Origin of the sequence: Sphingomonas sp. PL-96 (assembly GCF_020707215.1) — a bacterium.
In the GTDB taxonomy this organism is placed as follows: Bacteria; Pseudomonadota; Alphaproteobacteria; order Sphingomonadales; family Sphingomonadaceae; genus Sphingomonas.
The window spans coordinates 1-113,882 of the sequence record NZ_JAJFET010000006.1 but is presented as its reverse complement, the minus strand read 5'-3'; the positions used below and the strand labels follow the sequence as shown (position 1 = coordinate 113,882).

Here is a 113,882-nt window from a genome sequence, read left to right as displayed (position 1 = left end):
GCGCGAGGCGACCATCCTCAAGCGCGTCGATCCGGGTACCTGGGGCAGCCGCGGCAATTTCTTTGCGCCGATCCTGGCCGAGGTGCCGCGTGCTGACTTCCTGAGCAAGGAAGTGTTCGGCCCGATCCTGCACATCTACCGCTATCGCGCCGACGAGCTGGAGAGCATTGGCCGCCAGCTCGCCGCCACTGGCTATGCGCTGACGCTCGGCATCCACAGCCGCATCGAGCGCTTTGCCGAGCAGGTCCGCGACCTGGTGCCGGCGGGCAATGTCTATGTGAACCGCTCGATCATCGGCGCGGTCGTGGGCGTACAGCCGTTCGGCGGCGAGGGACTGTCGGGCACCGGCCCTAAGGCGGGCGGGCCGCATGCGCTGCTGCGCTATGCGACCGAGCGCGCGGTGTCGGTGAACATCACGGCGCAAGGTGGCGACCCGGCACTGCTGAACTTGTGAGGGCTTGGAGGAGTGCGCTGCCCCCTCTTCCACCGCTCCCCTCCGTTCCATCCCGTTTATCCCGAGTAGCCATCGAGTAGCGGCGCCAGCCGCGTATCGAGAGGGCGTATCGAGGGAGGGTTGGAAGCGGGGCGGTACCTCGACACGAGCCCTCGATACGCTGCTGCCGCAGCTACTCGGTCTCTACTCGGCACGAACGGTGGATGGTGGCGGTAGCTAAGCTCCGGACTCACCGCACCGCCGCGGTCGACCCCCGCACCGTGAGCTGCGCCGGCACCACCACCGGTCCGCCCTCGCGCTCGCCCCCGGCCTGTGCGGCGATCAGCAGTTCCACCGCGCGCGCGGTCACCTCGGCGATCGGCTGCACCACGGCGGTGAGCGGCGGGTGGGTGAAGCGCACGATGGGCGTGTCGTCGAAGCTCACCAGCGACACGTCATGCGGGACATCCAGCCCGCGGGCGCGTGCCGCAGCAAGCGTGGCGATCGCCATCTGCTCGCTGCTGGCGATGATGCCGGTCGGCGGATCGGCACGGCCTAGCAACTGCTCGGCAGCGGTATAGCCGGAGTCATAGCCGAAATCCCCCTCGGCGAGCAGGTCGTCGCCAAGCCCTGCTGCCCTTATTGCCGATCGCCAGCCCTGGATGCGCCAGCCGCTCAGCTCATACTCGCCCGGCCCGGCGATCAGGCCGATGCGGCGATGGCCAAGCTCCAGCAGATGCTCGGTCGCGAGCACCGCGGCATGCTGGTCGTCCATGGTGAGCCGAAAGCCCGGCCCGTCCACCAGCGATCCGACGCGCGCGAAGGGGATGTTCTGCTCCGCCAGAAGCCCGGTGATCAGCGGGTTGTGCGAATGCGGCGGCGTCAGGATCACGCCGTCGGGTTGCAGCGCGGCCAGGGCCGCCGAAAGCTCGCGCTCGATATGGTCGCTGTGCGTGTCCACCAGCTCGACGATCAGGCGATAGCCGTGCTCGGCACAGGTCAGCATGCCGCCCAGCAGCATCTGGTCGACCCAGTCGCTGCCCTGGCGGTTGCGCCAGTCGGCGATGGTGCGCGCGCGATCGTTGAGTGCCACGATCAGATAGGAGCGCGAGCCGCCCATCCGCTGCGCGGCGATGGAGGGAACATAGCCCAGCCGGTCGATCGACGCCTGCACCCGCTCCGCCATTTCGGCGCGGACATTGGGCTCCTTGTTGATGACGCGGCTCACCGTCTGCAGCGACACGCCAGCGTCGGCTGCAACATGCTTGATCGTCACGCGCTGCGGGCGACGCGCCATGCGGGTTCAGGCGGCCTGTTCGCGCGTGGCGCCGCAGTAGCGCGCCACATAGTCGACGTGCCGCGGCATGCCCTCCACGGTCCGCGTGACATTGTCGCGCAGCGTATCGAGCAGTCGGGCCAGTTCCTCGTCGGAAAGCTTCTCGGCGATCGGGTGCCAGGCCCGCGGCTCGATCCCCTGACCCATCATCACCTGCACCCAGCTGTTTTCCGCGAACAGTTCCTCGTTCTTGCGGAACACGCGGCCGGTTTCGCGGAACAGCTCGATTTTTTGCGCCAAGCTGTCGGGGATCTCCATGTCCGCGCACTGCCGCCAGAAGGCGCTGTCGCGCCGTTCGGTGGCCTTGTAGTGCAGGATCAGGAAGTCGCGGATCTGATCCATGTCGGTCAGTTGCTGGTCGTTGAACTCGGCAATGTCGCGGGCGCTGACACGCGCCAGCGGCAGCATGCGGATCAGGCGCAGCACTGCACGCTGGATCAGGTGGATGCTTGTCGCCTCCAGCGGCTCCAGGAACCCGCTGGACAGGCCGATCGCGATGCAGTTGCGATGCCACTGCTTGCGCCGCGCACCCGTGGTGAAGCGCAGATGGTTTGGCTCGGTGCGGGTCGGTCCCTCGATGTTTCCGAGCAACCGGTCGAGTGCCGCATCACGGCTGAGGTAGCGGCTGCAATAGACCAGCCCGTTGCCGGTGCGGTGCTGGAGCGGGATCCGCCACTGCCATCCGGCATCATGGGCGATGGCGCGGGTATAGGGCACGGGCGGCCCGACGCTTTCGGTCTGCACCGCGATCGCCGCGTCGCACGGCAACCAGTGCGTCCAGTCGTCAAAGCCGACGTGCAGCGCCTGTTCGATCAACAGCGCGCGAAAGCCGGTGCAGTCGAGGAACAGGTCCCCCTCGATGCGGGAGCCGTTCTCCAGCACCAGCGCGGCGATGTCGCCCGACATGCCGTCGAGTTCGACCTGCGCGATGCGCCCCTCCACCCGAAGGGTGCCGTCGCCCTCCGCCATCGTGCGGAGGTATCGGGCGTAGCGGGTGGCATCGAGTTGATAGGCATAGCTGCCGCGGTCGCCCGGAAGGTGCCCGAACTTGCCCGCCAGCGCCGCGACCAGCTCGGTGCAATAGGCCTCGTAGGGCGCGTCATGCCCCTTGCTGCGGCCGTGAAGCCAGAAATGCTGGAAGCCGGCTGCCCAGTGATCCTTTCCGGTGAAGCCGAACGAATGGAAATAGCGGTGCCCCGGCGCCTTCCAGTTCTCGAACTCGATGCCCAGCTTGAAGGTCGCCCGGGTCTCGCGCATGAACTCGGCCTCGTCGATGCCGAGCAGCCGATTGAAGGTGATGAGCGGCGGGATGGTCGATTCCCCGACCCCCACCGTGCCGATGGCTTCGGATTCGACCAGCGTGACCTCGACCGCGCGTCCCATGGTGCGCGCGATCGCCGCTGCCGCCATCCAGCCTGCGGTGCCGCCACCGGCGACGACGATGCGGCGCAGCCGCTTGTCCGCGTTCATTTGCTGAGCGCGCGCAGCAGAAAGGCGCGGATGCGGCCGGCTGTCTCTGGGGTCAGCGGGTCGAGCACGCTGCGCGCGGCTTCGGGGATATGGGCCACGACTTCCTCGGTGTTGGCGAAGACATAATAGTCGAACAAGTCGCGCCAGTGGCGCTTCTGGTCCTCGGGCAGGTCGCGGATGGTGAGCATCGCATGGTTGAGCGCGTCCTGCGGCTGGCCCAGCCAGCGCGGCGTCTCACGCCACCAATAGTTCACCAGCACGTTGAACGGCGCCAGCCCCTCGACATGGTGCCACCACATCGACGGGATGTAGACGGCATCACCCGGCTCCAGCTCCGCCACCTGGGCGTGCGCCAGCGCCTCGCGGAACCGGGGGTGCTGCTCGAAATCGGGATTGCTGAAATCGACCATGCTGACCGCCCGCCCCGCCGGCGTGTGATCGACCGGGCCCAGGTAGAGGTTGCGGAACTGGTTGCGCGGGAACAGCGTGAAGCGCCGGCGGCCAACCGCCACACAGGCGAGATTGTCGGGGAAATCGTTGTGCGCGGCGATCCGGGTGGGCGTGCCCATCCAGATGCTGGAGAGCAGTTGCCGATCGCCGAGTTCGATGTGGTTCGCGGCGTGGAGCCCGTCGAAGAACTCGTGGACGTCGACGGAGCCGAGGTAGATCGGCGGAATGGACGGGTCCCCCTCCGCCTCATCGATCTTGGCAAAGATCTCCGGCAGCTTGGCGCGCGCCATGCGGAAGTTCATCGCCATTGCATCGTCGTAGAACAGCCGCCCATCCGAGCCGGCATTGCCGATCGAGACGGTGAAGGGCAGGTCGCGGCGGCGTTCGAGCAGATAGGCGCGCGCCTCGCGGGCGGACCGCAGCCCGGCCTGCACCAGCGGCCAGTCGGCGGCGAGCCCGCGCACCACGAACGGCTCGGCGCTGCTGCGCAGCAGCGCGTCCAGCGCAGCGGCATCCGCCACCGTTTCCTCACGCACCGCGCGGAGGTCGGCGAAGATGCCGCCGTCAGCCATGCCGCAGCCGCTGGTTCTTTCGCGCCACCAGCGCGCCGATGTTGGCAAGGGAGGCGAGCGCCATGAAGATCGGCATCAGATGCCCCGCCTGGTGCAGGTCGGCGAGTGCCACCTGGTCGAGCGCGCGCAACCGCGCCTCGTCGATGACGTGGAAGCCGATCATCCGGTGCACCGACCCGTCGACGAGCGGCACTTCCAAGGCAAAGGGCTCGAGCAGTTCGTAGCGGCGCAATGCCGCGAAGAAATCGGCGGAGGCCTGATAGCCGGCGTCGAGCGCGCCGAGCTTCTCGATCACGGTTTCCAGATAGGGCGTCGGCTGCCCATCCTCCTCGAACAGGCGCACACCTTCGTTGCCGAGGCGGGGGCTGGCGAGGTCGATATGGACCTGGCGGGTGGCGGACTCGGCACCCTCCGGCCGGCCGACCAGAAAAGGCTGGATCGCGACCGACAGCGGCAGGGTGCGCGCCGCCCAGCGATCGCCGTCGAGAAACAGGTTCTCGCCATTCTCGAACCCGAACATGGCGAAGGCGGCGAAGCTGTCGTGTTCCAGGTTGCGGCGGAACAGGATCGGATATTCGTTCTGCACCTGGCGGAATTCGTCCGGCACGACGATCGCGCACATCACGGCATCGCCGGCTGCGGCGGAGCGACCGGGACGCACCCGCAGGTCACGGTGAGCGTCGGCAGTCAGGATCGCATGGTCGGGCATGTCGGCAAGTCTATCCTAGCGCGGCGGCGCATCCGCACCGCCGCCAAACCCTGCCGTCGAAGCGGGGAAGAAGCCATAGCCTTTCGGGCGCGGCCCCTTCCCCGGTTCGATCGGCGGCGTGCGGTCGCGTCAGAAGCTGAAGCGAATGCCGCCCGAGTAACGGGCATAGCCCGGCTGCGCGAAGGTGACGAAGTTCTCCGAGCGGCGATGCCCGCGACGGCTTTCGCCCGTCAGGTTGATCGCCTCGACGAAGCCGGTGAGGCCGGGGAGGAACTCCCAGCTCGCGCTCGCATCGATCTGGCCATAGGCCTCGACATAGGTTGGATCGAATGCGCCGCCGGCGTAGAACTCGTCGCGCCAGTTGTATGCGACGCGCGCCTGGATGCCGTTCTTGTCGTAGTACACCACAGCATTGGCGCTGTCGCTCAGCCCGGTCAGCGCGAACTGACCTTCGTTCGGATCGAGCGTGTTGTCGAACTTCGCGTCGCCGTTGACGATCGTGTAGTTGAGGATGACGCCGAAGCCCGTCTCCCACAGGCGATGCTGGATCGCGAATTCCCAGCCGTTGAGGTTCGCGGTCTGGTCGTTGTTGAACGGCTGGTTGATCTGGAAGTTGAGCAGCGGATCTTCCGAGGTTGCAAAGATATCGCCGGTCAGGAAGCCGTCGTCGGTCGTTCCGGTGACCTGCGACGATCCCGGGAAGTTGCGCAGGATATAGTCGCGCACCCGGATCGCGTCGGTGGTGCCGAGCGCCGCCGCCGCTGCCTGGGCACGCGGACCCGCACCCGGGTTGCGCAGCTCGAACGCTGGCGTGTTGAGCTGGTTGACGCCGATGAAGTTCGACACGTCCTTGTTGAAATAGCCGACCGAGATGTAGCTCTCGGCGCCGTAGTACCACTCCGCCGACAGGTCGATGTTCTTCGACTTGTACGGAAGCAGGCCGGCGTTGCCCTGGCTGCCGGTGCCGCCGCCGATCCGCGGGTTGGACGCGAGCTCACGGCCGCCCTGCAGGCTGCCATAGTCGGCGCGCGTGATCGTATGGCTGTAGGACGCACGCAGCTTGACGTTCTCGATCGGCTCGATGTCGAAGTCGACCGCCGGCAGCCAGTTCTCATAGCTTCCCTTCAGACGCGTGAAGGTGCTCTCGCCCGAATAGATCAGGCTGAACTCGTTGGCCGAAACCCAGCGCACGCCGGTCGGCACCGGTACCAGCGCAGACGAATCGATGTTGGTGTGGTCCCAACGGATACCTGCGATGAGGTGCGCCGGCCGCGCGAACACGTCGAACTTGGTGTTGAACTGGAGGAACGGCGAGATGGTCTTTTCAGAAAGACGGCGGTCCACGGTGTAATCGGCCAGGCAGGTGCCCGGCTGCGCCGTGCCGGTCTGCGGATCGCTGCAGATGCCGTAGTTGCTCTCCAGCAGGTCGGCCATGCGTTCGAAGTTGAACACATACATCGCCGGGATCATGCCCGCCGTGTTCGAGCCCGAAAGCCCCTTGAACTTGTCGGGGATGCTCACCTGCTCGAACAGGTCATCCGGAATGTCCGATGCCGGGCCGATGCCGCCCCAGGTGTCGTTCTGGATGAAGCCGTATGCCGAACGCACCTTGTTGTCGACGAACGAGAAGCCCGCGTCGATGCTGTCGAGGAAGCTGCCGTCATGGTCATAGTGACCCTTCAGCTGCACCTGGTTGATCCGGTCGCGGAAATAGGCGTTGCGGAACGAGTTGCCCGTCGGCGTGATGCGCGAGGCGTCGAGCGGATCGATGCCCGGGTACATATTGTAGGAAAGCACGGGCATTTCGTGCTCGAAATCAATCGTCTGGCTCTGCACGCCAAAGATCGAGGTGCCGATCGAAGTGCTGCTGCCGTACTTGTTGGTCGGCTTGGACTCCGCGGTCGAATGATGCGCGTCGAGCGAGACGGTCACGCCGCCGGGCGCTTCCCAGGTGAGGTTGCCGCCGAGCGACTTGTTCTCGGTCTTGTTGGCGGTCAGCGCGCTGCTGTACGCCAGGTCCTTGCCCGGCGTGAAATTCTCCGAATAGAACAGCGGGCCGGCGTTCGGGCCGTCGGTCCAGGCGCTCGCCGTGTCGCCGAAGTTGAACCAGATGCCGACGCTGCTGTCGCGCGCCTCCACCTTGTTGCTCGAATAGGTGAAGTCGACGGTTGCGGTCAGCGTGTCGGTCGGCTTGGCCTGCAGCACCAGCTGGCCGTTGATCCGCTCGCGATCGATGTCGATCAGGTCATAGGCCGCGCTCTGCGGAACTTCGTAGACGTCGGTGCCTTCGGGGCGGTTGGTGATGTTCGCGCTGGAATCGGGCAGCGCGCCCCAGGTGTTGTTGGCAGCGACGTTGAGCGCATTGTCGCCGAAGAAGCCGTCGCGGAAGCCGACACTCGCCGAGTTCACGCTCGCCTTACGCCGCTGGTACGCACCGCTCAGCAGCACGCCGATGCGGTCGTCGGCAAAGGTGGTCGAGATGATGCCCGACACTTCCGGCGTGATCGGATTGCCTTCGTTACGCGAGCTGTCGAGCACGCCCTTGACCGCCAGCGACCCGCGCATGCCCGGCTTGTCGAGCGGGCGCGGCGTGCGGATGTTGATGGTCGAGCCGATGCCGCCCGAGGGAACCGCGGCGCGTCCGGTCTTGTAGACCTCCACCGCCGCGATGCCCTCGGACGCGAGGTTCGCGAAGTCGAACGAGCGCGATGCCGGTGCGCTGGCGCCGTCGCCCAGCGTCGAGGTCGGCATCTGGCGGCCGTTCAGCGTCACCAGGTTATATTCGGGACCGAAGCCGCGGACCGTGACGGTCGAGCCTTCGCCGTTGGAGCGATCGATCGACACGCCGGTGATGCGCTGCAGCGACTCGGCGAGGTTGGTGTCGGGGAACTTGCCGATATCCTCGGCCGAAATGGCGTCCACCACGCCCTGCGCGTCGCGCTTGATGTCGACCGCTTCGCGCAAGCTGGCGCGGATGCCGGTGACGACGATGTCGTCGCCTGTTTCACCCGGTTCCAGGCTCTGCGACTCAGTGACTTCGGAAGGGCCAGGGTTGCCGACGGTGGCCGCCGCATCCTGTGCCAGCGCCGTGCCCGGCGCGCCGATCAGCGCCAGTGCGGAAACCCCGAGTATCAACTGCGTGTGCGAGCGAGCAGCAAAGCCGCGCATCCAAACCTCCCCTGTGGTCGGCGCTTATGGTCGGCGCCGTTACTGAGAACGTTCACTTCCGCCGCTAATTTTTGTCAAGCAGCAATGCGAGCGTCTCGCAAATGTGAGCGATACCGGTGTTGAGAACGTTCCCAACCTGTGCTCTGAAAGGCACAACATTGTGCGCCAGCATCCCGTTTGCGCAGGCGCCCTTCACATCAAAAAAGGGGAAGAGGATGTCGAAATTCTATGGCGTGCTGCTGGGAGGATCGCTGCTGGCGGGCCTTGCCGCACCGGCGGTGCTGGCACGCGAGCCCCAGGCCGCGCCCGCGTCCACCCCGTCCGGCGACGCCCGCGCGCGTGCCGAAGCGGTGGTTGCGCGCATGACCACGGACGAAAAGATCGCGCTCGTCCACGGGCTGTTCCCGCCGATGGCTGCCGGCAAGACCAAGAACGAGCTGATCCCATCGGCCGGCCATATCGACGGCATTGCGCGGCTGGGCGTGCCGTTGGTGCGCGAAAGCGACGCGTCTCTCGGCGTCGCCAACCAGGTCGAGCAGCGCAAGGGCGATGTCGCCACCGCGCTCCCCTCGGGCCTCGCCACTGCCGCCAGCTTCGATCCGGAGATCGCACGCGCAGGCGGCGCGATGATCGGCGCGGAGGCACGCGCAAAGCGGTTCAACGTGCTGCTGGCGGGTGGCGTCAACCTGACCCGGGATCCGTGGAACGGCCGCAACTTCGAATATCTGGGCGAGGATCCGCTGCTCGCCGGCCTGCTGGGCGGCGCACACATCGCCGGCGTCCAGTCCAACCGCATCGTCTCCACAATCAAGCATTTCGCGCTGAATGCGCAGGAGACGGGCCGCATGGTCGTCGACGCACGCATCGATGAAAAGGCGCTGCGGATGAGCGACCTGCTCGCCTTCGAGATTGCGATCGAAAAGGGCCGCCCCGGCTCGGTCATGTGCGCCTACAACAAGGTCAACGGCGACTGGGCGTGCGAGAACCCGCGGCTGCTGACCGACGTGCTCAAGCGCGACTGGGGCTATCGCGGGTGGGTGATGAGCGACTGGGGTGCCGTCCACTCGACCGCCAAGGCGGCGAACGCCGGGCTCGACCAGCAGTCGGGCCAGGAACTCGACAAGGCGCTCTATTTCGGCCCGGCGCTCAAGCAGGCGGTCGAGAAGGGCGAAGTCCCGGCCGCACGACTGGACGACATGGTCGTGCGCTACCTGACCGGGCTGATCGAGAGCGGTGCCTATGACGCGCCGATGCCCGCAGCGGCCCAGGCCATTCCCTATGACCAGCATGCCGAAGTGGCGCAGCGCGCGGCGGAAGCCGGCATCGTGCTGCTGAAGAACGAGCGCGACCTGCTGCCGCTCGCCGCCAGCGCCCGGCGGATCGTCGTGATCGGCGGCAATGCCGATGTCGGCGTGCTGTCAGGCGGCGGATCGAGCCAGGTGCGCTCCGTAGGCGGCGCCCCGGTCGAAGTGCCGCTCGCCTATGGCGCCGCCTCGTCGTTCGCGCGCATCACCTATCATGCCTCTTCGCCCATGGAGGCGCTGCGCAAGGCGCTGCCGGGCGTGCAGGTCGACTATGTCGACGGCCGCAACTTCAATGCGACCGTGGAGGCTGCGCGCGCTGCCGACCTCGCCATCGTGTTCGCGACGCAGTGGACGACCGAGGCACAGGACGTCCCCAACCTGCGCCTGCCCGACCATCAGGACGCGCTGATCGAGGCGATCGCCAGCGCCCAGCCAAAGACCGTGGCGGTGATGGAAACCGGCGGGCCTGTGCTGATGCCGTGGATCGAAAAGGTGCCGGCGGTGGTGCAGGCCTGGTACCCCGGCCAGCGCGGCGGCGAGGCGATCGCCAACATCCTGACGGGCAAGGTCAACCCGTCGGGACGCCTGCCGATCACCTTCCCCGCCGATGCCGGCCAGCCGCCGCGCCCCACTCCGGTCGGGCTGGAGACGATGGGCTCGCTGGAAGCGCAGGCGGCGGCGAACCCCGCCAATGCCGGCAACTTCCAGCTTCAGAGCTTCCCGGTCGAGTACCGGGAGGGCGCCGACGTCGGCTATCGCTGGTACGAGAAGCAGGCCCTGAAGCCGCTGTTCTCGTTCGGCCATGGTCTCAGCTACACCAGCTTCGCCTATCGCAAGCCCAAGGTCACGGGCGGCAAGACGCTGAGCGTCACGGTGGAGGTCGCCAACACCGGCAAGCGCGCGGGTGCGGACGTGCCGCAGCTCTATGTCGCGCGCGAGGGATCGGACGCGCCGATGCGGCTGGCCGCCTTCCAGCGGATCGAGCTGCAGCCCGGCGAGACGCGGCGCGTGACGCTGACGGCCGAGCCGCGGATCCTGGCCGAGTATGACACCGCGCTGCCGGGCTGGCGGATCGCGGGCGGGCGCTATCGCGTGGCGATCGGCCATGACGCGACCGACCGCAAGCTGACGGCGGTAACGACGCTGAGCGCGGCGACGATGAAGCCGTAGGGACTTCGTCTCCTCTCCGTCGTCGTGACGGGGAGGAGACGGGTCGACTCAAACGGCGAGCGGCGGCTAGGCTGGGGTATGGCGCCCTTCACCCTCCGCATCACCGCCGCCCCGGCCGACATCGACGAGCTCGGCCATGTCAACAATGCGGTGTGGGTGCGCTGGATCCAGGACGTGGCCACCGCGCACTGGGAAGCGGTGGCGCCGGCCGAGCACCAGCAACGCTACCTATGGGTCGTGACCCGGCACGAGATCGACTATCGCGGCAACGTGCGCGAGGGCGAGAGCGTGACCGCCGAGACCTGGATCGAGGAACCGCCGCGCGGCGCCCGCTTCGACCGGCACATCCGCTTCCTGGGCGAGGATGGCCGCATTCGGGTGGAGGCAAAGACGACCTGGGCGATCGTCGACCGGGAAACGGGCCGCATCCTGCGGGTGCCGGCGGAGGTGGCGGCACCGTTCCTGGGGGAGTGACGCCGCGCGCGTTGGCAAGGCCTTGGCGAAAGGCGCGGCAGGCGTCCCGAGTACTCCCGTATTCCTGCGCATGCAGGAATCCAGGGCCAAGCAGAACAACAGGCACAGTGTCCGGAACCCTGGACTCCCCCCTTCGCGGGAGTACTGAAATGAGCGTTCGCGGAGGCCTCGCCTCCGCGGGGTACGGCGGGACGGCTACTCCAGCTCCAGGATTACCGCGTCCACCATCAGGCTTTCGCCCTCGGCGGCGTTCACCGACTTGACGGTGCCGGCCTTCTGGCTGCGCAGGATGTTCTCCATCTTCATCGCCTCGACCACCGCGAGCGGCTGACCGGCCTCGACGCGGTCGCCGGGTGCGACGTGCAGGCGGGTGAGCAGCCCCGGCATCGGGCAGAGCAGCAGCCGCGACAAATCGGGCGGCGTCTTTGCGATCATGTGCCGGGTGAGATCGGCGACATGCGGCGGCAGCACGCTCAGCCGGTGCGTGGCGCCCCGGGCGGTCAGTCGCCAGCCACCACGCATCCGCGCCACGCGCACCACCAGCGGCTGGTCGTCGAGCATGGCCGCGAACAGCGGCTCGCCCGGGCGCCAGTGGCCGACCAGCTCGACCGTGCTGCCGTCGCCAAAGCGCACGAGCTGCTCGCCCTGAAATGGCGTGACCTCCGTCTCGAACCGCGTGTCGCCCAGCGTAACCACGCGGTCGGTTGCGGGCACAAGCTGGCTCCCAAGCTGCCCCTCGATCCGCGCCGCACGCGCGGCATAGGTCGCGTCCAGCACGCTGGCGATCGCCGCGAGCTTGCGCTGCAGCTCCGGCGACGGCGGCGCGCCGGTGAACCCTTCCGGAAATTCCTCGGCGATGAAGCCGGTGGTGAGTGCCCCTTCGCGGAAGCGCGGGTGCTGCATCAGCGCGGAGAGGAAGTCGATGTTGTGCCCCAGCCCGTCGATCTCGAACCGGTCGAGCGCGTGGACCTGCGCATTGATCGCCGCCTCGCGCGTGTCGGCATGAGTCACCAGCTTGGCGATCATCGGGTCGTAATAGATGCTGACCTCCCCGCCCTCGCGCACGCCGTCGTCGACGCGCACGCCATCGCGCTGGGGCGGCGGGCGATAGCGGACCAGCCGCCCGGTCGAGGGCAGGAAGCCGCGATACGGGTCCTCGGCATAGACGCGGTTCTCGATCGCCCAGCCGGTGAGCGTGACGTCGTCCTGCGCGAAGCCCAGCGGCTCGCCGGCGGCGACGCGGATCATCTGCTCGACGAGATCGAGGCCGGTGATCGCCTCCGTCACCGGGTGCTCGACCTGGAGCCGAGTGTTCATTTCCAGAAAGTAGAAGCTTTCGCCGCTCGGGTTCGCGCCCGAGACGATGAGCTCGACGGTGCCGGCCGAAAAATAGCCGACCGCGCGTGCCAGTGCCACTGCCTGCTCGCCCATGCGGCGGCGCATTTCGGGCGTGACGAACGGCGATGGCGCTTCCTCCACCACCTTCTGGTGGCGGCGCTGGATCGAGCATTCGCGCTCGCCCAGATAGACGAGGTTGCCGTGCTGGTCGCCCAGCACCTGAATCTCGATGTGGCGCGGGCTCTCGATGAACTTTTCGACGAAAACGCGGTCGTCGCCGAAGCTCGCCAGCCCCTCGCGCTTGGTGGCCTCAAAGCCCTCGCGCACATCGGCCTCGCTCCAGGCGAGCCGCATGCCCTTGCCGCCGCCGCCCGCCGAAGCCTTCATCATCACCGGATAGCCGATGTCGCCGGCGATCCGCACCGCCTCCTCGGTGGTCGCGATCTCGCCCAGGAAGCCGGGGACAACGTTGACGCCGGCCGCCTTGGCGAGCTTCTTGGACTCGATCTTGTCGCCCATCGCGGCGATCGCTTGCGGAGGCGGACCGACAAAGGCGATGCCGGCGTCAGCGCAGGCGCGCGCGAACTCGGCGCGTTCGGAGAGGAAACCATAGCCCGGATGGATGCAGTCGGCGCCGGTCTCCTTTGCGGCGAGCAGGATCAGCTCGGCGCGCAGATAGCTTTCGGCCGCAGGTGCGGGACCAAGCCGCACGGCTTCGTCGGCCATGCGCACGTGCGGGGCATCGGCGTCGGCATCGGAATAGACCGCGACCGTCGCGATCCCCATCCGCTTGGCGGTGCGCATCACCCGGCAGGCGATCTCGCCGCGGTTGGCGACCAGTATCTTGGCGAACATCGGCCTAGCCCTGCCGGTCGAGCGGCGTGAAGCGGGCGGTGATCCGCGCCGCCTGCATCCGGGGGTTCGTACACCGCGCGGCAGCCGCCGCGGCCAACAGGATTACCAGCATTCCCTCTCCTTCACGCGCACCGCCGTCGCCGGGCTCAACCCCGATCTGGCCAACGGTGCGGCGTCCTCAATGATCCCAGAGCAGCTCGCGAAGCTGCTGCGTACGCGCCGCCGTCACCGCGGCAAGACATTGGTTGTAGGCGAACGGCTCCATCGATCCGCCGCGCCACTCATAGCTTGCGATCCGACACTGGGCGTCGCGAAACGCCAGCCAGGCGCGCTGCGACGCCAGCAGCGCCTGAGCATAGCTCGGCTCGCCCTTGCCCACCCGGTCGCCGCCGTCGTCGCGATCGGCCTGCTGCATCGACGCCTGCACGGTCTTCCACACGCGGTTCATCTCCGCGTCAGTGCGATCAGCAACCGCCTTCTCGCACATCGTCATGGCGGCCTGATTGTCCTTGTCGCCGCAATCGTCCGCGGCGGTGGCAAGCGCCAGCGCGATCAGCAGCATGCGCAGGCTTCCTGTACCCGCGGCGCTTCCGCGGCCATCGGTCGCAGGCCAAGCCGCGCGAACAGCGCCGCGTCGCGGTCGTCGCCGGCGTTGCCGGTGGTGAGCAGCTTGTCGCCGGTGAAGATCGAATTGGCGCCGGCCAGGAAGCACAGCGCCTGGGTGGCGTCCGACATGCTCTCGCGGCCGGCGGACAGGCGCACCATGCTCGCCGGCATGGTGATGCGCGCGACCGCAACCGTGCGCACGAATTCGATGTCGTCGATCTTGGCCATCGGCGTGTCGGCGAGCATGTCGCCCAGCACCGTGCCCTTGACCGGCACCAGCGCGTTCACCGGTACGCTTTCGGGATGGTGCGGCAGGGTCGCCAGCGCATGAATGAAGCCGACGCGGTCCTCGCGCGTCTCGCCCATGCCGATGATGCCGCCCGAGCACACGTTGATCCCCGCACCGCGGACATGATCGAGCGTGTCGAGCCGTTCCTGGAAGCTGCGGGTGGTGATGACCTCGCCATAACGCTCCGGCGAGGTGTCGATGTTGTGGTTGTAATAGTCGAGGCCGGCGTCGGCGAGCTGGCCCGCCTGGTCAGGCGTCAGCATGCCCAGCGTCATGCAGGTTTCCATGCCCATCTGCCGCACGCCCTTCACCATTTCGATGATGGCGGGCATGTCGCGGTCCTTGGGGTTGCGCCACGCAGCACCCATGCAGAAGCGCGACGAGCCATTGTCCTTGGCCTGGGCCGCGGCCTGCAGCACCGCCCGCACGTCCATCAGCTTGGTGGCCTTGAGCCCGGTCTCGGCATGCACCGACTGGTTGCAATAGCCGCAGTCCTCCGGACAGCCGCCGGTCTTGATCGACAGCAGCGTGGAGAGCTGGACCTCGTCGGCGCGATGGCTGGCGCGATGCACTTCGGCGGCGCGGAACAGCAGCTCGGGGAACGGCAGGTCGAACAGCGCCGCGATCTCGTCGCGCGTCCAGTCGTTGCGCACGTCCGCGGCGTGCTGGGGAAGGGTGTCGATCATTCGGCGGCGTCCTCGAGTCCGGCAGGTGGCATGTTGTGGCCGAGCAGGCGCAGCACGTCCGCCGCGCATTCGACCACGTTGGTGCCGGGTCCATAGATGCCCTGCACGCCCGCGTCGCGCAGATAGTCATAATCCTGCGGCGGGATGACGCCGCCGGCCACCACCTTGACGTCATGCCGCCCCGCCTCGCGCAGGCCGCGGATCAGTTCCGGGATCAGCGTCTTGTGCCCGGCCGCCAGGCTGGAGGCGCCGACCACGTCCACGCCGCTCTCGATCGCCAGCACCACCGTCTCCTCCGGCGTCTGGAACAAGGGGCCGGAGACCACGTCAAAGCCCATGTCGCCGAACGCGGAGGCGATGACGTTGGCGCCGCGATCATGGCCGTCCTGACCCATCTTGGCGACCAGCAGCCGCGGCTTGCGCCCGAGCCGGCGCTCGACCGCCTGGACGCCGGCCACCACCTGCGCCCAGCGGTCGTCCTCGGCATAGGGGGCGCCGTACACGCCCTTCACCGGCACCGGCTGGGTCCGGTAGCGGCCGAAACCCGCCTCCATCGCTGCAGAAATCTCGCCAAGGGTCGCGCGTGCCCGCGCGGCCTCCACTGCCAGCGCAAGCAGGTTGTCGTCGCCGGTAGCACCGCGGTGAAGTGCGCCGAGCGCCGCCCCGCACGCATCCTCGTCGCGGCTGGCGCGGACGCGGGCGATCCGGGCGATCTGCGCCTCGCGCACGCGGGTGTTATCGACCTCCAGCGTCTCGAGCGGGTCTTCGCTCGCGAGGCGATACTTGTTCACGCCGACGATCACGTCCTCGCCGCGATCGACCCGGGCCTGGCGGGCGGCGGCGGCCTCCTCGATCATCGCCTTGGGCCAGCCGGCGGCGACCGCCTTGGCCATGCCGCCTTCGGCTTCGACCCGCTCGATGATCGCCCAGGCCCGGTCGACCAGCTGCTGGGTCAGGCTTTCGACATAGTAGGAGCCGCCGAGCGGATCGACGACCCTGGTCATCCCCGTCTCTTCCTGCAGCACGATCTGCGTGTTGCGGGCGATGCGGGCGGAAAAGTCGGTGGGGAGCGCGATCGCCTCATCCAGCGCGTTGGTGTGCAGGCTTTGGGTGCCGCCCAGCATCGCCGCCATCGCCTCGATCGTGGTGCGGATGACGTTGTTGTACGGGTCCTGCTCGGTCAGCGACACGCCCGAGGTCTGGCAATGCGTGCGCAGCATCTTGGAGCGCTCGTCCTTCGCGCCCAGCTGCGTCATCACCCGGTGCCACAGCACGCGCGCGGCGCGCAGCTTCGCCACCTCCATGAAGAAGTTCATGCCGATTGCGAAGAAGAAGCTCAGCCGCCCGGCGAACTTGTCGATGTCGAGCCCCGACGCCACCCCGTAGCGGACATATTCCATGCCGTCGGCGATGGTGAAGGCGAGCTCCTGCACCTGCGTCGCCCCGGCCTCCTGCATGTGATAGCCGGAAATCGAGATGCTGTTGAACTTCGGCATGTGCGCCGAGGTGTAGGCAAAGATGTCCGAGATGATCCGCATGCTGGGCTCGGGCGGGTAGATATAGGTGTTGCGGACCATGAACTCCTTGAGGATGTCGTTCTGGATCGTGCCCTCGAGCTTCTCCTGAGCGACCCCCTGCTCTTCCGCCGCGACGATGAAAAAGGCGAGCACCGGGATCACGGCGCCGTTCATGGTCATGCTGACCGACATCTGGTCGAGCGGGATGCCGTCGAACAGGATCTTCATGTCGTCGATCGTGTCGATCGCGACGCCCGCCTTGCCGACGTCGCCGACCACGCGCGGATGGTCGCTGTCATAGCCGCGGTGGGTGGCGAGATCGAAGGCGACCGACAGCCCCTTCTGCCCGGCGGCCAGGTTGCGGCGGTAGAAGGCGTTCGATTCCTCGGCGGTCGAAAAGCCGGCGTACTGGCGGATCGTCCAAGGGCGCCCGGCGTACATCGACGCACGCACACCGCGGGTGAAGGGCGCAAAGCCGGGCAGCCCTGGGTCGATCGCGACGTCTGCGGCGGTGTAGAGCGGCTTGACCGTGATGCCCTCGGGCGTCGTCCAGTCGAGGTCGCGGCCCTTCACTTCCCTGGCGGCGAGCGCCTCCCAATCGGCGCGGGTCGAATGCGCCGCCGGCTCGGGCAGGTCGCGGGGAGCGGGGGCCGCGCCGCTGTCCTCACCGGTGTTATCTTCGATGTTCGCCACGCGGGCTCTCCATGATCTCGGTCAGCACGCCGCCCATGTCCCTGGGATGGACGAAGAAGATCGGCGTGCCGTGGGCGCCGATGCGCGGTTCGCCGAGCACGCGCATGCCCTGCGCTTCGAACCAGGCCTTGGCGGCGTGAATATCGGGCACTTCGTAGCAGAGGTGATGCTGGCCGCCGGCCGGGTTTTTCGTGAGGAAACCATGGATCGGCGACTCTGCGCCCAGCGGCTCGATCAGCTCGATCTGGGTGTTGGGCGGGTCCACGAAGCAGACCCGCACGCCCTGCGCCGGCAGGTCGAAGGGCGCGCCCACGGCAGCGTCGCCCAGCAGCTGGCGATAGCTCTCGGCCGACCGCTCGATCGACGGCGTCGCTACGCCGACATGGTTGAGGCGGCCCAGGATCATGCCGCCACCATCGGGATACCGGGCAGGCGCTGCTGCAACCCGGCGATGTCCGCCTCCCGCTCCAGGCGGGGCTTGCCCATGCCGATCACGATCCGCACCGCCGCGACCTCACCTGCAGGCAGTTCGACCACGAGGGGTTCGGATTCACGGTTCGGCAGCGTCGCCTGCACGCGGTGCTGCCCCGGCGGCAGGTCAAAGGCGGCGAAGCGCGGGCTGCGCAGCTGCGCGCGCACGCTGCCGTCGACCTGGACGTCCACGCCCGCCAGCTTGCCGACAAAGCCTTCGCGCACGACCAGCAGCCGGCCCATCTGCGGCGGCACCGGCGCCATCGCCTGTGCGCGCGCCGCGGCATCCGCGAGCGGCGCGGGGCGGTTTGCCGAAAGGCCCAGGTAGATCATGCTCGTGACCACGCCAAAGGTCATGCCGACGAACCAGGGCGAGACCCCGCTGTCGTGCCGCGCGCCGCTGCCCAACAGCGCGAGCAGGAAGGAGACGACAAAGGCGCTACCCGCAAAAATCGCCACCATGATCAGTTGCTGGCGCAGGGACAGTTTACGCATCGAACCTCCTGGGGTGGTGGCACAAGGCCGGTTTCGCAGCACTCAGCACGTGCGCATCCGCATCTCGCCCCGCACGGCATATTTGTCGCCCTGGCGGACATATTGGTCGGTGAAGTGTTGCGTGCCCGTATAGGTCACGTCGAAGCTGCGGCCGGGGACGATGTTGGCGATCTTGCCCTCCAGCGTGGTGGGCGTCTCGGCGGTGCCGGCACCGGTGTCGTCATAGCCTTCCGGCGCCGAGACAAGGCCGACCGGGCCGCCGGCGCCGAGCTCGGTCAGGGTGAACACGCTGCACGTATAGCCCTGCCAGGTGCCGCCGCCGCTTGCGTAGAGGACCGGGTTCGGCCCGAACCTGTCGGAGATCGACCACTCGCTGGGCGGCGCGCCCCAGCTCGATCCGGGTACCGCATCGGGCCAGCGGCGCACGAGCGCGAAGCCGTCCCCCTGGGGCTTGAGATAGGCGATGTCGAGCGCGCCGGTGCAGCCGTGGCAAGCGTCGACCATCTCGGCGGCGCTGACCAGCACGGCCGTGTCGCCGCGCCACACCAGCCGTGCGGGCGTGGTTATCACCTGCGCGCCGTCGCGCGTCTCGGTGGCCTTGCCGCTGGGGCCAAACACCGCCTTGGCGGCTCGCGCGAGTTGCTCGGCGGCGGGCAGCGCGCGGACGCCGGTCGGCTTGGGTGGTGCCGCAGGAGCCGGGCGCGGCGACGCGACGCGCAGCGGCTCGCGGCGCTCGGCCTCGCGCGGCCACAGCAGCAGCGCCCCCATTCCCACCGTCACCGCCACGACCAGCAGCGTCGCGAGCAGCCGGCCGCCACCGCCACCCTTGCGCGGGGCGGGACGCCTAGAGCGGGATGTTGTCATGCTTCTTCCATGGGTTCTCGAGGCTCTTGCCGCGCAGCTTGCGCAGGCCGAGCGCGATGCGGCGGCGGGTGGCGTGGGGCTGGATCACCTCGTCGATGAAGCCCTTGCTGGCCGCCACGAACGGATTGGCGAAGCGCGCCTCATACTCGGCGGTGCGCTCGGCGATCTCTTCGGGCGTGCGGCCGCGGAAGATGATCTCCACCGCGCCCTTGGCCCCCATCACCGCGATCTCGGCGGTCGGCCAGGCATAGTTGAGGTCGCCGCGCAGATGCTTGGACGCCATCACGTCGTACGCGCCGCCATAGGCCTTGCGCGTGATGACCGTGATCTTGGGCACGGTCGCCTCGGCATAGGCGAACAGCAGCTTGGCGCCGTGCTTGATGATGCCGTTGTGCTCCTGCGCCACGCCGGGGAGGAAACCGGGCACGTCGACAAAGGTGACGATCGGAATCTCGAACGCGTCGCAGAAGCGTACGAAGCGCGCCGCCTTTTTCGACGCGTTGATGTCGAGCACGCCGGCGAGCACGGTCGGCTGGTTGGCGACGAAGCCGACCGTACGCCCCTCGATCCGTCCGAAGCCGGTGAGGATGTTGGCGGCATGCGTCGGCTGCACCTCGAAGAAATCGCCCTCGTCGACGACCTTCCGGATAAGCTCGTGCATGTCGTACGGCTGATTGGCGGACGGCGGCACCAGCGTGTCGAGACTGTCCTCGATGCGGTCCCACGGGTCCTCGGTCGGCCGGGCGGGCGCCGCCGCGCGGTTGGAAGCGGGCAAGAGGTCGATGAAGTCACGCGCGGCGAGCAGCGCCTCGATATCATTGTCGAACGCGACGTCGGCCACCGAGGAACGCGTGGTGTGGGTGACGGCGCCGCCCAGTTCCTCCTGAGTCACGACCTCGTTGGTGACGGTCTTCACCACGTCGGGGCCGGTCACGAACATGTAGCTCGAATCCTTCACCATGAAGATGAAGTCGGTCATTGCCGGCGAGTACACCGCGCCGCCCGCGCACGGCCCCATGATAAGGCTCAGCTGCGGCACCACGCCCGATGCCAGCACGTTCCTCTGGAACACCTCGGCATAGCCGCCGAGCGAGGCCACCCCCTCCTGGATGCGGGCGCCGCCGGAGTCGTTCAGGCCGATGACGGGGGCGCCGACCTTTATTGCCATGTCCATGACCTTGCAGATCTTGGCGGCATGACGTTCGGAAAGCGAGCCGCCGAACACGGTGAAATCCTGCGAAAAGACGAACACCAGTCGGCCGTTGATCGTGCCCGATCCGGTCACCACCCCATCACCGGGGATGACCTGTTCGGCCATGCCAAAATCGACGCAATTATGCTCGACGAACATGTCGAGCTCTTCGAAACTGTCGGGGTCGAGCAGCACGTCCAGCCGTTCGCGCGCGGTCAGCTTGCCCTTGGCATGCTGTGCAGCCACTCGCTTTTCGCCACCGCCGGCGCGCGCAGCCGCACGCCGCTGCTCCAGCTCCTGCACCTGTGTGCGCAAGCCCATCTCCTTACCCGGGTGTGCCCTTTGCCGGTTCGGCTGGGCGCCATCCCGGGTGCAGGGTAGCGGCCCCGGGGGGCGCGGAACAAGGGGCTTGCGCCGCCCGAAAAGCTGAGGTGACGTCGATGCGGCCGATTGATCGGCCGGCGCTGCCCCGATATGTCGGAGTTATCGACCAGGGCGGCCCCATGCGGCCAAGCCCGAGGAGCGGAGAGGAACGCGGACTTGAACACGGCACTGCACCCCCATGGCACCAGCAGCGGGGCCAACCACGTCGACGCGGGCGCGGTCCGCATCGCGCTGGCCGGCATCGGCAAGATCGCGCGCGACCAGCACATCCCCCACATCGCCGCCAATCCGCGCTTCGACCTCGTCGCCGCGGTCACCGGCCATACCCCGCCCGAGGGCGTGCCGGGCTTCCGCACCATCACCGAGATGATGCAGGCAGTGCCCGACGTGCAGGCGATCTCGATCTGCACCCCGCCGCGCGGGCGGCTGGCGCTGATCGAGGAAGCGCTGTCGCACGGGCTGGACGTGATGATCGAGAAGCCGCCGGCCGCCACCCTGTCGGAGGCCGAGGACTTCGTCCGGATGGCGCGCGACGCCGGCCGCGTGCTCTTCACCACCTGGCACTCGCGTGAGGCGGCCGCCGTCGAGCCCGCCCGCGCCTGGCTTGCAGAGCGCGAAATCCGCCGCGTCGAGGTCAACTGGAAGGAGGACGTCCGCGTCTGGCATCCGGGCCAGGCCTGGATCTGGGAGCCGGGCATCGGCGTGTTCGACCCCGGCATCAATGCGCTGTCGGTGATCACCCGCATCCTGCCGCGTCCGTTGCTGCTGCAGGAGGCGGCGCTGCGCTTTCCGTCCAACCGCCCCGCGCCGATCGCGGCTGACCTGTCGTTCACCGACACCGCGGGCGTGCCGGTCGAGGTGTTCTTCGACTTCGACCAGCGCGGGCCGCAGACCTGGGACATCGACGTCGAGACCGACCGTGGCAGCCTGAAGCTGTCGATGGGCGCGTCGAAGATGTTCGTCGACGGCGTCGAGCAGGACGTCGGCGACGAAGCCGAATATGCCCGGCTCTACCGTCGCTTCGCCGAGCTGCTGGACAAGCGCGAGAGCGACGTCGACCTGTCGCCGTTCCGGCATGTGGCGGACGCATTCCTGCTCGGTCGCCGCAGCGAAGTGGGCGCGTTCGAGGAATAAGCGCCGCTCCTTTCCTGGCGAAACAGAACGGCGCGCGCACCCCACGGTACGCGCGCCGTTTCTGCCTTAGGGCGGGAAGCGAGACGTCTGCCCAGCCGCTCTACCGTGCTCCTGCGCAGGCAGGAGCCCAGGGCTACACGCACAACGCCGGTTGCTCTGCTTGGCCCTGGATCCCTGCTTGCGCAGGGATACGGGTTTGGTGGAGCCGAACGGGCGGGTGAGCCCGGCGCGTCAATCTTCCTGCTTGGCGGCAGCCTTTTTCGCCGGGGCCTTCTTAGCAGCGGCTTTCTTGACCGGCGCCTTCTTTGCCGGCGCGTCCTTGGCAGCCGCCGGCTTCTTCGCCGCCGCCTTCTTGGCCGGTGCCTTGCGGCCCTTTTTGGCCGGTGCCGCGGCGGCGCGGGCATCAATCAGCTGGGCGGCTTCCTCCAGCGTCAGCGCCTCGGGTGCGACCGTCTTGGGCAGGGTCGCGTTGGTGGTGCCGTCGGTGACATAGGGGCCGTAGCGCCCCTCCATCAGCTTGATCTCCGCCTCCGTGCGCGGATGCGCACCCAGCACGCGCAGCGGTTCACGCGCCGCACCGCGCGCCGGGCGCCCGGCGGCCGCTTCGGCCAGCTTCACCACCGCGGCGTTCATGCCCGTCTCGAACACGTCCGCTGTGGTCTGCAGCCGGGCGTATTTGCCGGCGTGCTTCAGATACGGGCCATAGCGCCCGATCGCCGCCTCGATCGGCTCGCCCGTCTCCGGGTGATTGCCGATCACGCGCGGCAAGCTCAGCAGCTTGAGTGCCCATTCGAGCGTCAGCTCGCCACCGCCCGGCAGGTCCTTGGGGATCGAGGCGCGCTTGGCGTCCTTGCCGTCACCCAGCTGGATGTACGGCCCGAAACGGCCCGACTTGCGCTCGACCTCCAGACCCGTCTCCGGATCCTTGCCCAGCCCTTCCGGACCGGCGTCCTCCGCGCCTTCACCGCCCGGCTGACCGAAGCGCCGGGTGTATTTGCACTCGGGATAGTTGGAGCAGGCGACGAAGGCCCCGAACTTGCCGCCGCGCAGCGCCAGCCGCCCCTCGCCACAATTCGGGCACAGGCGCGGGTCCCCGCCGTCGGCCTTTGCCGGGAAGAGATAGGCTTCCAGGAACTTGTCGAGCTCGGCGGTAATGGCGGAGGGCTGCTGCTCCATCACCTCGGCCGTGCGCGGCTTGAAGTCGCGCCAGAAGGCTTCCAGCACCGCCTGCCATTCGGCGCGCCCGCCGGACACGTCGTCGAGTTCTTCCTCAAGGCCCGCGGTGAAGTCGTAGCCGACGTATTTCTCGAAGAAGCGTTCCAGGAACGCCGTCAGCAGGCGACCGCTTTCCTCGGCGAAGAAGCGGTTCTTCTCGACGCGCACATAGGCGCGGTCCTTCAGCACCTGGATGATCGAGGCATAGGTCGAGGGGCGGCCGATGCCGAGTTCCTCCAGGCGCTTCACCAGCGAGGCTTCGGAGAAGCGCGGCGGCGGCTGGGTGAAGTGCTGCTCGGCAGTCACGCCCTTCTTGGCGGGCGCGTCGCCGTCGCGCAGCAGCGGCAGGCGGCGCGAATCCTCGTCGCCCGCATCGTCGCGGCCTTCCTCGTAGAGCGCGAGATAGCCGGGGAAGAGCACGACCTGGCCGGTGGCACGCAGCCCCAGGCGGCCGGTGCCGTCCTCCAGCTCCACCGCGGTACGTTCCAGCCGCGCCGACGCCATCTGGCTGGCGAGCGCGCGCTTCCAGATCAGGTCGTAGAGGCGGCCGTGGTCGCCCGAACCCGCGCGATCCTTGGAGAAGTCGGTCGGGCGGATCGCCTCGTGCGCTTCCTGGGCGTTCTTGGCCTTGGTCTGATATTGGCGCGGCTTGTCTGGCACGTAGCTGCCGTCATAGCGGTTGGCGATCGCACCGCGCGCCGCATCGATCGCCGATCCGTCCATCTGCACGCCGTCGGTACGCATATAGGTGATCGCGCCGTCCTCGTAGAGCGACTGGGCGATGCGCATCGTGTGGCTGGCGGAGAAGCCGAGCTTGCGCGCCGCCTCCTGCTGCAGCGTCGAGGTCGTGAACGGCGGCGGCGGGTTGCGAGTGGCGGGCTTGGTCTCCACCGAGACCACCGACAGGCGTGCCGCCTCTACGGCTTCCTTGGCGGCGAAGGCCGAGCCCTGGTCGCCCAGCGACAGCCGGTCGAGCTTCTTGCCGTCGAGCTTGACCAGGCGGGCGTCGAACGGCTGGCCGTCCTGCTCCATTTGGGCGATCACCGACCAGTATTCCTGGGCGGTGAAGCCTTCGATCTCGCGCTCGCGCTCGACGATCAGCCGCAGCGCCACCGACTGGACGCGACCGGCGGACTTGGCGCCCGGCAGCTTGCGCCACAGCACCGGCGACAGGGTGAAGCCGACGAGATAGTCGAGCGCGCGGCGGGCGCGATAGGCGTCGATCAGGTCGGTATCGAGCTCGCGAGGGGCCTTCATCGCGGCCAGGATCGCGGGCTTGGTGATGGCGTTGAAGGTGACGCGCTCGACCTCCTTGGGCAGCACCTTCTTCTTGGCGAGCACTTCCTGCACGTGCCACGAAATCGCCTCCCCTTCGCGATCCGGGTCGGTGGCGAGGATCAGTCGGTCGGCCTTCTTGGCCTCGTCCGCGATCGCCTTCAGCTGGCGCGACTTGTCGGCATAGGTTTCCCACTCCATCGCGAAGCCGTCGTCCGGATGCACCGAGCCGTCCTTGGCCGGCAGGTCGCGGACGTGGCCGTAGGAGGCGAGGACGCGATAGTCCTTGCCGAGATACTTCTCGATGGTCTTCGCCTTGGCGGGCGACTCTACGATGACAAGCTGCATGGGGGTGTACGGGGTCCTTACGTGTACGCGCGAGAGTGGGGATCGCCGGTAGGCCGCGTCAAGCGCCCCTAGCGCGCCAGGCGCGTCAGGCGAAGACCTGCTCCAGTTCCACCTGCGGGGTGCGGGTCCGATCGTACACGGCCAGTGCCAGATACCAGCTGGCGACCGTGGCCCAGGCAACGACTGCGTTCATCGGCAGCGTCTCCGCCAGCGTCGCATCCGCGTCGGGATCGCCCCAGAACACAATACCGCCCAGCACCACGACTGCGGGCAAGTAGATGCCGCACAGCGTGAGCGCGATCGCCACCCCGCTGGACCGGGTCCGGTTCCAGCTGGCCGTAAGCGCATCCATCACGGGCGCATCCTCCGCGATCAGGATCGCGCTGGAGGCCGACCAGCGTGCGGCGAGATACAGCCCCGGCAGCAGCAGCAGGAGGCATGCGAGCAGCACGCCCAGGGTCTCGACGATCCCCAAGCCGATCAGGCCGAAGACGCCTCCGGTGGACTCGCCCTCACTGATCCAACCCTCACGGCGCGCGACATGGCGGAACAGGCCCCATTGCAGCAGCAGTTGCACGGCTGCGCCGATCAGGTTTCCCCCGGGGCCCAGCAGATCGCTCGCGACGCCTGCACCGAACAGCAGCAGCAGTGTGCCTCCGGCGAGCCAGAACTCGTTGCGTGCCAGCGCCGCCGCCACCGCGCACAGCTCCGCTATCTTGCGTGTGATCTCGTGCATGAACGTCCCCCCAGGTCAGAATGTACGCACACGCACGGCTTGCCAAGGCGGAACACCAGCCTTCCCCACGCTTTAACCCCGCGTCCCATTCCTCAGGATGTTTCGACCTCGCATGAGCAGCCTTGCCGCTATCGTTTTCGGATTGGCCATGAGCGGCGGGAGTGCTGCGCCATTGGCGCAAGACGTGCGCCCGCTCGCGGCAAGGGCCCCCGACATCGACACGCTGGACCTGCGCCTGACGGAGCGGCGGGTGCCTCGCAAGGAAGGCCGCTGGCGTCTGGGCGAGCTTTCGGAGCCGGTGGCCGATGAGGAACCCTCTCTGGTGCGCTGGGGCTGGAAGAAGGTGACGGTTCGGCTTCCGCTGGGCAATCTGCCCTGATGCCGCACCAGAGTTGAAAACGCGCCCGCTACCTGCCGATCTCTAGGGCCATGGCCTATCGTGATTCGCAGGGGACACGGCACCGGGTCGCTTCGGCGGGGGCGGTGCTGCTGTTGCATGGCGCGCTGGCCCTGGCGCTGCTGACGGCGCTGCAGTTCACACCCACGGTTCGGACGCAGGAATCGCTGTCCGCGTTTGACGTGTTGCCACTCCCTGCACCGCCACCGCCGCTCCCTGAACCGGCAGCGCAGCCGCAACAGCCGAGCGGCGCCGCAGCTCCCGCCAATCGCCGCGCGCGGCCCAAGCCTGTGGTCGCGCCGCCTGCCCCCATCCCTCTGCCGCCGCCGCCGATGACGGCGCCACCGATTGCCGGAACCGGATCCGAGAGCATGGCAGGCGCCGCCCCGCTGCCCGGTCCCGGCACGGGCGCGGGCGGCGCAGGCTCGGGGCTCGGCAGCGGCGGCTCTGGGAACGGCACGGGCCGGGGTGGCGGCACGCCGGCCCGGCTGCTGCGCGGCGCGATCCGCGATCCGGACTATCCGCGCGCGGCGCGGCGGGCGCGGATCGAGGGAAGCGTGACGGTGCGCTTTACCGTCGATGTCGCCGGCCGGGCACGCGGCTGCGCCGTGATGCAGTCGAGCGGCTCGCCGGAACTGGACGCCACCACCTGCCGCCTGATCGAGGGCCGCTACCGCTATGCACCGGCACGCGACGCCAGCGGAAACCCGGTGGAGGAAGTGCGCGGCTGGCGCCAGGACTGGTGGCTGGAGGCGCGCTAGCCCCGGGTGCGCTCCACCTCGACGACGTCAAAGGCATAGGAGCGCCAGCCGCGGTTCGCGGCCGCATCGGCGGCGGCGGCCTGCTTGCCCTTGGCCTCCGCCAGCGACTTGGTGTGACCCCAGAACACCTCGGTCTTGCCATTGGCGAGCTCGGCGACGATGCGCCAATAATGGGTGAAGGGCATCGCCGTTGGGCCGATCGTCTTCACCGTGCCGTCCGGCAGCGTCGCGGTAAGATAGTGTTTCTTCGCCACAGCCCAGCGCTAGGCAGCCGCACCCATGCTGTCCAGCCGGAGGCTTGCCGAGCCTGGCCGCGGTCGCGATATGCACCAAGACGACGGGCGTGTTGCCGGCAGGAACGACGAATGACCGAAGACTCACTGCTGCCGCTCGAGGAGCATCTCTGCTACGGCCTCTACTCGGCGAGCATGGCGGTGCAGCGCCTGTACAAGCCGCTGCTCGACACGCTGGGCATCACCTATCCGCAATATCTGGTGCTCAACATCCTGGGGCATGAGGACAGCCAGCCCGTGGGCCGCATCGCCGAGCAGCTGGCGCTGGAATCGAGCACGCTGACCCCGCTGCTGAAGCGGCTGGAGGCCGCCGAGCTGGTGGGCCGCACGCGCAATCCAGACGACGAGCGCCAGGTGCTGATCGCGCTGGAGCCGGCCGGGCGCGCGATCCTGGCCCAGGTGCGCTGCCTCGCCGACGCGATGCTGTCGTCGTCGGGTCAGACGATCGAGCAGCTGCAGGGACTCAACCGCCAGGTGCAGGCGCTACGCGATGCGCTCTATTCCCGGATCGGCGGCTGGGATCTCGCGCAGCCCGCGAAACGCTGAGCACGCTTCGCAACCACGGCGAAGTCATTGTAAGGGCGCGGCCATGATCCGCGTCACCGAACTGAAACTGCCCCTCCACCATGCCGATGAGGCGCTCCCCGCCGCCATCCTCAAGCGGCTGCGGATCACGCCGCGCGACCTGGTGCGCTTCTCGGTCGCACGCCGCGGCCATGACGCGCGCGACCGAACCCAGATCGCGCTGGTCTATTCGGTGGACGTGACGCTGAAGAACGAGGGGCCGGTACTGGCGCGCTTTCGCCGGGACCCGCATGTCCAGCCGACCCCCGACACCCGCTACCGCCCGGTTGGCACCGCACCCGCCGATGCGCCGCGGCCGGTGGTGATCGGCGCCGGCCCGTGCGGGCTGTTCGCAACGCTGATCCTGGCGCAGATGGGCTTCCGTCCGATCCTGCTGGAGCGCGGCAAGGTGGTGCGCGAACGGACCAAGGACACCTGGGGCCTGTGGCGCCGAAGCGTCCTCAACCCCGAATCCAACGTCCAATATGGCGAGGGCGGCGCCGGCACCTTTTCGGACGGCAAGCTCTACAGCCGCATCAAGGATCCCCGCCACCTCAACCGCAAGGTGCTGACCGAATTCGTGAAGGCGGGCGCTCCCCCGGAGATTCTGACCGAAGCGCATCCGCACATCGGCACCTTCCGCCTGGTGACGATGGTGGAAAGCATGCGCGAGACGATCGAGCAGCTGGGTGGCGAATATCGCTTCTCGACCCGCGTCGATGGGCTCGATGTCTCGACCGATGGTTCGGGCGCACGGCAGCTGCGCGGGCTGCACCTGAGCACCGGTGAGTATCTGGAGGCGGAGCGCGTCGTGCTCGCGGTCGGACACAGTGCGCGCGACACGTTCGAGATGCTGCACGCAGCCGGCGTGCATGCCGAGGCCAAGCCCTTTTCGATCGGCGTGCGCATCGAGCATCCGCAGTCGTGGATCGATCGCGCACGCTTCGGCCAGGACGCCGGCAACCGCATCCTGGGCGCGGCGGAATACCATATCTCGCACCACTGCTCGAATGGGCGCACCGTCTACAGCTTCTGCATGTGCCCGGGCGGCACCGTGGTCGCCGCCACCTCGGAGGAAGGCCGGGTCGCCACCAACGGCATGAGCCAGTACTCGCGCAACGAGCGCAACGCCAATTCGGGGTTCGTGGTGGCGATCGATCCGGAGCGCGACTTCCCCGGCGACCCGCTCGCCGGCCTGGCGCTGCAACGCCATTGGGAAGCACGCGCGTTCGTGGCCGGCGGCTCGACCTACAAGGCACCGGCGCAGCGGCTGGGCGACTTCCTCGCCGGACGCCCCTCGACCTCGCTCGGCTCGGTGGTGCCCTCCTATCGTCCCGGCGTGCATCCGACCGACCTGGCCGAGTGCCTGCCCGACTTCGTGGTGGCGGCGATGCGCGAGGCGCTGCCGGTGTTCGGCCGCCAGATCCAGGGCTATGACCATCCCGACGTGGTGATGACCGGAGTCGAGACCCGCACTTCCTCGCCGGTGCGGTTCACCCGCGGCGAGGATTTCCAGAGCCTCAACACCGCCGGGCTGTTCCCGGCCGGCGAAGGCGCGGGCTATGCCGGCGGCATCCTGTCGGCAGCGGTCGACGGCATCAAGGTCGCGGAGGCCCTGGCGCGCAGCCTCGGCGCGGCATGACGCTGGTCCTGTTCAACAAGCCGTTCGGCGTGCTGAGCCAGTTTACCGATCGCGGCTCGCCGACCACGCGCGCTACCCTGTCGGACTTCGTGGACGTACCCGGCATCTATCCGGCCGGGCGGCTCGACCGCGACAGCGAGGGGCTGCTGCTGCTGACCGACGACGGGCGGCTGCAGGCGCGCATCGCCGATCCGAAGTTCAAGTTGCCCAAGACTTATCTCGTCCAGGTCGAGGGCGAACCCGACGCGGACGCCTTGGACCGGCTGCGCGACGGCGTGCTGCTGAACGACGGCCCTACCCGCCCGGCGGAGGTCGAGCGGATCGACGATCCGGCGTTGTGGCCACGCAACCCGCCGATCCGGGTGCGCCAGAGCATCCCCGACAGCTGGCTGAAGCTCACCATCCGCGAGGGGCGCAATCGCCAGGTGCGGCGGATGACGGCGGCGGTCGGCTATCCCACGCTGCGGCTGGTGCGCTGGCGGATCGGGGAGTGGTCGCTGGACGACCTGCCCCCGGGGCAGTGGCGCACCGCGTGAAAGTCTTTTTCGACGGCGGCTGTCGCCCTGCACCTTTGGGCATGGAGCTGGCGGTGGTCGCAGGCGGGCAGCGCTGGATCGAACGGGACCTCGGCTCCGGCACCAGCATGGATGCGGAGTGGCTGGCGCTGATCGCAGCGATGCGACGCGCGCATGCGCTCGGGCTGGTGGACCCGGTGCTGCTCGGCGATGCGGCGGCCGTGATCGCGCAGGCCAGCGGCCGGGTGCGCTGTCCGCCCGCCTATCGCCACCACATGGAGCGGTTTCGGGCACTCCCGCAGCCGCCGGGACGCGTGCGCATCCGCTATATCAAGCGCGCCCAGAACCTGGCCGGCATTGCGCTCGCCGCGCTCCACGGCCGCTGAACGCCCTCCATCAGGCGGTGTCGCTTGCGCCCAGCGCTCCCGTCCGGGCGGTGATCCGGCTGCCCTTGGTTGATCGACTGATGAGCTCCCGCATGCGCGAGGCGAGCGCCTCCATGGCAAAGGGCTTTGTCATGACATGCATGCCGGGCTCCAGCTGCCCGTTTCCGATCAGCGCGTTCTCGGCATAGCCGGTGATGAACAACACCTCCAGATCGGGGCGGCTGTCGCGCGCCGCCTCGACCATCTGGCGCCCGTTCATGCCGCCGGGCAGGCCGATGTCGGTCACCAGCAAGTCGATGCGGGCATCGGACTGGAGGATCTTGAGCCCGGCGGCGCCATCGCCCGCTTCCAGCGCGGAGTAGCCGAGCTCGGCCAGAACCTCGATCACCAGCATGCGCACGGTGGGTTCGTCGTCCACGACCAGCACCGTCTCACCGTGACCAGCCTGTTCGGCGTCGGCGAGCGTGCCGACCTCCACTTCGGGCTCGGCCGTCCCGTGGTGGCGCGGCAGGTAGAGGCAGACCAGCGTCCCCTCGCCCATCTCCGAATAGATACGCGCGAGGCCTCCGGACTGACGGGCGAAACCATAGACCATCGAGAGGCCCAGCCCCGTGCCCGCCCCCATCGGCTTGGTGGTGAAGAAGGGGTCGAACGCCTTCTCGATCACCTCGGGCGGCATGCCGGTGCCGGTGTCGGACACGCAGAGCGAGACATATTGGCCCGGCTCCAGGTCGCGCTCGCGCGCCGTGCGACGGTCCATCCAGCGGTTGCACGTCTCGATTGTCAGCCGTCCGCCGCCAGGCATCGCGTCGCGCGCGTTGATGCAGAGGTTGAGCAGCGCATTTTCGAGCTGGTTGGGATCGACCAGCGTCGACCAGAGGCCGGCGGCGCCCACCACCTCGACCTCGATCTCGGGTCCGACGGTGCGGCGGACCAGATCCTCCATGCCGTCGATCAGGCGGTTCACGTCCGTGGGCTTGGGGTCCAGCGTCTGCCGGCGCGAAAAGGCGAGCAGGCGGTGAGTCAGCGATGCCGCCCGCTTGGCCGCACCCCGCGCGGCGGCGACATAGCGGTCCACCTCGCTGAAGCGCCCCTGTGCGATCCGGACCTCCAGGATTTCCAGGCTGCCGGTGATGCCGGTGAGCAGGTTGTTGAAGTCGTGCGCGATGCCGCCGGTCAGCTGGCCCACCGCCTCCATCTTCTGCGACTGGCGCAGCGCCGCCTCCGCTTCGCCCAGCGCCGCGGCTGCCGCCGCTTCCGCCGTCACGTCGCGGCCGAAGCCATAGAAGGTGCCGCTTTCCGGCACGGTGGTCCATTCGATCAGCCGGTGCTCGCCGTCCTTGCGTCGCAGGGTCGTGCGGTAGCCGCGCAGCGGCGTGCCGGACCCGAGCGCCTCCACCCGTTCCTGCCAGGCCGCGGTATCGCCAACCATGAAGTAGGTGCTGGGATTTCCGATCGACTCTTCCCGGCTCCACCCCAGCAGGGTGGTCCAGGACGGATTGACGTCGGTGATCAGGCCGGTGGGATCGGTGACGACCTTGAGCACCGGCGAGAGCCGCCAGAGCCGCTCGCGTTCGAGCGCCAGGCGCCGCTCCTCGGTGATGTCGCGCGCGACCGCATGGATGCGCTCCGCCTCCGGAACCGCCGTCCAGGCGAGCAGGCGATAGTCGCCCGACCTGGTGCGGTAGCGGTTCTCGAACGCGAGCGTCGTCAAGCCATGGCCCAGCTTGCTCACTTCCGCCGCCGTCTGCGCGAGATCGTCGGGGTGCAGGAAGTCCGCCAGCGTCGCGCCGACCATCTCTCCCGCATCCCAGCCGAGCATCCGCCTGGCAGAAGGGTTCACGGCCGTGATCACCCCTTCGAAGGTGCAGACCAGCATCAATTCCTGCGACATCGACCACAAGCGGTTGCGATCCGTGACGCTGGTCGCGGCATCCTGCTTCTGGTCGTCGATGTCGGTGTTGGTGCCGACCCAGCCGGTGATGCGGCCGTTCGCATCCCGAACCGGCTCCCCTCGGGTCAGGAACCAGCGGTAGCTGCCGTCGGCACTGCGCAGGCGGTATTCGTGCTCATACACGTCGCCGCGTTCTCGCGCCTCGCGCCACGTCGCCACGGTGGGCTCGATGTCGTCGGCATGCACGAAGCGCTGCCACCCCGCGGCACCGAGCAGTTCGTCCGCCGACAACCCCGAATAGCCATAAACCTGGTCGTTGAACCAGTAGATCGAGCCGTCCGGCCGAGCCGCCCAGATCTGGTTTGGCATCACCTGCGCGAAGGTTCGGAACTGTTGTTCGCTCGCTTCCAGCGCTTGAGCAATGCTCGCCTTTTCGCTTTCGGCGGCGCGCACGGCCTCCATCGCCTGATGGGCGGCGGTGCGGTCACGCAGGATCTTGAGGTAGCCGACGTGGCGGCCGTCCGGATCGAGCAGCGGCATCATCTCGCCCGAGGCAAAGAACCGCTGCCCATTGGCGCGTAGATGCCAGCGCTCGTCGCTGGCGCTGCCGCGCTCGCGCGCCAGCCGCATCTCGCGCTCCATCTGCCCTGCAGCGCGGTCTTCGGGGGTAAAGAAGCGCTCGGCGGTCTCGCCCAGCATCTCCGCCGCCTGCCAGCCGAGAATCACCTCGGCACCCCTGTTCCATTCGGTGACCCGGCCGTCGCAATCGGTCGTGATGATCGCGAAATCGGTGCTGCTGTCGAGGATCGTGCGCGACCGACCTTCCTGGACGCGCAGCTGCGCAACCTCCGCTTCCAGTTCCTGCACCCGCATCCGAAGCTCTTCCTGGTCCGCCGTCATCCGCCTTGAACGCCCACTTTGTTTCCCGCTCGCACCGCCGGACGCCCTTCATGGCAGAACCGGGCGCACAGCGCCGCGTAAACGTGTCGGCGGTGCAATGGTGCCACCGCTCAGTTGTACCCCCCGCAGCTTGTCCGACCTTTTGGCTCAACCGCCCACTTCAGGAGAAGTTGATATTGCTAGTGACTCGCAATTGTACCTGCGCTAGGGGGCTGCATCCGATTGGGGGGATCGAATGCAACTTACGAAGACTCTGCTTTCCAGCGCGGCCATCACCTGCCTGGCGATCGCCAGCGCGCATGCGGCGCCCGGCGACGAGGACACGGGCCAAGTCGCGGCAAATGGCCGCACCGGTGACGAGATCATCGTGGTCGGCAAGAGCTATGGTCGCGAAGTCGGCAAGACGGTGACACCGCTCAAGGACGTGCCCAACACGATCACCGTCGTGGATCGCGAGCAGATCGAGGCGCAGAACCTGTTCACGCTGGAGGACGCCATGACCGCGACCAACGGCATCACCGTGACCGGCGTCGGCAGCGAGGATCCATCCTTCATGTCGCGCGGCTTTGCGATCACCAACTATCTGGTGGACGGCGTGCCGACCCTCGCCTTCGGCTTTCCGGGGGTGGTGCCGGACCTGTTCGCCTATGACCGACTGGAGGTGCTGCGCGGCCCCGCCGGCCTGTTCAGCGGATCGGGAAGTCCGGCCGGCAGCATCAACCTGGTGCGCAAGCGCCCGCTGGACGAGGATCGCATCAGCGCGTCCGCCGGCTATGGCAGCTACGACAATCTGCGCCTGGAAGCCGATGGATCCGTCCGGCTCGGCGACAAGGCCGGCATCCGCGTCGGCGCGATGCTGCAGGACCAGGACCAGTTCTATGACGTCGCACATCGCAAGCGCTGGGGCGGGTTCGCAGTCGGCGAACTGGAGATCGGCGATCGCACCACGTTGACCGCGGGCGTCTATTATGACCGGTTCAAGCCGGCGATCCAGTCCGGCCTGCCCGGCTATGCCGGCGGCGCGGACGGCAGCGAGGGCCGGCTGCTGGACGTGGCGCGCTCGACCTATCTGGGCGCCGACTGGAACCGCTTCGATGCCGAAAGCACGTCCGCCTTTGTCGAGGTTGCGCACCGGGTAAGCGACCGCTGGACGCTGCGGGCCACCGGATCGATTGCGAACGTCGATCGCTTCGACGTGTACAGCTATATCGGCAACCAGGCGGTGACGACCGAACCGGTCGGCACCACGCCGGCCAACAATGGCGTCACCAGCCATATCGCGTTCCGGGGCGACAACCGGCAAAAGACGCGGGCCTTTGACTTCAACGGTGTCGGCAGCTTCCCGCTGTTCGGCCGCGACCAGACGCTGATCCTGGGCATGGATTACCAGGCGCAGGACTATACCAGCGATTATACCCGCCTCTCCAACTATGCGCGGATCGACGTCTTCAACCCGGTGTCGCCGCTGGAGCCGCCGATGGATCCCTATGGCCCGCTGCCGCCCTATCCGGTGCAGGGTACCGCCGGGAACTGCGCGATCGCGGGCCAGTGCGTGACTCAGGTGTATGGCGGCACGATCACCCAGGTCGAGCAGTACGGCCTGTACGGGCAGACGCGCATCAGCCCGGTCGCGGGGCTGACGCTGGTCGGGGGCGGACGCCTGACCTTCTGGGACACGAACACGCAGGTTACACGCCCGACCCCCGGCCCGGTCGGCGGCTATGGCGTGGACGGCCGCTTCACGCCCTATGTCGCCGCGTTGTGGGACGTGACCGACACGCTGAACGTCTATGCGAGCTACGCCGACAGCTTCACTCCGCAGGTCGGCCCCGGCGGCCGCGCGCGCGCCGATGGCGGGCAGACCGAACCGCTGATCGGCGACCAGTATGAGGCGGGAACGAAGCTTGCGCTGTTCGGCGACCGGTTGCTGCTGTCGCTTGCGGGTTACCAGATCGTCCAGAAGAACCGGATCATCAACGACCCCGACGACGCCACCCTGTTCGTCCAGGCCGGGCGGGTCCGCGCACGCGGCATCGAGGCCGAGGCGAGCGGCGAGATCCTGCCCGGCTGGCGCGTCAACGGCGGCTACAGCTTCACCAAGACCAAGTATCTGGAAGACGCACAGCCGCAGTTCAACGGCATCCCGCTTACCCCGATCATTCCCGAGCATATGGTGAAGCTCTTCACCAACTATGCTCCGGTCGACGGACCGCTGGCGGGCGCCAGCATCGGCGGCGCGGTGACCTGGTTCGACGGGACCTATGGCGGCAACCCGGCAATCTACCGCGCGGATGGCAGCGTACTGACGCGTTCGACGATCGTCCGTCAGGGTGCCTATGCCGTGGTGGACCTGCGCGCAGGCTATAAGCTCAACGACCGCATCGGCCTGTCGGTCAACGTCAACAACCTGTTCGACAAGAGCTACTACTCGCGCATCTCGTCCACGGGCCGCGGCAACTACTACGGCAGCCCGCGCACGGTGTTCGCGACGCTGCGGGTGAGCTATCCGTGAGCATCCCCTCCCTCCATCTCCGCTCCATGAAAGGGCAATCCATGAAGAAGATGCTGTTCGCCGCGCTGCTGGCGGGTCTGCCCGCAACCGCCCAGGCGCATGAGGTCTGGATCGAGCGCGACGGCACGGGCCCGGCGCGCATCTATCTGGGCGAACCGGCCGAGGCGATGCCCGAGGGCGGCGATCCTGAGTTCGCCAAGCTCAAGGCGCCCAAGCTGCTCGCCGCGCCCAAGGCGGCGCTGGTCCGCAAGGCGGGCTATCTGGAAGCCGCCGTCCCGGCAGGCGACGTGCGCGCCTGGGACGACAGCGTGTTCGCCCCCTGGGGAGAGCCCGGCAAGCAGGAATCGGTGGTCTATTACGCGCGCGCTGGTCGGACCGAGACGCGTGCGGCGCTGCCGTTCGAATTCGTCCCCGTGACCCCCGGCGGCGACCGCTTCCGCCTCGTGCGCGACGGCAAGCCGGTGGCGGCGATCGAGGTGACGGCGATCGCGCCGGACAAGGCAACCACCAAGCTTGCAACCGATGCCAGGGGCGAAGTCACCGTGCCGGCCGCTGCCAAGGGTCGCTATCTGCTGACCGCCGCCCTCAAGGACGAAGGCGCAAACACTACGCCGGCGGGGCCGGTCGCCGTACTGCACCGCATCACGACGATCAGCTACGTCGCACGCTGAGTTGCTGCAAACCGGGGGCCGTGCCGGACAAACTCGGCATGGCCCTTGCGCGCATGGGTGACAGCGGCGACACAACCGCCTTCACCAGCATAGTGGATCCCCATGCGCCGCTTTCTTCTCGCCTCCGCCCTGCTCGCCGCGCCCGCCATGGCCGCGCCGGACAAGCCCTCGCCGATCCTGACGACGCCGGACGCACGCGACGTGCTGACCTATGCGCGGCCGGAAATCGCGCGCGTCACCCACGTCGACCTGAACCTGACGGCGGATTTTGCCAGCCGCACGATGCGCGGCACCGCCACGCTCGACATTCTCGCTCGCCCCGACGCGCGCGAGATCGTGCTGGACGACAAGGGGCTGGTGATCACCCGCATCACCGACGCGGGCGGCAAGCCGCTCCAGTGGACGGTCGGCGCCGAGGACCCCTACAAGGGCGCGCCGCTGACGGTGGCGATGGGCGAGGCGCGCCGTATCGTGATCACCTATAGCTCGCAGGCCGATGCCCGCGCGCTCGGCTGGCTGGCGCCCGAACTCACCGCCGGCAAGCGCAAGCCCTATCTGTTCAGCCAGGGGCAGGCGATCAACAACCGCAGCTGGATCCCGACCCAGGACAGCCCCGGCATCCGCCAGAGCTGGAGCGCCGCGATCACCGTCCCCGACGATCTGGTCGCGGTGATGAGCGGCGAGCGGCTGACGCCGAAGGGGGAGCCGGCGGGCAAGGGCCAGCGCCGCTTCCGCTTCCGCATGGATCGCAACGTGCCGCCCTATCTGATCGCGCTGGCGGTGGGCGACATCGACTTTCGCGGCATCGACGGCCGCACCGGCGTGTTCACCGAACCGGGTCAGCTTGACCGGGTGGCGACCGAGCTTTCGGACACGGGCAAGATGGTGGACACGGCGGAGTCGCTCTACGGCGACTATCGCTGGGGTCGGTTCGACGTGCTGGTCCTGCCGCCCTCCTTCCCGTTCGGCGGCATGGAAAACCCGACGCTCACCTTTGCCACGCCCACGATCATCACCGGCGACAAGTCCAACGTCGACGTGATCGCGCATGAGCTGGCGCACAGCTGGTCGGGCAACCTCGTCACCAACGCGACCTGGTCGGACAGCTGGCTGAACGAAGGCTTCACCACCTATTTCGAGAACCGCATCGACGAGAAGCTCTATGGCAAGGAGCGTGCGGCGACGCTGGCAGACCTGTCGTGGGACGACCTGCAGCGCGACCTGAAGGAGGCAAAGCCCGAGCAGACCCGGCTGCACGGCGATCCTGAAGGTACCTATGGCCAGCTCGACTATACCAAGGGTTCGACCTTCCTGCGCACCATCGAGGTGACGGTCGGGCGGGAGGCGTGGGACGCCTATCTGCGCTCCTATTTCGACCGCCACGCCTTTCAGCCGCAGACCAGCGCCAACTTCCTGAAGGACCTGCGCGCGAACCTGATCAAGGGCGATGCGGCGCTGGAGCAGAAGCTCCAGCTCGACGCCTGGGTGTACCAGCCGGGGCTTCCCAGCAACGCGGTGCATGTGAAGTCGGCGACGCTGGCGAAGATCGACCAGCTTCTGGAGCGGGTGAATGCCGGCGCGCCGATTGCCTCCGTCGATGCCGGCGGCTGGTCGACGCAGGAGTGGCTGCGCTTCCTGAACGGCCTGCCCCGCCGCCAGACGCCTGCGCGCCTGGCCGAGCTCGACCGGACGTTCGGCCTGTCACAGTCGACCAACGCCTATGTCCGCTCCGCCTGGCTCGTGCTCGCCATCCAGAACCGCTACCAGCCGGCCGTCGCCTCCACCGAGCAGTTCCTGCCCAGCGTCGGGCGTGGCCTGCTGATCATGCCGGTCTATCGCGCGCTGAAGGAGCAGAGCGACTGGGGCATGCCGATCGCCCGGCGCACCTTTGCCAAGGCGCGCACCGGCTATCATCCGGTGACCGCCGCTGCGATCGAACAGCTGCTGAAGTAAGCGTATGGCAGGGCGGCGGCCTTCGCGTCACCGCCCTGCCTCGTTCCTAGAAGCGCATGGTCAGCGACCCGAGCACCGACCGCGGTGCGCCCGGATAGATCCACAGCGCGCTGTAGCTGCTCTGCGCATAGGTCTGGTCGAGGAGGTTATCGACCTCGACGCGCGCGGTCAGGCGGTCGGTGAGCGGGAATGCCGCACTCGCCTTTGCCTTGAAATAGCCGTCCAGGCGCAGGCTGCCACCGTCCAGCGCCGCTGCGCGCGGGCCGACATAGGTGCCGCCCGCACTGAGGTCGAGGTCGCGGCCCGCGACGGGCAGGCTGGCGAACAATTGCAGCGTGCCTGAGTGGCGCGGCACGTTGAGGACATCCGCGCTCGGAAAGGCCGGATCGCGCGCCTCCGCATCCGTATAGGCATAGTTGCCGATCAGCCGGACGCCTTCGGCAAGGTCGATTTCGCCATCGACCTCCACGCCGCGCGAACGGATGCGGCCAACGGTCGCAAGGAAGTTCACGTCGAGCGGATCGGTCGCCAGGATGTTGCGCTTCGACACACTGAACCAGCTGACGCCGGCGCGGAATGCATCCAGCACCAGCTTGGCGCCAACCTCATAGCCCTTGCCGGTTTCCGGCGCGAAGGCATTGCCCTCCCGTCCCACGCTGGAGTTGGGGCGAAAGCCCTCGCCCCAGTTGGCGTGAAAGGCGAAGCGGGGGTCGGGCCGGTAGCGCACGCCGGCGCGGAACTCGAGCGGGTTGCGCTTCAGGCGGCTGAGCTGCCCCGTGCGCAGATTGTCGATGGTCTGCTTCAGATGCTCGTACCGCATCCCGCCGACGACGCTGAGGGAGTCGGTGACCTCCCACATGTCCTGTGCGTACAGGGCGACCGCCTTGCGCCGCTCGTCGGTAACCGTGAACGGCACCAGCGGGCCGGCAGTGCCGCCGTAGACGGGGTTGAAGACGTCGATCGGATAGGGCTGGTCCGCGGTCGGCCGGAACCGCTCCTGATAGGTCGAGAAATCCAGGTGGTAGAAGGTCGCGCCCACACTCGGGCGATGCGTTCCGAACGCTTCCACCGTGCCCCGGACCTCGGCACGCGCCGACCAGTCGGTGAGGTTCCAGTCGCGCAGGCGGCGCTGCCGCCGCATCGTGCCGTCCGCCAGCAGCGTAGAAGCCTCGGTGGAAAAGCCATGGATGCGGCCGTCGCGATAGGCGCCACCGCCCACCAGCGACCAGCCGCCGCCCAGATCCTGCTCCAGGGTGAGTTCGTGCCGCCAGTTGGTGGAAGCGACGCGGCCATCCGCCGGCTCGCCCAGGAACGTCTCGCGCGGAACCGCCTCGGCATCGTCGCCGATCGCGGGGATGCCGCGGTCGAAGGGCGAACGATACTCGATATACTCGCCCTGATAGGTCAGCGTCGTCCCCTCGGCGGGTCGCCAGCTGACCGATGGCGCGAACAGGCGGCGGCGAAGATCGACATGATCGCGGAAGCCGTCGCTGTTCTCGATGGCACCCACCAGCCGGATCGACAGGCTGGGATCGAGCAGCGATTCCACGTCCCCCTCAAGCCGATAGGTGCCAAAGGAGCCGGCGCTGGCGGTGAGGCTTCCGCCGGTACGGAACTGCGGCTTCTTGGTGATCACATTCACGACACCGGCCGGGTCCACCGAGCCGAACACCGCGCCGACCGGCCCTTTCAGCACTTCGATCCGCTCGACATTGGCAGGATCGCGCGGCGGGCCGAAGCCGCGGTTCGCCAGGAAGCCGTCGACGAAATACTCCGCCCCCGTATCCGGCGTGCCCAGGAACCCGCGGATGGCGTAGTTGTCGCGCAGCCCGCCCAGGTTGTTCTGCTGCGAAATGCCGCTGACCAACTCCAGCGCATCTGAAAGCCGGCGCACGCCATAGTCGTCCAGGATCGCGCGATCGAGCGCGATGCTCGCCTGCGACATGCGTTCGGTGACCACGTCGGATCCGTTGACGCGATCGATCCGGCGACGGCCGAGCACGACGATGTCATCGACGGTGTCGTGCCGGTGCTTCCGCGCTTCGGCCGGATCCTCGCCCGCCACTTCCTGTGCGGCAGCTGGCGCGAACCCTGCCAGCAGTGCCAGCGTCGACGCGGATCCCCAGCGTACGCCAGCCCGCGTAACCGCCCGAACGTTGCGCATACTTCCCCCATTTAGCTGATCCGCCCCTGCCTCTGCGACAGGGTTGCGTCATGTTACACCGTCTCATAAAGGCGACGTGCTGCAGCGCAAGATCGAAAAAGGGCGAACCGTTGATCGACACCATTCCCGCTTCCGAGCCAGCCATTGCGATCCGCGGGGTGCGCCACAGCTATGGCGATCGCATGGTGCTGCGCGACCTCGACCTCACCGTGGGCAGGGGCGAAGTCTATGCGCTGCTGGGCGGCAATGGTGCCGGCAAGTCGACCACGCTCAACACGCTGCTCGGCTTCCTGAAGCCCGCAGCGGGCACGGTCCGGATCTGCGGCATCGATCCGGTCACGCAAGCAGCCCAGGCACGTGCGCTGCTCGCCTATGTGCCGGAAAGCGTCGCGCTCTACGATCATCTGAGCGCGCGCGAGAACGTCGACTATTTCCTGGGCCTCGCCGATGCCGAGCGCGGGCGGGACGCGGTGATCGACCCGGCGCTCGACGCGGTGGGGCTGCCGCGCCACGCCTGGGACAAGCGCGTCGGCGGCTTTTCCAAGGGCATGCGGCAAAAGGTCGCGATCGCGCTGGCGCTGGCGCGGCATGTGCCGGTGCTGCTGCTCGACGAACCGACCTCCGGCCTCGATCCGCAGGCGACGCTGGAGTTCAACCGCCTGCTCGCCACCGCACGGGCGCGCGACGTCGCCATCCTGATGGTGACTCACGATTTGTTGAGCGCCGTCGACATCGCCGATCGCATCGGCTTCCTGTCGGCAGGCCGGATCGAGGAAGAGCGAGTGGCGGCCGTCGGCGATACGCGGTTCGACCTAAACGCGCTGCACGCGCGCTATGCGCATCCGCAGGTGCCTGCATGAGTGCCGCGACGCGGATCGCGCGCGAGGAGTGGCGCGGGCTGCTGCGCAACCGCGCCGGCGTGATCGCGACCGTGCTCCTGGTCGCGCTGGTGCTGGTGGCGAGCTTTGTCAGCCTGGAACGGCGCGCGCGGATCGAGGCGGATCGCGCCCGCTATCAGGCGAGCGTCGATGCGGAGTTCGATCGCCAGCCCGACCGCCACCCGCACCGCATGGTCCATTACGGCCAGTTCGTATTCCGGCCGATCGCGCCCCTCGCCTTCTTCGACGCAGGCGTCGACAGCTACACCGGCAACACCATTTTCCTGGAAGGCCATCGCCAGAACAGCGCCAACTTTGCCGAGGCGCGCCAGTCGTCGCTGCTGCTGCGCTTCGGGCAGCTGACCCCGGCGTTCGTGCTCCAGACGCTGGCGCCGCTGCTGCTGATCTTCCTTGGCTTTACCAGCGTCGCGCGGGAGCGCGAGCGCGGCACGCTGCGCCTGCTGCTCGCTCAAGGGGTCCGCGGGCGCACGCTGCTCGCCGGCAAGCTGCTCGGCCACGGCGTGGTGGCGCTCGCGATCGGGGTGCCCGCCTTTGCCGTGTTGCTGGGCTTTGCGGCCACGGGCGCAGCCCCCTGGGGCGCTACGCTGCTGCTGATCCTGGGCTATGCCGCCTGGCTGCTGCTCTGGGCGCTTTTGTCGGTGCTCGTTTCGACATGGGCACGGCGCTCGCGCGATGCCTTGGCGGCCTTGATCGGGCTGTGGATGGTGGGCGTGATCTTGCTGCCCCGCGCCCTGCCCGAAGTGGCGACGAGCCGCGCCACCTTGCCGACCCGCATCGAGACCGAGGTGGCGCTGCACCGCGACCTCGCCAGCATCGGCGACAGCCACAACCCCGACGACCCTTATTTTGCCGATTTCAAGCGACGCACGTTGGCGCGCTACGGCGTGACGCGGGTGGAAGACCTGCCGGTGCAATATGCCGGGCTGGTCGGCATGGAGGGCGAACGCCTGTCCACCGAGCTCTATGCCCGTGCCGCGGCAGACATCGCCGCGCGCGAGGCGACGCAGAACCGCTTCGTGCACGGCTTTGCCGCCGTCAGCCCGCTGATCGCCATGCGCCAGCTGTCGATGACGCTGACCGCCAGCGGCCCTGCCGCGCATCTCGACTTCCTCAACCAGGCCGAGACGTTTCGCTATCGCTTCGTCCAGACGCTCAATCGCATGCAGGCCGAGCTGATCCCGCACATCGGCGGGGAAGATCCGCGCGTGTCGGCCGAAAATTGGAAGCGGGTGCCGCGCTTCGCCTATCGCCCGCATGACCCCCTGCGCGCCGAACCGGACACGATCGGGTGGAGCCTTGCCGTCCTGCTCGGATGGCTGGTCGGCCTGGGCATATTGGCGGCGCTTGCCGCCCGACGCATCGGAAAGGTTGCCCAGTGAGCCGTGTTCGTGCCGAACTCCGCCTGATCCTGCGCTCGCCGCTCGGGGTCCTTGCGCTTGCGCTTCTGCTGGCACTGTCCTCGCTCGCCGTCTGGTCCGGCATCGCGCAGATGGAGAGGCAGGAGGCGACGATCGCCCGCGTCACGGCCGAGCAGGCACGCGACTTCGCCGCCGTCGCCGATGCGTACGGAAAGCCGGACGGCGATGCGGGCTACGCCGCCTATTACAGCTTCCTCCTCACCCATGACGCACCCCCGCTGCTCGCCTTTGCTGCGATCGGCCAGCGCGACATCCAGCCGTTCGTGCTGCGCGTCCGCGCCCTGGGGCTGCAACAGCAGCTCTATGATGCAGAGGCGATCAACGCCGAGCTGGCACTGCCCGGCGTCTTCGACTGGGCGTTCGTGCTCGTCTACCTCGCCCCGGTGATCGTGATCGCCCTTAGCCATGACCTGGTCACCGGCGAGCGCGAGGGCGGGCGCCTCCGCCTCCTGCTGTCGATGCCCGGGCGTGGCCTGTGGCGGCGGCGGATCGGGCTGCGCTTCGCCCTTAGCTTCGGGGCAGTGTCGCTGCCGTTCCTGGTCGGCGCGCTGGTCACGACCGCGCCCGTAGGGGGTGCGGTGGCGATGCTGCTGGCGGCGGCCCTCTACCTCGGCTTCTGGTTCGGTGTGGCGCTGCTGGTCGGCAGCATCGTGCGGGCGTCCGCCACCGCGGCGGCGTCGCTGATCGGCTGCTGGATCCTGCTCACCCTGGTGTTCCCGACGCTCGCCAATGCGGCGATCGCGCGCGCCATCCCGACGGGCAAGGGCATCGACGTGACGCTCGCCCAGCGTGAGATCGTCCACCACGGGTGGGACACTTCGAAGGCCGACACCTTCGCACGCTTCTTTGTCCGCCATCCCGAGTGGCGCGGGCGCGAGGGATTCGAAGGCCGATTCCACTGGAAGTGGTATTTCGCCATGCACCAGGTCGGTGACGAGGCGGTCGCGGGGGACGCCGCCGCCTATCGCGCCAGCCTGACCGCGCGCGAGACCTGGACTGCGCGCGCCGGCACGATCCTGCCCGGGGTCGCGGCACAGGGCGTGCTGCACCGCATCGCCGACACCGATCCGTTCGGCCAGTTCGCCTATCAGGACAGCATCGCCGCGTTCCACGATCGGCTGCGGCGCTTCTTCTATCCTTATCTGTTCGCCGACCGGCCGTTCACCCGCGCCGATTTCGACCGGATCCCGGCGTACACGCCACGCGCTCCGTCGGGCTCGCTTCCGAGTGCGTCGCTGCTGGCGCTGCTGATCGCGGCCGCGCTGCTGCTCGCGATCGGCGGCGTCCGGGTCGGGCGGATCAGCGGCACCGGTCGCGCGTGAGGCCTTTGCGTCGCAGCGGCGGCAACTAGTCGCGGAAGACGAACTCCAGCGTTCCGCCTTGCGCGATCAGTGCATGGTCCACGGAATAGCCCTTCAAGGGCTGCCCGTTCCAACGCATCTGCCATGCCCCTGCTCGCGCGGCCCCTGTCGTCCTGACGACCAGGCGGCGGCCGTTCCCCAGCTGGACCTCGGCGTGGTCAAACGCGGGCGGCGTGGTCACGTAGAAGGGCTTGCCCGGCGCCAGCGGGTACAGGCCCAGCGACGCCCACACATACCAGGACGCCATGCCGCCCGCGTCGTCGTCCATTCCATCCGCATAGCCCACCGGGTCGAGCGCAAAGGCGCGGCCATGCCAGGGCGCCGGGCGCTTGCCGGCATTGGTGTACCAATGGTCCATCGGCTGGTGGAGGATGGTATTCACCAACTCCCGCGTGCGCTGGGGTTGGCCCGTCATCGCGAACAGGAACGGTGCCTGGATGTCGGGCTGGTTCGTCATGTTGAACAGCCCCTCGTCAAAGAACCGCGCGAGCTCGGCGTTGAAGCGTGCGCGGCCAAGGCCCTGGTTCACCACCCAGTCGAGGTCGAACACCGGCGCCCAGCGATATTGCCACAGCGTGCCCTGGTAGAGCCCGCGCGCCTTCACCGTGTCGGAATCGGGACCGATCTCGCGGAACACCTTTTCCCACATCGGGCGGTAGGACAGTGCATCGGCGCGCAGTGTCTGCGACAACGCCGACTGGCCCAGGTCCTGCGCAAGCTCGGCGGCAGCCCAGGCGTCATAGGCGGTTTCGATCTGCTGGTCGGGCGTCTCGCGCGGCAGCCCGCGCAGTTCCTCCACCATCAGCGGAAGCACGCGTGCGGCGTCGAACCCGCCGATGCCCTTGCGCCGGAAGTCGAGCAGCGCGATGCCGGCATGCTCGGTGCGCACGGTGATGAACGGTTCGTGCTGGGTCGCCCATTGCGCCTTGCCCGCCATGTAGAGCTCGGCCAGCGACGCGGCGATGTCGGCAGCGCGTGGGGTGTCGAGCAGGCCGATCAGCGGCAGCTGGGTGCGGTAATTGTCCCAGACCGCCCAGCCGGCATAGCGATGGTGCCCGCGCGGAACCTGGTGCAGCGTGCCGTCGGATCGGCGATAGCGGCCGTCCATGTCGTCGATCCGCGCCGGCGTCTGCATTGCCCTGAACAGGTGCGTATAGACCAGCCGGGCGCGCTCGCCGGTACCGGGAACGCGCACTCGGCCCAGTTCGGCTGCCCAGGCGGTGCGCGCGCCGGCGCGAACCTGTTCCAGCGTCCGGCGGCCGATCATCGCGTCCAGCACGCCGTGCGCCGATTGTGGGTCGACTACCGACAGCCCGGTGCGCAACTCGACCTGCGCACCCGCCGCGACCGGCAGGTCGAAGGCAAGCTTGTCACCGGCAAGCGGGATGGCGGCGGCCGTCACTGGCTTGCCGTTCAGCGTCAACGCAGCGGCGAAGGCCAAGTGATAGGTGCCGTTGTCGCACACCGTGCCGGCCGACATCCGGCCGCGCAGGTCCCGGGCCGCGGTCCCCGTCCACTCGGCGCTCTTGCGCTTGGTATAGCCGTGCCGCGGATCCAGCACGACGCGCACGGTTCCGGCGCGCGGCAGGGTGAAGCGGGAAATGCCTGCGGCCCCGATCGCTGCAAGCTCTGCGGTGATACCGCTGCCGTAGCGCACCCGATACCAGCCGGGCGCCGCTTTCTCCGACGCCTTGTCCATGCGCCACAGCGGCGCATCGCCCGCATAGCCGACCGCCACGTGAAGGTCGCCGCCGCCGCCGCCGCAACCCACCCCCACCGCACGGGTGTGCGAGAAGCCGGTCAGCTGGGTCGCGGCGAAGTCATAGCCGGCGTGTTCGGCCGGACGGGTGTCCGGCGACAACTGGACCATGCCATAGGGCCCGGTCGCGGCAGGCGTGAGCTGGCCATGGTCGCCCGAGGTGCCGACAAACGGATCGACGAGGTCGACCGGCTCCGCCGAACGCTGCGCCGCCGCAGCCGTGGAGAACAGGAGCAGGGCGAGGCCGAGGGTCGTGCGGATCATGCGTGAGCCTCTACGGAGTGCGGCCAGGTCGCGCGAGCCGAAACGGTAGCGGACCAGCGGAAACTACCGCGCTTCCGGCAGCGATGCTGCACGGGCCGGGCACAGGCGGCTAGTCGTCTTCTTCCATCTCGCGATCGATCGCGTCCATGAAGTCGCGTGCAGCCTCCCGGTCGCCCGCGTCCTTGAACGCCACGTCGAGGTCCGGCGCCGCGCCCAGCATGTACATCAGGCACCACAGCGCGAACCGACGGCCGCTGTCCTGCTCCAGGCCGAACTCGATCCGCAGGCGCTCCAGGCCGTCGGAAACTTCCGCCGGCGACAGGGTGGCGAGATCTTCCGTGTTGAAGAAGCGCACGAGCAGTTGGTCGAAGTCCATGCCCGACCGTAGCGCAAGAGGGGCCCTGTGTCTTTCCGGAAGCGGGCACCACCCCCTTTGCCGCTATTTCGCGCGGCCCAGGCACGGCCCGCCGTCGGGACCAACCTCGCCCGTGCAGGTCCGCACCCGCGGCAGCGTGTCCGGCAGTTCCTTCAACCGGTTGCGGCCGTCGCTGCCGCGCTCCAAGTCGAACCCGTCGTACAGCGTGCCGCTGGCGGTATAGGTGCGGAACTGGAGCTTGCCGGCGTCCACGTCGACGATCTGGAACAGCTCGGTATCCTCGGCCGTGCGATCCGGCTGGGTGCGCGCCCGGTCGTTCAGGCCGTACATCTTCGATCCGGTGACTGAGACGAGATAGACCGGCCCCTGCGTCGCCCCCTTGGCTCGCGCCGCGCGCCCGGCTTCCCGGCCCGCCTCGGCGGTCAGGCGGCTGTAGCAATGGTCATGGCCCTGCAGCACCAGGTCGACGCGACGGCGGTCGAAGATCGGCTTCCACGCGGCCTTCAGCTTCTCCGTGTCGTTGGGCCGCGCGCAGGTGAAGATCGGCTGGTGGAACAGCACGACATTCCACTTGGCGGTGCTCGCCGCCAGCGTCGCGTCCAGCCATCGGGTCTGCTGGTCGAGCGCGTTCAGGTCGAGCGCGGCGGTGCCGTCCAGGATCACGAACCGAACGCCCTGATAGTCGACGAAATAGGTCGTCGCCTTGACCGGGTCGACGCCATTCGCCGGCAGCGCGAACTGCAGCGGCCAATAGGGCCCGAGCTTGCGGCTTTCCCGGCCGTCGGGGAGCATGTGGTCGACATATTCGTGGTTGCCGGTCGCCGGCAGCTGCGGGATTTGGCTGTAGTTGTAGCCGCCCGCCTGGTTCCACTCGCCCCATTCGTCGTCATGGTCCAGGTCGTCGCGCTGGGCGGCAAGATCGCCGGCATGCACCGTCAGCGCGATCCTGCCCTCGGCAAAGCCCTGCCGGATCACGCGCGCGGCATAGGTCAGGATGCCGTTCTGGGTATCGCCCAGATACAGGAAGCGGAACGGGCGGAACCGATCAGCGGCAGTACGGAACTGCAACCATTCGGTCCAGCCCGCTGCCCCCTTCACACGATAGGCATAGGTCCGGTCCGGCTCCAGGCCGGTGAAGCGGATCTGATGATAGTTGGCAGGGCCGTTGGCGCTGTCGATCGACCGGGTGGTGCCAGAAAGCGTGCGTGCCTGCCGCTCCAGCGTCGGGCCGTCGACGGCGACCGCGATCTGCGCCTCGGCAGTCGCCTGGTTCCGGTCGGTCCGGAACGCGACTGCCATCTCGTGCGCAGGGTCGGCGCCCGCGGTGAGCACGATCCGGTCGGGAAGGTTGCGCGGAGCATAGGGCAGCCCCGGCGTGCGCGGCACCGCCGAGGTCGCCGGTGCCTGGGCAAGGGCGGGAGCAGCCGACAGCAGCGCCGCTGCGACCCACAACACCCGCATCAGAAGTTCGCCCGCACGCCGAACTTCAGCGTGTAGGAATATTCTTCATATTGCAGCAGGCGGCGCGTGATCGGTGCGTTCTGATAGGCCACGTACTTCGCGTTGTTGATGTTCACCCACTCGCCGAACAGCTGGACGTTCGGCGTCAGGCGGAAGCGCGCGCTGGCGTCCAGCTGGAAATGCTCGCGCACATAGCGGTCCTCGGCCGCGACTGCCTGCACCTCGTCCAGGTACTTGTCGCGATAGGTGCCAGCCAGGCGCAGGCTGATCGGCCCCTTTTCATAGCCGAGCACGGCGTTGAACGTGTGCTTGGACGAGGCGGGCAGCGGAATGTCGCGCAAGCCCCCGGTGTCCCCGTCGAACGTCTGCGTATGGCCGTCGGTGAAGGTGTAGTTGAAGTTGGTCAGCAGGCCATCGAACGGTGCCGGGAGCATGGTATAGGCCTGCGAATAAGCGACTTCGATGCCGCGGACCTTGGCCTTGCCCATGTTGAGCGGAATGTCGGCTTCGGTGAAGGCGATGCCGCGATAGCTGCCGTTATAGGGCGCGTCGTCGCCCTCGAACGTCACAGTGGTGATGTAGTCCTTGATGTCCTTCGCGAACACGCCGAACTGCAGCACGCTGGCGCTGGCGAAATACCATTCGAAGCCCAGGTCCACGTTCCATGCGCGATAGGGCTTCAGGTCGGGATTGCCGAACGCGCCTTCGGCATCGTCACCATCGCGCTCGACGGAAAAGCGCGGGGCGAGCTGGCCGATGCTGGGGCGTACCAGGCTCTTGAACACGCCCGCGCGCAGCACGACCTGATCGGTCGCCTCATAGCGAACCAGGGCGCTCGGTAGCCAGTCGGTGTAGCTGCGGCGGATCTGGTTGGGCGTGACGATCAGCTGTTCGTCGTCTTCGCCGTCCTCGTTCAGCGTGACGGTGTTGCCGTTGATGTCGTTGCGCGTGTGCTCCATGCGCACGCCGCCGATCATCCGCAGCGGCCCGGACTGGTAGCGTCCGAGCAGATAGCCCGCGTAGATGTCCTCATCGACGCGATAATCCTCGACCACCGAGGCGAACGCCGAGCCCAGCGTGTCGAGCTCGAACCCGCCCGCATTCGTGTCGAGGAAGCCGCGCTCGCCCTTCTTGGCGACGACCGGCCCAAGCTCCGCGAGCCGATAGGTCTGGCCTCCCACCACGTCGGCCAGCGTGAAGTCGCCGTCATAGCCGTCAAACGTGTCGACGTTCAGGTCGTACTGCTTGCGACGCAGCCGGGCCTTGCCGCCGAACTGGACGTCGAAGCTGCCTTCCGCCAGCGCGAAGCTGCGAGTCACATCGCCGCGGAAATTCCACTCGCGATCGGTCGATCGGCTCAGCGTCGTGCGATCGAAGCTGTCGAACGCATAGGCGCTGGGATCGCTGAACTCGGCCGCGCTGGCGCCGCCGACGGTGAAGCTGGGCAGCAGATAGTTGGAATAGTCGAAGCCGACGGTCAGGTCGTCGCCTTCCTCACCCTCGAAGTCACGGCGGAAGGTGATCGGGTCGATCGAGCCGTTCTCCAGCTCGGACGCGCGGGACCATGCCGCAGAATATTGCAGGCGCCACGGGCCCGTGTTGGTCTCGCCGCCGACGCTGTAGGACTGGATGGTCTGCTTCTCGAAGCGATCCTTCAGGTCGCGTTCCACCCGGATCCGGCCGTCTGCGCTGTCGAAGCTGGCCGTGCTGCCCGTCGACGTGGCGGGATCCTCGTCCATCTCGAAGATCAGGCGGCGGCGATCCTCCTGGTCGGAGAAGCGATTGTAGATACCGCGGGCGTACAGCGTGGTGGTGTCGCTCGGCCGCCAGTCGAACGACAGCGAACCGCCCGTGCGCAGGCGACGCACATCATAGTCGCGATACTCGACGGTGTCGGCAAAGCCGTTGCCCGCATCGTCGACGTTCCAGCCGTCCATCTCGACATTGTCCGTCTCGAACTTGCGCAGGTAATAGGATGCGCCACCCGACACGCCGAAATTGTCGCTGATGCGGGTCGAGAAGTTGACGCTGCCCTTGGGCGTCACCTCGTTGGAATAGTTGTTGTACGATCCCTCGATCGACGCGGCGAGCAGGTCCTTCTTGCGGTCGAACGCGCTGGTCGTCTTGATCTCGACGGAGGCGCCGATGGTGTCGGCATCCATGTCCGGGGTCAGCGACTTCTTGATCTCGATCGACTCGATCAGTTCCGACGCGACCACGTCGAGCGCGACCGAGCGGGTGTCCGCCTCCGGCGCGGGCACCCGGACGCCGTTCAGCGACGCGGCGTTCAGCGACGGGTCGAGGCCGCGGACCGCAATGAAGCGGCCCTCGCCCTGATCGTTCAGCACGTTGACGCCGGGGGCGCGACGCACGGATTCGGCGACGTTCTGGTCAGGGAACTGGCCGATTGAATCGCGGGTCAGCACGCTCTCAACGCCGTCCGCGCCACGCTGGCGGCTGAGCGCGCTGGCGAGGTTCGCGCGCTGCCCGGTCACCAGAATGGTATCGTTGCCGCCAACCGAAACGTCCTGGGTCAGGTCGCCGCTCGCATCGACCGTGATCGGCATTTCAACCGGCTCGGCCCCGACATAGCGGACGCGCAGCGTATAGGTGCCGGCCGGCACGTCGCTGAAGCGGTAGCGGCCTTCCCGATCCGCCTCGACGCTGCGGCCGAGTTCGACCAGCGTCACCTCTGCGCTGGCCAGCGTGCGGGTTCCGCTCGCGTCCGAAACCGTGCCCGCGACCTGGCCTGCGAATGCGGCAACAGGCGCGACCAACAGTGCCGAACCCAGCAGAAGGCGCAGCCGCGCCGAAACTCTCGCCATGATACTTCCCCGAACCCCTTGTTCGGTGGCGCCACTGCGTCCCTTTTGTGACATCACTGTTGCAGTGGGTTCGTCAGGGCGCGGGATCCGGGAAGATTCTCACATGACGGATAAGGTGCCGGGTATCTGCCTCAACTGATCGGACGCCCGCCCAAGCGCCGCCGCGCGCGTGGGGGCGGCACAAAAAGGGGCAGAGCCGCGCAGGACACACGACCAGCGCGGCCGGTGGCTGCGGCTCGGTGAAATGTAGTGATTCAGGCAGTTTTGGCGGAGACGGAGGGATTCGAACCCTCGGTACCAGTAATCCCGGTACGGCGGTTTAGCAAACCGCTGGTTTCAGCCACTCACCCACGTCTCCGGGAACGGCTCTGAGGGCGGGGCTATAGACAGCATGTGGGCCGGGATCAACTGGGGTCGCATCGCTTTTCGAGCGCGTGTAGGACTCGGCTCACCGCGCCATTCATTGCAGCGCAAGCGGCAGGCGCGGATAGAGGGTCCGGGTTGATAAGCGGGGAAGTGACATGCGTAGGTTTTGGCTGATGCTGGGGAGCGTTGCCGTCGCGATGGCGACGCCCGCGGCCGCGCAGATGCGCACCGTTGACCCGAACGAGGCGATCGACGGTGACCTGGATACCGCTCCGGCGCCGCAGCAGCCGCAGGCGGCGCCTGCCCCCGAGCCGGACACGTCCGTTGCGCCCCAGTCCGACGATCCGGCGCAGCGGGCTCCTGCCCCGGCCGCTCCAGCGCCCGCGGCTCCGGGCGCAACCATGGCATCGGCGAACACCTATGAACGCGAGGATCTGATCAACGCGGCAGAGGGGGTGTTCGGCAAGGGCGCGGAAGGCCTTGCCGGCATCCTCGAGAACATCCTCAAGGATCAGGGAAAGCCCAACGCCTATATTGCCGGCCGAGAGGCGGCGGGCGCCTTTGTGGTCGGCCTGCGCTATGGCTCGGGGGTGATGAGCCACCGGGTTGAGGGACAGCGTCCGGTGTATTGGACGGGCCCCTCGGTCGGCTTCGACGTCGGCGGCGATGCGACCAAGGTATTCGTGCTGGTCTACAACCTCTACGACTCGCAGGAACTCTACCATCGCTTCCCGCAGGCAGAGGGACGCGCCTATTTCGTCGGCGGCTTCTCTGCGAGCTACCTGCGGCGGGGGGACGTGGTGTTGATCCCGGTGCGGCTGGGCGTCGGTTGGCGGCTCGGCGCCAACATCGGCTATATGAAGTTCAGCGAAAAGGCGAAGTGGATGCCCTTCTGACGGGCAGCCCCGCCTGATCAGCAAGGGCCGCGGGAGCGATCCCGCGGCCCTTGCTACAGGATCAACCGAAATCCACCGCGTCGAAGCGGAGCGGGGCACCGCCGGCCTGGGAGGCGAGCTGCCCTTCCCACATGACTTGCTGCCCGCGCACGATCGTGCCGATCGGCTTGCCGGTCAGCTCCATGCCCGTGAACGGGGACCAGCCGGCACGCGAGGCCAACCACGGCTCCTCGATCGTCCAGCGCTTCTTCAGGTCGACGACCGTGAAGTCGGCATCATAGCCGACCGCAATCCGCCCCTTGCCCACCAGCCCGAACAGCCGCTGCGGCCCCGCGCTCGTCATGTCGATCAGCCGCTGCAGGGTAAGGCGGCCGGCAGCGACATGGTCCAGCATCAGGGGCAACAGCGTCTGCACGCCGGGCATGCCGCTGGGGCTCGCGGGATAGGGCTTGGCCTTTTCCTCCAGCGTGTGCGGCGCGTGATCGGATCCGATCACGTCCGGCACGCCCTGGCCAAGCCAGTGCCACAGCCCGTCGCGATGCGCGCCCGACCGGATCGGGGGGTTCATCTGGGCATGGGTGCCCAGTCGCGGATACGCCTCCTCGCCCGCCAGGGTCAGATGCTGCGGCGTCACCTCGCACGACGCCACGTCCTTGTTCTGGCCAAGCAGTTCCAGCTCCGCGGGCGTGGTGACGTGCAGCACATGGATGCGCCGTCCCGCCTCGCGCGCAAGACGCAGGATGCGCCGCGTCGCAATCAGCGCGCTCTCGTCGTCGCGCCATACCGGGTGCGAGCGCGGATCGCCGGCGATGCGCTCGCCGGCGCGCGCGTTCATGCGATCCTCATCCTCGGCATGAATAGCCACCCGGCGATGGCCGGAGCGCAGCACGCGCAGCAGGTTGGCGTCATCGTCGACCAGCAGGTTGCCCGTCGACGACCCCATGAAGATCTTGACGCCCGCGGTGCCGGGAAGCCGCTCCAGCTCGCCCAGCTGCTCGGCATTGCCGGCCGTCGCCCCCACGTAGAAGGCGTGGTCGCACCACATGCGGTTGCGCGCGCGCGCAAGCTTGTCGGCGATCGCCTCGGCGCTGTCGGTGTTGGGATTGGTGTTCGGCATCTCGAACACCGCGGTGACGCCGCCCAGCACCGCTGCGCGGCTGCCGCTTTCCAGGTCCTCCTTGTGGACCAGACCCGGCTCGCGAAAGTGCACCTGGGTGTCGATGACGCCCGGCAGCACGTCCAGCCCGGTGCAGTCCACGACCTCGCCCGCATCGCCCGTGCCGCCGATCTGCGCCACCCGGCCGTCATGCACCCACAGGTCGGCTGCGGCCGGGCCGCCGGGCAGATGGACGGTGCCGCCCGCCAGTTTCAGGTCAAAGCTTGCCACGATCGCCCTTTCGTCTGCTGGGTCGCCCTCCTACCTTGCCCGTATGATGGAAACCAGACCCGGCACATGGCTTGCCGACCGCGCGTTGCTCCGCGTCGGTGGAGCGGAAGCACGTCCTTTCCTCGAGGGACTGCTCACGCAGGACGTGCTGACCCTCACGCCGGTGGCGCCGCGCTGGTCGGGACTGCTGACGCCACAGGGCAAAGCCTTGTTCGACTTCCTGCTCTGGGACGATGGGGAGGCAGTGCTGATCGACTGCGAGGCAAGCGAGGCGGAAGCGCTCGCGCGGCGGCTGGCGCTCTACCGGCTACGGCGTCCCATCACCATCGAGCCGGTTTCCGGGGGTGTTCATTGGAGCATTGATGGCGCGCAAGGTGCGCCGGATCCCCGGCTCGCGGAACTCGGCCACCGCTGGCTTGCGCCCGTGTCCACGCCGGCGGATGGCTGGCTTGCCCACCGCCTGAGCCTGGGCATCACGGAAGGCGTAGCCGAGCTCGGTCAGGACAAGACGCTTTGGCTGGAATGCAATGCGCGTGAGCTCAATGGCGTGAGCTTCACCAAAGGCTGCTACGTCGGGCAGGAGAATACTGCCCGCATGCATCACCGGTCCAAGGTGAACCGGCGGCTCGTCGTGGCGCCGCTTGGGAACCCAGGCGATCGGACTCGCGCCTGCTATCCAGACCTGGCGCTGATGGTGGAACATCGGCGGGTCGAGGCGCTTGGCGATGCGATGGTGCCGCAATGGCTGGCAGACGCGCTCGGAGCAGAGGCAGAGGCGAGCACCACCTGATGTATTCGGGGGCGCAGCTCCCGAACCGAGGCTGGGCGGCGGGTGCTACAAGCGCGGCCACCCGGAAAACCACCACCGACGCGGCTAGCGGGGACCCTCACAGCACCTCGCTTTTCGCCGCTAGGCACCCGGCCGGGCATCAAGCGGACGGGGCTTCCGGTCTTCGAACAAAGAAAAAGGGAGGCCGGTTGCCCGACCTCCCCAATTTCCATTCGACCAAGAGGTCGAATTACATGCCCGAACCCGGACCGTAGGTGATTTCCACGCGACGGTTCTGCAGCTCGCGCACGCCGTCGGCGGTCTCGACGCGCGGACGGCCTTCGCCGAACGCTTCCGAGGAGATCACGCCACCCGGGATGCCGCGACCCTCGAGGTACGCACGGGTTGCATCCGCACGACGCTGCGAGAGGCCGACGTTGTACGAGGCCGCGCCCGAACGGTCGGCATGACCGGCCAGCATGACCTGCGCGTTGCCGCACGACTGGTAGTTCGAGATGGCGTTGTCGAGGATGCCAGCCGCTTCCGGCGTGATGTCCGACTTGTCCCACTCGAAGAACACGATGTACGGCCCCGGGGTGCAAACCGTCTCGACCGGCGCAGGCGGCGGCGGCGGCGGCGGCGGCGGAGCAGCCGGCTCACCGAAGTTGAAGGTCAGACCGCCCAGGATGCTGTGCGACCGGAAGCGCGCATCATAGCCATTGCCCGTGACGTCGACGAGGTTGACGTCCTGAGCGTTGAAGAAGCGGTACTTCAGCGACACATCGACGTTCTCGGACAGCGGCGCGCGGATGCCGGCGATTGCCTGCCAAGCGAACACGGTGTCGGAGTCGTCGAGGAACGAGCCGTTCTCGTTGACGCGATAGTCGTTCGCCTTGACGCGAGCGACACCGGCACCGCCGCCGACGAAGCCCGACACGCCGTCGTCTTCACCGAAGTCGAGCATGGCGTTCGCCATGAACGACAGCGCCGAGGTGCTGCCGCCTGCGTCATAGTCGCCTGCGGTAACCGACGACAGGCCGCCGGCCGGGCCGTACGCCGGGATGGCTGCGGTCGAGCGGAGGCTGTCAACAGTCGCGCTGCGATAGCTGACTTCGGCTTCAACGCGGAACGCGCCGAAGTCGTAGCCGATCAGGCCGCCAACGTCATAGCCATAGTCATGGTCAACGGTGGTGGTGCCGCCGGCCGGTGCGGTGAGGTCGTAGTCGATGTCTTCGACGATCATCGCGCCGCCTTCCACGCCCACATACCACGCGTTGTCGCGTGCAAGGGCGGGAGCCGAAAGCGCAGTGGTCGCGAGCGCCAATGTGACGGCAAGCTTCCGCATTCTATTCCCCTTTCATGGTTGTCCTACGGACAGCGCAAACCCACTACTTCGGCCATTGTTTCCGCGCAAGCGAACAAAAACTGCCACTGTTGCGGAACTGCAACAGCTATTCCGCGTTGCGCGCAACCAGTCCATGCTGCTGGAGTGTGTTCAGCAGCACAGCGAGCGTGGTTCGCGCTTCGGCATCTACGACGTTTCCGCCCTCCGGAAAAGCAATTGCTGGCTGCTGCGGCCCCAGCACTTGCATGCCGCCCAGCGTCACCACCGAACCACGCAGCTCACCCAGGCGCCAACTGCCTGAAATCCTTCGGATCGGCTGGGCATCATGCCGGCTCCACAGCAGCATTCCTTCGCAACTGCGAAGAAAGCGCCAGCCGCTTTCGGACCAGGCGGCGATGCGATCCGCCTGCCCTTCCCAGGCGCCCACTGGCGCACTGCCCACAATCCAGCATTGGCCGTCCGCTGGAGCCACAGGCGGTTCGTTCTGGCCCACACCTTCCACTTCCGAATGGAGCAGGACATCCAATGCGAACAGCGCCTCGTTGTGCGTGATCTCTTTCTGCGCCTGCCCCGCATGCAGCATCGGCAGGGAAAGGCGAGGGGTCAGGTCGGTCATGCAAACCTCCGGTTAGGAAAGCGGAAGAACCCCAGGCGCAGAGACGCCGTGTGTTCCGATCTGGCGTACCTCGATCCGCACGGGTCTTGTCGCGATCCCGTCTGCCGGGATCCGGATGTGCGGCGCGGCGGAGAGGAAGTCGCCAAGACTCCCGTCCACCCCGAACAGCCGGACCGAATAGGCCTCGGCATCCTCGGCCAGCGGAACCTCGACGCCATCGCGCCACCACCAGCCGTCGCGGCTGCGCCGCACCCAGCGAAGCTCGATAGCTCCGGCCTGCATGTCGGCCGCTATATGGACCGGCGATGGCGGGCACAGCGACCAGCCGGTTGCCGGCACTTCGGTGCTGGCACCCTCCGCGTCACCCGCGATCCCCACGGCGCGTACCCTCAGATGCACCCCAGCGCCAATCCGCCGCGGCTCGAACCAGCGGATCGCATCCGCCTCGATCAACGCGAATCCGTCGCCAATCTGCTGGGTACCGATCGCGGCTTCGGTGCCGCGCCGCCCGCGCCACAAGCGCCGCAATCGCCAGCGGCGCGGCGCCACCTGCGTCGCCCCGCCGAACTGCAGAAGCTCGTCGCCCACCAGCGCCAGGTTCGCACCCAGATCGAGCGCCGCAGCATCCGCACCCGCCAGCGCCGCCTCGTCATGGGCGAACTCGACTTCCATCACCGACCGCCGGTCCTCCAGCGTCGCGGGCACCCTTTCAGCAAGCCCGGTGAGCGTCCCCAGCACCGCCGGTGCCGCAGTGCCGCCGATCGCCTGCCAGCTCTGCCCGTCATCCTCGCTCGCCAGCAGCGCGGCACGCCGCCATCCCGGCAGCAGGCCCGCCGCCAGGATCGCGACTTGCGGCACAGCCCCCGCTCCGGCCAGCGGCGGCAGCTCGAACCCCGCAATCAGCGTCGGCCCGTGCACCGCATCCGAAGCCGGGCTCACCCGGCCGCTCGACGCGTTGCGCGGCGACAGCGCCGCACTTCCGATGCGATGCAGGTCCAGAACCACGACCATGCGATCCAGGGTCGCGCTGCTGACCCGCCACTGGCCAGCCTCTCCCGTCAACACGACCCGGTCGCCTGGCACGATCGCGGCATGCCGCCAGTCGAGCGACACGCGCCGGGTTTCCCGCTGGAGGTCCAACGCTTCAACGGCCCGCTCAGCCAGGGCGCGCGCCTGCGCCGCTTCCAGCACCGCCGGCAGTTCGATCCGCTGCGCGCGTCCGCTCGAACTGGCGCGGACCGCCCTTTGCACCCCGGTCTGATACTCGCGCGCGGCATCATAATAGCCGATCGTGACCTCGGCCGGGGCGCGGTCGCTCGCGGCGATCGTGCGCATGCCGCGCCCGCCGTCTTCGCCTGCCGCGCGCGCTGCCGCATCTTCGATCGGGCAGGCAGCCCCGGGCTCTCCGCGGATTCCGTCGCTTCCGATCCAATAGCCCGCGGGGCTCAGCAGCCCCTCAACTGCGGCGCGGATGCTGTCCCCCTGCGCCGAGTAGCCGATCAGGGGCAGGCTTGCCTCGCCCTGGGTGATCGCGCGCCCGCTCACTTCCTCGACGATGCCGCCCAAGGCCACCGCCCCCGCGTCCGCCTCGACTTCGAAGGTGAGTGAGGGGATCCGGTTGCCGAAGTCCGCCAGTTGCAGCCCCTCGAACACGGCATAGGCGCAGCCGCGATGCGCCGGGGTGTGTGCCATGCCTTCCGCCGCGGCGATCAGCGGGTCGGGCTGCTCATCCTCGCCGCCCAGGTACAGGCGGAACCCGGTCTGCGTCTTCCAGTCGCCGGCAGCACCCCGCAGCAGCTTGCCGTCCGCCCAGATCCGGCGCACGCCCAGAATCGGCCGCCCCGACAGCAGCACCGCGAAGTTCGCCGAATAGCTGTAGCTGGTCACGCTCGGCTGGCCCTTGCCGGCTCCATCGCTGCTGCGCGCCTCCACCAGGTCGATCGCCCAGATCACCGATCCCGCCACGCGCATGGTCCCGAACAGGCGCGGGATCTGGGTCGCATAGGAAGAGGTCTGCACCGCCAGTTCGGTCAGCCGCGGGCCCTGCCGCCCCTTGGGCGCAAACAGGCTGGCATCTACCGTCCGCCCGAGCGCCGCCCCCAGGGCCGCCCCGATCGGGCCACCGACCGCACCCCCCACCGCCGTCAGCACCAACGTCGCCATCAGCCCTCTCCCTCCTCTCGGCCGGGGAAGCGCCATGCGCTCACCAGCGCGAACGGCACCGCTCCCGGCCGCTCGACCACGCGGCGCAGGACCGCATCGGCATGAATGATCCCGGTTTCGCTCCGGATCGCCAGGTGCAGCTGCCCCGGCCCGGCGCGCAGCAGCAGCACGTCGCCCGCGTCCGCCAGGTTCACCGGGCGCAGACCCGCTTCCCTTAAAGCCGCTTCGGCCCGCATCGTATCACCGGAGCGCAGGGCGTAGTCGGCCGGCACGTTCCGGCCGCCCAAAGCCACCGCCACCAACCCGACGCAGTCGAGCCCCAGTGCCGGGTTGCGGCCATGCAGTCGGAACCGGCTGCCGACCGCCGCGCGCGCGGCCGCCACGATGCTCGCTCGCGTCATGCGCCGGGATAGCGCGTCAGCAGGTCGATCCCCGGCAGATACGGCTCGCCCCGAAAGTTGACGGCGTTGCCGAACCGGCCGGCGCAGGTCTCCAGCCGCTTGTCACAGCCTTCCACCAGCTCCACCAGGTCACCCGCCGCCACGGACAGCGCCGGCGCCCGCTCCAGCGTCACCGTCGCACCCTCGGAGGAGGCAACCGCCCCCTCCAACCCGGCATTGGGCCCGCCGAACCAGCGCAGCCGCCCGGCGCCATAGGCGTCCGCCACCGGCTCGTCCCCGTCGAGCGTCAGCCTGCATCCGTCGATCGCCACCACCCGCGCAAACCGCCGCCGCCCGCCCATCGCCACCCGGCATCGGCTGTCACCCAGCCGCGCGCGGCAGCTTGGGGAGGTTTCCTCCACCACCGGCCGCTCCAGCGCCGCGAGCACCCCACGCAGTTCCGCCGTGAACCCGCCGCCGCTGGTCTCCACGGCGCCCAGCGTGCCCGTGCCCAGCACCAGCGGCGCCACCGGATTGGTCCAGTCCACCGCCGTCACGGTGATCCTCGCCCCGTCCCATCGCCCGGCAAGCAGGTCGGCTTCCGCAATCGCTTCGGCGGAAAGCGGCCCGCTCGCCTCCATGCTGTCCGCATCCAGCGCGTCCGTCCGCCGGATCGCGGACGGCACCATGCCCGGCGCCGCGCGATAGCGCAGACCGTCGATCGTCAGTTCGCGATCATGCGCCGTCAGGCCGATGGTCACACCGTCGCGCCGCTCCAGCCGCCAGCACAATGCAAGCGTGGTGAGGCTGCCCTCCAGCCACTCGGGGGCACTCATACCTCACGCACCCCGACCAGGGGCACCGACGGCGCCGCCCCGGCGCGAAAGGTCGCGCGGTTCACCGTCAGCCGATCCTCGGCAAAGCGCACGGGCACGTCGAAGCGGAACCCGGCCGTTACCACCGCCCCCGCGGGCGGGGCCGCATCCAGCGCGACCACTCCGCCCGCTTCTATGGAGAAGGCGTGGCTCTCCACGCCATCCACCGCCACCCGGACGCTGCCCGCCACCGGCCGGGTGATCCGGCGCGCCACCTCGCCATAATATTTGCGCAGCGGGAAGGCGGTGGCGACGCCATCCCCCACGCCGATCGCCTGGTCCGTTGGCGCGACATCTTCGCCAGAGGCATGGTCGAACGGGTCGGTCAGCCGAAACGCCCGCGCCGGGCCCATCCGCGCCCGAAAGAACGCGAGCAGCGTCGCAATGTCTGCTTCCGATCGTACCCCCGGCCCCACGTCATAGCGGGTCCGCGCTTCCGCCCAGTCGGCGTTGCGCTTCTCCATGCCGCCGGCACTCGTGACGATCGCCGTCGACAGCTCTGGCGCCACCTCCGCCTCGCGGCCAAGCGCCAGCGGAAAGCGCACGTCGTCGAACGCCTGCATCGCATCCTCCCCCTCATCGAAATGCACGAAGCCGTCGCGGATCACCTGCGGCAGCGCCCAGAGGAAGGTCGCGGCCACGCCCCGCCGGCGCGCGGTCTCCGCCGCCGCATCGATCGCCTGCCACTGCCCGGCATCCTCCGGCCGCAGCACGAAGCCTGCGAGATACTGCTGGCGCTCGGGCGGATAGCCCAGCCGCGCCTCGGCCGCAGCCACGCCTCGCGCGGTCGCCGCCGTGTTGCCAGGCGCGGCCCAGTCATAGTCTTCCAGCTGCAGCACATCGAACGCGGGCGACGCCCAGCCGATCGGCAGGTTCGCGCGCTTGAGCTCGGGTGCGGCGGCATCCAGCACCGTCGGCAGATAGGCGAGCAGCAGCGTCTCCGCCCCCGGCTCCACCTGCCGCACCGCCCCTGTCAGCGCCGCAGTCGACGCCGCGAGCAGCGCGCCGGCGCGGTCGAGCAGCGCCGTCTGCTCCGCATCCAGCGGCCCCCGTACCGTTGCTACAGGCACCGGGACCAGCGCCGCCCGCGCCGCGTCGTCGTACAGGCAGGGCCGCCCGTCCGGCATCACCCACCACCAGGGCTCACCCACCTGGAACCGCATCGCCAGTCCGGCTTCCGCACCAATCGCAACGAATGCTCGCGCCACGGCCTGCAGATAGGCCATGGCGCGAGCATGCGCCGGTGAGAGCAGCGCCGACGGCGGCTCCCACCCTGTCAGCGCAGGCGTCCCATCCGCCGCACGCTGTTTCCAGTCACCCCAGCAATGCTGGTCGAGCAACTCGTACGAAAGCGACCAGATCACGCCATAGCCAAGCGCCTTGGCCTCCGCGGCAAACTGCCGGTGCCACGCCACGCAGGGCGCGTTCAGCACGCCTCCGGCAAGGCTCGCGAACAGACCACCGCTGTTCGCCTCGAGCCGGAAATAATGGCTCATCCCCACATAATGGACGATGCTGCCGCGATACCCCAGGTGAAGCACGTTGCGCAGCAATCGCGCAGGCGTCAGGTGATAGCTGTCGTCATAGCCGCTCGCGATCGACAGCCCATGTTCCGGCACAACGGCCGCGCCGATCGCCAGCACGGAGTCCGGTCCGTCGCAGTCGATGCCCGACACCTCGACCCACCCTTCCACCGGCTCGGGAAGCAGCGCGTCCGCCCCGGAATAACCCGGCGCCACCAGCGATACGAACATGCGGTCGACGTCCCCCGCCCAGACCGGGTCCGCATCCTGCGGCAGTTCGTATCCGCCGATCACGGTGGCGAAGTCGATCTCCACCACCGCATCCTCGGGTGTCCCCGTCGCATGGTTCCACAGCCGCACGTACCAGGACCGCGCCACCCCCGCCGCGTCGCGCCCCTCGATCGTCAGCACCGGGCCATGCACGGCATCCAGGGGCATCACCCCGCCCGATCGCCACCGAAACCGCAGTCGGCAGCGTCGGTAGTCGCGCTGCGTCGCATAGCCCAGCAGCGGATGATCGTGCCGATCCTCCGACTCCCAGATCAGCCCCGCCAAGTCGTCCGCACGATAGAAGACGGCATCCACCCGCAAGGCATCGGGCGCGGTCGACACCACCGACGCCATCATCGGCCGCGGGAAGTTCACCGTCCAGAACCGCGGATCGAAGCGGGTGAGCACGTCCTCCGCCTGCACGGTCCGCTCGCGCGCCAACCAATATCCCATGTGCTTTCTCCGCCCCGGGGCTCAGTCGATGTCGATCAGCGCGGCCTTCACCGCGCGCGCCACCTGCCGGCTCGACTGCGCCAGCGCCCGCGGCGTGTCGCCCGATCCGGCATTGACGGAGATCGATACCCGCACGTCGCGCCCGCCGGCGGGTTGCGCCGTGGCGATGCTGCCGCTGCTGGTCGGCACGAACAGCTCCGGCCCGCGCTCGCCCACCCAATAGGGCCGCTGCGGGCTGACCGGCCCGCCCGTGGCGCGCCCCGGCGCTCCCGACACCAGCCCCAGCAGCGAGCCAAGCAGCCCGCCCCCGCTCGCCGCGCCGCCCAGCAACGTGTCGAGCCCGCTGTGCATTGCGCTCGCCGCGATCTCGCCCAGCACCTGGTTGGCGATCCGGCCCAGATCCTCGAAGCCGATCGAGCCGCTGCGCACCGCCCGCACCAGCGTCGTCTCCAGCGCGCGACCGGCCTTGTCCACGCCGCTCGCGAATGGCCCGTCCAGGCTGTTCTGCATCGTCGCCACGTCGCGTGCGAAGCCGGCCGTGTCGGCGCGCACCGACACCACCAGCCGCTCGATTTCCTCATCCATCGGGAAATGCCTCCATCAGCCGGGCCAGCGTGCCCGCATCGGGCGGCGCCGTGCCCGAATCACCGCCCAGGGCAGTCGCCAACGCCGCAAGCTCCGCCGGCGTAGCCCGCCAAAAAGCGTCAGGGCTCCAGCCGAACCACAGCCCCGCCAACCCCGCCAGCCGCACCGCGGCGTCGGCGAAACGCTCGCTCACCGCCCGCCCAGAATCTGCGCCAGCAGCTGCCGCAATGCGGGAGTGGCGGCCGCGAGCCCGCCTGCAACCACTGCCTCGCCCAGCACCTCTCGGGTCAGCGCCTCCGGCCGCTCGCGCAGGCAGTGCCAGAACAGCGCCACCAGCTCGCCGAGCGACAGCTTCCCCGCCGCCGCCCGCTCCACGAGCGCGAACAGCGGCCCCAGCTCGCCCTCGGCGGCCACCAGCGCGGCAAAGCTCGGCCGCAACACCAGCCGCTCGCCCGCCACCCGCAGCTCCGCCTCGCCGCGCACCGGATTCGCCGGTTCCCCGCTCATGCCGACACCACCGGTCCGGAGCTTTCCAGCGCCAGCGTGTAGCTGCGCTCGCCATTGTAATCACCGGCATAATCCAGGCGGGTGAGCAGGAACCGTCCGGTCATGGTCTCGCCGCTTTCGAAGCTCAGCCGATAATCGTCGATCGTGCCCGCCAGTGCATTGCTCTTCAGCCGCACCTCCGCCGCCGATCCGGTAAACACCCCCGCGCCCGAAACGCTCACCGATCGCACGCCTGCGCCCGACAGCAGCTCGCGCCACCCGCCCGAATCCTTGGACGTGATCGCCACCGCCTCGCCATTGATCGACAGCTGCGTCGTGCGCAGCCCCGCCACCGTGGTGAAGCCGGGCGGCACCTGGCCGTCGCCCACCTTCAGCAGGAACGCGCTTCCCTTTTCCGCCGCCATGTTCCGTCTCCCTTGTCACTGCATCCGCAGCATGCGCACCCGATATTCGTTGGTCCCGGCCCAGAGCCCGTCGCCCTCGCGCACGATGCGGCTTCGCACCGGCACCAGGCTCGCGATCCGCCATCCCTCGCCCAAGTCGCGCGGCAGCGCCTCGACCGCCGCATCCACCTCGCCTGCCAGGTCGCGCAGCCGCACCGGCCGCTCCCCGGCGTCGCGCAGCACGACCGCGATCCGCCCCTCGCGCCCCGCCATGTCCTTGGTGCTCCAGTCGGTCAGCAGCGCCTCGGCCACCTCCGCATAAGGCCGCGCCGCGCGCACCGGCGGCGCGTCGAACACCGCCGTTACCACCCGCGTCACTCCGGAATGCGCGTTGAGGGCGGCGACCAGCGCCTCGCCCAGCACCGTCTGCGCGCTCATCGCTCCGCTCCCAGCCAGCGCACGCGCGCATCCTCGATCCGTCGCCGCCACAGCCCGCGCCCCGAAATCGTCACGGAACTCTCGTCGCTCTCGACGCCAACGCCCCGCAGCCCGGCGGCACCTTCCCGCGCGGCATCGCCGATCCGCGCCACCGCCGCCGCGACCGCCCTCGCACCCGCCGCCTCGCCGCGCGCCAGCAGCCGCGCCCTCATCGCCTCACCTCCGGCGCCAGCCGCAGTCGCCGCCACGGCCGCCACAGCGCCGCCACCGCAGCCGGCGGCTCCCCGCCCGCGCTGCCGCTTGCGAACAAGTGCGCGATCAGCAGCACCATGCCTTGCGAGATCGGCGCAGGCAGCGTCTCCCAAGCCTCCGCCAGCCCCGCACGAAAGCAGATGCGCAGCCGTCCCGCACTCCCGGGAAGCATCGCCTTCACCCAGCCGACGCCATCGGCGGTAAGGTCGATCGCATGGTTTCCGGCCGGCAGGGGAAAGGCGCTGCCCTCCGCCGGCAGGCCCTCGACCCGGGTGATCGCCGTCACCGGCTGCACCGGCAGCGGTGTCCAGCTCGCCGCCGCCGGCACCACCGCCTGCCAGTCGCGCGCAATCAGCGCATGCCCGGTGAACGTCTCGCACACGGCAAAGGCAGTGGCGGCGGCCTGCTCCAGCACCGCCGCCTCGTTGGTCGCCGCCATGCGCAAATGGGCGAGGGCGGCCGCGCAGGCGGCAGCGATCGCCGCCTCCGGGATGGGTGGCGTCTCCATAGGGCAGCTCCGTCACTGTTGGGCAGGAAGAACCGGCGCGGGCACTCCCCGCGCCGGCATGGCGTCGCTCAGGCCGCGGCGAACTTCATCAGCTTGATCGCCTCCGAATTGCTGACCTGGCCGCCCACGCGCTTGGTCGCGTAGAAGTGCACGAACGGCTTGTTCGAATAGGGATCGCGCAGGATCTGCGTCTCCTGCCGCTCGGCGATCAGATACCCCAGGCGGAAGTTGCCGAACGCGATCGACGGGCTGTCCGCGGCCACGTCGGGCATGTCCTCCGCCTCGACGACCGGATAGCCGAGCAGCGTGTCCGGCTGGCCTGCTACCAGCCCAGGCTGCCACAGGAACGCGCCGTCCGACGTCTTGAGCTTGCGGATGCGGGTCGAGGTTGCCGCGTTCATCACGAACACCGCCCCCTGGCGATAGGGCGCGCGCAGGCTCTGCACCAGGTCGATCAGCCGGTCCTGCGGCTCACTGCCGAAGTCGCCCGCTGCCCCGCTCGGCAGATATTGCAGCGTCCCGAACGCGCGCGTCGCATCGCCCGCGGTCGACACCGGCTGGCGCAGGAACCCCTTGGGCTGGTTGATGCCCGTCCCGTTGACGAACGCCTGCCCCTCGGCTGCCGCGAACTCCGCCGCGATCTCCCCCGCCAGCCATTCCTCGACGTCGAACGCCGCATCGTCGAGCATCGCCTGGCTCGCCGCCGGATTGGCATAGAGGTCGCCCATCGGCGGCGACACTTCGTGGAAGCTCGGGGTCGCCGTCTCGGGCCGCGCCGCGGTCTCCGACGCCCAGCCGGACGGCGTGCCGCCGCTCGTCACCAGCTTGCGATAGCCGGCACTGCCGACCTTCACGACATGAGCGATGGCGCGGATCGGGCTTGCCACCTTCAGCAGCGTGTCGATTTGCCGGTCGATCTCGGTCGGCACTGCGTAACCGCCGCCCTCATTGGTCGTGCCAGTAAAGGCCTTCATCTCCAGCGTCGCACCGCTGCGCACAAAGCCCTCGAACGCCGCGCCGCCCGGCCGCGCTGCCGCCCCTGCCAGCATCGGCCGCGCCGCCGGGGTGCCTGCACCCTCCACGCCTGCAAAGCTCGCTTCCAGCGCATCTGCCTTGGTCTCGATCATCACCGTCTCCCACAAAGAAAAGGGCGCCCCACCGGGACGCCCTCGCCACGCTTCGAAAGCTTTTGCGCACTCAGCCGGGCGCCACCGCATGCACCCATGCCAGCGGCTGCATCGGCACCGGCACCAGGCTCACCTCGATCAGGTCCAGTCGCTCCAGCTCGCGCCACCGCCCGTGCCGCGCCGCCTGCACCCGGTACCCGAACGACAGCCCGCCGACCGCGCCCTGCTCCACCAGCTGAGCCAGCTCCGGCAGTTCGACCCGGCCGATGACGCGCAGACCCCGGCTGTCCTCGCCCAGCATCTCGACCTGCCCGACCGGCGAGCCGCAATGCTGCCACAGCAGCGGCACCGGTCCGGCTTCCGCAAAGGCCCCGGCGCGCACCACATCGCCGCCACGATCGGGCACATCGAAGATCGCGGCATAGCCGGCGAACCGCACGCTCACCGCAGCCAGCCTTCGAAGCCGGTCTTCATCGCGACCCCCACCAGCACCAGCGCCAGCAGCATGCGCATCACCCAGCCGATCGCCGCGCGCGCTGCCGATCGCTTGGCATCGCGCCACGCCGCCAGCAGCTCGCGCAGCTCCTTCATGTCGCCGCCGGCAGCCGCATCCTCCAGCCCCAGCCGGGTGAGCGCGCGCGTCGCCCCGACCTCGCCCGCCTCCTCGACCATCGCCCGCAGCGTCGCCAGGTCGGCGCCGTCGTGGCGCGCCTGCCCCATCAGCTGCGCGAGCACCTGTGCATTGTCCATTGCCGCCTCCACCTGATACTGCCCGGCCATGCGCCGCCGGCTCCGCATCGTCCTGTTCGCTGCGCTCGCCGCCCTGGTGTCGATCGCGTTCGTGATGCCGTTCGTCCGCGGCAAGCAATGCGCAGGCCAGGGCGGCCGCTTCGAGCGCACCACCATGACCTGCACCCTGCCAACGGCCCACCCGCGCTGACCCCGCCTCTGTGCTTCCGCCTGCGCGGAGCACGAGAACTACAGCCCCGCCCCGGCCTCCGGCCCGACGCCCACCATCGCTCGCTTCTCCTCGCGCGTCAGGAACTCCGCCCCGCTCACCTGCGACCACAGCCGCTCGCGGTCCTCCGCCAGCGCCGGCACCCGGTCGAGGTCCACCGACAGCGTCGCGTCGCCGAAATGTGCCGCCAGCCCCTGGGCGAGTTCCGCCAGGATCCTCTCCGCCAGCGGCAGGATCGCCAGCCGCCACAGCGCCCGGTTCGCCTCGCGATAATTGGCGTAAGTATTGTCGCCCGGCAGCCCCAGCAGCATCGGCGGCACCCCGAACGCCAGCGCGATCTCCCGCGCCGCCTGTGCCTTCAGCCCGTTGAAGTCCATGTCGGCCGGCGTCAGGCTCATCGCCTGCCACTTGAGGCCCCCTTCCAGCAGCATCGGCCGCCCGGCATTGGCAGCCCCCGCAAAGCCCGCCTCCATTTCGGCGCGCAGCCGGTCGAACTGGTCGCGCGACAAGACGCCGCCATCCCCGGATCATAAACCAGCGCACCCGACGGCCGCGCCGCATTGTCCAGCAGCGCCTTGTTCCAGCGCGCCGCCGCATTGTGGACCGCGATCGCGCCCGCGGCCGCGCCCAGGCAGCCCAGCCCATAATGGTCGTCGAGCGGGTGGAACGCCTTGATATGCACTACCGCCGCCCGACCGCGGGCATCCTCCGCCGGCAGCCGCTGCACCTGCGCGCCCACCCGGTACCGGAACGCCACCGGCCAGCCGTTCGCGTCCGGCTCCACGCTCACCCGCTCGGGTCGCAGCGCATACAGCTCGCCAACCCCGCCGCGCCCGTCGTCGAGCAACTGCACGAACGCGTTGCCGTGCAGCAGCAGCTGGGCGGCGATCGTCTCCACCAGCACCTGTCCCGCCGAGCGCCGCGTGACCAGCCGCACCACCCGCTCGTCCGCGCCTGTGATCGGTGCCGCCGCGACACCTTCGGCGACCATCCGAACCGCGCGCTGCGCGATCGCATTCTCCAGGTAACCGGCGCGCACCTGCGCCTCATAGCTGGTCGGCCAGCTGCCCAGCGCCGGGATTGAACCCGCCGCCGACAGCGGCGGTCGCCGCCCCTCGCCCGAGGGCTGCGCCCCCAGGCTCTTTTTCCCGAACCATTTCATGTTAGCTTCCTCCGCCAAGGAGAGTCGAATGCCGCAAAGCGCTCATTTCGCCCTGTTCCCTGCATCGCTGATGCTGTTCTGGCTGGGCGGCATGTTCGCCTGGGCCGGCTGGCGCATCCGCCGGCACCAGCTCCGCCCCGCCGGCGGCGAGCCCTATGCCCGCTCCGCCACGCGCCACCTCGCCATCGGCGGCAGCGTGTGCGCCGTCGCCGTCGTGCTCCTGTTCCTGTCGCTGTTCACCTGATCCGGGCTCACAGGCTCCGCACCGAAGCGGCGCCGCGGCTGCCGAGCATCAGCTCCGTCAGCGCCCACACCAGCGCGTCCGCACGATCGGGGGACCGCCCCGGCCCCTCATAGCCGCCGCCCGCGACCAGCCCGCACAGCTCGTCCTCCAGCGCGGGGAACGCCCCCACATGCGCCACCCGGTCCCGCTCATAGAGCGCCGCGACCGGCTCGGCCCGCGCCGACTTGCCGCGCGACGCATGCACCAGCCGCACCGGCAGCGCGGCCTCGGCCGTGCGCAGCACCGTCTCGACCATCGCGCCGCCCTGGTTCGCCTCCGCCACCACGCGGTCGGCCGCGTGCCGCGCCGCGCACGCCGCCACCGCCTGTGCCCAGCCGTCGGGCGTCAGTCCAGAGGCGCTCGCATCCTCCAGCACATAGCCGCGCCCATCCACCCCCAGCCCTGCCGCCACGATCCCGCAGGCGTCGCCGTCTGCGCTCGCCGGCGGGTCGACGGCCACTACCACCCGCACCAGGTCGGGCGCCGCCCGTACCCGGCACCGCTCGATCAGCGCGCGCGTCCACAGCGCGCCCGCGACATCCTCCAGCAGCTCGCCGTCCAGCTCCTGCCGCCCCAGCCGCGTGCCGGCATAGTGCGCGGCCATCGCCTCGACGAAGCTCGCGGGCAGGTGCGGGTTGTCGCTCGTCCGCCCATGCGTCTCGTGCACGCCCGGCAGCGTCCGCACCCGCCGCAGCAGCGCGCCTGGCTTGGGCGTCGTTGTCACCACCAGCTGCGGATGCTCGCCCAGCCGCAGGCCCATCATCAGATTGTCCCACGCCGCATCGCCCAGCCGCCACTTCGCGATCTCGTCGCACCAGCCGGCATGATGCTCGGGACCCCGAAGCTTCTCCGGCGCCTCCGCCGAATAGGCAAAGGCCTTGGCCCCCGACGCGAAGTGCAGCACACCGCCCTTCCACAGCGTCGGCTCGTCGTCGTGCGCACTCGCCTGCAGCCCGCCCTCGCCGCCCACCATCACCCGGTGCACGTCATCCAGCGTCGCCCCCACCAGTGCGATCCGCGCCTGCGGGTGGCTGCGCGCGAATTCGGACACCCATTCCGCCGCCGCTCGCGTCTTGCCAAAGCCGCGGCCGGCCAGGATCAGCCAGATCCGCCAGCCCTCCGCCGTCGGCAGCTGGCCGGGGTGCGCCCATCGTTCCCAGCGGTGCAGCAATTCCCGCCGCTGCGCGGGAGACAGCATCGCGAGCGTTGCTGCCTGTGTGTCCGCATCGGCGCGGGCGAGTGCCCGCATCGCCGCGTCGCGTTCCTCCACCGGGCTCATGGATCGCCCCCCTCCTGCGCCCGCCGCGCCCGCGCCTCCTCGATCGCATGGCGCTTGCTCAGCATCGCCAGCCGCTTGAGGATTGCGGCATCGGTCTTGTCGGCTGCATCCGCGCCCGCCCTGGCCCGCTTGCCAGGCGAGCCCTCCGCCTCGCGCTGCCGCTCGATCAGCCGCAACGCGAACAGCACGTCCGGCGTCTCCAGCGGCCCACTCGCCTCACCGGCAAGCACCGCCCCGGTCCGCTCGATCAGCATCGCCTCCAGCCGGTCATAGCCGACCCGCAGCGCCGCGCGCCAAGCCTCTGCGAACGCCGTGTCGGTGCGGCATGCGGCATAGGCCTGGAGCGGCGCGATCTCGACCGCATCGGCTGCCGCATCGACACTGCCGGTTGCCGCCAGGTGATCGAGAAAGCCGTTGCGCGCCTTCCGGCTCAGCGCCCTGCCCCTGGATGCCGCGGCCTTCGAACGGGTCGCAATCCCCTGTCCCATCGCCCATCCCCCAGATGCGTAAGCGGGGCCGCAGCCCCCCGGCTCCAGCCCCGCCCGCAATTCCTCAGCGTTCCTGTCTTGTTCCACATAAGCGTGACGATGTCAAGCACTTTGTACCTGTTTGGTTCGTCGGCCGGCTTCGACAAAAGCGTTGCGCAATAAGCCCTCGGATGCTGCTGCCGCCTCCGGTACGGGGAACAACATGACGTCCTTCCCCAAGCTTCGCCGACTCACCGCCACGATCGACGGGTACAGCATGTTGTTGGTCGGCACCGTCCTGCTGGCCTCGCTCCTCCCCTGCCGCGGGCAAGTCGCCGACGTCCTCGCGGTCGTCACCCAGGCGGCGATCGCGCTGCTGTTCTTCCTCCACGGTGCCAAGCTCTCGCGCGAAGCGATCGTCTCCGGGCTCACCGCCTGGCGTCTGCACCTGTTGGTGTTCGCCAGCACCTTTGTCCTGTTCCCGCTTCTCGGCGTCGGGCTGGAGCAGGGCACCTCCTGGTTCCTGTCGCCGGCGCTGGCACAGGGGCTCTTGTTCCTCACCCTGCTGCCCTCCACCGTCCAATCCTCGATCGCCTTTACCGCGATCGCGCGCGGCAACGTCCCCGCGGCCGTGTGCAGCGCCTCGCTCTCCAACATCGCCGGCATCTTTCTCACGCCGATGCTCGTCGCGCTGCTGATGGGCGTGTCCGGCAGCGGCGGCGACTCGCTGGCGGCGATGGAGGAAATCGCGCTTCAGCTGCTGCTGCCCTTTGTGGTCGGCCATCTCGCCCGGCCGCTGGTCGGCGGCTTCATTGGCCGCCACAAGCCGCTGGTCTCCATCGTCGATCGCGGCTCCATCCTGCTCGTCGTCTACACCGCGTTCAGCGCCGCGGTGATCGAGGGGCTGTGGCACCGCGTTCCCGCATGGCAGCTCGTGCTGGTGATCGCGGTCTGCTGCGTCCTGCTTGGCGTCGTTCTGGTCGCCACCCGCACCCTCGCCCGCCGGTTCGGCTTCTCGCGTGAGGACGAGATCGCGATCGTGTTCTGCGGCTCGAAGAAGAGCCTGGCCTCGGGCGTCCCGATGGCCGGCGTCCTGTTCCCGGCCGCACAGGTCGGCGCACTGATCCTGCCGGTGATGCTCTTTCACCAGCTTCAGCTGCTCGCCTGCGCCGTCATCGCGCGCCGCTATGCCGGAACCGGGCAAGCCGCCGACGCTTGACACGCAAGGCCCGCTCGGGCGCAACACCACCCTGTTCAAACCATAGGAAACCGGATGATCAAGACCCTGCTGCGCACCGCCGGTCTGTTCGCGTTCGCCGCCTGGACGATGCCGCTGTCCGCCCAACAGGCGGCGGCTCCGGCGCCTGCGCCCGCAAAGACGGTCGATGCGGATCCCGCGTTGTGGGTGGTCAAGGACGCCGACACCACCATCTATCTGTTCGGCACCATTCATCTGCTGAAGCCCGGCCTCAGCTGGTTCGACGAAGCGGTGAGGACCGCCTTCGACAAGAGCGACGAGCTGGTGCAGGAACTTGTGCTCCCCGACCCGGAAACCGTGCAAAAGGTGCTGGTGGCCACGGCGGTGAACCCGACCGGCCCCAGCCTGTCGGAAAAGCTCCCCCCTGACACACGCAAGGCCTATCTGGCCGCGCTCGCCGACCTGGGTGTCCCCGCCGCCAGCTTCGACCGCTTCGATCCGTGGTTCGCCGCCACCAACCTGTCGGTGCTCAAGCTCGTCAAGGCCGGCTATGATCCCAATGCCGGCACCGAACAGGCGCTCACCGCCGCCACCAAACAGGGCAAAAAGCCCGTGATCGGCCTCGAAACGCTGGAACAGCAGTTCGGCTATTTCGACAGCCTGTCGGAAAAGTCGCAGATCGCCTTCCTCGCCGACACGCTGAAGCAGCTGCCGGACTCCGAAAAGGAGATCGACAAGATGGTGGCGCAATGGTCCGCTGGTGACACCGACGGTCTTGCCGAGACGATGAACGAGGGCCTCGACGCCACCCCGGAAATTGCCAAGGTCCTGCTGCTCGACCGCAACGTCCGCTGGGCACAATGGATCGCCGATCGCATGAAGAAGCCGGGCACCGTCTTCGTGGCGGTCGGCGCCGGACACCTCGCGGGCAAGGACAGCGTCCAGGCGCAGCTCGCCACGCATCATCTGAAAGCGGAACGCATCCACTATTGATCCACGCGCGGGAGCGGTTGGCGCCAACGCTCGTTCTCGGCGGACCATCAGAAAAGGACGTCGCATGGCCCGAACCGCTCCCCGGCCGCTCCTGGGCCTGTTCGCCGGCATCGCCGCGGGTGTCGTGGCCTCGGCTGCCATGGCCGCGTTCCAGTCGGCAGCCGCCCGCTTCGTCCCCGCAGACGGCAGCGACGAGGACCCGGCGACCGTGAAAGCCGCCGATCGCGTCAGCGAAGCCGCAACCGGCAAGCCGATCGCCGAGCCGCACCGCGCCGCCGCGGGCCAGGCGGTCCATTTCCTCGTCGGTGCAGCACTTGGCGGCGCCTATGGCGTGCTTGCCGAATATCAGCCCGCCACCCGCCGCGGCTTCGGCGGCGCCTATGGCCTCGTCACGTCGATGGTGCTGGACGAAACCGCCGTTCCCGTCGCCGGCCTCGGCGCCGCACCCTGGCAAGCCTCGCTTGCCAGCCACGGCTACGGCCTCGCCTCGCACATGGTCTATGGCATCGCCCTGGAAGGCGCCCGCACCCTGCTAGCCGGCCGGCGCTGACCCTATCTCGGCGGATTCGGCCCGCTCGGGGAACACGGCGACTCTCATCACCCAGCCGACGAAGGCCTACAGCAGCAACCAGTCCTCGCGCGTGCGCCCGACCGCGCCGCCGCCCTGCCGTCGTGCCAGCTCCTGCTCGGCCGTATAGCGCACGTCCTCATCGCGATCCGACAGGAAGCCGTCGAGCGAATCGTCGTCGATCTCGGTCCACTCGCGCCCGCGATCCGGGCCATAGCGCACCCGCGGCAACAGGCCCGGCAGGTTCGACCATTCGATCAGCTGCGCGATGCTCGCCTCGTTCAGCATGTCGCGCAGGTGAAACGCGGTGACATAGGCGTCCGGGAACGCGCGATGCGCCGGCAACCCGCGCTCATGCTCCATCCCATGCGGTCGCCGCCAGTAGCGCAGCATCTGGTTCGAAAAGCCCGGCGAGTCCGGCCACAGCCGAAGCGCGCATTTCCAGGTACAGATCCAGTCGGCACCATGGGTCAGCGGCGCAGTGCAGAACTTCTGCTCGAAATCGGCCCGGTGCGCAGCCAGCGCGATCCGGCGCGGATAGGGATCCAGCACCCGCCGCGCGACATCATGCCAGAAGGGCGCGTCGGCGACCTGCTCGTCCAGGATGTGGTGGATCGCCTGAGTCACCGGCGGGATCATCCGGCCGGGGTTCACCAGCTGCGAACCGCCCTCGCCGAGCAATTCCCAGCGCCCATCCTTGCCCAGCGCCACATCCTGCCAGCCGATCTCGCACACGCCATGGGCGGGCGGCGCATTGCCGGTGGTCTCGAGGTCGACGACGCGAATAATCTGGGGGGAAGCCATGGGCTACGAAATGGGGCAGCGGCGCGCGGATTGCCAGCCCCGCGCGCCGCTTGTCCGATCAGTGCCCCGCCTGCGGACCCCGCTCCAGCCCGCTCAACCGCAGCTGCTCGTCGATCTGCGCCATCAGCAGGGCCAGCCCCGCTTCGCTCCGCGCTTCTGCGCGGGCGACCAGCACGTCCTGCGTGTTGGACGCGCGCAGCAGCCACCAGCCGTCGGACGTGGTGACGCGCGCGCCATCGGTGCGGTTGACGTCGGCGCCTGCCGTCTCCAGCCGCTCCAGAACCTCGTCGATCACCGCGAACTTGCGGCTTTCGTCGACCTGGAAGCGCATCTCGGGCGTGTTGATCATGTTCGGCATCGCCGATCGCAGCTCGGTCATCGACTTGCCGATCATGTGCACCGCGCGGATCAGCCGCACCGCCGCATAGGGCGCGTCGTCGAAGCCGTAATAGTCGTGCGCGAAAAAGATGTGCCCCGACATCTCGCCCGCAAGCGGGGAGCCGGTTTCCTTCATTTTGGTCTTGATGAGGCTGTGGCCGGTCTTCCACATCAGCGGCTCGCCACCCAGCTCGGCCACGCGATCGTACAACGCCTGGCTTGCCTTCACGTCCGCAATGATGGTCGCGCCCGGCAATTCCTTCAGCACAGGCTCCGCCAGGATCGACAGCAGCTGGTCGCCCCAGACCACCCGCCCGGTGCCGTCGATCGCGCCGATGCGGTCGCCGTCGCCGTCGAACGCCAGCCCGAAGTCGAGGTTCTTGTCCGACACCAACTGCTTCAACGCCGACAGGTTCTTTTCCTCGGTCGGGTCCGGATGGTGGTTCGGGAAGCTGCCGTCCACGTCCGTGAACAGCAGGTGGTGCTCGCCCGGCAGCAGCTTGGTGAGCTTCTCGATCACCGGTCCTGCCGAACCATTGCCCGCGTCCCAGCCGATCCGGTACGATCCGCCGGCGTAGCCCGCCATCAGCCGGCCGACATAGGTCTCCTCGATGTCATAGTCGCTGACGGTGCCTTCGCCCTCGTCCCAGTCGGCATTGGCCGCCATCGTGCCCAGCTTCTGGATGTCGTCGCCGAAAAAGGGCTTGTGCTGCAGCACCATCTTGAAGCCGTTGTAATCGGCCGGATTGTGGCTGCCGGTGATCATGATGCCGCCGTCGACCTCCAGCGTCGCTTCGGCATAATAGAGCATCGGCGTCGGCCCCAGGCCGATGCGCACCACGTCCACGCCGCTTGCGGTCAGGCCCGCGACCAGCGCCGCTTCCAGCTCGACCGACGACACGCGACCGTCACGCCCCACCGCCACGCGCGTGCCGCCCGCACGCCGCACCAGCGTGCCGAAACCGCGTCCGATCGCGGTCGCATCCGCCACGCCCAGCGTTTTGCCGACCACCCCCCGGATGTCATATTCGCGCAGCGAGGTGGGGTCGAAGACGTGGCTCATGAAATTCTCCCTGAAACTGTCGCCTCAGATCGCCCGACGCGCCGGAAAGTTCAATGTCGCAGCCGGCCGAGCAGCACGTCGCGCGCGGCGTTCACCCGCTGCGTCAGATCCGCCGATCCCCCGCGGTCCGGGTGGACGGCGCCGATCAGCCGGCGGTGCGCGGCACGGATCGTCGCCTCGTCCGCATCCGGCCCCACGCCCAGCACCTGCCGCGCCTCGGCCTCGTCCTTCAGCCGGGGCTTGCGCGGCCGCAGGTAGAGCCACAGCGCCACCAGCACGGCTGCCACGAACAGGAGTTTCAGCATCACGCCGCGGCGGACGGGACAACCGGGTCCGGCAGCGCCAGCCCGGCCATCATCTCGCGCAGTTCCTGGCGTGCCGCGACATGGCTCAGTCCCATCGCGCCGAACTCGCGGCTGTCGAGCATGGTCAGCCCCTTGGGGAACAGCTCGCGATAGATCACGCGCTCCGACAGTCCCGGAATCACGCGAAAGCCGACGCGCTTCGACAACTGCTCGATCGCTTCCGACACGCGGCGCATGTTGCGCGCCTCGATGTGCTGCAGCCGGTTGCGCAGCACGACCCAGTCGATGGTCGAGCCGTCTGCGCGCGCGCGGTGCTTGCGGGTTTCCCAGATCAGCTCGGAATAGAAGCTCGGCCGAGTGACCTTGAACGTCTCGGGATGGACCTGGCCGATCAGGTCGAAGTCGACGAAGCTGTCGTTCATCGGCGTGACCAGCGTGTCCGCGTTGGTCACGGCCATGCGCGCGAACGGATCGTCGCGGCCCGGCGTGTCGATCACCAGATAATCGGCTTCCTCCGATAGGCGCTCCAGCGTCTCGGTGAAGAAGTCCATGCTCTCGCCATCATGGGTTGCATGGACCGGCATTGGCAGGCTGCCGCCCTGACGCCGCGCGGTTTCCGCCCGGTTGTCGAGATAGCGGCCGAGCGTGCGCTGGCGATGATCGAGATCGAACGCCGCCACCCGCGCGCCCTTGGCGGCCAGCGCGATCGCCACATGCACCGCGGTCGTCGACTTGCCCGTGCCGCCCTTTTCATTGGCGAACACGATGACGTGCAATCCGTTGCTCAAGGTGCCTTCTGTCCCCTGTTGGTACCCTGGTGCTGGTGCCATGGTGTTGATCCCGCAGCGCCCCCCCCATAGAAGGCCGCCTTCCTATTCTTACCGGAGGCTATTGGGCCGTGCAAACCATCCGTCAGCTCGACGCGCTCCGCGACGCGCTGGCTTCCTTCCGCGCCGCAGGGGAAAGCATCGCGCTCGTTCCTACCATGGGCGCGCTTCATGAAGGCCATATGGCACTGGTCGACGCCGCGCGGCGCCGCGCCAGCCGCGTGGTCGTGTCGATCTTCGTGAACCCCAAGCAGTTTGGCCCCAACGAGGATCTCGCCCGCTATCCCCGTCGCGAAATGCAGGATTCGCGCATGCTGATGGAGGTAGGCGCGGACGTGTTGTGGATGCCTCCGGTCGAGGTCATGTACCCTGACGGCTTCGCCACAACTGTCTCCGTCTCCGGCGTCAGCGAAATTCTGGAGGGCGCGCACCGCGCCGGTCATTTCGATGGCGTCGCCACGGTCGTCGCCAAGCTGTTCGGCCAGGTCCGTCCCGACGTCGCGCTGTTCGGCGAAAAGGATTTTCAGCAGCTGGCGGTGATCCGCCGCATGGCGACCGATCTCGACCTCGGCATCGAGGTGGTGGGCGTGCCCACCCAGCGCGACGACGACGGCCTCGCACTGTCGTCGCGCAACCTCTATCTTGACCCTGAAGAACGCCAGCGCGCCGTCTGCCTCCCGCGCGCGCTTGGCGTCGCCGCCCGCACGCTGGAAAAGGGAGGCTCCGCCGACGAGGCGCTGGCCCAGGCCCGCGACATGCTCGCCCAAGCGGGGTTCGAGACGGACTATGTCGCGCTGGTCGATGCCGAGACGCTGGGCGAACCCGCCCCCGGGCGCCCGATGCGCCTGCTCGCCGCCGCCCGCATCGGCAACACCCGCCTGATCGACAATGTGGCGGTGCTGCCCGCGGCCGACTGAGGCCGCGCGCGTCCGTTGCACCGCCTCTCGCGGGGGGCGACCAGCACGCCCGCAGGATGAGTCGAGGAGCGTTCGCGTGGCCTGTGCAAGGCCACGCGCAGGCGGGAGCCCAGGCTGCCGAAGCTGCCCGACCTACCCCAACCCCTTCAAGCGCTGTGCAGACTCACTCGTGCCCCCGCGTGCCGCTCCAGCCGCCCGGCAAGCTCCAGCTCCAAGAGCACCGTCTGCACCACCGCCGGCGGCAGGCTGGATTGCCGCACCAGTTCGTCCACCGGCACCGGCACCGGGCTCAGCAACCGCACCACTGCGCGCCGCTCCGCCTCGCCCGCGTCCCCGGCCACCGGCTCGGTCGCGAAACGAACGCCCGGCGACCGCACGCTGCGCGGATCGATCGGCCGCAGCATCTCCGCCACGTCGGCCGCCGACTGGATCAGCGTAGCCCCCTCTCGGATCAGCAGATTGCACCCCTGCGCCCGCGGGTCGAGCGGGCTCCCTGGCACCGCCATCACCTCGCGCCCGGCCTCCGCCGCCAGCCGCGCGGTAATCAGCGAACCGGACTTCGGCGCCGCCTCCACGACCACGGTGCCCAGCGACAGTCCCGCGATGATCCGGTTGCGATACGGAAAGTGCCGCGCGCGCGGCTCGGTCCCGGGCGGCTGCTCCGCCACCAGCAGGCCGCGCTCTGCGACGGCCTCCTGCAAGGCGGCGTTCTCCGGCGGAAAGGCGATGTCGATCCCGCTCGCGATCACCCCCACCGTGCCGCCGGAAAGCGCCCCCGTATGCGCCGCCGTGTCGATCCCGCGCGCCAGGCCGGAAACCACGGTGATCCCCTCTCCCGCCAGCGCCTCCGCCAGCTGGCGCGCGAAGCGGCAGGCGGCGGCAGAGGCATTGCGCGCGCCCACCATTGCGACGCACGACCGGGCCACCAGCGCCTCGCTCCCGCGCAGGATCAGCGCCGGCGGCGCATTCTCGATCTCGGCCAGCAGCGGCGGATAGTCGGCATCGTCCAGGAACAGGTAGCGCGCACCCAGCCGCTCGGTGCGCGCGATCTCGCGCCGCACGCCATCCTCGGGGGCAATGACCGGCGCTCGTCCGCCGCCCCGTGCGGCCAGTTGCGGCAGTGCGGCCAGTGCAGCGGTGGCGCTGCCGAAGCGCGCGACCAGCTGGCGATAGCTGACGGGGCCGACATTCGCGGAACGGATCAGCCGGAGCCGATCGATCCGCGGGTCGGCGTCAGCCACCCTTGCGGCTGCCGATACGGGGCTCGGTGCCGTCGAGCAGCCGCCCCAGATTCTCACGATGCTTCCACACCGCGATCGCCGCCAGTGCCAGAAGCATCAGCACCAGGTCGAACCGCCCGAACCAGGCCGCACTCACCGGCGCGGAGATGCACGCCGTGATCCCCGCCACCGACGAGATGCGCAGCAGCGCGAGCAGCCCCAGCCACACCGCCGCGAACACCAGCGCGCTCGGCCAGTGCAGCGCCAGCACGACCCCCATCATCGTCGCCACGCCCTTGCCGCCGCGAAAGCGCAGCCACACCGGATAGCAATGGCCCAGGAACGCAGCCGCTCCCGCAATCACGCCATGGCCGGGGAACCACCATTCCGCGATCAGAACGGCCACGGCGCCCTTGGCCGCATCCAGCAGCAGCGTCGCCGCCGCCAGCCCCTTGCGTCCGGTCCGCAGCACGTTGGTCGCGCCGATATTGCCCGAACCGATCGCGCGCAGGTCGCCCGCGCCGAACCACCGCGCGAGCAGCAGCCCGAACGGGATCGCGCCCAGCAGGTACCCGAGCAGCAGTGCGCCGATCGTCGACGCCGAGGAGAAATCGGTCGGCAAAGTTGGTTCAGACCCCCAGTTGCTCATAGGCTAAGCAATTCGGTATCGGGGTGCAACAACCTCGATCAAAGCGGGAACGGTGCCCGCGCAAGGGACCCCTGCATGGCCGACGCTCGCCCGATCCTGTTCTTCGATTCCGGCGTGGGCGGTTTGTCGGTGCTCGCGCCGACGCGGCGACTGCTGCCGCAGGCCCCGATCGTCTACGCTGCCGATTCGGCCGGCTATCCCTATGGCACCCGCAGCGAGGCGGAAATTGCTGCGCGCGTGCCGGCACTGCTCGGGCGGCTCGCGGAGCGCTACCACCCGCGGTTGATCGTGATCGCCTGCAACACCGCCTCCACCATCGCGCTGCCGGCCGTGCGCGCGGCCCTCGACCTGCCGGTGGTCGGCACCGTTCCCGCGATCAAGCCTGCGGCCGAGTGGAGCCGCACGCGCGTCATCGGCGTGCTCGGGACGGAGGCGACGGTGCGCCAGCCCTATGTCGACGACCTCGCCACTCGCTTCGCCGCCGACTGCCGCGTGCTGCGCCACGGCTCGGCTGCGCTGGTGGCGCTTGCCGAGGCTCGCCTGCGTGGCGAAGAGACCGACGACCACGCCTATCGCGCGGTGCTCGCCGGGCTGCTCGACCAGCCCGACGGCGGCCGCATCGACGTGATCGTCAACGCCTGCACCCATTTCCCGCTGGTGTCCGACCGACTGGAGGCCGCCGCCGGCCGTCCGATCCGCTTCGTGGACGGCGGCGAAGGCATCGCCCGCCGCACCGCGCATCTGCTTGGCGATGCCGAATGGCCCGATTCGCCGCCCCCTGGCGTAGCGGTGTTCACGGGCACGGACGCAGAGACCGAGTCGTTGCGCGCCGCCTTGGCACGCTTTGGACTGACTCAGATCAAAACGCTGTGATTCCACGCCCGTTTCGGGGCAGCCGGCCGGCTTTCCCAGTGGAAAAACAAGGGCTCCGCCGTTATGTCAGCCTCCATGTCCAGCGACGAAACCGTTCGCGCGGTCGATTACAGCCGCGTCTTCAACCAGGCGATCGACAGGCTCCATGCCGAGGGGCGCTACCGCGTCTTCATCGACATCCTGCGCAACAAGGGCATGTTCCCCAACGCGCGCTGCTTCGCCGGGCATAACGGGCCCAAGCCGATCACGGTCTGGTGCTCCAACGACTATCTGGCGATGGGGCAGCACCCGGCCGTCATCGCCGCCATGGAAGAGGCGCTGCACGACGTCGGTGCCGGCTCGGGCGGCACCCGCAACATCGGCGGCAACACCCACTACCACATCGATCTCGAGAGCGAGCTCGCCGACCTCCACGGCAAGGAAGGCGCGCTGCTGTTCACCAGCGGCTATGTCTCCAACGAAGCGACGCTCGCGACGCTCGCCAAGGTGCTGCCGGGCTGCATCATCTTTTCCGACGAGCTCAACCACGCCTCGATGATCGCGGGCATCCGCAATTCGGGCTGCGAGAAGCGCGTCTTCCGCCACAACGACGTCGCCCATCTCGAGGAGCTGCTCGCCGAGGCGGATCCGCAGGCGCCCAAGCTGATCGCGTTCGAAAGCGTCTATTCGATGGACGCCGACATCGCCCCGATCGCGGCGATCTGCGACCTGGCCGACAAGTACAACGCCCTCACCTATCTCGACGAAGTCCATGCCGTCGGCATGTACGGCGCACGCGGTGGCGGCATTTCCGAGCGTGATGGCGTGGCCGATCGCCTCAACATCATCGAAGGCACGCTTGGGAAGGCGTTCGGGGTGATGGGCGGTTACATCGCGGCCGATCGCACGATCATCGACGTGATCCGCAGCTATGCGCCCGGCTTCATCTTCACCACCTCGCTCTCGCCGGTGCTGGTCGCCGGTGCGCTGGCGAGCGTGCGCCACCTCAAGGCATCCTCGGCCGAGCGTGAGGGCCAGCAGGCTGCCGCGGCGAAGCTCAAGGCGATGTTCCGCGATGCCGGGCTGCCAGTGATGGACTCGACCACCCACATCGTGCCCTTGATGGTCGGCGATCCGGTAAAGGCCAAGCGCGTCAGCGATATCCTGCTCGCCGAATACGGCGTCTACGTGCAGCCGATCAACTTCCCGACGGTACCCCGTGGCACCGAGCGGCTGCGCTTCACTCCCGGCCCCGCCCATGACGAGATCATGATGCGCGAGCTCACCGACGCGTTGGTCGAAATCTGGGGCCGCCTGGAAATGCGCCGCGCCGCCTGAGGGCGCTCGACCGGACGCACCTTGATCGCGCTTCTGCGCCGGCAGGAGCGCTGGGCAACAAGGGGCGACGCGGGTCAATTCAGACTCCTGCCTGCGCAGGAGCACGGCTCGCGCTACGTGCGCACCTTCCCCGTCAACACCGCCCGAGCATCGTCGCAATCGCGCGCGATCTGCGCCTTCAGCGCCTCCAGCCCGTCGAATCGCCACTCCGGCCGCAGATAGTCGATCAAGGCGACTTCGATCCGCTGCCCGTACAGGTCGCCGGAGAAGTCGAAGAAATGAGGCTCCAGAAGTTCGAGCGGCGGCTCGATCATCGGCCGGATACCCAGGTTGGCGACCCCATCGAGCACGCGCCCGTCCGCCAGCTGCCCGCGCACCGCATAGATGCCATAGGCCGGCCGCAGGTACGTACCCAGCGTCAGATTGGCGGTCGGGAACCCGAGCTCGCGCCCGAGCTTCGCACCCGGCGCCACCACGCCCTCGATCGCGAACGGCCGCGTCAACAGCGCCGCCGCCTCAGCCGGCCGCCCCTCTTGAAGGAGCGCCCGGATCCGGCTCGACGACACGGTGCCGCCCGCATCCTCGACCGCGCCCACCGTATCGACCGAAAAGCCCTGCGCGTCCCCCAGGGCCGCCAGCACCGCGACATTACCGTCGCGTCCCTTGCCAAAGGTGAAGTCGGCGCCCGTCACCACCCCACCGATCCCGGCCAGCCCACGCAGCCGCTGCTCGATAAAGGCGACCGCCGACAGGCTGGCGAGCGCGGCGTCGAAGCCGAACACCAGCATCGCATCTGCGCCTGCCTGCGCGAACAGCCGCTCGCGCTGGTCGAGCGTCGTCAGCCGAAACGGTGCGGCATCCGGGCGGAAATGGCGGATCGGATGCGGATCGAACGTGGCGACGATCGCCGGCCGCCCCTCGGCACGGGCACGCGTCACCGCCTGGCGCACCACCGCCTGGTGCCCGAGGTGAAATCCGTCGAAATTGCCGAGCGCGACGATCCCGCCCCGCAACCCTGCAGGGACCGCCGAGCTGCCGTCCAGCCGCTCCATGGCTCCGCGCTATAGGGAAAGGCGGCGCGCAGGCAAACCGTGCGTGCGCGTCAGGCGGCGCACTCGTGCCCTCTTACCGCACCAGGGTTACAAAGCTGTACGCCGGCCGCCCGCCCTCTTCCGCAAAATCCTCGCGCGCTGCTTCGCGCCAGCCTTCGAACGCCGGGACCACCGCATCCCCCTCGGGAGCCGCATGTACCTCGGTCAGCTCGATCCGATCGGCATGGGGCAGGAACAGCGCGAACACCTCCGCGCCGCCGATCACCGCGACCTCACCCGCACCCGCCAGCGCCAGCGCCGCTTCCGGATCGCGCGCCACCTCCGCGCCGGCCGCCGACCAGCTCGGGTCCCGCGTCAGCACGATGTGCCGCCGCCCCGGCAAAGGGCTCGGGAAGCTCTCGAACGTCTTCCTTCCCATGACCATCGGCTTGCCCATGGTTCCGGCCTTGAAGCGGCGGAGATCGGCGGGCAGGTGCCAGGGCAGCTGGCCATCGCGCCCGATCACGCCATTGTCGGCGCGCGCCAGGTGGAAGACGATCGTGGCCTTGTCAGCACTCGGGGTCAAACCGCCACCTCAGCCTTGATCGCACCGTGCGGTGCATAGTCCTGCACCTCGAAATCCTCGATCCGGTAATCGTCGATGCTCTCCGGCTTCCGCAGCAGGCGCATCCTGGGGAAAGGGCGCGGCTCCCGCAGCAGCTGCGCGCGCGCCTGCTCCAGATGGTTCAGGTACAGATGCACATCCCCGCCGACCCAGATGAGCTCGCCGGGTTGCAGCCCGGCCTGCTGGGCGAGCATCAGCTGAAGCGCGGTTGCGCCGACAAAGTTGAACGCCGCCCCCAGCAGCAGGTCGACCGATCGCTGGAACAACAGGCAGTTCAGCCGTCCGTCAGAGGTTACATGATATTGATAGACCATGTGACACGGCGGCAATGCCATGCCGCCCAGCTCCCCGACATTCCAGCCGTGGAACAGCATCCTCCGGCTCGCGGGATTTTCCCGAAGCGTCCAGACCAGCTCGCCGATCTGGTCATGTTCGCGACCATCCGCCCCGAGCCAACGCCGCCACTGCTTCCCGTACACCGGCCCCAGCTCACCCCAGCGTGCGGCGAAGTCGTCGTCCTCAAGGATGCGTTGCTCGAATGCTTCCTGCGAGACCGCCTCGCCGGTCTCGCGGCGGTAGGCGGCAAGCGGCCAGTCGGTCCAGATCCGCACATTCTCCCGCAGCAGCGGCTGGATGTTGGTGCCGCCCGTCAGGAACCACAGCATCTCCTTAACGGCCGTTTTCCAATAGACGCGCTTGGTCGTCAGGATCGGCGCCTCGCCCTGCGACAGGTCGAACCGGACCATCGCGCCGAAGATCGACCGCGTGCCGACGCCGGTTCTGTCCAGTCGCTCGTCGCCCCGCTCCAGCACCTGCGAGAGAAGGTCGAGATACTGATGTTCCGGATGCTGCATGGTCACGGCCCCTGGCGCGATGCGCAATCGCGCGATTGTTCGGTCCCGAACGTCGGCAGGTCCGCCGTTCGCGAGAACGTCCTTGCCGGATCGGCCGGTTGGATCAAGCGCGCGCGAGCACTTCGCCGCCCTCTCTTGTGCCCTTTGGCGCAGGCGAACCCTCGTCCACCTGCGCCCGGGCGGATCAGGCAGACTGCGGGATGACGCTGATCAGTTCGTCTTCGCTCGGCTCCTTGGCGGGCTTCAGCTTCAGCGCCTGGTCCGGCTGGATCTGACCGGATCGCTGGGCGGCCGGCAACACAACCGCTTCTCCGCTCTCCAGCGACTTCTCGACCGCAGCCAGCACGCGCATGTCCATCAAGCCCTCTTCGCCATTGGCCTCTGGCTCGCGGTCGTTGAGGATGCAGTCCGAGAAATACTGCGTCTCGTTCCCGAACTGCTCGACTGGATCGAAGCTGTGGGTCTTGCTCCCCGCCTCGGTCGTCTCGGTATAGGAGATGCCGACCTTCGGCCCGAACATGAAGCAGGGCGAGGCGTGGATGGTCGCCTCCGTGCCGACCAATGTGAAATTCTCGGCGGACGCGGTCGCATAGCTGACGGTGAACTGCGCGACACGCTCCTTGGGGAAGCGCAGCGTCACTGCCACCGTGTCATGGAAGTTGAAGCCGCGGCCCGCCGTCTTGGTCCCGACCGCCTGGACCGAGATCGGCTCCTCCCCGAACAGGTTGCGCACGGCGTTCAGCGGATAGGTGCCCATGTCCGGTACCGGCCCGCCCCAATAGCCATTGTGCCCGCGCGAATTCTCCTCTGCGACATTCTGCGCAAAGACGGAGGAAAAGGCACGCAGCTCGCCAAAGTCGCCGTTGCGCGCACGCGTGACCATTTCCACGGTGCCCGGTTCATGGTGCAGCCGGTATGCGACCATCAGCTTGGCACCACCGCGCTTCTGGGCAGCAAGGATCTGCTCCGCCTCTTCGACGCTGGACGCCATCGGCTTTTCCAGCAGCACGTGGATGCCGGCTTCCAGTGCTGCGACCGCAAAGGGGGTGTGCCGGAAATTGGGCGTGGCGATATAGACCGCGTCGATCTCGCCCGACTTGAGCAGCGTGTCATACTCCTCATAGGACCACGCCTTGATCTTGTAGGCGCCGGCGAGCTGCTCCGCCTTGACCGGATCGCCCGTTACCAGCGCGGCGAGTTCCGAATTGTCCGTGCGGCCGATGCCCGGCATGAACGCCTGCTGCGAGATCTGGCCGCCCGCCACCACGGCATAGCGAATCTTCTTCTTGTGCCCGAACATGGTGTTCTCCTGTTTTTGCGTTGCTTGTCTTGTTTGCTGCCAACGTCACACCGCAGGCATTTCCTCGTTCAGCACCGACATCGCCATGACATGGGCGAGATGCGACAGGCCCTGCGGCAGGTTGCCCAGGAACGCGCCCGTTGCCGGGTCGATCATTTCGGGAAAAATGCCGACATGCCCCGCCAGCGCCTCGGTCAGCGCGGTCATCCGCGCCCGCGCGCCCTCGCAATCGCCCAACAGCGCACGCGCCTCGACGATCCAGAAGGAGCAGGCCAGGAAGCAGCCCTCTTCCTGCTCCATCCCGCTGTAGCGGTAGTGAAAGGGTCCGGCGCCGAGTTCCCGGTCGATCGCATCCAGCGTCTTGGCCAGCCGCTCGCGCCCGTCGAACCCGAACCGTACCGCCAGCGCAAGCGACGCATCGAGGCTGTCGCTGCCGGGGTGCAGGACAAACGCCTGCCGCTTCTCCGACCAGCAGTTCGCGTCGATCCATTCCGCGATCCGGTCCCGCTCGCGGCGCCAGCGGTCGCGGCAGGTCGTCGGCAGCTGCCCCTGGTCGGCAAGCTCGACCGCCCGGGCAAGCGCCTGCCAGCAGCTGATCTTCGACATCGTAAAATGCTGGGGGTCCGGCAGTTCCCAGATGCCCGCATCCGGCGTCCGCCAGCGATCGGCGCATTCGTCGGCCAGTTCCGACAGCAGCTGCGCGCTGGCACTGTCGAGGATGTTGCCACTGTCCACGAACCGGGCTGCGGTCTCGAAGATGTCGCCATAGACGCCGTGCTGCAGCTGCTCGGTCGCGATGTTGCCCGTGACCACCGGCGTCGAGCCGCGGTAGCCCGGCATCTTCCACTCGCGCGCCTGCGGGACTTCCTCGCCGCCCAGCGTGTAGAACACGGCTGTGCCCTGGTTGGCGAGCCGGTCGAGCAGCCAGGTGAACGCGGCCTTGGCCTCGGCTTCCGCACCCGCGGCGAGGAACGCCTTGATCGTGTACCCGGCATCGCGGATCCAGGCGAAGCGATAGTCGAAATTCTTGGTGCCCCCGATCCGCTCCGGAAGCGAGGTCGTCGCTGCCGCCGCGATCGCGCCGGAGGGTGAAAAGAGCAGCAGCTTGAGCGCAAGGCCGGACCGCACAAAGGCGCTGCGGTCGGGACCATCGTAGCGCACGCTGTCCGCCCAGACGCGCCATTCCGCGTCCGAGATGTCGATGCGGGCATCGATCTCGTCGATCCCCGGCACCACCAGCGGTTCGTCACGGCCAGCGACGATCGCCACCACCTCGCGATCGCCCGCACTGACCGAGACATGCCCGGTCACGCCCTCGTCCGCCCAGCTCGACCTTACCCCATCGCTGTGGAGCAGCAGCCCCAGCACCCGTTCGACATGAAAGACGGTCTGCTTGCCGATGGTCGCGTGATAGGGGCTGACGGTATCGCCACGCCGTCCGGGCCGCATCGTCATGCGGAGCCGCACGGTGCCGTCCAGCCCCTCGATCCGTCGTGCGAGTTCCGCCCAGGGAAGCCGCCCGGCAGGACCGCTGTTCATCGATTCCGTGATCCTGGCGCGGCCGCCGGCCGTCGTGAAGATCGTCTCCAGGACGTTGCTGCCTTCCCGGTACGCGCGTTCCGACGTGAACGGCGCGTCGGGAACCAGCGAGAAATGCCCCCCTTCCTCGGCGTCCAGCAGCCGGTCGAACAGCGGCGGCGAGTCCATGTTGGGCACGCACCACCAGTCGATCGACCCGTCGGCGCCCGAAAGCGCCACCGAACGTCCCTCGCCAAGCGCGGCATAATCCTGCAGCGCAAGATAGCCGTCGCGCCGTGTGCCGGGTTGCGAAGCTTGATTGTGCTGCGATGTCAATCGTTTGAGAACGCCGGTCATCCCAGCGTGGAGCCGGCCAGTTGCGTATGCCGGACGCCGTCCCATCCAAGGCTTGCTGCCCGCGTGAGGCATGGATCGGCAGGGTGACGTTGCACGCGCGAACTCCCGTTTTCTGGCTGCGAACCCGAACAACCGGTCGAGATGCGTCAAGGATCCCGTCGTTTTTGGAAACGGTGCCTTGCGCGCAATGCGAAAACAGATCCTTTCGGAGAAAACGCGGCGTCGCATCGGCGCCCACGAACAGAAACGCGCGCTCACTCGTTGGCGGCAGGATCAACAGGAGCAACATGATGAACGACTATGAGGCATCGCGGCGTGCGGTTCTGACCGGCGCGGCAGCGGGACTTGCGGCGGCCGCCGCTCCCGCGGCGGCGCAGGGGACCCAGTCGGCAGCTGGCGGAACCGGGCCTGTGCTGCGCGACCCGCGCACCAAATACCGTCGCGAGCCGTTTCCGGAGCAGCGGCAGCCCTGGCCCGCCCTCGCCAGCAAGATGAACCCGCGCCCGGATCATGGCGAAACCAGTTATCGCGGATCGGGCAAGCTTGCGGGGCGGCGCGCGCTCATCACTGGCGGAGACAGCGGCATCGGCCGTGCGGCGGCCATCGCCTATGCGCGCGAGGGCGCAGACGTGGCGATCAACTATTATCCCACCGAAGAACCCGATGCGCGCGAGGTGAAGCAGCTCATCGAGCAGGCGGGCCGCAAGGCGGTGCTGCTGCCCGCCGACATCCGCACGCAAAAGGCCTGCGAGGATACCGTGCGCAAGGCGATCGCCGGCCTGGGCGGGCTCGACATCCTGGTGAACAACGCCGCCTATCAGCAGAGCAAGGCCGACATTCTGGAGATCACGGACGAGCAGTTCGTCCGTACCTATGAAACCAATGTCTTCCACGTGTTCCGCTTCAGCAAGGCGGCGATCCCGTCCCTGCCGCCGGGCGCGGTCATCCTCAACACCATTTCGGTCAACAGCTACGACCCCGGCGAGGAATTGATCGACTATGCCAGCACCAAGGCGGCGATCCTCAACCTGACCAAGGGCATGGCCAAGCAGCTGGCCAAGAAGGGCATCCGCGTGAACGCCGTGGCGCCCGGCCCGATCTGGACGCCGCTGCAGGTCGCTGGCGGCCAGCTACCGGGCAAGATGGGCGAGTTCGGCCAAGACACCCCTTATGGGCGCGCCGGCCAGCCGGCCGAACTCGCATCGCTCTACGTCGCCCTGGCATCGGATGAGGCGAGCTATTCGTCCGGCACTGCTGTTGGCGCCCACGGCGGCAGCGGCAATCCCTGAGTGCATGGGGCGCGGGACGGGCGGCATCGCTGCCGCCCGTCCTCGCTCGCCCGATTGAGTGGCTGGTGCCTGCTGGCCGTGTGCGGTGCAGCATCGCCTGCCGGGTGTCGCGGCCGTGCTTTGACCGCAACACCCTGCTGCCACACCAATTAGTCGAGGCGCCGCACGCGAATCGCAGTCTGTCCGGCGACGTTGGCGAGGAAACTGCCCATCGCCGCGCGGCGGATGGCGAGTCGCATCCCGGCGCGGGGATCCTGGGACAGCGTGCGCCCGTCGATCTGCTGCCACCGGGCCCCGTCCGCCAGGATCATCACCCACTTGCCATCGGCCGTACGGGAAGCGCTGCGGATCGTCGTGTCGATGCTCCTGGGAGGCTCCGTTGCCGGTTGGCGCGCCGGTTCGGAATGGATCGTAGCCGGCGCGCTGCGGCCGAATTGTGCGGCTTGTACCTGTGCGACTTCCGCCCGGGTCGAGACGGTAACGTCGCCACGCTCCAGCCGCTGAGCCAGTTCGGCTGCCCGCCTATCCAGGCACTGCAGGCGCGCCGCATCCTCTGCGACAGACCGGCAGCCGAGCAGGTCCCGCACCGGATCCTGGGCCGCGGCCTGGCCGAATCCCGCGCCGCTTGCACCTGTCGCGATCAGCGCAAGCACCTGGAAAAGCATCCTTTGTCGATCGTGCATCCTACTGATTCCCCTCCCCTTGCGGCCCCGGATCGGAACGTTGCATTTTTACGACACCGGCGCGCCATTTAGTTCCAGGAAGATTGGCGCCTTGCAACTATTCCACCGCAGTGCATCATCTGGGCAGAATAAAACAAGAGAGTGGATGATCCTGAAAGATTTGGGCCGTCTTGGCTCGGGGGTAACAAGGGGAAGTTCATGAAGATGATGCAAGAACGTCGCTCGGCACTGCGTGCCGGGGTGGCACCGCTTGTCCTGATTGCGGCCGCTTGGGGCGCGCCGGCATTTGCACAGGACACGCCGCAGGAAAGCACATCTACCAGCCAGAATGTCGGCGTAAGCGCCGTTCCCACCGGCAGCGCAGAACCCAACCAGAGCGTCGATGAGAACCAGGGCGGGATCGTCGTCACGGGCTCGCGCATCGCGCGCCGCGATCTCACCTCCGACAGCCCGTTGGCCGTCGTCTCGCAGGAAGAGTTCAAGCTTTCGGGCGCCGTGAACGTCGAAAGCGTGCTCAACACGCTGCCGCAGGTCATTCCGGGCTCGACCGGCTTCTCGAACAACCCGGGCGGCGGCGTCGCGACGCTGAACCTGCGCGGTCTGGGCAGCAACCGCAACCTGGTGCTGGTCAACGGCCGCCGCTACATGTTCTACGATACCTCGCAGGTCGTCGATCTTAACACGATCCCCGCGTTCCTGATCGACGGCGTCGATGTCGTCACCGGCGGCGCCTCGGCAGTGTACGGGTCGGACGCGATCGCGGGCGTGGTCAACTTCCGCCTGCGCACCGACATCAACGGCGTCGAAGCTGGCAGCCAGTACAGCATCACCGAGGAAGGCGACGGCCAGCGCTGGGATACTTATCTCGCGATGGGCACCGACTTCGACGAAGGCCGCGGCCACATCACCGCCTATGGCGAATATTACCAGCGCAAGGCGATCTTCCAGGGCGCACGCGACTTCTCGGCCGTCGCGCTGGGCGACAGCGGCACCAGCCTGGTGCCGCTTGGCAGCTCCTCCGTCCCGAACGGCCGCTTCTACGTGAACCCGGGCACGGTCTGCGTTGGCGGGACCGGTGCGGCCTGCACCGGCGGCACGAACTTCACCCGCGGCGCCGGGTCGCTGTCCTCCAACGGCACGCTTGGACAATATTACACCGGTGCGAACACCTCCCGCCCGTTCACGACCGACGATTATTACAACTATGCGCCCGACAACTACCTCCAGGTTCCGCAGGAGCGCTGGATGCTGGGGGCGTACGCCAACTACGAGGTGAACGAGTGGTTCAACCCGTATATGGAGCTGTCCTTCGTCAACAACCGCGTCGCCAACGAACTGGCGGCGAGCCCCATCAGCGGCACCTTCGACATCGCAGTCGACAACCCGTTCCTGTCGGCGTCCGATGCCGCATCGATCGCGGCGATTGACGCACAGGAAGCAGCGATCGACGCGGCCTTGGTCGCGGCAGGCGGTACCGCCCGCTACAACAACCCGGGCGTGGTCGGCGTCAGCCTCGCGTCGCGTACCAACGCGGTGTCGTCCCGCCAGGCGCTCGACGAGCGCAACGCCTTCCGCGTGCTGATCGGCAGCACCGGCGCGATCACCAGCGACATCAAGTATGACGCCTATTACAGCTATGCCCGTACCCGGAACTCGAACATCCAGTACGGCAACATCTCGCGCTCGGCATTCGCGGCGGAGCTGCTGGCGAACCGCCTAAACATCTTTGGCCCGAACATGCTGTCGGCCGAGGAGATCTCCGCGATCTCGATCACCACGCAGAACACGGACATTTCCGAGCTTCAGGTCGCGCAGGCCTCGATCTCGGGCTCGCTGTTCGACTTCGGCCTGGGCGGCGGGGCCGTCGGCTTCGCGCTCGGCGGCGAATATCGCTCGGTCGAGAGCCAGTTTATCCCGGACCAGGCGCTGTCGTCTGGCGACGTCGTCGGCTTCAACGGCGGCGATCCGACGGCGGGCGGCTACAACGTCAAGGAAGTGTTTGGCGAGCTCAGCGTGCCGCTGCTCGGCGGCCACCCGTTTGCCGAGAAGCTCGAGCTGAACGGTGCTTTCCGCTATTCCGACTATTCGCTCGGCGGCGTCGGCGGCGTGTGGACCTACACCGGCGGTGCGCAATGGGCTCCGGTGCGCGACATCACCTTCCGCGGGCAGTACTCTCGCGCCGTTCGCGCGCCGAACGTGTCCGAGCTGTTCGGTGGCCAGTCGAACGGCTTCCCGGGTGCGACGGATCCTTGCGCGACCCCAGGGGCACAGAACGATGCGGCACTCGTCGCGATCTGCACCGCCACCGGCGTACCAGCCAGTGCGATCGGTACGGGCACGTCGCTCCAGCCGAACGCCCAGATCGAAGGTCTGTTCGGCGGCAATCCGAATCTTCAGGAAGAAGTCACCGACACCTACACTGCCGGTGTGGTGCTGGCGCCGAGCTTCCTGCCCGGCCTGCACGTGACCGCCGACTATTTCAACATCAAGGTGGACAACGTCATCACCTCGCTGGGCGGCGGCGTCGGCGGCATTCTGAACCTGTGCTATAACGTCTTCCAAGACGTCAACAGCATCTACTGCCAGGCGATCTCGCGCAACGACGACGGCACCATCCAGAATCCGAGCTTCGTCACGGCCGTCAACGCCAATGCGGCGAACCTGAAGACCTCGGGTGTCGACCTTTCGGTCGACTATACTCAGTCGCTCGGCTTCGGACTGTTCGGGGCGGAGAGCAAGCTCAACGCCTTCTTCCAGGGCACCTGGACGGAGAAGTATGAGTTCGCGCCTGTCGTCGGCCAGCAGGCGTACACCTGCGCGGGCTATTTCGGCGTCAACTACTGCAGCGACCCGCAAGGGAACCCACAGTCGAAGTACAAGTGGACGTCGCGCCTGTCGCTGATCGACGGCCCGGTGACGACCAGCCTGCGCTGGCGCCATCTGTCGAGCGTCAAGGCGGATTCGCTCGTCAACGGCGATCCCGTGAGCGCGTCCGAGCTGGCGGTGCCGAAGCTCAAGGCCAAGAACTATGTCGACCTGGCCTTCTCGATCGACCTGACCGACACCTACAACTTCAGCTTCGGCGTCAACAACATCGGCAATGTGGAGCCGCAGCTGATCGGCAGCGATCAGCAGCAGGCGAACACCTATCCGGGCGTCTATGACGTGCTGGGTCGCGACTTCTACGCAGCAGTGCGTTTCCGCTTCTGACGCGTACGACCTGTCGCAAACAGGCGTGGCCCGGAGGAAACTCCGGGCCATTCCTGTTCAGGGCCACCCTAGAAGAAAACGTCGAACGCTACTGTCAGCCGCTCGCCCGACGCAAAGGGGCGGGTGCCGTGGAACAGATAGCTCGGGAACAGCACCAGGCGTCCGGGCTGCGGCTCGAATTGCGCAAGCGGCTCCAGCGCCACCCCGCACGACGCCGGGGGCCGGCCGAGCTCCAGCCAGCCTTCGCGCGCTTGCCCGTCCAGCGCCTCCGGCACAGCCACGTACAGCGCCGAACTCAGCACCCCGCGCGGGTGAATGTGGCTGACGTGAAACCCGGCCCCGTGCAGCCGCACCGACCAGGATCCCGCAAGCCCCGGCTGCGCGTCGCGATGGCGCAGCAGCGGATGCTTCCGGTCCGCCGGCGGCAACGACGCCATGTGCGCAGCGATCGCGTCGAGCAGCTGGACCTTGAGCGCGCGCAACTGCGGCTCGGTGCGGGCGAGCAATCGTCCGCGCGTCTGGGTCCCGCCGCGCAGCGACTGGCCGATCGGATGCGAGCGGCTGCGGTGGAGGTCGCGCAACAGGGCCGCAAGATCGGCGAGCGCCTCCGCCTCCATCGGCAGCCGGCGTGCCGCAAACAAATCCGGCTGGCCGCTCAGCCACGCGTGCCGCGGGTCTCCGAGCAGCCGCCAGGTAAGGTCGAGAAAGGCCCAGGCGCCGACATGGTCAGGGTCTGCCTGCACGAATCGCTCCAGCAGCGCCGCGGCCCGGTCCGGCTGCCCCGTCGCCAGCGCATGGCGCGCATGTGCGAGCCCATACGCCCCGTCCTCGGGCAGCTGCGCCAGCGCGTACCCTGCCCGCGTGAGGTCCCGCGCCTCGGTCGCCAGCTTCGCCTCCTCCAGCAGCAGGTCCGGGCCATTGCCGAGTGCCGCACGCCCCTCGTCCAGGGCGGCGAGCGCCTCGACGTGCCGCCCGGCCGTCCCGAGCAGCCGCCAGCGCGACCGGTGCAGCACCGGATCCGTCGGCACCCGCGCAAGCGCCGCGTCGTGGCTTTCGGTCAGCCGATGCGCCAGCCCCGCTTCCGAGCGCATGCGCGCGAGTTCCTCATGCGCCTCCACCCAGCCCGGCACCTGGACTACCGCATTTTCCAGCAGCGCCATGCCGGCCGGGTCGCCCTGCGCCTCCAGCGCGTTGGCGAGGCCGAGCAGCACGTCCGGCCCGGCCGCACCATGGCTTGCCGCATGGCGGAAGCGCCCGGCCGCGTCCGGCTCGCCGCGCTCCAGCGCCACGCGAGCACGGCCGCGCAGCGCCGTGGCGCGCGAAGGCTCGAATGCCAGCGCCCGGTCGAATGCAGCCGCGGCCTCGTCCAGCCGGTCGAGATCGCGCAGGATCGTGCCGTGGATGCTGTGCGCGCTGCCGCGTGCCGGGACCAGTGCAAGCGCCGCCTCGATGTCGGCCAGCGCCGCAACCGGGTCCTGACGCTGTTGGTGCAGCACCGCGCGGTTGACCAACGCCTCTGCGCGCACCGGTCCCGGCGTGGCCGCCGCCACCGCATAATGGCGCAACGCCCCTTCGACATCGCCCTGCTGGCCGCAGAAGTTCGCATAGTTGTTGTGGATCTCGGCATCCCCGGGCGCCCGGGCGAGCGCTTCGCCGAAATGCGCACGGGCCTCCGCATCGCGCTGTTCCCGGCGCGCGACCATCGCCAGCAGGTGAAAGGCGGCGGCGGGCGCCTTCGCATGTGCCACCATCTCGGTCAGGCGCGCCCGCGCTCCGCGCAGGTCGCCCGCCCGATAGGCAGCTTCGGCGGAGGCCAACGTTCGGGGAAGATCCATGCTCATGCTCTTGTGTGTTTCACTTTCTGCACGGCTGTCCAGCGGAGCACATGGGATCGCTTGAATGTTTCGGCACAACAACGGCAAGATGCGGCATGCCCGACGCCCTGCCGCTGTTCGACCTCAATCCCGCGCATGATCGCGCGGCACTCGCGCAGGAGTTCGCCAGGACCCGGCGCCTTCAGGTCCGCGATCTGCTGACCGCGCGCTCGGCAGAGGTGCTCGCCGATGTGGTGCAGCGGCAGACACCCTATGGCCTGGCCTATCGCGAGCCGGGTGCGGCGCCCAAGTCGTTGCGCGCCGACGCGAGCCGGCGACTTCCCCAGGCGGAGCAGGCGCGGATCTGGCAGGCAGCCGGCCAGGGGGTCGGTCGCGGCGACTATGGCTTCGTCTACGGCCAATATCCGATGCTCGACGCCTATCTCGGCAAATGGGCGCCCGGTCACCCGCTCGAGTTCGTGCTCGAATATATCAACGCACCCGAATTCCTGGACTTCGTTCGCGCGATCACCGGCATGCCCAGCCTCATCAAGGCCGACGCCCAGGCGACGCTCTTTGCGCCCAACCACTTCCTTGCCATGCACGACGATCGCGGTACCGGCGAGGAGGGGCGGCAGATCGCCTATGTGCTGAGCCTCACGCGCGACTGGCGCCCGGACTGGGGCGGCTATCTGCTGTTCTATGACGACGAGGATGAGGTGATCGCGGGCATGAAGCCGCGGTTCAACTCCCTCAACCTCTTCCAGGTGCCCCAGCGCCACAATGTCAGCTATGTGCCGCCGTTCGCGCCGCTTGGCCGCTATGCGATCACCGGCTGGTTCCGCGATCGATGAGCCTGCTCGACGGGCTCCAGCTCAACCCGGCGCTCGACTGGGACGCGCTCGCCCGTGAATTCGCCGCCACGGGTCGGATCCGCATTCACGGCTTCCTGGCCGACCCGCTCCCCACGCGCCTCCACGCCGTCCTGCGGGACCGCGAGGACTGGCGCCAGCTGATCAACAGCGGCGACAAGATCTTTGAACTCGATCGCGCGACCCGCACGGGCATGTCCGCCGAGCAGGCGGCCGCTTTGGAGGCGGCGGTGCAGGCGGGTGCGCGCACCGGCTTCCAATATCGCTACGAGACGTTGCGGCTGACGGATGGCGACGGCGGCGGCACGGCCGGCGACGCGGCGCTGTCGGCCTTTCCCCGCTGGCTGTCGAGCGGTGCTGCCCGCGAATGCCTGCGCCGCCTGACCGGCATCCCGGCAATCGACTTCGCCGATGGACAGGCGACCGCCTATGCCCCCGGCGATTTCCTTACCGGCCACACCGACGAAGTGCCGGGCAAGCAGCGCCACGCCGCATACGTCTATGGCCTGACCCCGCAGTGGCGGACCGAATGGGGTGGGCTGCTGCTGTTCCACGACGAAGATGGCACCGTGCGCGGCCTGACACCTGGCTTCAACACGCTCGACGTCTTTGCCGTGCCCCAGCTGCACAGCGTGTCGCGGGTCGGGCCGGAGGCGGCATACCGCCGCTACGCGATCACCGGCTGGCTGCGCTCGGCCCGCCCGCCATCCTGACGCCCCTCCAGAACCGGGAAGCTCCGCCCATGCGCATCCTCGCCTCTGCCGTTCTGCTGTCGCTCGCGCCGCTGACACCGGCCCCCGCGCATGCACGGGCCACGACCACCTCTCCTGCCGACGCGCAGCTGCGCGCGCTCTATGAAGAGGAATGGGCATGGCGGCAGAAGGAATATGCCCGCGTCGCCGAAGACGACAGCTGGAGCGCCAGCGGCGACCACCTGCCGCATGTCGATGCCGCCACCCAGCAGCGCCGCCTCGCCACTTGGCAGGGGATCCAGGCTCGGCTCAGCCGCATCCCGGTCCAGCAACTCTCGCCCGAGGAGCGGATCAACGCTGCGGTGTTCCGCACCACGCTGGAAGCCAATATTGCCAACCAGCAGTTCCGCAGCTGGGAAATGCCGTTCAACGCGGACAGCAACTTCTGGTCCGGGCTCGCCGCCCGCCAGCCCTATGCGCGGGCGGAGCAGTATCGCCGCTACCTCGGCCGCATGCGCGACGTGCCCCGCTATTTCGACGAGCAGATCGCCAACATGCGCGCAGGCCTGAAGCGCGGGTTCAGCGTTCCGCGCGTGACGCTTGCCGGGCGGGACGCCTCGATCGCCGCGAACGCGGTCGCCGATGCCGCCAGAAACCCCTTCTACGCCGCATTCGAAAAGATGCCGGCCAGCATTCCGGAGGCCGAGCAGGCCCGCCTGCGCGAAGAGGCGCGCGGCGTGATTGGGAATCAGGTCGCGCCCGCCTATGACCGGCTGTTGCGCTTCTTCCGCACGGAATATCTGCCCCACACCCGCACCACGCTGGCGGCCGAGGCGATGCCGGAGGGCACGGCATTCTATCAGGCGCAGATCCGCGAATATACGACGCTGGATCTTACCGCCGAGCAGATCCACGCGCTCGGGCTAAAGGAGGTCGCGCGCATCGACGCGGAAATGGAGAAGACCAAGGCTGCGGCGGGCTTTTCCGGCAGCATGGCCGAGTTCCTGACCTTTCTGCGCACCGATCCGCAATTCTATGCCCGCACGCCCGACGAACTGCTCGGCGTCTCGGCGTACGTCGCCAAGCGTGTCGACGGCCAGCTCAAGCACACCATCGGCCTGTTGCCACGCACCCGCTTCACCATCGTGCCGGTGCCGGACGCGATCGCGCCCTTCTACACCGCGGGGCGCGGTGGGCTCGATGCCTGCTCGATGAACACCTATGCTCTGCCGTCGCGGCCGCTCTACCAGATCCCGGCGCTGACGCTGCACGAATGCAATCCCGGCCACAGCCTTCAGGCGGCGATTGCGCTCGAAGGCCCCGAGCGCCCGGCCTTCCGCCGTCAGACCTATTTCTCGGGCTATGGCGAGGGGTGGGGCCTCTACACCGAATGGCTGGGCACCGTGATGGGCATCTATCGCACGCCCTATGAGGACTTCGGCCGGCTTTCCTACGAAATGTGGCGCGCCTGCCGGCTGGTGATCGACACCGGCATCCACCACCAGGGCTGGAGCCGCGAGCAGGCGATCGCCTACCTCGCGCAGCACACCGCCCTGTCACAGCACGAGATCGAGACCGAGGTCGACCGCTACATCAGCTGGCCGGGACAGGCACTTGCCTACAAGCTCGGCGAGATGACGCTGCGCCGCAAGCGCGCCGATGCGGAACGGCAGCTTGGCGCCGACTTCGACCAGCGCTGGTTCCACGATGTGGTGCTGGGCCTGGGCTCCGTACCGCTGCCGGTGCTGGAACAGCAGATCGACCTCTGGATCCAAGGCGGGGGCAGGAATCCCAACGCGCCTGGGCGCCAGCCAGCAGTGGGCTGATCCGCCGGGGCGTCGCTCGCGGTCAGCGGGCGGCGGCTGCCTTGGCTGCGGGATCGAGCCGGCACGGCCGAATCGCGCGGGGCTCCGGCCGCGGCCCCGTCGCCTGGAATGTAGCCAGATAGCCGCCTGCCGACGGCATCGGCCGCATCGCCACCTGGCGATAGCCCACCGCCTCGAACTCGCAGCGCAGCAGCGCCGGCGGCGTGCCGTGGTTCTGGGTGGCGCGATTGGCGTCCACCACCACCACCAGCCCGTCCGGCCGCAGCGACGGGCGCAGGTGCCACAGGAACGCGTACGGGTCGGCGATCTCATGGTACATGTGCACCATCAGGACCCGGTCGAAGCTCGCCTCGGGCAGGCGGGGGTCGTCCACCTTGCCCAGCCGGACGCTGACATTGTCGAGCCGCTCGCGCGCGACGCGCCGAGCCAGAGCGTCGCGCACTTCCGGCACGATGTCCTCTGCCAGCACCCGCCCGTCCGCGCCGACGCGCTGCGCCAGGCGGATGGTGTAATATCCCTCACCCGCGCCGATGTCGGCGACCGTCATCCCCTTGGCGATGCCGGCACCGTCCATCACTTCTTCGGACTCGTTCAGCCGGTCGCGCGCTTCCTCGGTGGACCAGCGCGCCGACACGATGGTCGCAACCGGCCGGTCTGCGACCGGGAAGTCCGATGCCTTTGCCTCCGACGGTTTCTCGGGCAGCTTGGGCGCGGTCGCGTCGCACCCTGCCAGCGCGAGGGCGAGCCCCGCCATCGCCGCGCCCGCAAGCGCCGCGCGACGGAATCCACGTCCGGGCAGAGGCTTCGCCACGATCAGTCGACGTCCTCCACCTCGACGGTCTCGCCGGTCACGCGCTGCGACAGCGCCGCCGCCATGAACGGGTCGAGCGCGCCGTCGAGCACGTCGGAGGGCGCGGTCGAAGTCACGCCGGTGCGCAGGTCCTTCACCAGCTGGTACGGCTGGAGGACATAGGAGCGGATCTGATGGCCCCAGCCGATGTCCGTCTTGGTGGCGTTCTGCGCGTTCGCCACCGCCTCGCGCTCGGCGAGCTCGCGCTCGTACAGGCGCGCGCGCAGCTGGTTGTACGCCTCGGCCTTGTTCTTGTGCTGCGAGCGCTGGTTCTGGCATTGCACGACGATGCCCGTCGGCAAGTGGGTGATGCGCACCGCCGAATCGGTCGTGTTGATGTGCTGGCCGCCCGCGCCCGATGCGCGATAGGTGTCGATGCGCAGCTCGCTCTCGTTGATCTCGATGTCGATGTTGTCGTCGATCACCGGATAGACCCACACGCTCGAAAAGCTCGTGTGGCGCCGTGCCGCGCTGTCATAGGGCGAAATGCGCACCAGCCGGTGCACGCCGCTCTCGGTCTTGGCATAGCCATAGGCGTTCTCGCCCTTGACCAGCAGCGTCGCCGACTTGATGCCCGCCTGCTCGCCGGCATGATAGTCGACCAGCTCGACCTTCATGCCGCGCCGTTCGGCCCAGCGCGTGTACATGCGCTGGAGCATGCCTGCCCAGTCCTGGCTCTCGGTGCCGCCGGCGCCCGAGTTGATTTCGACATAGGTGTCGTTGGCGTCGGCCTCGCCCGACAGCAGCGCCTTTACCTTGTCCTGCTCGGCCCGCTCGGCCAGCTGGGCGAGGCTCTGCGTGCCCTCGTCCGCCATCTCGGCGTCGCCCTCGGCATCGGCCATCTCGATCAGCTCGACCGTGTCGGACAGCTCGCTCTCGATCGCGCGAGTCGCGGTGATCGCCTCGTCCAGCCGCCGGCGCTCGCGCATCACGTCCTGCGCGGCCTTCGGGTCGTTCCACAGGCTCTGGTCCTCGACGCGCGCATTCAGCTCGTCCAGGCGGCGCAGCGCGCGGTCCCAGTCGAGGAAGCGGCGCAGCAGCGCCAGCGCATCGTTGATCTTGTCGACATGGGCTTGCGCTTCGGCGCGCATCGAATCTCTCCACCTTCGAAGACCCCGGCTGAATCCGGGAAGTCTCGGGCCGCACGGGCGGCGCTTTGCTATATCGTCAGAAAGGAACTGCCGGCTCGGGCAGGCTGGTCATCCCTGCCCCTAGTAAATGCCGCCCTCCCTTTGCAAGAAGTCGCTGTCGCGCGGTGCCGCGGTCGCCTGGGGCGCCGCCTTCTGCACCGGCGCCGCCGCTTCGCCGCGCGAACGACGCGCACGCCGCGGTTCGCTCTCGGGCTTGAACGCTTCCCAGATCACCGACGCCTTCGGGTCGGTGGTGGGCCAGGCGCCATACACCGGCTTGCCGCTGCCCCGGTCGACCCGGACCATGCGAATGCCGGCGGGCGCGGTGAACGGCAGCTTGTCCATCCCCTCGAACGCCTTGATGGCAAACGCCTTGAAGATCGGCGCCGCCAGCGTCCCGCCCTGGGCATAGCCGCCCAGGTTCCGGGGCGTGTCATAGCCGATGTAGAGCCCGCCGATCATCTGCGGCGTGCCGCCCACGAACCACACATCGGTCGGCCCGTTGTTGGTGCCAGTCTTGCCCATCATCGGCCGGTCGAGGTCGCGCAGCGTGACGGCAGTACCGCGCTGGACCACGCCCTCGGTGATGTGGACCATCTGGTAGGCGGTGAGCGGGTCGAGCAGCTGGCGCGAGCGCACCACCGGCCGCGGCATCGCCTTGCCGTCCCAATCGCGCGCGTTGCAGCGGTCGCACGACCGCCAGTCCTGCGGCCAGATCACCTTGCCGTGGCGATCCTGGACGAAGTCGATCACCGTCGGCTTCAGCGCCTTTCCGTGGTTCACCAGGATCGAATAGGCGTTGACCATGCGCGTGACGGTCGTCTCGCCCGCACCCAGCGCATAGGAGAGATAGGGCGGATAGCGACCCTCGCTCACGCCCAGCCGCTCGATCAGCGCGGTCACGTTCTTCATGCCGGTCGCGGCCGCCGCGCGAACCGTCATCAGGTTGCGCGACTGCTCGATGCCCCAGCGCATCGTGTGCGGCCCGGCATAGGAGCCGGAGAAGTTGCGGAAGCATTTGGAGCCCAGCCGCCCGCCCTGGTCCACGCAATAGGGCGCGTCGGCGATGATGGTCGCTGGGGTCATCCCCTTTTCCAGCGCGGCCGAATAGACGATCGGCTTGATCGTCGAGCCCGGCTGGCGCTTGGCCTGGGTGGCGCGGTTGAACGCCTGCAGCCGCGAATCAAATCCGCCCTGCATCGCCAGGATGCGGCCGGTGCGCGGTTCCTCCACCACCATGCCGCCCGAAACCTTCGGGATCGAGCGGAGCGCGAAATGCCCGCCCTCAGGGGCAACCGCAATGATGTCGCCGGCCTTCAGCGCGGCAAAGGCAGTGCCGCCCGTGCCTCGTACCGGCATCTGCGCGGCAGAACGCGGCAGCGTGCCGGTCGTGCCGTCGGCAAAGCCGATCTCGGCCGAACCGCTCTCGCGCGACACCACGATGCCAGCGCGCCAGTCGCTATAGTCCAGCCCGATGTTGGTGTTGAGCAGCGCCTGCTGCCAGCGATCGCCGTCGATCTCCACCTGGCGGATCGGCCCGGACCAGCCGCGCCCGCTGTCGTAGCGGATCAGCCCGCGCCTGAGCGCGTCCTGCGCAAAGCCCTGCAGCCGCGGGTCGAGCGAGGTGCGCACCCAAAGGCCGCCCGCATAGACGCTATGCGGCCCTTCCTTGTCGTTCTCGCCGAAGCGGCCGAGCAGCTGGCGGCGCACTTCCTCGATGAAATAGCCGCCGACGCGCTCGAAGCGCGGCGTCTGGCGCGGCGTCGTGCCCAGCGGCTGTGCCACCGCATCGTCGTGCTGCGCCTGTGTGATGAACCCGTTGCGCTGCATCTCGCCCAGCACCCAGTTGCGCCGGCTGATCGCGCGATCATAGCCGCGCTCGGGCGTGTAGTTGGACGGCCCCTTGGGCAGGATCGCCAGATACGCCAGTTGCGCCAGCGACAGCTTGTCGAGGTCCTTGTCGAAATAGGCGTGGCTCGCCGCCTCGACGCCGAACGCGTTCCGGCCAAGCGCGATCTGGTTGAGGTACAGCTCCAGGATCTGCTGTTTGGTCAGCACATCCTCGATGCGATAGGCGAGAAACGCCTCCTTCGCCTTCCGCACATAGCTGACTTCGCTGCTCAGCAGCAGGTTCTTGGCTACCTGCTGGGTGATGGTCGAGGCGCCGATCGGGCGGCCATCATTGCGCAGGTTGGTCAGCATCGCGCTGGCGATGCCCGGATAGTCGACGCCGTGGTGCTCGAAAAAGGTGCGGTCTTCCGCGGCCAGGAACGCCTTCACCAGCAGTGGCGGGTATTCGGCATAGGACAGCTCGACCCGGCGCTCGCGGGCATAGCTGTGGATCGGCGTGCCATCGATGCCGCGCACGTTGGTCGGCAGCGGCGGCTCATAGCTGCGCAGCGCCTCCACCGACGGCAACGTGCGGATCAGCAGGAACCAGATCGCCACCATGGCGAGCCCCGCCAGCAGCGCGGCCCAGGCGAGCAGCCGGAACCACCAGCGGCGGCGAAGCGTCCGGAAACGGGCGCTCCGGCCCTCAGGCGCGGGTTCGGGGCGGGCGGTCGCGGGATCGAAAGCGGCACTCATCGGCCGCGCGGTGTAGCAGGTTTGGACCGCGGTGCCAGCAGCTTGGCCGCAGGCGCCAGGCCAAGCCGCGCGGCCGCGATAGCGGCAAGCGCGTCAGCGCGACGCAAGACGGCGCGCGAAATGCACCTCCACCGCGCGCTGAACGCTCCGGGCGATCGCCCGGCGGCCTCCTTCCGAATTGAGGCGCTTCGCATCCGCCTCGTTCGAGATGTAGCCGGTCTCGAACAGGATCGAGGGCATGTCCGGCGCCTTCAGCACCATCAGCGATGCCATGCGGTGGTAGTTGGGCCTGAGCGGGATCAGCTCCTTGGCCTCGCGCCCCAGCAGCCGGGCAAAACCGGCCGAGGCGTTCATCGTCTCGCGCTGGGTGAGGTCGATCAGGATCGACGAAATGTCCGCGGATGCATCGGCCAGGTTGACGCCCGCCAGGATGTCCGCCTTGTTCTCACGCGCCGCCAGCCGCGCCGCCTCCCGATCCGACGCGACCTCCGACAGCGTGTAGATCGACGCGCCCGACGCGCCCTGATTCTCGGCGCTGTCGCAGTGGATCGAGATGAACAGGTCGGCGCCCAGCCGCCGGGCAAGGCCGAATCGCTCCTGCAGGATCAGAAACTCGTCCCGATCGCGAGTCAGCGCCACCCGCACTCGCCCCGATTGCAGCAGCTGGTCGCGGATCTCGCGCGCGAGCTTCAGGGTCAGGTCCTTTTCGCGCAGCCCCCCGTCCCAGGAAGCCAGCGCGCCCGGGTCATGGCCGCCGTGCCCGGCGTCGATCACCACCAGCGGCCGCCCGGCAACGCCGTCGATGCGCGGCAGCCGCCCTGCCCGGCGCGCAGCCGGCACCGTCATGCGCGACTTGGCAACGGCATTGGCCGCCGCCGGTTCGCCCGCGGTCAGCCGCTGCGCGGGCATCGCTGCCACCGCAGTGGCCAGCGCGGCCGCATACAGGAAGGGTCGCACCCCGGCCCGTCGTGAAGTCATAAGCCCACTCGTCATCTGCGTGCCGTCAGTCGGGGCATGCCCCTTGTCACCCATGATGGTGAAAGCATCGGGTTAAGGTCTTCCTAAGCCTCTTGCGACGCAAGCCCGTTGCGACCACCGGGGCCTCTCGCGCGGTGTTGCCGCATGGCAGCCGCAATGCTACGCAACAGACACGCCGTTTGTCGTCCGTCGACGGCCGGCGTTCCCAACACCCGCCCGCCGCATCTGCGCCGCCAGCGGGGAAACCAGGTTGACGCTCGCATGAGGCATGTTCCGTCCCGTTCCAGCAGCACCGCGAATGGCGGACGCTGGTCGGTGACGTTTGGCCCGGACCACCGGTCCGGCCGTGCCCGTGCGGCAGAGGCATTCATCGACCCACGCAGCGCCGCCGCGGATCCCGATCCGCCCGGCAGCGCCGCCCATGGCGCGCCGCGCCGGCCACAGGCCGCCCGCCGCGCCCGGAGACTTTTCAATGACCACGCGTATGCTGATCGACGCACGCCACCGGGAAGAGACCCGCGTTGCCGTCGTCAAGGGAAACCGCATCGAGGAGTTCGACTTCGAATCCGCTGAGCGCAAGCAGCTCAAGGGCAATATCTATCTCGCCAAGGTGACGCGCGTCGAGCCGTCGCTCCAGGCCGCATTCGTCGAATATGGCGGCAACCGCCACGGCTTCCTCGCCTTTTCCGAAATCCACCCGGACTATTACCAGATCCCCAAGGAGGATCGCGAGGCGCTGCTGCGCGAAGAGGCCGAGCACGCCGCCGAGGAAGCCGCCCTGCGCGCCCGTGAGGACGAAGAGGACGAGGAAGGCTACGACGACGAAGACGCGATCGCGCTCGACGCGGACGACGACGTCGAAGTGCTGGAGCACGACGAGGACGGGCACGACGAGGACGGGCAGGACGAGGACGCCGGCGACGACGAAGGCGCCCCCGCGCCGTCGAACCGCAAGCGCAAGCGCCGCGGCGGTGGCGACGATGCCGCGGTCGATGCGCTGCGCCAGCGCCGCATGAACCTGCGCCGCCGCTACAAGATCCAGGACGTGATCCACCGGCGCCAGGTGCTGCTGGTCCAGGTCGTCAAGGAAGAGCGCGGCAACAAGGGTGCGGCCCTCACCACCTATCTGTCGCTCGCCGGCCGCTATTGCGTGCTCATGCCCAACACCGCGCACGGCGGTGGCATCAGCCGCAAGATCAGCTCGTCGTCGGACCGCAAGCGGCTGAAGTCGATCATGTCGGAGCTGCAGCTGCCGCCATCGATGGGCTGCATCGTGCGCACCGCCGGCCTCCAGCGGACCAAGACCGAGATCAAGCGCGACTTCGACTATCTCGCCCGCGTGTGGGACGGCATTCGCGAACAGACGCTGCATTCGACCGCACCCGCGCTGGTCTATGGCGACAGCGACCTGTTGAAGCGCGCGATCCGCGACATCTACAACCGCGACATCGAGGAAGTGATCGTCGAGGGCGAGGACGGCTATCGTCAGGCCCGCGAGTTCATGAAGCTCTTGATGCCGAGCCATGCGCGCAAGGTGAAGCAGTATGCCGATGCCGTGCCGCTGTTCCAGCGCGCGGGTGTCGAGGACCAGCTGGGCGCCATGTACAACCCGGTCGTCCAGCTGAAGTCGGGCGGCTACCTCGTCATCAACCCGACCGAGGCGCTGGTGTCGATCGACATCAACTCCGGCCGTTCGACGCGCGAGCACAACATCGAGCAGACCGCGACCGCGACCAATCTGGAAGCGGCTCAGGAAATCGCCCGCCAGCTTCGCCTGCGCGACATGGCCGGCCTGGTCGTCATCGACTTCATCGACATGGATCACGGATCCAACGTCCGGAAGGTCGAGAAGGCGATGAAGGAGGCGCTCAAGAACGATCGCGCGCGCATCCAGGTCGGCCGCATCTCCGCCTTTGGCCTCATGGAGATGAGCCGCCAGCGCCTGCGCACCGGCGTCCTCGAGGCATCGACCCGCACCTGCCCGCACTGCGAGGGCTCGGGCCTGGTCCGCACTGCCTCGTCCGCCGGCCTGTCGGCGCTGCGCATGATCGAGGACGAGGCCGCCCGCGGCCGCGGCTCCGAACTGCTGCTGCGCTGCAGCCAGGAAGCCGCCTTCTACGTCCTCAACAAGAAGCGCGGCGACATCGCCGAGATCGAGGATCGCTACGGCGTCACGGTCGAGGTCGCGACCGACGGCACGCTGGAGGGCGCGCGCATGGTGGTCGAGGCCGCAGGCCCGCCGCCTGCCTATCCGCCCAAGATCGCGCCGCTGCTCGAGCTTCCCGAGGACGAAGAGTTCGAGGATTATGAGGACGAGGAGCTGGAGGAACTCGAAGAGGCCGAGGAAGCCCGCGAGGAGCAGCCGCAGCGCCGTCGCGACGACGAGGAAGGCGAGGGCCGCAAGCGCCGTCGCCGCCGTCGCGGCCGCCGCGGTCGCAACCGTGAGGAAGGGACCGCGCCCGACGCCGAAGAAACGGCCGAGGACGCAGGCGACGAGGACCTCGAAGCCGAGGTCGGCGACGAAGCGGCGCCGGACGAGAGCAGCGCCCCCGTTGCCGAGGCCGAAGCCGGCGAAGGCCGCCGTCGTCGTCGTCGCGGCCGTCGCGGCGGTCGCCGTGGCGACTCGCTCGCACCGGTGAACGAGGCCGAGACTGCTGAGGGCGACGACACGCCGGTCGAGACCAGCGCACCGGTCGAGGAAGCACCTGCCGAGACTGCGCCGGAGCCGGTCGTGGCCGAAGCCGCTGCCGAGCCAGCCCCGGAGCCGGTCGCCGAGCCGGCCGCCGAGGAAGCGCCCAAGCCCAAGCGCACCCGCCGTCGTCCGTCGGCACGCGCGACGGAGGCGGCCGCCGCCGAGGCCGCACCTGCTCCGGTGGTCGAGGCTCCGGTCGCAGCCGAGCCGGTCGCCGAGCCCGCTGCGGAGGAAGCGCCCAAGCCCAAGCGCACGCGCCGTCGCAAGACCGCCGAGCCGGCCGCAGAGGCAGAAGCCGCCCCGGCGCCGGTCGCGGCCAGCGCGCCGGCCGAAGCTGCGGAGGAAGCGCCCAAGCCCAAGCGCACCCGCCGCCGCAAGGCCGAGCCGGCCGCGGACGCGGCAGCGCCTGCGGCGGAACCGGCCGCTCCGGAAGCCGAGCCGACGGCACCGGCGCCTGCTGCGGAAGCACCGGCGGCGGACGCGGAAGGCGACGCCGCAGCCGAGCCGGCGGAAACCTCCACGCCGCGCCGCGGCTGGTGGCAGCGCACCTTCGGCGCCTGACCTTGGCAGCAGCCCCTCTCGTCCTTGGGCGAGAGGGGCTCGCTTCACATTCGGTTCAGCCGCACATCGGCAGCAGCAGGTTGCCCGCGTTGAACCTGGCGCCGGCATCGCCGATAAGGACCGCCATGAAGCGCATCCTCGCAGGCCTCGCCACCGCGCTCCTCGTCTGCGCGCAACCGGCTGCCGCCCAGTCGATCCTGCGGGATGCTGAAACCGAGTCGCTGCTGGCGGACATGGCGCGGCCGATCGCAGTCGCCGCCGGGCTCGACCCGAAGAATTTCACGGTCGTCCTGCTCAATGATCCCAGCGTCAACGCCTTTGTGGCGGGCGGTCAGGCGGTCTACGTCCACTCCGGGCTGATCGACGAAGCCGACAATATCAACGAAGTGCAAGGCGTCGTCGCGCACGAGATCGGGCACATCATCGGCGGCCATGTCGCGCTGGCCGGACGGGGTGCGGCGCCCGCCACCGGCATCTCGATCCTCAGCCTGCTGCTGGGCGTCGCGGCCGTCGCCGCGGGCGCGGGCGAGGCCGGGGCAGGCATCCTTGCGGCCGGCCAGCAGGCGGCGCTCGGCAACTATCTCGCCTTCAGCCGCACCCAGGAAACCTCGGCCGACGCGGCCGGTGCGCGCTATCTCGGCGCCGCCGGAGTCAGCGGCCAGGGCATGCTGTCCTTCTTCAAGAAGCTCCAGAACATGGAGTACCGCCTCGCGATCCCGCAGGAGAGCAGCTACAACCGCACCCACCCGTTGACCGGCGAGCGCATCAGCGCGCTGACCGCCGATCTTCAGGCGCAGCCCGGCTGGGCCAAACCGGTCGACGCCGGCCTTCAGGAACGCTTCCTGCGTGTGCAGGCGAAGCTGCGCGGCTATGTGAACGACTCCAAGGAAACGCTGCGCCGTTATCCGCCGAGCGACCATTCCATCGCCGCCCATTACGCCCGCGCCTATGCCTATCACCTGACCGGCTATCCCGAGCAGGCCCAGCAGGAGGCGGAGGCCCTGGTGAAGGCCAAGCCCCACGATCCGTACTTCCTGGAACTGGAGGGGCAGATCCTGCTCGAATCGGGCAAGCCCCAGCAGGCGCTGGCGCCGCTGCGCGAAGCGACCGAGCGCACGAACAACCAGCCGCTGATCGCCGCCACGTTCGGCCATGCGCTGATCGCTACGGAGGATACAGCCCATCTGGCCGAGGCGGAGCAAGTGCTGCGCCAGGCGGTCGGCCGCGACCGAGAGAACCCCTTCGCCTGGACGCAACTCGCCACCATCTATGAACGCAAGGGCGACCAGCCGCGCGTCGCGCTCGCGATGGCCGAGCGCGCCAGCCTGATCGGCGAGTGGCAGATGGCGCTTGCCAGCGCCCGCGCCGCCGTCGCCGGCCTGCCCGAGGGCACTCCCGAGCGGCTGCGTGCCCAGGACATCCAGATGATCGCCCAGAACGAAGCCGACGAGCGCAAGCGCCGTCGCCGCCTCACCGACCGCTAAGGACCTTCATGCCGCGCAATCCCTTTCTCGCCTTTGGCGCGCTGTTGCTCGCCGCCTTCCTGGGCGCTGCCGCCTTTGCGCTGCTTCAGCCGATGTTGCCCGGCAGCGACCGGGCGAAGACCGAGGCCATCGTCCGCGACTATGTGCTGGCCCATCCCGAGATCCTGCCGGAAGCGATGCAGAAGCTTCAGGAGCGCGAAGTCGGCAAGGCCGTTGCCGCCAATCGCAGCGGGATCGAGACGCCCTTCGCCGGTGCCTTCGCCGGTAATCCGCAGGGTGACGTCACGCTGGTCGCCTATATGGATTATGCCTGCGGCTATTGCCGCGCGAGCCTCCCCGCCATCGACAAGCTGCTTGCCGCCGATCCCAAGGTGCGCATCGTCTATCGCGAGTTGCCGATCCTGAGCCCCGGCAGCCGCACCGCAGCCGAATGGGCGCTTGCCGCCGCCCAGCAGGGCAAGTTCCGCCCGTTCCACACCGCGCTCTATTCCGAAAGCCGGCTGGACGCGGCCGCAATTCAGCGCGCCGCCACCAAGGCCGGGCTCGACGTGGCACAGGCCCGCACTGCCGCCGCCTCCGCGCCGGTGCAGCAGGAAATCGCCCGCAACATGCAGCAGGCCGGGCAACTCGGCGTCACCGGCACCCCCACCTGGGTGGTGGGCGACCAGATGCTGAGCGGTGCGATCGGCTTCGAAGGGCTCACCGCCGCCGTTGCAAAGGCGCGCGCCGCCGGCTCCGCATCCCGGGATGCAGCCGGTGCCTGATTCCTCTATGATCGACGCGCCGCGCTGCGGCCTCTTGCGGAGCTGTTCCATGCGTTTGCCCCTGCGACTCCTTCCCATCGCTCTCGTGCCGCTGCTCGCCGGAGGCTGCGTCGCCAAAACCGCCTGGAACGTCGCCACCGCCCCGGTGCGCGTCGGGTCGCAGGTCGTCGACTGGACCACTACCAGCCAGGACGAGGCCGACCGCAACGCCGGCCGCAAGCTGCGCAAGCAGCAGGCGGAAGAGGAACGCCAGCGCCGCAAGGAAGAGAAACAAGCCCGCAAGGACGCCGAGCGCCTCCAGCGCGACCAGCCCTATTGAGGCTTGCGGGCACGAATCATGGATGTCCCCGTTCGTGCTGAGTAGGGGCTGAGGACGAACGGTTGCATGAGCCGTCTCGCTCGGCATCGCGCTGGCCATGCGCTCGCCTCACCCCAGCCAGGCCATCACGGTTGCGGAAAACGGTGTCCAGGCGCCCATCCGTACCCCGGCGTGGCGCAGCGCCTCTCCGGTCCAGCTGTTGCAGGTCCGAAGTGCACTGTAGCGGCCGTGCGCCGTGTAGAAGGCGTCGGACAGGCCGTACCCCGGCACGCTGCCCGCACGCCCGTCCCGGCCGGTCGAAAAGCTCGCGCGGATGAAGCCCGCCAGCCGGCGATATTCCTCCGGCCGCAGCACCACCGGGCGCACGCCCGCCTCCGCCACCGGCTCGGGCAGGTGCCCGACGTGCAGCACCGTGTCGTCGCTGCCAAAGGCGGCATGCACGACCGTTGCCGGTTTCAAGTCGCTCCAGGTCGGGGTCCCGACGTAAAAGGCGCGGTCGCCCCAGCCGATCGACAGGTGGCTGTGCCCGGCAAAACGCGGGTCGCGTAGATCCTCGGGCCGCACCAGGTCGCGCCAGTCCGTCCCCGCTGCCACCACGGGCACGACGATGCTGGTGTGAATGCCGTTGTCCTCGACATAGATGCGGACCCCCGCCTGCGCTTCCTGCCACGCGCGATTGGTGGCAAAGGCGCCGCCGACCAGCCCGGCGACGCCATAGGCCAGCTGCACCGCCACCAGCGCCACCACCACTCGCAGCAGACTGCGGCCGACCCGGCGCAGCACGGGCGCGGGCCGGATCAGATGTCGAGCGCCCAGCCGTCGCGACCCGCTGGATCGAACGGCACGGTCGGCACATAGCGCTCGGCGCCCGCCTTCAGCCGCAGGATCGTCCAGTCGCCGCGGTCGTCGCGCGCCTCCAGCGTACAGCCGCACGCAGCATAGGCTGCGATCACCTCGCTCGCCTGCCGCCCTAGCAGCCCGGCCAGCACCACTGTCGCATCGGGCGCGGCGATCGCCGCCACCTCCGGCGCCATCGACACCAGCGGCCCTGCCAGGATGTTGGCGATCAGCAGGTCATAGGGCGCGCGCTCGGTGATCGTATCGGCCAGCGCGCCATCGGCGACGATCAGGTCGATCGCGGCCACGTCGTTGACCTCGGCATTCTCCCGCGTGACGTCGACGGCGACGGGATCGATGTCGGTCGCCAGCACCCGCGCCTCGGGCCAGAGCTCGCGCGCGGCAAAGGCGAGCAGGCCCGTGCCTGTGCCAATGTCGATCACGTCGGTGAAGCGCTCGCCCGCCAGCCCGTCGAGCATCGCCAGGCAACCGCTGGTGGTCTCATGATGCCCGGTGCCGAACGCGCGCCCAGCCTCGATCCGGAACACGCGCGCGCCCGGGGGCGGCGGCGTCGTGTCGGCCGCGGTGTGGACATAGAAGCGCCCGACATGGAGCGGCTCCAGCCCGGCCTGGCTCATCGTCACCCAGTCTTCGTCCGCCAGTTGCTCGATCGCGGGCGCCCGCCCGCGCGCGCTCGGCACCAGCGCCTGTACCGCGGCGACCGCTGCGTCGTCAGGCTCGACCTCGAAATAGGCGTCCAGGTGCCAGCGCTCGGCATCGTCCTCGACGTCCTCGGTGGTCATCAGCACGGGTGCAGAATCGAGCCCCAGGTCCTCGGCGGCGTCGATCGCCTCGGCCTCGGCGCGGGTGCACGGCAGGGTCAGTTTCCAGCTAGGCATTGGGGTCCTTCTTGGCGGTCCGGCGGTGCCGGACCATGGCGGCACCAGCCCGCTCCCGCACCCGGCCACCCAACGCCAGTATCCCATGGTTGGCGGGGTGGGGGAGCGGGCCGGTGCCGAACAAATTCAACGTACGTAGCTCGCGCCGTTGATGTCGAGCACCGCGCCCGTCATCGACGCCGGCGCCTCCAGCGCCAGGAAACGCGCGGCGGTCGCGACCTCATCCGGCATCGCGACTCGGCCAAGCGGAATGTCGGCCAGCAGCTTGTCGCCGCCACGGCTTGCCACATAATCCTCGGCCATGCCGGTCATGGTGAAACCCGGGCAGATTGCGAACGCCAGGATGCCTTCTGCCGCATAGCCGCGCGCGATCGTCTTGGTCATGGCCACCATGCCGGCCTTGGCGGCGGCATAATGCCAGTGCGCCGGGCTGTCGCCGCGATAGGCGGCGCGGCTGGCCACGTTGACGATCCGCCCGCCGCTTCCCCGCGCCTGCCAGTGCCGGACCGCCAGCCGGCAGAGCTCGGCCGAGGCGGTGAGATCAATGCGCATCGTGCGCTCCCACCCGGCGACCCACTCGTCGTGCGGCAGCTCCAGCGGAGTCGCCTCGAACACGCCGGCGTTGTTCACCAGCACGTCGATGCGCCCGTCGAGCGCGTCCAGCGCCTGCTCCCACAGCCGGGCCGGCGCCGCCGGGTCGGCGAAGTCGGCCGCGATGCCGCTCGTCGTGCCATGGCCGACCACGCGCAGGCCGGGCACATCGAGCGCGGTCGCGATCGCCGCCCCGATCCCGCGCGAGCTGCCGGTAAGAAGAATATGCGTCATGCCTGCCGAATAGAGGGTGCGCGCGATCCGCGCCAGCATTGCGGCGCTGCATCAGGCTGACCAGACCTGGCAACGGTGGCGCATTCCGCAAAACTCCCCTACATCCGGGCTCTTGCGTCTTGCATCGCCCCGCCCCCCCGGTAGATAGGCGCGGTTCGCGAAAGGAACTGACTTGGCTTCCAAACCCTATGCGCGCCCGCTGTCGCCGCACCTCGGCATCTGGCGCTGGGGCCCGCACATGCTGGTCTCGATCGTCCACCGCGCCACTGGCGTCGCCAACTCCGTGGGTCTTGGCCTGCTGGTCTGGTGGCTCGCGGCCATCGCCGGGGGCGAGAAGAGCTATGCCAGCTTCGTCGACGTCTTCACGGTGTCGAGCGGCGGGCTGAACGTGATCGGCTATGTGGTCGGCATCGGCCTGACCCTGACCGTGTTCCAGCACATGGCGAGCGGCATCCGCCACCTCGTGCTCGACATCGGCGCCGGCTATGAGCTGCGCAAGGGCAAGATGACGGCGATGGCCACCATGGTCTTCTCGCCGCTCGCGACGATCGCCTTCTGGGCATGGCTGCTGGTGGGGAAGCACTGATGGGCAACGGTACGAGCATCGGTCGCGTCCGCGGCCTGGGGTCTGCCAAGCAGGGCACCCATCATTGGTGGCACCAGCGGCTGACGGCGGGTTCGAACCTGCTGCTGGTCCTGTGGTTCCTGTTCTCGATCGCGCGGCTGCCGGCCTATGACATCGCCAGCGTCACCGCCTGGCTGAGCTCGGCCTGGGCGGCGCTGCCGATGGCGCTGCTGATCGCCACCCTCTTCTACCATGCGCGCCTGGGTCTGCAGGTGGTGATCGAGGACTATCAGCACGACGAGACTCGAGTCGTTCTGCTGGTCCTGCTCAATCTGCTCGCGGCACTCGGCGCGGGTCTTGCCATCTTCTCGATCCTGCGCATCGCTTTCACGGGGACGCCCGCCTGATGTCTCAAGCCTACAAGATCATCGACCACACCTATGACGCGGTGGTGGTCGGCGCCGGCGGCTCCGGCCTGCGTGCGACCATGGGGATCGCCGAGTCGGGCCTGAAGACCGCCTGCATCACCAAGGTGTTCCCGACGCGCAGCCACACGGTCGCGGCGCAGGGCGGCATCGCCGCCAGCCTCGGCAACATGGGCCCGGACCACTGGACCTGGCACATGTACGACACCGTCAAGGGTTCCGACTGGCTCGGGGACCAGGACGCGATCGAGTATCTCTGCCGCGAGGCTCCGGCCGCCGTGTACGAGCTGGAGCACGCCGGCGTGCCGTTCAGCCGCACGCAGGAAGGCAAGATCTATCAGCGCCCGTTCGGCGGCATGATGCAGAACATGGGCGAAGGCCCGCCCGCACAGCGCACCTGCGCCGCGGCGGACCGCACCGGCCATGCCATGCTCCACACGCTCTACCAGCAGAGCCTGAAGTACGACGCCGACTTCTTCATCGAGTATTTCGCGCTCGATCTCATCATGGAGAACGGCCAGTGCCGCGGCGTGATCGCGCTGTGCATGGAGGACGGCTCCATCCACCGCTTCCGCAGCCACGCGACGGTGCTGGCGACGGGCGGCTACGGCCGCTGCTATTTCTCCGCCACCTCGGCGCACACCTGCACCGGTGACGGCAACGCCATGGTGCTGCGCGCGGGCCTGCCGCTCCAGGACATGGAGTTCGTGCAGTTCCACCCGACCGGCATCTACGGCGCGGGCGTGCTCATCACCGAGGGCGCGCGCGGCGAAGGCGGCTACCTCACCAATTCCCAGGGTGAGCGCTTCATGGAGCGCTATGCCCCGTCGGCAAAGGACCTGGCGTCGCGCGACGTCGTGTCCCGCTCGATGGCGATGGAGATCCGCGAGGGTCGTGGCGTCGGCAAGGAAGGCGACCACATCTTCCTGCACCTCGACCACATCGATCCCAAGGTGCTGGCCGAGCGGCTTCCGGGCATCACCGAAACCGGCAAGATCTTTGCCGGCGTCGACCTGACGCGCCAGCCGCTGCCGGTCGTCCCGACCGTCCACTACAACATGGGCGGCATCCCGACGAACTTCCACGGTGAAGTCGTGCACAAGCGCGACGGCAACCCGGATGCGGTCGTCCCGGGCCTGTTCGCGGTCGGCGAAGCCGCCTGCGTGTCGGTCCACGGCGCCAACCGCCTCGGCTCCAACTCGCTGATCGACCTCGTGGTGTTCGGCCGCGCGACCGGCCTGCGCATCAAGGAGACGGTGAAGGCGGGCACCGCGCACAACCCGCTCCCTAAGGATTCGGAAGCGATGGCGCTCGGCCGCCTCGACCACTTCCGCAATGCCAAGGGCGCGACGCCCACCGCGCAGCTGCGCCTCGACATGCAGAAGACGATGCAGCGCCACTGCGCCGTGTTCCGCACCGAGGAGCTGATGGCCGAGGGTGTCACCAAGATGGAGAACATCTATGCGGGCATGCAGGACATCGGCATCAGCGATCGCTCGCTGATCTGGAACACCGATCTGGTCGAGACTATGGAACTCGACAATCTGATCGGCCAGGCGATGGTGACGATCCGCGGCGCGATCAATCGCAAGGAAAGCCGCGGCGCGCACATGCACGAGGACTTCCCGGAGCGTGATGACGCCAACTGGATGAAGCACACCATCGCGACCTTCGACGGCTGGGGCGGCAAGGGCGGCTCCACCACCCTCGATACGCGTCCGGTGCACGACTACACGCTCACCGACGAGATCGACTACATCAAGCCCAAGAAGCGCGTGTACTGATCGCACGTCGAACTTGAGGGATGCGGGGGTGGACGGCAACGTCCGCCCCCTTTTTCTTTGTCATCTGTGTTGGTCTCCGGAACCATCGATCCGGCGCCCGGGTTAGCGGGCCATGACCGAAGCCCTTCAGTATCCGCTGCTCGCGACCCCGCATGTTCACCTGGCGGGGCCCGTCGATCACGCCATGTACACCAACTTTCGACAGCAGCTGGCCAACGCCCCTGCCGAAGGCGCGCTGGTGATCTCCATCTCTACATTGGGCGGCGACCCAGAGGTGGCGCGCGCGATGGGCGACGACGTCCGGCTGATGCACGAATATACCGGGCGCGAGCTGCTGTTCCTGGGCAAGGTCGCGGTCTATTCGGCCGGCGCCACCTTCATGGCCGCCTTCCCGGTCGACAAGCGCTTCCTGACCAAGGGCACGCGCCTGATGCTGCACGAGCGGCTCATGTCGAGCAGCGTCGAGCTCTCCGGCCCGCTCAAGACGCTAAGCTATACGCTGAAGGCCAAGCTCCACGAGATCGAGCATTCGATCCGCATCGAGGAAGAAGGCTTCCGCGACCTCGTCGCCGGGTCCGACGTTCCGCTCGAGGAGCTGGTCGAGAAGGCCCCCTCGAACTGGTATATCGAGGCGGAGGAAGCGAAGCGCCGCCGCCTGGTCCTCGACGTCATCTGAGCCGCGGGGCCCCGGCCCCGACTCACTCCCCCGACTCACTCCCCTGCGCCTGCGCAGGCAGGAGCCCAGGGCCGCAAGCGCCACCGTCCTTGTCCTGCCCGGCCCTGGATCCCTGCCTGCGCAGGCGCAGGGG

The 113,882-nt window shown here is 68.5% G+C and carries 100 protein-coding genes, 1 tRNA gene and 1 pseudogene (1 of these 102 running past the window's edge); 39 read left to right on the top strand and 63 right to left on the bottom strand.

What is annotated here, in order from left to right; translation table 11 throughout:
- On the top strand, positions 1-454 hold the 3' portion of the coding sequence (gene putA, locus LK533_RS12225) for a bifunctional proline dehydrogenase/L-glutamate gamma-semialdehyde dehydrogenase PutA (protein WP_229363265.1). Its footprint begins 2,648 nt before the window's first position; only the last 454 of its 3,102 coding nucleotides appear in the window; its start codon lies beyond the left edge, outside the window; its stop codon occupies positions 452-454.
- Between the two features lie 229 nt (positions 455-683).
- On the opposite strand, the gene LK533_RS12220 is transcribed toward putA, so the two are convergent.
- From LK533_RS12220 to LK533_RS12200, 5 genes are all read right to left on the bottom strand, one after another.
- Positions 684-1,730, bottom strand: a complete 1,047-nt coding sequence (locus LK533_RS12220) for a LacI family DNA-binding transcriptional regulator (RefSeq protein ID WP_229363263.1) — start codon at positions 1,728-1,730, stop codon at positions 684-686.
- 6 nt (positions 1,731-1,736) lie between these two features.
- Positions 1,737-3,239, bottom strand: a complete 1,503-nt coding sequence (locus LK533_RS12215; RefSeq protein ID WP_229363261.1) for a tryptophan halogenase family protein — start codon at positions 3,237-3,239, stop codon at positions 1,737-1,739.
- The gene (locus LK533_RS12210) at positions 3,236-4,261 is read right to left on the bottom strand and encodes a cupin-like domain-containing protein (RefSeq protein WP_229363259.1); all 1,026 of its coding nucleotides are present in this window, start codon (positions 4,259-4,261) and stop codon (positions 3,236-3,238) included. Before LK533_RS12210 ends, LK533_RS12215 begins: the two co-directional genes overlap by 4 nt.
- On the bottom strand, positions 4,254-4,970 hold the full coding sequence (locus tag LK533_RS12205; RefSeq protein ID WP_229363257.1) for a SapC family protein: 717 nt from the start codon (positions 4,968-4,970) through the stop codon (positions 4,254-4,256). The genes LK533_RS12210 and LK533_RS12205 overlap by 8 nt, the downstream gene beginning before the upstream one ends.
- A gap of 129 nt (positions 4,971-5,099) precedes the next feature.
- Positions 5,100-8,138 carry a TonB-dependent receptor gene (locus LK533_RS12200; RefSeq protein ID WP_229363256.1) on the bottom strand — a complete coding sequence of 1,013 codons (3,039 nt, stop codon included), beginning with the start codon at positions 8,136-8,138 and terminating at the stop codon, positions 5,100-5,102.
- 215 nt (positions 8,139-8,353) lie between these two features.
- Here LK533_RS12200 and LK533_RS12195 point away from each other — a divergent pair, with 215 nt between their 5' ends.
- Positions 8,354-10,612: a beta-glucosidase gene (locus LK533_RS12195; protein ID WP_229363254.1), complete on the top strand. Its 2,259-nt coding sequence runs from the start codon at positions 8,354-8,356 to the stop codon at positions 10,610-10,612.
- Positions 10,613-10,690: 78 nt separating this feature from the next.
- Positions 10,691-11,086, top strand: coding sequence for an acyl-CoA thioesterase (locus tag LK533_RS12190; RefSeq protein ID WP_229363253.1), 396 nt, complete (start codon positions 10,691-10,693; stop codon positions 11,084-11,086).
- Positions 11,087-11,281: 195 nt separating this feature from the next.
- On the opposite strand, the gene LK533_RS12185 is transcribed toward LK533_RS12190, so the two are convergent.
- The 8 genes from LK533_RS12185 to LK533_RS12150 all read right to left on the bottom strand — a co-directional run bounded on the left by LK533_RS12185 (position 11,282) and on the right by LK533_RS12150 (position 20,407).
- Entirely contained in the window at positions 11,282-13,279 is a 1,998-nt protein-coding gene (locus LK533_RS12185) for an acetyl-CoA carboxylase biotin carboxylase subunit (protein ID WP_229363251.1), read from the bottom strand.
- A 178-nt stretch (positions 13,280-13,457) separates the two neighbouring features.
- Positions 13,458-13,841: a lysozyme inhibitor LprI family protein gene (locus LK533_RS12180; RefSeq protein ID WP_229363250.1), complete on the bottom strand. Its 384-nt coding sequence runs from the start codon at positions 13,839-13,841 to the stop codon at positions 13,458-13,460.
- The gene (bioB, locus tag LK533_RS12175; protein ID WP_229363249.1) at positions 13,832-14,860 is read right to left on the bottom strand and encodes a biotin synthase BioB; all 1,029 of its coding nucleotides are present in this window, start codon (positions 14,858-14,860) and stop codon (positions 13,832-13,834) included. Before bioB ends, LK533_RS12180 begins: the two co-directional genes overlap by 10 nt.
- The gene (gene scpA, locus LK533_RS12170; protein WP_229363417.1) at positions 14,857-17,010 is read right to left on the bottom strand and encodes a methylmalonyl-CoA mutase; all 2,154 of its coding nucleotides are present in this window, start codon (positions 17,008-17,010) and stop codon (positions 14,857-14,859) included. The genes bioB and scpA overlap by 4 nt, the downstream gene beginning before the upstream one ends.
- Before the next feature lie 40 nt (positions 17,011-17,050).
- A complete protein-coding gene (gene mce, locus LK533_RS12165) occupies positions 17,051-17,476 on the bottom strand; it encodes a methylmalonyl-CoA epimerase (protein WP_229363248.1) in 426 nt (141 codons plus the stop codon).
- Positions 17,473-18,036 carry a DUF2846 domain-containing protein gene (locus tag LK533_RS12160; RefSeq protein ID WP_229363247.1) on the bottom strand — a complete coding sequence of 188 codons (564 nt, stop codon included), beginning with the start codon at positions 18,034-18,036 and terminating at the stop codon, positions 17,473-17,475. The genes mce and LK533_RS12160 overlap by 4 nt, the downstream gene beginning before the upstream one ends.
- 42 nt (positions 18,037-18,078) lie before the next feature.
- Positions 18,079-18,900 (bottom strand): hypothetical protein, encoded by an 822-nt coding sequence (locus LK533_RS12155; protein ID WP_229363245.1) that lies wholly within the window; start codon positions 18,898-18,900, stop codon positions 18,079-18,081.
- A complete protein-coding gene (locus LK533_RS12150) occupies positions 18,881-20,407 on the bottom strand; it encodes an acyl-CoA carboxylase subunit beta (protein WP_420705855.1) in 1,527 nt (508 codons plus the stop codon). Before LK533_RS12150 ends, LK533_RS12155 begins: the two co-directional genes overlap by 20 nt.
- Positions 20,408-20,632: 225 nt before the next feature.
- Between LK533_RS12150 and LK533_RS12145 the strand changes: the two genes are divergently transcribed.
- A complete protein-coding gene (locus tag LK533_RS12145; protein ID WP_420705854.1) occupies positions 20,633-21,610 on the top strand; it encodes a Gfo/Idh/MocA family protein in 978 nt (325 codons plus the stop codon).
- Between the two features lie 231 nt (positions 21,611-21,841).
- Here the strand turns inward: LK533_RS12145 and topA are convergent, their stop codons facing one another.
- Positions 21,842-24,448, bottom strand: a complete 2,607-nt coding sequence (gene topA / locus LK533_RS12140) for a type I DNA topoisomerase (RefSeq protein WP_229363243.1) — start codon at positions 24,446-24,448, stop codon at positions 21,842-21,844.
- 85 nt (positions 24,449-24,533) lie between these two features.
- Positions 24,534-25,184, bottom strand: a complete 651-nt coding sequence (locus LK533_RS12135; RefSeq protein ID WP_229363242.1) for a hypothetical protein — start codon at positions 25,182-25,184, stop codon at positions 24,534-24,536.
- A gap of 148 nt (positions 25,185-25,332) precedes the next feature.
- Here LK533_RS12135 and LK533_RS12130 point away from each other — a divergent pair, with 148 nt between their 5' ends.
- Positions 25,333-25,563, top strand: coding sequence for a hypothetical protein (locus LK533_RS12130; RefSeq protein WP_229363241.1), 231 nt, complete (start codon positions 25,333-25,335; stop codon positions 25,561-25,563).
- A 50-nt stretch (positions 25,564-25,613) separates the two neighbouring features.
- Positions 25,614-26,342 (top strand): energy transducer TonB, encoded by a 729-nt coding sequence (locus LK533_RS12125; RefSeq protein ID WP_229363240.1) that lies wholly within the window; start codon positions 25,614-25,616, stop codon positions 26,340-26,342.
- On the opposite strand, the gene LK533_RS12120 is transcribed toward LK533_RS12125, so the two are convergent.
- Entirely contained in the window at positions 26,339-26,596 is a 258-nt protein-coding gene (locus LK533_RS12120) for a hypothetical protein (RefSeq protein ID WP_229363239.1), read from the bottom strand. The two genes, LK533_RS12125 and LK533_RS12120, sit on opposite strands and share 4 nt — an antisense overlap.
- 111 nt (positions 26,597-26,707) lie before the next feature.
- Here LK533_RS12120 and LK533_RS12115 point away from each other — a divergent pair, with 111 nt between their 5' ends.
- The 4 genes from LK533_RS12115 to LK533_RS12100 are packed head-to-tail and all read left to right on the top strand — an operon-like array spanning position 26,708 to position 29,742.
- Positions 26,708-27,181 (top strand): MarR family winged helix-turn-helix transcriptional regulator, encoded by a 474-nt coding sequence (locus tag LK533_RS12115; protein ID WP_229363238.1) that lies wholly within the window; start codon positions 26,708-26,710, stop codon positions 27,179-27,181.
- Positions 27,182-27,224: 43 nt separating this feature from the next.
- Positions 27,225-28,841, top strand: a complete 1,617-nt coding sequence (locus LK533_RS12110; RefSeq protein WP_229363237.1) for an NAD(P)/FAD-dependent oxidoreductase — start codon at positions 27,225-27,227, stop codon at positions 28,839-28,841.
- On the top strand, positions 28,838-29,377 hold the full coding sequence (locus tag LK533_RS12105) for a pseudouridine synthase (RefSeq protein ID WP_229363236.1): 540 nt from the start codon (positions 28,838-28,840) through the stop codon (positions 29,375-29,377). The genes LK533_RS12110 and LK533_RS12105 overlap by 4 nt, the downstream gene beginning before the upstream one ends.
- 41 nt (positions 29,378-29,418) lie before the next feature.
- Complete coding sequence (locus LK533_RS12100) at positions 29,419-29,742, top strand: reverse transcriptase-like protein (protein ID WP_229363235.1); 324 nt, start codon at positions 29,419-29,421, stop codon at positions 29,740-29,742.
- A 10-nt stretch (positions 29,743-29,752) separates the two neighbouring features.
- Here the strand turns inward: LK533_RS12100 and LK533_RS12095 are convergent, their stop codons facing one another.
- Positions 29,753-32,536: a hybrid sensor histidine kinase/response regulator gene (locus LK533_RS12095; protein ID WP_229363233.1), complete on the bottom strand. Its 2,784-nt coding sequence runs from the start codon at positions 32,534-32,536 to the stop codon at positions 29,753-29,755.
- 235 nt (positions 32,537-32,771) lie between these two features.
- Between LK533_RS12095 and LK533_RS12090 the strand changes: the two genes are divergently transcribed.
- From LK533_RS12090 to LK533_RS12080, 3 genes are all read left to right on the top strand, one after another.
- Positions 32,772-35,048, top strand: coding sequence for a TonB-dependent siderophore receptor (locus LK533_RS12090; protein ID WP_229363232.1), 2,277 nt, complete (start codon positions 32,772-32,774; stop codon positions 35,046-35,048).
- 41 nt (positions 35,049-35,089) lie between these two features.
- Positions 35,090-35,719 carry a DUF4198 domain-containing protein gene (locus LK533_RS12085; protein ID WP_229363230.1) on the top strand — a complete coding sequence of 210 codons (630 nt, stop codon included), beginning with the start codon at positions 35,090-35,092 and terminating at the stop codon, positions 35,717-35,719.
- Positions 35,720-35,821: 102 nt separating this feature from the next.
- Positions 35,822-37,672 (top strand): M1 family metallopeptidase, encoded by a 1,851-nt coding sequence (locus tag LK533_RS12080; protein WP_229363229.1) that lies wholly within the window; start codon positions 35,822-35,824, stop codon positions 37,670-37,672.
- Between the two features lie 46 nt (positions 37,673-37,718).
- Here LK533_RS12080 and LK533_RS12075 read toward each other — a convergent pair whose 3' ends face one another.
- A complete protein-coding gene (locus tag LK533_RS12075; RefSeq protein WP_229363228.1) occupies positions 37,719-39,836 on the bottom strand; it encodes a TonB-dependent siderophore receptor in 2,118 nt (705 codons plus the stop codon).
- A gap of 110 nt (positions 39,837-39,946) precedes the next feature.
- On the opposite strand from LK533_RS12075, the gene LK533_RS12070 reads away from it, so the two are divergent.
- From LK533_RS12070 to LK533_RS12060, 3 genes are read left to right on the top strand one after another with little or no spacing between them, the layout of a single operon-like run.
- Entirely contained in the window at positions 39,947-40,696 is a 750-nt protein-coding gene (locus LK533_RS12070; RefSeq protein WP_420705853.1) for an ABC transporter ATP-binding protein, read from the top strand.
- Complete coding sequence (locus tag LK533_RS12065; RefSeq protein WP_229363227.1) at positions 40,693-42,114, top strand: DUF3526 domain-containing protein; 1,422 nt, start codon at positions 40,693-40,695, stop codon at positions 42,112-42,114. Before LK533_RS12070 ends, LK533_RS12065 begins: the two co-directional genes overlap by 4 nt.
- Positions 42,111-43,475 (top strand): ABC transporter permease, encoded by a 1,365-nt coding sequence (locus LK533_RS12060; protein WP_229363226.1) that lies wholly within the window; start codon positions 42,111-42,113, stop codon positions 43,473-43,475. Before LK533_RS12065 ends, LK533_RS12060 begins: the two co-directional genes overlap by 4 nt.
- Before the next feature lie 25 nt (positions 43,476-43,500).
- On the opposite strand, the gene LK533_RS12055 is transcribed toward LK533_RS12060, so the two are convergent.
- The 5 genes from LK533_RS12055 to LK533_RS12035 form a co-directional block, all read right to left on the bottom strand.
- The gene (locus tag LK533_RS12055) at positions 43,501-45,537 is read right to left on the bottom strand and encodes a glycoside hydrolase domain-containing protein (RefSeq protein WP_229363225.1); all 2,037 of its coding nucleotides are present in this window, start codon (positions 45,535-45,537) and stop codon (positions 43,501-43,503) included.
- A gap of 109 nt (positions 45,538-45,646) precedes the next feature.
- Positions 45,647-45,913, bottom strand: coding sequence for a hypothetical protein (locus LK533_RS12050; protein WP_229363224.1), 267 nt, complete (start codon positions 45,911-45,913; stop codon positions 45,647-45,649).
- Positions 45,914-45,976: 63 nt separating this feature from the next.
- Entirely contained in the window at positions 45,977-47,377 is a 1,401-nt protein-coding gene (locus LK533_RS12045; protein ID WP_420705858.1) for a metallophosphoesterase, read from the bottom strand.
- Positions 47,374-50,199, bottom strand: coding sequence for a TonB-dependent receptor (locus LK533_RS12040; RefSeq protein ID WP_229363220.1), 2,826 nt, complete (start codon positions 50,197-50,199; stop codon positions 47,374-47,376). Before LK533_RS12040 ends, LK533_RS12045 begins: the two co-directional genes overlap by 4 nt.
- A 265-nt stretch (positions 50,200-50,464) precedes the next feature.
- A tRNA-Ser gene (locus tag LK533_RS12035) sits at positions 50,465-50,557 on the bottom strand.
- 163 nt (positions 50,558-50,720) lie between these two features.
- Here LK533_RS12035 and LK533_RS12030 point away from each other — a divergent pair.
- The gene (locus LK533_RS12030; protein WP_229363219.1) at positions 50,721-51,461 is read left to right on the top strand and encodes a DUF1134 domain-containing protein; all 741 of its coding nucleotides are present in this window, start codon (positions 50,721-50,723) and stop codon (positions 51,459-51,461) included.
- Between the two features lie 61 nt (positions 51,462-51,522).
- Here LK533_RS12030 and LK533_RS12025 read toward each other — a convergent pair whose 3' ends face one another.
- Positions 51,523-52,848: a dihydroorotase gene (locus LK533_RS12025; protein WP_229363217.1), complete on the bottom strand. Its 1,326-nt coding sequence runs from the start codon at positions 52,846-52,848 to the stop codon at positions 51,523-51,525.
- Between the two features lie 43 nt (positions 52,849-52,891).
- On the opposite strand from LK533_RS12025, the gene LK533_RS12020 reads away from it, so the two are divergent.
- Positions 52,892-53,638, top strand: a complete 747-nt coding sequence (locus LK533_RS12020) for a YgfZ/GcvT domain-containing protein (RefSeq protein ID WP_229363216.1) — start codon at positions 52,892-52,894, stop codon at positions 53,636-53,638.
- A gap of 229 nt (positions 53,639-53,867) precedes the next feature.
- On the opposite strand, the gene LK533_RS12015 is transcribed toward LK533_RS12020, so the two are convergent.
- The 16 genes from LK533_RS12015 to LK533_RS11940 form a co-directional block, all read right to left on the bottom strand.
- Positions 53,868-54,962 carry an OmpA family protein gene (locus LK533_RS12015; protein ID WP_229363214.1) on the bottom strand — a complete coding sequence of 365 codons (1,095 nt, stop codon included), beginning with the start codon at positions 54,960-54,962 and terminating at the stop codon, positions 53,868-53,870.
- 106 nt (positions 54,963-55,068) lie between these two features.
- Positions 55,069-55,578: a DUF2793 domain-containing protein gene (locus LK533_RS12010; protein WP_229363212.1), complete on the bottom strand. Its 510-nt coding sequence runs from the start codon at positions 55,576-55,578 to the stop codon at positions 55,069-55,071.
- A 12-nt stretch (positions 55,579-55,590) separates the two neighbouring features.
- Positions 55,591-57,741, bottom strand: a complete 2,151-nt coding sequence (locus LK533_RS12005; protein ID WP_229363210.1) for a phage tail protein — start codon at positions 57,739-57,741, stop codon at positions 55,591-55,593.
- A complete protein-coding gene (locus tag LK533_RS12000; RefSeq protein WP_229363209.1) occupies positions 57,741-58,142 on the bottom strand; it encodes a peptidoglycan endopeptidase in 402 nt (133 codons plus the stop codon). The genes LK533_RS12005 and LK533_RS12000 overlap by 1 nt, the downstream gene beginning before the upstream one ends.
- The gene (locus tag LK533_RS11995) at positions 58,139-58,957 is read right to left on the bottom strand and encodes a DUF2163 domain-containing protein (RefSeq protein WP_229363207.1); all 819 of its coding nucleotides are present in this window, start codon (positions 58,955-58,957) and stop codon (positions 58,139-58,141) included. Before LK533_RS11995 ends, LK533_RS12000 begins: the two co-directional genes overlap by 4 nt.
- Positions 58,954-61,242: a DUF2460 domain-containing protein gene (locus LK533_RS11990; RefSeq protein WP_229363206.1), complete on the bottom strand. Its 2,289-nt coding sequence runs from the start codon at positions 61,240-61,242 to the stop codon at positions 58,954-58,956. The genes LK533_RS11995 and LK533_RS11990 overlap by 4 nt, the downstream gene beginning before the upstream one ends.
- Positions 61,243-61,263: 21 nt before the next feature.
- On the bottom strand, positions 61,264-61,827 hold the full coding sequence (locus LK533_RS11985; RefSeq protein WP_229363205.1) for a tail tape measure protein: 564 nt from the start codon (positions 61,825-61,827) through the stop codon (positions 61,264-61,266).
- Complete coding sequence (locus tag LK533_RS11980) at positions 61,820-62,020, bottom strand: phage tail assembly chaperone (RefSeq protein WP_229363204.1); 201 nt, start codon at positions 62,018-62,020, stop codon at positions 61,820-61,822. Before LK533_RS11980 ends, LK533_RS11985 begins: the two co-directional genes overlap by 8 nt.
- Positions 62,017-62,334 carry a gene transfer agent family protein gene (locus LK533_RS11975; RefSeq protein ID WP_229363203.1) on the bottom strand — a complete coding sequence of 106 codons (318 nt, stop codon included), beginning with the start codon at positions 62,332-62,334 and terminating at the stop codon, positions 62,017-62,019. The genes LK533_RS11980 and LK533_RS11975 overlap by 4 nt, the downstream gene beginning before the upstream one ends.
- Positions 62,331-62,738 carry a phage major tail protein, TP901-1 family gene (locus LK533_RS11970; RefSeq protein ID WP_229363202.1) on the bottom strand — a complete coding sequence of 136 codons (408 nt, stop codon included), beginning with the start codon at positions 62,736-62,738 and terminating at the stop codon, positions 62,331-62,333. The genes LK533_RS11975 and LK533_RS11970 overlap by 4 nt, the downstream gene beginning before the upstream one ends.
- Before the next feature lie 15 nt (positions 62,739-62,753).
- The gene (gp17, locus tag LK533_RS11965; RefSeq protein WP_229363201.1) at positions 62,754-63,155 is read right to left on the bottom strand and encodes a tail completion protein gp17; all 402 of its coding nucleotides are present in this window, start codon (positions 63,153-63,155) and stop codon (positions 62,754-62,756) included.
- A complete protein-coding gene (locus LK533_RS11960; RefSeq protein ID WP_229363200.1) occupies positions 63,152-63,367 on the bottom strand; it encodes a hypothetical protein in 216 nt (71 codons plus the stop codon). The genes gp17 and LK533_RS11960 overlap by 4 nt, the downstream gene beginning before the upstream one ends.
- Complete coding sequence (locus tag LK533_RS11955) at positions 63,364-63,915, bottom strand: head-tail connector protein (RefSeq protein WP_229363199.1); 552 nt, start codon at positions 63,913-63,915, stop codon at positions 63,364-63,366. The genes LK533_RS11960 and LK533_RS11955 overlap by 4 nt, the downstream gene beginning before the upstream one ends.
- A gap of 68 nt (positions 63,916-63,983) precedes the next feature.
- On the bottom strand, positions 63,984-65,042 hold the full coding sequence (locus tag LK533_RS11950; RefSeq protein WP_229363198.1) for a phage major capsid protein: 1,059 nt from the start codon (positions 65,040-65,042) through the stop codon (positions 63,984-63,986).
- Positions 65,043-65,112: 70 nt separating this feature from the next.
- Positions 65,113-65,487 carry an HK97 family phage prohead protease gene (locus LK533_RS11945; protein WP_229363197.1) on the bottom strand — a complete coding sequence of 125 codons (375 nt, stop codon included), beginning with the start codon at positions 65,485-65,487 and terminating at the stop codon, positions 65,113-65,115.
- Positions 65,484-65,822: a DUF6127 family protein gene (locus tag LK533_RS11940; protein WP_420705852.1), complete on the bottom strand. Its 339-nt coding sequence runs from the start codon at positions 65,820-65,822 to the stop codon at positions 65,484-65,486. The genes LK533_RS11945 and LK533_RS11940 overlap by 4 nt, the downstream gene beginning before the upstream one ends.
- On the opposite strand from LK533_RS11940, the gene LK533_RS11935 reads away from it, so the two are divergent.
- Positions 65,821-65,982 (top strand): hypothetical protein, encoded by a 162-nt coding sequence (locus tag LK533_RS11935; RefSeq protein ID WP_229363195.1) that lies wholly within the window; start codon positions 65,821-65,823, stop codon positions 65,980-65,982. The two genes, LK533_RS11940 and LK533_RS11935, sit on opposite strands and share 2 nt — an antisense overlap.
- Before the next feature lie 38 nt (positions 65,983-66,020).
- Here the strand turns inward: LK533_RS11935 and LK533_RS11930 are convergent.
- Positions 66,021-67,162, bottom strand: a pseudogene (locus LK533_RS11930) (phage portal protein).
- Between the two features lie 28 nt (positions 67,163-67,190).
- Here LK533_RS11930 and LK533_RS11925 point away from each other — a divergent pair.
- Complete coding sequence (locus LK533_RS11925; protein ID WP_229363194.1) at positions 67,191-67,406, top strand: hypothetical protein; 216 nt, start codon at positions 67,191-67,193, stop codon at positions 67,404-67,406.
- A gap of 7 nt (positions 67,407-67,413) precedes the next feature.
- On the opposite strand, the gene LK533_RS11920 is transcribed toward LK533_RS11925, so the two are convergent.
- Together LK533_RS11920 and LK533_RS11915 are read right to left on the bottom strand one after the other, a co-directional pair.
- Positions 67,414-68,724: a DNA-packaging protein gene (locus LK533_RS11920; protein WP_229363192.1), complete on the bottom strand. Its 1,311-nt coding sequence runs from the start codon at positions 68,722-68,724 to the stop codon at positions 67,414-67,416.
- Positions 68,721-69,212 carry a hypothetical protein gene (locus tag LK533_RS11915; protein WP_229363191.1) on the bottom strand — a complete coding sequence of 164 codons (492 nt, stop codon included), beginning with the start codon at positions 69,210-69,212 and terminating at the stop codon, positions 68,721-68,723. The genes LK533_RS11920 and LK533_RS11915 overlap by 4 nt, the downstream gene beginning before the upstream one ends.
- A 202-nt stretch (positions 69,213-69,414) precedes the next feature.
- On the opposite strand from LK533_RS11915, the gene LK533_RS11910 reads away from it, so the two are divergent.
- From LK533_RS11910 to LK533_RS11900, 3 genes are all read left to right on the top strand, one after another.
- Positions 69,415-70,410: a bile acid:sodium symporter family protein gene (locus LK533_RS11910; protein WP_229363190.1), complete on the top strand. Its 996-nt coding sequence runs from the start codon at positions 69,415-69,417 to the stop codon at positions 70,408-70,410.
- A 54-nt stretch (positions 70,411-70,464) separates the two neighbouring features.
- The gene (locus LK533_RS11905) at positions 70,465-71,382 is read left to right on the top strand and encodes a TraB/GumN family protein (protein WP_229363189.1); all 918 of its coding nucleotides are present in this window, start codon (positions 70,465-70,467) and stop codon (positions 71,380-71,382) included.
- A 64-nt stretch (positions 71,383-71,446) separates the two neighbouring features.
- Positions 71,447-71,932 (top strand): DUF1440 domain-containing protein, encoded by a 486-nt coding sequence (locus tag LK533_RS11900; protein ID WP_229363188.1) that lies wholly within the window; start codon positions 71,447-71,449, stop codon positions 71,930-71,932.
- A 66-nt stretch (positions 71,933-71,998) separates the two neighbouring features.
- Here LK533_RS11900 and LK533_RS11895 read toward each other — a convergent pair whose 3' ends face one another.
- Genes LK533_RS11895 through LK533_RS11880 form a run of 4 tightly spaced genes read right to left on the bottom strand, consistent with a single transcriptional unit; the run spans position 71,999 to position 75,288 of the window.
- Positions 71,999-72,754 carry an exonuclease domain-containing protein gene (locus LK533_RS11895; protein WP_229363187.1) on the bottom strand — a complete coding sequence of 252 codons (756 nt, stop codon included), beginning with the start codon at positions 72,752-72,754 and terminating at the stop codon, positions 71,999-72,001.
- Positions 72,755-72,812: 58 nt separating this feature from the next.
- Positions 72,813-74,195, bottom strand: a complete 1,383-nt coding sequence (gene pgmG, locus LK533_RS11890) for a phosphoglucomutase/phosphomannomutase PgmG (protein WP_229363186.1) — start codon at positions 74,193-74,195, stop codon at positions 72,813-72,815.
- A 50-nt stretch (positions 74,196-74,245) separates the two neighbouring features.
- A complete protein-coding gene (locus tag LK533_RS11885; RefSeq protein ID WP_229363411.1) occupies positions 74,246-74,500 on the bottom strand; it encodes a J domain-containing protein in 255 nt (84 codons plus the stop codon).
- Entirely contained in the window at positions 74,500-75,288 is a 789-nt protein-coding gene (locus tag LK533_RS11880; RefSeq protein ID WP_229363185.1) for a division plane positioning ATPase MipZ, read from the bottom strand. The genes LK533_RS11885 and LK533_RS11880 overlap by 1 nt, the downstream gene beginning before the upstream one ends.
- A 110-nt stretch (positions 75,289-75,398) precedes the next feature.
- Here LK533_RS11880 and panC point away from each other — a divergent pair, with 110 nt between their 5' ends.
- Positions 75,399-76,244, top strand: coding sequence for a pantoate--beta-alanine ligase (panC, locus tag LK533_RS11875; RefSeq protein ID WP_229363184.1), 846 nt, complete (start codon positions 75,399-75,401; stop codon positions 76,242-76,244).
- A 146-nt stretch (positions 76,245-76,390) separates the two neighbouring features.
- Here the strand turns inward: panC and dprA are convergent, their stop codons facing one another.
- Positions 76,391-77,485, bottom strand: a complete 1,095-nt coding sequence (dprA, locus tag LK533_RS11870; RefSeq protein ID WP_229363183.1) for a DNA-processing protein DprA — start codon at positions 77,483-77,485, stop codon at positions 76,391-76,393.
- Positions 77,478-78,086, bottom strand: coding sequence for a glycerol-3-phosphate 1-O-acyltransferase PlsY (gene plsY / locus LK533_RS11865; RefSeq protein ID WP_229363182.1), 609 nt, complete (start codon positions 78,084-78,086; stop codon positions 77,478-77,480). Before plsY ends, dprA begins: the two co-directional genes overlap by 8 nt.
- Before the next feature lie 102 nt (positions 78,087-78,188).
- Here plsY and murI point away from each other — a divergent pair, with 102 nt between their 5' ends.
- Complete coding sequence (murI, locus tag LK533_RS11860; protein ID WP_229363181.1) at positions 78,189-78,986, top strand: glutamate racemase; 798 nt, start codon at positions 78,189-78,191, stop codon at positions 78,984-78,986.
- 75 nt (positions 78,987-79,061) lie between these two features.
- Positions 79,062-80,303, top strand: a complete 1,242-nt coding sequence (hemA, locus tag LK533_RS11855; RefSeq protein WP_229363180.1) for a 5-aminolevulinate synthase — start codon at positions 79,062-79,064, stop codon at positions 80,301-80,303.
- 113 nt (positions 80,304-80,416) lie between these two features.
- Here the strand turns inward: hemA and LK533_RS11850 are convergent, their stop codons facing one another.
- The 5 genes from LK533_RS11850 to LK533_RS11830 all read right to left on the bottom strand — a co-directional run bounded on the left by LK533_RS11850 (position 80,417) and on the right by LK533_RS11830 (position 85,988).
- A complete protein-coding gene (locus LK533_RS11850; RefSeq protein ID WP_229363179.1) occupies positions 80,417-81,355 on the bottom strand; it encodes a bifunctional riboflavin kinase/FAD synthetase in 939 nt (312 codons plus the stop codon).
- Positions 81,356-81,428: 73 nt separating this feature from the next.
- A complete protein-coding gene (locus LK533_RS11845; protein WP_229363178.1) occupies positions 81,429-81,920 on the bottom strand; it encodes a dihydrofolate reductase in 492 nt (163 codons plus the stop codon).
- Positions 81,917-82,813, bottom strand: a complete 897-nt coding sequence (thyA, locus tag LK533_RS11840) for a thymidylate synthase (RefSeq protein WP_229363176.1) — start codon at positions 82,811-82,813, stop codon at positions 81,917-81,919. Before thyA ends, LK533_RS11845 begins: the two co-directional genes overlap by 4 nt.
- Positions 82,814-82,997: 184 nt before the next feature.
- Positions 82,998-84,113 carry a Gfo/Idh/MocA family protein gene (locus tag LK533_RS11835; RefSeq protein WP_229363174.1) on the bottom strand — a complete coding sequence of 372 codons (1,116 nt, stop codon included), beginning with the start codon at positions 84,111-84,113 and terminating at the stop codon, positions 82,998-83,000.
- A 45-nt stretch (positions 84,114-84,158) separates the two neighbouring features.
- Positions 84,159-85,988, bottom strand: a complete 1,830-nt coding sequence (locus tag LK533_RS11830) for a glycoside hydrolase family 15 protein (RefSeq protein ID WP_229363172.1) — start codon at positions 85,986-85,988, stop codon at positions 84,159-84,161.
- A 290-nt stretch (positions 85,989-86,278) separates the two neighbouring features.
- On the opposite strand from LK533_RS11830, the gene LK533_RS11825 reads away from it, so the two are divergent.
- The gene (locus LK533_RS11825; protein WP_229363410.1) at positions 86,279-87,277 is read left to right on the top strand and encodes an SDR family oxidoreductase; all 999 of its coding nucleotides are present in this window, start codon (positions 86,279-86,281) and stop codon (positions 87,275-87,277) included.
- A 149-nt stretch (positions 87,278-87,426) separates the two neighbouring features.
- On the opposite strand, the gene LK533_RS11820 is transcribed toward LK533_RS11825, so the two are convergent.
- Positions 87,427-87,942 (bottom strand): hypothetical protein, encoded by a 516-nt coding sequence (locus LK533_RS11820; protein ID WP_229363170.1) that lies wholly within the window; start codon positions 87,940-87,942, stop codon positions 87,427-87,429.
- 216 nt (positions 87,943-88,158) lie between these two features.
- On the opposite strand from LK533_RS11820, the gene LK533_RS11815 reads away from it, so the two are divergent.
- Positions 88,159-91,170 carry a TonB-dependent receptor domain-containing protein gene (locus LK533_RS11815; protein ID WP_229363168.1) on the top strand — a complete coding sequence of 1,004 codons (3,012 nt, stop codon included), beginning with the start codon at positions 88,159-88,161 and terminating at the stop codon, positions 91,168-91,170.
- Positions 91,171-91,238: 68 nt separating this feature from the next.
- Here LK533_RS11815 and LK533_RS11810 read toward each other — a convergent pair whose 3' ends face one another.
- Entirely contained in the window at positions 91,239-93,005 is a 1,767-nt protein-coding gene (locus LK533_RS11810) for a putative 2OG-Fe(II) oxygenase (RefSeq protein WP_229363167.1), read from the bottom strand.
- A 95-nt stretch (positions 93,006-93,100) separates the two neighbouring features.
- Between LK533_RS11810 and LK533_RS11805 the strand changes: the two genes are divergently transcribed.
- Genes LK533_RS11805 through LK533_RS11795 form a run of 3 tightly spaced genes read left to right on the top strand, consistent with a single transcriptional unit; the run spans position 93,101 to position 96,374 of the window.
- Entirely contained in the window at positions 93,101-93,838 is a 738-nt protein-coding gene (locus LK533_RS11805) for a 2OG-Fe(II) oxygenase (RefSeq protein WP_229363166.1), read from the top strand.
- Positions 93,835-94,569, top strand: a complete 735-nt coding sequence (locus tag LK533_RS11800; protein ID WP_229363165.1) for a 2OG-Fe(II) oxygenase — start codon at positions 93,835-93,837, stop codon at positions 94,567-94,569. The genes LK533_RS11805 and LK533_RS11800 overlap by 4 nt, the downstream gene beginning before the upstream one ends.
- A 29-nt stretch (positions 94,570-94,598) precedes the next feature.
- Positions 94,599-96,374 carry a DUF885 domain-containing protein gene (locus tag LK533_RS11795; protein WP_229363164.1) on the top strand — a complete coding sequence of 592 codons (1,776 nt, stop codon included), beginning with the start codon at positions 94,599-94,601 and terminating at the stop codon, positions 96,372-96,374.
- A gap of 22 nt (positions 96,375-96,396) precedes the next feature.
- Here the strand turns inward: LK533_RS11795 and LK533_RS11790 are convergent, their stop codons facing one another.
- The 4 genes from LK533_RS11790 to LK533_RS11775 all read right to left on the bottom strand — a co-directional run bounded on the left by LK533_RS11790 (position 96,397) and on the right by LK533_RS11775 (position 101,933).
- Positions 96,397-97,128 (bottom strand): class I SAM-dependent methyltransferase, encoded by a 732-nt coding sequence (locus LK533_RS11790; protein ID WP_229363409.1) that lies wholly within the window; start codon positions 97,126-97,128, stop codon positions 96,397-96,399.
- Positions 97,129-97,187: 59 nt separating this feature from the next.
- Complete coding sequence (prfB, locus tag LK533_RS11785; RefSeq protein ID WP_229363163.1) at positions 97,188-98,315, bottom strand: peptide chain release factor 2; 1,128 nt, start codon at positions 98,313-98,315, stop codon at positions 97,188-97,190.
- A gap of 120 nt (positions 98,316-98,435) precedes the next feature.
- Positions 98,436-100,940, bottom strand: coding sequence for a penicillin-binding protein 1A (locus LK533_RS11780; protein WP_420705850.1), 2,505 nt, complete (start codon positions 100,938-100,940; stop codon positions 98,436-98,438).
- A gap of 93 nt (positions 100,941-101,033) precedes the next feature.
- Positions 101,034-101,933 (bottom strand): N-acetylmuramoyl-L-alanine amidase family protein, encoded by a 900-nt coding sequence (locus tag LK533_RS11775; protein WP_420705849.1) that lies wholly within the window; start codon positions 101,931-101,933, stop codon positions 101,034-101,036.
- 457 nt (positions 101,934-102,390) lie between these two features.
- Here LK533_RS11775 and LK533_RS11770 point away from each other — a divergent pair, with 457 nt between their 5' ends.
- The 4 genes from LK533_RS11770 to LK533_RS11755 all read left to right on the top strand — a co-directional run bounded on the left by LK533_RS11770 (position 102,391) and on the right by LK533_RS11755 (position 107,738).
- Complete coding sequence (locus tag LK533_RS11770; protein WP_229363162.1) at positions 102,391-105,171, top strand: Rne/Rng family ribonuclease; 2,781 nt, start codon at positions 102,391-102,393, stop codon at positions 105,169-105,171.
- A gap of 125 nt (positions 105,172-105,296) precedes the next feature.
- The gene (locus LK533_RS11765) at positions 105,297-106,655 is read left to right on the top strand and encodes a M48 family metalloprotease (protein WP_229363161.1); all 1,359 of its coding nucleotides are present in this window, start codon (positions 105,297-105,299) and stop codon (positions 106,653-106,655) included.
- A gap of 8 nt (positions 106,656-106,663) precedes the next feature.
- Positions 106,664-107,419 (top strand): DsbA family protein, encoded by a 756-nt coding sequence (locus LK533_RS11760; RefSeq protein WP_229363160.1) that lies wholly within the window; start codon positions 106,664-106,666, stop codon positions 107,417-107,419.
- 49 nt (positions 107,420-107,468) lie between these two features.
- The gene (locus LK533_RS11755) at positions 107,469-107,738 is read left to right on the top strand and encodes a hypothetical protein (RefSeq protein WP_229363158.1); all 270 of its coding nucleotides are present in this window, start codon (positions 107,469-107,471) and stop codon (positions 107,736-107,738) included.
- A gap of 108 nt (positions 107,739-107,846) precedes the next feature.
- Here LK533_RS11755 and LK533_RS11750 read toward each other — a convergent pair whose 3' ends face one another.
- The 3 genes from LK533_RS11750 to LK533_RS11740 all read right to left on the bottom strand — a co-directional run bounded on the left by LK533_RS11750 (position 107,847) and on the right by LK533_RS11740 (position 110,299).
- On the bottom strand, positions 107,847-108,521 hold the full coding sequence (locus LK533_RS11750) for a TIGR02117 family protein (RefSeq protein ID WP_229363157.1): 675 nt from the start codon (positions 108,519-108,521) through the stop codon (positions 107,847-107,849).
- Positions 108,522-108,535: 14 nt separating this feature from the next.
- Entirely contained in the window at positions 108,536-109,474 is a 939-nt protein-coding gene (locus LK533_RS11745; RefSeq protein ID WP_229363155.1) for a 50S ribosomal protein L11 methyltransferase, read from the bottom strand.
- A gap of 126 nt (positions 109,475-109,600) precedes the next feature.
- Positions 109,601-110,299, bottom strand: a complete 699-nt coding sequence (locus LK533_RS11740) for an SDR family NAD(P)-dependent oxidoreductase (RefSeq protein ID WP_229363154.1) — start codon at positions 110,297-110,299, stop codon at positions 109,601-109,603.
- A 172-nt stretch (positions 110,300-110,471) separates the two neighbouring features.
- Between LK533_RS11740 and sdhC the strand changes: the two genes are divergently transcribed.
- The 4 genes from sdhC to LK533_RS11720 all read left to right on the top strand — a co-directional run bounded on the left by sdhC (position 110,472) and on the right by LK533_RS11720 (position 113,749).
- Positions 110,472-110,885 (top strand): succinate dehydrogenase, cytochrome b556 subunit, encoded by a 414-nt coding sequence (sdhC, locus tag LK533_RS11735; protein WP_229363152.1) that lies wholly within the window; start codon positions 110,472-110,474, stop codon positions 110,883-110,885.
- On the top strand, positions 110,885-111,271 hold the full coding sequence (gene sdhD, locus LK533_RS11730) for a succinate dehydrogenase, hydrophobic membrane anchor protein (protein WP_229363151.1): 387 nt from the start codon (positions 110,885-110,887) through the stop codon (positions 111,269-111,271). The genes sdhC and sdhD overlap by 1 nt, the downstream gene beginning before the upstream one ends.
- The gene (sdhA, locus tag LK533_RS11725; protein ID WP_229363150.1) at positions 111,271-113,073 is read left to right on the top strand and encodes a succinate dehydrogenase flavoprotein subunit; all 1,803 of its coding nucleotides are present in this window, start codon (positions 111,271-111,273) and stop codon (positions 113,071-113,073) included. The genes sdhD and sdhA overlap by 1 nt, the downstream gene beginning before the upstream one ends.
- Positions 113,074-113,185: 112 nt before the next feature.
- Positions 113,186-113,749 carry an ATP-dependent Clp protease proteolytic subunit gene (locus tag LK533_RS11720; RefSeq protein WP_229363149.1) on the top strand — a complete coding sequence of 188 codons (564 nt, stop codon included), beginning with the start codon at positions 113,186-113,188 and terminating at the stop codon, positions 113,747-113,749.
- Positions 113,750-113,882 lie beyond the last annotated feature (133 nt).

Excerpts from the sequence above, each read along its gene's own strand:
- LK533_RS12220 (WP_229363263.1), bottom strand. The coding sequence starts at position 1,730 with ATGGCGCGTCGCCCGCAGCGCGTGACGATCAAGCATGTTGCAGCCGAC.
- LK533_RS12215 (WP_229363261.1), bottom strand. The coding sequence starts at position 3,239 with ATGAACGCGGACAAGCGGCTGCGCCGCATCGTCGTCGCCGGTGGCGGC.
- LK533_RS12210 (WP_229363259.1), bottom strand. The coding sequence starts at position 4,261 with ATGGCTGACGGCGGCATCTTCGCCGACCTCCGCGCGGTGCGTGAGGAA.
- LK533_RS12205 (WP_229363257.1), bottom strand. The coding sequence starts at position 4,970 with ATGCCCGACCATGCGATCCTGACTGCCGACGCTCACCGTGACCTGCGG.
- LK533_RS12200 (WP_229363256.1), bottom strand. The coding sequence starts at position 8,138 with ATGCGCGGCTTTGCTGCTCGCTCGCACACGCAGTTGATACTCGGGGTT.
- LK533_RS12195 (WP_229363254.1), top strand. The coding sequence starts at position 8,354 with ATGTCGAAATTCTATGGCGTGCTGCTGGGAGGATCGCTGCTGGCGGGC.
- LK533_RS12190 (WP_229363253.1), top strand. The coding sequence starts at position 10,691 with ATGGCGCCCTTCACCCTCCGCATCACCGCCGCCCCGGCCGACATCGAC.
- LK533_RS12185 (WP_229363251.1), bottom strand. The coding sequence starts at position 13,279 with ATGTTCGCCAAGATACTGGTCGCCAACCGCGGCGAGATCGCCTGCCGG.
- LK533_RS12180 (WP_229363250.1), bottom strand. The coding sequence starts at position 13,841 with ATGCTGCTGATCGCGCTGGCGCTTGCCACCGCCGCGGACGATTGCGGC.
- bioB (WP_229363249.1), bottom strand. The coding sequence starts at position 14,860 with ATGATCGACACCCTTCCCCAGCACGCCGCGGACGTGCGCAACGACTGG.
- mce (WP_229363248.1), bottom strand. The coding sequence starts at position 17,476 with ATGATCCTGGGCCGCCTCAACCATGTCGGCGTAGCGACGCCGTCGATC.
- LK533_RS12160 (WP_229363247.1), bottom strand. The coding sequence starts at position 18,036 with ATGCGTAAACTGTCCCTGCGCCAGCAACTGATCATGGTGGCGATTTTT.
- LK533_RS12155 (WP_229363245.1), bottom strand. The coding sequence starts at position 18,900 with ATGACAACATCCCGCTCTAGGCGTCCCGCCCCGCGCAAGGGTGGCGGT.
- topA (WP_229363243.1), bottom strand. The coding sequence starts at position 24,448 with ATGCAGCTTGTCATCGTAGAGTCGCCCGCCAAGGCGAAGACCATCGAG.
- LK533_RS12135 (WP_229363242.1), bottom strand. The coding sequence starts at position 25,184 with ATGCACGAGATCACACGCAAGATAGCGGAGCTGTGCGCGGTGGCGGCG.
- LK533_RS12130 (WP_229363241.1), top strand. The coding sequence starts at position 25,333 with ATGAGCGGCGGGAGTGCTGCGCCATTGGCGCAAGACGTGCGCCCGCTC.
- LK533_RS12125 (WP_229363240.1), top strand. The coding sequence starts at position 25,614 with ATGGCCTATCGTGATTCGCAGGGGACACGGCACCGGGTCGCTTCGGCG.
- LK533_RS12115 (WP_229363238.1), top strand. The coding sequence starts at position 26,708 with ATGACCGAAGACTCACTGCTGCCGCTCGAGGAGCATCTCTGCTACGGC.
- LK533_RS12110 (WP_229363237.1), top strand. The coding sequence starts at position 27,225 with ATGATCCGCGTCACCGAACTGAAACTGCCCCTCCACCATGCCGATGAG.
- LK533_RS12105 (WP_229363236.1), top strand. The coding sequence starts at position 28,838 with ATGACGCTGGTCCTGTTCAACAAGCCGTTCGGCGTGCTGAGCCAGTTT.
- LK533_RS12100 (WP_229363235.1), top strand. The coding sequence starts at position 29,419 with ATGGAGCTGGCGGTGGTCGCAGGCGGGCAGCGCTGGATCGAACGGGAC.
- LK533_RS12095 (WP_229363233.1), bottom strand. The coding sequence starts at position 32,536 with ATGACGGCGGACCAGGAAGAGCTTCGGATGCGGGTGCAGGAACTGGAA.
- LK533_RS12090 (WP_229363232.1), top strand. The coding sequence starts at position 32,772 with ATGCAACTTACGAAGACTCTGCTTTCCAGCGCGGCCATCACCTGCCTG.
- LK533_RS12085 (WP_229363230.1), top strand. The coding sequence starts at position 35,090 with ATGAAGAAGATGCTGTTCGCCGCGCTGCTGGCGGGTCTGCCCGCAACC.
- LK533_RS12080 (WP_229363229.1), top strand. The coding sequence starts at position 35,822 with ATGCGCCGCTTTCTTCTCGCCTCCGCCCTGCTCGCCGCGCCCGCCATG.
- LK533_RS12075 (WP_229363228.1), bottom strand. The coding sequence starts at position 39,836 with ATGCGCAACGTTCGGGCGGTTACGCGGGCTGGCGTACGCTGGGGATCC.
- LK533_RS12065 (WP_229363227.1), top strand. The coding sequence starts at position 40,693 with ATGAGTGCCGCGACGCGGATCGCGCGCGAGGAGTGGCGCGGGCTGCTG.
- LK533_RS12055 (WP_229363225.1), bottom strand. The coding sequence starts at position 45,537 with ATGATCCGCACGACCCTCGGCCTCGCCCTGCTCCTGTTCTCCACGGCT.
- LK533_RS12050 (WP_229363224.1), bottom strand. The coding sequence starts at position 45,913 with ATGGACTTCGACCAACTGCTCGTGCGCTTCTTCAACACGGAAGATCTC.
- LK533_RS12040 (WP_229363220.1), bottom strand. The coding sequence starts at position 50,199 with ATGGCGAGAGTTTCGGCGCGGCTGCGCCTTCTGCTGGGTTCGGCACTG.
- LK533_RS12030 (WP_229363219.1), top strand. The coding sequence starts at position 50,721 with ATGCGTAGGTTTTGGCTGATGCTGGGGAGCGTTGCCGTCGCGATGGCG.
- LK533_RS12020 (WP_229363216.1), top strand. The coding sequence starts at position 52,892 with ATGATGGAAACCAGACCCGGCACATGGCTTGCCGACCGCGCGTTGCTC.
- LK533_RS12015 (WP_229363214.1), bottom strand. The coding sequence starts at position 54,962 with ATGCGGAAGCTTGCCGTCACATTGGCGCTCGCGACCACTGCGCTTTCG.
- LK533_RS12010 (WP_229363212.1), bottom strand. The coding sequence starts at position 55,578 with ATGACCGACCTGACCCCTCGCCTTTCCCTGCCGATGCTGCATGCGGGG.
- LK533_RS12005 (WP_229363210.1), bottom strand. The coding sequence starts at position 57,741 with ATGGCGACGTTGGTGCTGACGGCGGTGGGGGGTGCGGTCGGTGGCCCG.
- LK533_RS12000 (WP_229363209.1), bottom strand. The coding sequence starts at position 58,142 with ATGACGCGAGCGAGCATCGTGGCGGCCGCGCGCGCGGCGGTCGGCAGC.
- LK533_RS11995 (WP_229363207.1), bottom strand. The coding sequence starts at position 58,957 with ATGAGTGCCCCCGAGTGGCTGGAGGGCAGCCTCACCACGCTTGCATTG.
- LK533_RS11990 (WP_229363206.1), bottom strand. The coding sequence starts at position 61,242 with ATGGGATATTGGTTGGCGCGCGAGCGGACCGTGCAGGCGGAGGACGTG.
- LK533_RS11985 (WP_229363205.1), bottom strand. The coding sequence starts at position 61,827 with ATGGATGAGGAAATCGAGCGGCTGGTGGTGTCGGTGCGCGCCGACACG.
- LK533_RS11975 (WP_229363203.1), bottom strand. The coding sequence starts at position 62,334 with ATGAGCGGGGAACCGGCGAATCCGGTGCGCGGCGAGGCGGAGCTGCGG.
- LK533_RS11970 (WP_229363202.1), bottom strand. The coding sequence starts at position 62,738 with ATGGCGGCGGAAAAGGGAAGCGCGTTCCTGCTGAAGGTGGGCGACGGC.
- gp17 (WP_229363201.1), bottom strand. The coding sequence starts at position 63,155 with ATGAGCGCGCAGACGGTGCTGGGCGAGGCGCTGGTCGCCGCCCTCAAC.
- LK533_RS11960 (WP_229363200.1), bottom strand. The coding sequence starts at position 63,367 with ATGAGGGCGCGGCTGCTGGCGCGCGGCGAGGCGGCGGGTGCGAGGGCG.
- LK533_RS11955 (WP_229363199.1), bottom strand. The coding sequence starts at position 63,915 with ATGGAGACGCCACCCATCCCGGAGGCGGCGATCGCTGCCGCCTGCGCG.
- LK533_RS11950 (WP_229363198.1), bottom strand. The coding sequence starts at position 65,042 with ATGATCGAGACCAAGGCAGATGCGCTGGAAGCGAGCTTTGCAGGCGTG.
- LK533_RS11935 (WP_229363195.1), top strand. The coding sequence starts at position 65,821 with ATGCGCCGCCGGCTCCGCATCGTCCTGTTCGCTGCGCTCGCCGCCCTG.
- LK533_RS11940 (WP_420705852.1), bottom strand. The coding sequence starts at position 65,822 with ATGGCCGGGCAGTATCAGGTGGAGGCGGCAATGGACAATGCACAGGTG.
- LK533_RS11925 (WP_229363194.1), top strand. The coding sequence starts at position 67,191 with ATGCCGCAAAGCGCTCATTTCGCCCTGTTCCCTGCATCGCTGATGCTG.
- LK533_RS11920 (WP_229363192.1), bottom strand. The coding sequence starts at position 68,724 with ATGAGCCCGGTGGAGGAACGCGACGCGGCGATGCGGGCACTCGCCCGC.
- LK533_RS11915 (WP_229363191.1), bottom strand. The coding sequence starts at position 69,212 with ATGGGACAGGGGATTGCGACCCGTTCGAAGGCCGCGGCATCCAGGGGC.
- LK533_RS11910 (WP_229363190.1), top strand. The coding sequence starts at position 69,415 with ATGACGTCCTTCCCCAAGCTTCGCCGACTCACCGCCACGATCGACGGG.
- LK533_RS11905 (WP_229363189.1), top strand. The coding sequence starts at position 70,465 with ATGATCAAGACCCTGCTGCGCACCGCCGGTCTGTTCGCGTTCGCCGCC.
- LK533_RS11900 (WP_229363188.1), top strand. The coding sequence starts at position 71,447 with ATGGCCCGAACCGCTCCCCGGCCGCTCCTGGGCCTGTTCGCCGGCATC.
- LK533_RS11895 (WP_229363187.1), bottom strand. The coding sequence starts at position 72,754 with ATGGCTTCCCCCCAGATTATTCGCGTCGTCGACCTCGAGACCACCGGC.
- pgmG (WP_229363186.1), bottom strand. The coding sequence starts at position 74,195 with ATGAGCCACGTCTTCGACCCCACCTCGCTGCGCGAATATGACATCCGG.
- LK533_RS11885 (WP_229363411.1), bottom strand. The coding sequence starts at position 74,500 with ATGCTGAAACTCCTGTTCGTGGCAGCCGTGCTGGTGGCGCTGTGGCTC.
- murI (WP_229363181.1), top strand. The coding sequence starts at position 78,189 with ATGGCCGACGCTCGCCCGATCCTGTTCTTCGATTCCGGCGTGGGCGGT.
- hemA (WP_229363180.1), top strand. The coding sequence starts at position 79,062 with ATGTCCAGCGACGAAACCGTTCGCGCGGTCGATTACAGCCGCGTCTTC.
- LK533_RS11850 (WP_229363179.1), bottom strand. The coding sequence starts at position 81,355 with ATGGAGCGGCTGGACGGCAGCTCGGCGGTCCCTGCAGGGTTGCGGGGC.
- thyA (WP_229363176.1), bottom strand. The coding sequence starts at position 82,813 with ATGCAGCATCCGGAACATCAGTATCTCGACCTTCTCTCGCAGGTGCTG.
- LK533_RS11835 (WP_229363174.1), bottom strand. The coding sequence starts at position 84,113 with ATGTTCGGGCACAAGAAGAAGATTCGCTATGCCGTGGTGGCGGGCGGC.
- LK533_RS11830 (WP_229363172.1), bottom strand. The coding sequence starts at position 85,988 with ATGACCGGCGTTCTCAAACGATTGACATCGCAGCACAATCAAGCTTCG.
- LK533_RS11825 (WP_229363410.1), top strand. The coding sequence starts at position 86,279 with ATGAACGACTATGAGGCATCGCGGCGTGCGGTTCTGACCGGCGCGGCA.
- LK533_RS11820 (WP_229363170.1), bottom strand. The coding sequence starts at position 87,942 with ATGCTTTTCCAGGTGCTTGCGCTGATCGCGACAGGTGCAAGCGGCGCG.
- LK533_RS11815 (WP_229363168.1), top strand. The coding sequence starts at position 88,159 with ATGAAGATGATGCAAGAACGTCGCTCGGCACTGCGTGCCGGGGTGGCA.
- LK533_RS11810 (WP_229363167.1), bottom strand. The coding sequence starts at position 93,005 with ATGGATCTTCCCCGAACGTTGGCCTCCGCCGAAGCTGCCTATCGGGCG.
- LK533_RS11805 (WP_229363166.1), top strand. The coding sequence starts at position 93,101 with ATGCCCGACGCCCTGCCGCTGTTCGACCTCAATCCCGCGCATGATCGC.
- LK533_RS11800 (WP_229363165.1), top strand. The coding sequence starts at position 93,835 with ATGAGCCTGCTCGACGGGCTCCAGCTCAACCCGGCGCTCGACTGGGAC.
- LK533_RS11795 (WP_229363164.1), top strand. The coding sequence starts at position 94,599 with ATGCGCATCCTCGCCTCTGCCGTTCTGCTGTCGCTCGCGCCGCTGACA.
- LK533_RS11790 (WP_229363409.1), bottom strand. The coding sequence starts at position 97,128 with ATGGCGGGGCTCGCCCTCGCGCTGGCAGGGTGCGACGCGACCGCGCCC.
- prfB (WP_229363163.1), bottom strand. The coding sequence starts at position 98,315 with ATGCGCGCCGAAGCGCAAGCCCATGTCGACAAGATCAACGATGCGCTG.
- LK533_RS11780 (WP_420705850.1), bottom strand. The coding sequence starts at position 100,940 with ATGAGTGCCGCTTTCGATCCCGCGACCGCCCGCCCCGAACCCGCGCCT.
- LK533_RS11775 (WP_420705849.1), bottom strand. The coding sequence starts at position 101,933 with ATGACGAGTGGGCTTATGACTTCACGACGGGCCGGGGTGCGACCCTTC.
- LK533_RS11770 (WP_229363162.1), top strand. The coding sequence starts at position 102,391 with ATGACCACGCGTATGCTGATCGACGCACGCCACCGGGAAGAGACCCGC.
- LK533_RS11765 (WP_229363161.1), top strand. The coding sequence starts at position 105,297 with ATGAAGCGCATCCTCGCAGGCCTCGCCACCGCGCTCCTCGTCTGCGCG.
- LK533_RS11760 (WP_229363160.1), top strand. The coding sequence starts at position 106,664 with ATGCCGCGCAATCCCTTTCTCGCCTTTGGCGCGCTGTTGCTCGCCGCC.
- LK533_RS11755 (WP_229363158.1), top strand. The coding sequence starts at position 107,469 with ATGCGTTTGCCCCTGCGACTCCTTCCCATCGCTCTCGTGCCGCTGCTC.
- LK533_RS11745 (WP_229363155.1), bottom strand. The coding sequence starts at position 109,474 with ATGCCTAGCTGGAAACTGACCCTGCCGTGCACCCGCGCCGAGGCCGAG.
- LK533_RS11740 (WP_229363154.1), bottom strand. The coding sequence starts at position 110,299 with ATGACGCATATTCTTCTTACCGGCAGCTCGCGCGGGATCGGGGCGGCG.
- sdhD (WP_229363151.1), top strand. The coding sequence starts at position 110,885 with ATGGGCAACGGTACGAGCATCGGTCGCGTCCGCGGCCTGGGGTCTGCC.
- sdhA (WP_229363150.1), top strand. The coding sequence starts at position 111,271 with ATGTCTCAAGCCTACAAGATCATCGACCACACCTATGACGCGGTGGTG.
- LK533_RS11720 (WP_229363149.1), top strand. The coding sequence starts at position 113,186 with ATGACCGAAGCCCTTCAGTATCCGCTGCTCGCGACCCCGCATGTTCAC.